Origin of the sequence: Sphingobacterium micropteri, from assembly GCF_014692515.1 — a bacterium.
GTDB classification, from domain to species: Bacteria; Bacteroidota; Bacteroidia; order Sphingobacteriales; family Sphingobacteriaceae; genus Sphingobacterium; species Sphingobacterium micropteri.
On sequence record NZ_JACOIK010000006.1, the window covers coordinates 1 to 115,343 of the forward strand.

79 protein-coding genes (1 of these 79 running past the window's edge) are annotated in these 115,343 nt (G+C 43.1%); 50 read left to right on the plus strand and 29 right to left on the minus strand.

Annotated elements, in window-relative coordinates; translation table 11 throughout:
* Positions 1-656: 656 nt before the first annotated feature.
* Positions 657-1,580 (minus strand): Rpn family recombination-promoting nuclease/putative transposase, encoded by a 924-nt coding sequence (locus H8B06_RS09270; RefSeq protein WP_190994008.1) that lies wholly within the window; start codon positions 1,578-1,580, stop codon positions 657-659.
* A 363-nt stretch (positions 1,581-1,943) separates the two neighbouring features.
* Between H8B06_RS09270 and H8B06_RS09275 the strand changes: the two genes are divergently transcribed.
* The 6 genes from H8B06_RS09275 to H8B06_RS09300 all read left to right on the plus strand — a co-directional run bounded on the left by H8B06_RS09275 (position 1,944) and on the right by H8B06_RS09300 (position 11,068).
* On the plus strand, positions 1,944-4,382 hold the full coding sequence (locus H8B06_RS09275) for a TonB-dependent receptor (protein WP_190994009.1): 2,439 nt from the start codon (positions 1,944-1,946) through the stop codon (positions 4,380-4,382).
* Positions 4,383-4,405: 23 nt separating this feature from the next.
* A complete protein-coding gene (locus tag H8B06_RS09280) occupies positions 4,406-5,800 on the plus strand; it encodes a hypothetical protein (protein ID WP_190994010.1) in 1,395 nt (464 codons plus the stop codon).
* A 126-nt stretch (positions 5,801-5,926) separates the two neighbouring features.
* Positions 5,927-7,444, plus strand: coding sequence for an ankyrin repeat domain-containing protein (locus H8B06_RS09285; protein ID WP_190994011.1), 1,518 nt, complete (start codon positions 5,927-5,929; stop codon positions 7,442-7,444).
* Positions 7,445-7,448: 4 nt separating this feature from the next.
* Positions 7,449-7,934: a DUF2271 domain-containing protein gene (locus H8B06_RS09290; RefSeq protein ID WP_190994012.1), complete on the plus strand. Its 486-nt coding sequence runs from the start codon at positions 7,449-7,451 to the stop codon at positions 7,932-7,934.
* Between the two features lie 9 nt (positions 7,935-7,943).
* Complete coding sequence (locus H8B06_RS09295) at positions 7,944-10,124, plus strand: PepSY domain-containing protein (RefSeq protein WP_190994013.1); 2,181 nt, start codon at positions 7,944-7,946, stop codon at positions 10,122-10,124.
* Positions 10,124-11,068: an FAD:protein FMN transferase gene (locus H8B06_RS09300; RefSeq protein WP_190994014.1), complete on the plus strand. Its 945-nt coding sequence runs from the start codon at positions 10,124-10,126 to the stop codon at positions 11,066-11,068. Before H8B06_RS09295 ends, H8B06_RS09300 begins: the two co-directional genes overlap by 1 nt.
* A gap of 23 nt (positions 11,069-11,091) precedes the next feature.
* Here the strand turns inward: H8B06_RS09300 and H8B06_RS09305 are convergent, their stop codons facing one another.
* Positions 11,092-11,451 carry a phage holin family protein gene (locus H8B06_RS09305; protein ID WP_190994015.1) on the minus strand — a complete coding sequence of 120 codons (360 nt, stop codon included), beginning with the start codon at positions 11,449-11,451 and terminating at the stop codon, positions 11,092-11,094.
* A gap of 127 nt (positions 11,452-11,578) precedes the next feature.
* Between H8B06_RS09305 and H8B06_RS09310 the strand changes: the two genes are divergently transcribed.
* On the plus strand, positions 11,579-12,262 hold the full coding sequence (locus tag H8B06_RS09310; RefSeq protein ID WP_190994016.1) for a Crp/Fnr family transcriptional regulator: 684 nt from the start codon (positions 11,579-11,581) through the stop codon (positions 12,260-12,262).
* On the opposite strand, the gene mobA is transcribed toward H8B06_RS09310, so the two are convergent.
* From mobA to nirB, 14 genes are read right to left on the minus strand one after another with little or no spacing between them, the layout of a single operon-like run.
* Positions 12,243-12,908 carry a molybdenum cofactor guanylyltransferase gene (gene mobA / locus H8B06_RS09315; protein ID WP_190994017.1) on the minus strand — a complete coding sequence of 222 codons (666 nt, stop codon included), beginning with the start codon at positions 12,906-12,908 and terminating at the stop codon, positions 12,243-12,245. The genes H8B06_RS09310 and mobA overlap by 20 nt on opposite strands.
* A 9-nt stretch (positions 12,909-12,917) precedes the next feature.
* The gene (locus H8B06_RS09320) at positions 12,918-13,346 is read right to left on the minus strand and encodes a molybdenum cofactor biosynthesis protein MoaE (protein ID WP_223857584.1); all 429 of its coding nucleotides are present in this window, start codon (positions 13,344-13,346) and stop codon (positions 12,918-12,920) included.
* Positions 13,346-13,582 (minus strand): MoaD/ThiS family protein, encoded by a 237-nt coding sequence (locus H8B06_RS09325; protein ID WP_190994018.1) that lies wholly within the window; start codon positions 13,580-13,582, stop codon positions 13,346-13,348. The genes H8B06_RS09320 and H8B06_RS09325 overlap by 1 nt, the downstream gene beginning before the upstream one ends.
* Positions 13,583-13,584: 2 nt before the next feature.
* Positions 13,585-14,535 (minus strand): GTP 3',8-cyclase MoaA, encoded by a 951-nt coding sequence (locus tag H8B06_RS09330; protein WP_190994019.1) that lies wholly within the window; start codon positions 14,533-14,535, stop codon positions 13,585-13,587.
* Positions 14,535-15,263: a sulfite exporter TauE/SafE family protein gene (locus H8B06_RS09335; protein WP_190994020.1), complete on the minus strand. Its 729-nt coding sequence runs from the start codon at positions 15,261-15,263 to the stop codon at positions 14,535-14,537. Before H8B06_RS09335 ends, H8B06_RS09330 begins: the two co-directional genes overlap by 1 nt.
* Position 15,264: 1 nt before the next feature.
* Positions 15,265-16,761, minus strand: a complete 1,497-nt coding sequence (locus tag H8B06_RS09340) for a rubredoxin (protein ID WP_190994021.1) — start codon at positions 16,759-16,761, stop codon at positions 15,265-15,267.
* Positions 16,754-20,266, minus strand: coding sequence for a nitrate reductase (locus tag H8B06_RS09345; RefSeq protein ID WP_190994022.1), 3,513 nt, complete (start codon positions 20,264-20,266; stop codon positions 16,754-16,756). The genes H8B06_RS09340 and H8B06_RS09345 overlap by 8 nt, the downstream gene beginning before the upstream one ends.
* A 29-nt stretch (positions 20,267-20,295) precedes the next feature.
* Positions 20,296-21,618: an MFS transporter gene (locus H8B06_RS09350; RefSeq protein WP_190994023.1), complete on the minus strand. Its 1,323-nt coding sequence runs from the start codon at positions 21,616-21,618 to the stop codon at positions 20,296-20,298.
* Between the two features lie 12 nt (positions 21,619-21,630).
* Complete coding sequence (locus H8B06_RS09355; protein WP_190994024.1) at positions 21,631-22,839, minus strand: molybdopterin molybdotransferase MoeA; 1,209 nt, start codon at positions 22,837-22,839, stop codon at positions 21,631-21,633.
* A gap of 1 nt (position 22,840) precedes the next feature.
* Positions 22,841-23,788: a bifunctional molybdenum cofactor biosynthesis protein MoaC/MoaB gene (gene moaCB, locus H8B06_RS09360; RefSeq protein ID WP_190994025.1), complete on the minus strand. Its 948-nt coding sequence runs from the start codon at positions 23,786-23,788 to the stop codon at positions 22,841-22,843.
* Complete coding sequence (locus H8B06_RS09365) at positions 23,785-24,534, minus strand: HesA/MoeB/ThiF family protein (protein ID WP_190994026.1); 750 nt, start codon at positions 24,532-24,534, stop codon at positions 23,785-23,787. The genes moaCB and H8B06_RS09365 overlap by 4 nt, the downstream gene beginning before the upstream one ends.
* Before the next feature lie 13 nt (positions 24,535-24,547).
* Positions 24,548-24,937 carry a hypothetical protein gene (locus H8B06_RS09370; protein WP_223857585.1) on the minus strand — a complete coding sequence of 130 codons (390 nt, stop codon included), beginning with the start codon at positions 24,935-24,937 and terminating at the stop codon, positions 24,548-24,550.
* Between the two features lie 36 nt (positions 24,938-24,973).
* Positions 24,974-25,321: a nitrite reductase small subunit NirD gene (gene nirD, locus H8B06_RS09375; protein WP_223857586.1), complete on the minus strand. Its 348-nt coding sequence runs from the start codon at positions 25,319-25,321 to the stop codon at positions 24,974-24,976.
* Positions 25,322-25,355: 34 nt separating this feature from the next.
* Positions 25,356-27,875, minus strand: coding sequence for a nitrite reductase large subunit NirB (gene nirB / locus H8B06_RS09380; RefSeq protein ID WP_190994027.1), 2,520 nt, complete (start codon positions 27,873-27,875; stop codon positions 25,356-25,358).
* A 149-nt stretch (positions 27,876-28,024) separates the two neighbouring features.
* Between nirB and cobA the strand changes: the two genes are divergently transcribed.
* From cobA to galK, 11 genes are all read left to right on the plus strand, one after another.
* The gene (gene cobA, locus H8B06_RS09385; RefSeq protein WP_190994028.1) at positions 28,025-28,786 is read left to right on the plus strand and encodes a uroporphyrinogen-III C-methyltransferase; all 762 of its coding nucleotides are present in this window, start codon (positions 28,025-28,027) and stop codon (positions 28,784-28,786) included.
* Between the two features lie 89 nt (positions 28,787-28,875).
* On the plus strand, positions 28,876-29,307 hold the full coding sequence (locus tag H8B06_RS09390) for a DUF2147 domain-containing protein (protein ID WP_190994029.1): 432 nt from the start codon (positions 28,876-28,878) through the stop codon (positions 29,305-29,307).
* Positions 29,308-29,388: 81 nt separating this feature from the next.
* Positions 29,389-30,636: an ABC transporter permease gene (locus H8B06_RS09395; RefSeq protein WP_190994030.1), complete on the plus strand. Its 1,248-nt coding sequence runs from the start codon at positions 29,389-29,391 to the stop codon at positions 30,634-30,636.
* 41 nt (positions 30,637-30,677) lie between these two features.
* Entirely contained in the window at positions 30,678-31,868 is a 1,191-nt protein-coding gene (kbl, locus tag H8B06_RS09400) for a glycine C-acetyltransferase (protein ID WP_190994031.1), read from the plus strand.
* A 77-nt stretch (positions 31,869-31,945) separates the two neighbouring features.
* Positions 31,946-33,751, plus strand: a complete 1,806-nt coding sequence (typA, locus tag H8B06_RS09405) for a translational GTPase TypA (RefSeq protein ID WP_190994032.1) — start codon at positions 31,946-31,948, stop codon at positions 33,749-33,751.
* Between the two features lie 71 nt (positions 33,752-33,822).
* Entirely contained in the window at positions 33,823-34,170 is a 348-nt protein-coding gene (locus tag H8B06_RS09410; RefSeq protein WP_190994033.1) for a Rieske (2Fe-2S) protein, read from the plus strand.
* A 25-nt stretch (positions 34,171-34,195) separates the two neighbouring features.
* Complete coding sequence (locus tag H8B06_RS09415; protein WP_190994034.1) at positions 34,196-35,044, plus strand: 4-hydroxy-3-methylbut-2-enyl diphosphate reductase; 849 nt, start codon at positions 34,196-34,198, stop codon at positions 35,042-35,044.
* Positions 35,045-35,117: 73 nt separating this feature from the next.
* Entirely contained in the window at positions 35,118-36,143 is a 1,026-nt protein-coding gene (hemH, locus tag H8B06_RS09420) for a ferrochelatase (RefSeq protein ID WP_190994035.1), read from the plus strand.
* 9 nt (positions 36,144-36,152) lie between these two features.
* The gene (locus tag H8B06_RS09425; protein ID WP_190994036.1) at positions 36,153-37,427 is read left to right on the plus strand and encodes a metallophosphoesterase; all 1,275 of its coding nucleotides are present in this window, start codon (positions 36,153-36,155) and stop codon (positions 37,425-37,427) included.
* Positions 37,428-37,557: 130 nt separating this feature from the next.
* Positions 37,558-38,595 carry a UDP-glucose--hexose-1-phosphate uridylyltransferase gene (locus tag H8B06_RS09430; RefSeq protein ID WP_190994037.1) on the plus strand — a complete coding sequence of 346 codons (1,038 nt, stop codon included), beginning with the start codon at positions 37,558-37,560 and terminating at the stop codon, positions 38,593-38,595.
* 4 nt (positions 38,596-38,599) lie between these two features.
* The gene (galK, locus tag H8B06_RS09435) at positions 38,600-39,754 is read left to right on the plus strand and encodes a galactokinase (RefSeq protein ID WP_190994038.1); all 1,155 of its coding nucleotides are present in this window, start codon (positions 38,600-38,602) and stop codon (positions 39,752-39,754) included.
* A 73-nt stretch (positions 39,755-39,827) separates the two neighbouring features.
* Here galK and H8B06_RS09440 read toward each other — a convergent pair whose 3' ends face one another.
* Positions 39,828-42,299, minus strand: coding sequence for a Kelch repeat-containing protein (locus tag H8B06_RS09440; protein WP_190994039.1), 2,472 nt, complete (start codon positions 42,297-42,299; stop codon positions 39,828-39,830).
* Positions 42,300-42,638: 339 nt separating this feature from the next.
* On the opposite strand from H8B06_RS09440, the gene H8B06_RS09445 reads away from it, so the two are divergent.
* The 10 genes from H8B06_RS09445 (at position 42,639) to H8B06_RS09490 (ending at position 62,711) form a co-directional block, all read left to right on the plus strand.
* Positions 42,639-44,114, plus strand: a complete 1,476-nt coding sequence (locus tag H8B06_RS09445; RefSeq protein WP_190994040.1) for a glycoside hydrolase family 76 protein — start codon at positions 42,639-42,641, stop codon at positions 44,112-44,114.
* A gap of 70 nt (positions 44,115-44,184) precedes the next feature.
* Positions 44,185-45,993: an MSCRAMM family protein gene (locus H8B06_RS09450; protein ID WP_190994041.1), complete on the plus strand. Its 1,809-nt coding sequence runs from the start codon at positions 44,185-44,187 to the stop codon at positions 45,991-45,993.
* Between the two features lie 18 nt (positions 45,994-46,011).
* On the plus strand, positions 46,012-47,457 hold the full coding sequence (locus tag H8B06_RS09455) for a glycoside hydrolase family 76 protein (RefSeq protein ID WP_190994042.1): 1,446 nt from the start codon (positions 46,012-46,014) through the stop codon (positions 47,455-47,457).
* Between the two features lie 29 nt (positions 47,458-47,486).
* A complete protein-coding gene (locus H8B06_RS09460) occupies positions 47,487-50,666 on the plus strand; it encodes a SusC/RagA family TonB-linked outer membrane protein (RefSeq protein ID WP_190994043.1) in 3,180 nt (1,059 codons plus the stop codon).
* Between the two features lie 43 nt (positions 50,667-50,709).
* On the plus strand, positions 50,710-52,770 hold the full coding sequence (locus H8B06_RS09465) for a RagB/SusD family nutrient uptake outer membrane protein (protein WP_190994044.1): 2,061 nt from the start codon (positions 50,710-50,712) through the stop codon (positions 52,768-52,770).
* A gap of 60 nt (positions 52,771-52,830) precedes the next feature.
* Positions 52,831-53,646, plus strand: coding sequence for a DUF3823 domain-containing protein (locus H8B06_RS09470; protein ID WP_190994045.1), 816 nt, complete (start codon positions 52,831-52,833; stop codon positions 53,644-53,646).
* A gap of 22 nt (positions 53,647-53,668) precedes the next feature.
* Positions 53,669-55,852 carry a hypothetical protein gene (locus H8B06_RS09475; RefSeq protein ID WP_223857587.1) on the plus strand — a complete coding sequence of 728 codons (2,184 nt, stop codon included), beginning with the start codon at positions 53,669-53,671 and terminating at the stop codon, positions 55,850-55,852.
* A 120-nt stretch (positions 55,853-55,972) separates the two neighbouring features.
* Positions 55,973-58,270 (plus strand): GH92 family glycosyl hydrolase, encoded by a 2,298-nt coding sequence (locus H8B06_RS09480; protein WP_190994046.1) that lies wholly within the window; start codon positions 55,973-55,975, stop codon positions 58,268-58,270.
* Positions 58,271-58,294: 24 nt separating this feature from the next.
* On the plus strand, positions 58,295-60,769 hold the full coding sequence (locus H8B06_RS09485; protein ID WP_190994047.1) for a glutaminase domain-containing protein: 2,475 nt from the start codon (positions 58,295-58,297) through the stop codon (positions 60,767-60,769).
* 97 nt (positions 60,770-60,866) lie between these two features.
* The gene (locus tag H8B06_RS09490; protein WP_190994048.1) at positions 60,867-62,711 is read left to right on the plus strand and encodes a glycoside hydrolase family 2 protein; all 1,845 of its coding nucleotides are present in this window, start codon (positions 60,867-60,869) and stop codon (positions 62,709-62,711) included.
* A 78-nt stretch (positions 62,712-62,789) separates the two neighbouring features.
* Here H8B06_RS09490 and H8B06_RS09495 read toward each other — a convergent pair whose 3' ends face one another.
* Entirely contained in the window at positions 62,790-63,569 is a 780-nt protein-coding gene (locus H8B06_RS09495) for a response regulator transcription factor (protein WP_190994049.1), read from the minus strand.
* A gap of 5 nt (positions 63,570-63,574) precedes the next feature.
* Positions 63,575-66,679 (minus strand): ligand-binding sensor domain-containing protein, encoded by a 3,105-nt coding sequence (locus H8B06_RS09500; RefSeq protein WP_190994050.1) that lies wholly within the window; start codon positions 66,677-66,679, stop codon positions 63,575-63,577.
* A gap of 195 nt (positions 66,680-66,874) precedes the next feature.
* Here H8B06_RS09500 and H8B06_RS09505 point away from each other — a divergent pair, with 195 nt between their 5' ends.
* The 7 genes from H8B06_RS09505 to H8B06_RS09535 all read left to right on the plus strand — a co-directional run bounded on the left by H8B06_RS09505 (position 66,875) and on the right by H8B06_RS09535 (position 79,204).
* Positions 66,875-68,023 (plus strand): aldose epimerase family protein, encoded by a 1,149-nt coding sequence (locus H8B06_RS09505; RefSeq protein ID WP_190994051.1) that lies wholly within the window; start codon positions 66,875-66,877, stop codon positions 68,021-68,023.
* A gap of 417 nt (positions 68,024-68,440) precedes the next feature.
* Positions 68,441-69,880 carry an IPT/TIG domain-containing protein gene (locus tag H8B06_RS09510; RefSeq protein WP_190994218.1) on the plus strand — a complete coding sequence of 480 codons (1,440 nt, stop codon included), beginning with the start codon at positions 68,441-68,443 and terminating at the stop codon, positions 69,878-69,880.
* 9 nt (positions 69,881-69,889) lie between these two features.
* Positions 69,890-73,039: a SusC/RagA family TonB-linked outer membrane protein gene (locus tag H8B06_RS09515; protein WP_190994052.1), complete on the plus strand. Its 3,150-nt coding sequence runs from the start codon at positions 69,890-69,892 to the stop codon at positions 73,037-73,039.
* 13 nt (positions 73,040-73,052) lie between these two features.
* Positions 73,053-75,131: a RagB/SusD family nutrient uptake outer membrane protein gene (locus H8B06_RS09520; protein ID WP_190994053.1), complete on the plus strand. Its 2,079-nt coding sequence runs from the start codon at positions 73,053-73,055 to the stop codon at positions 75,129-75,131.
* Between the two features lie 21 nt (positions 75,132-75,152).
* Positions 75,153-76,142, plus strand: coding sequence for a DUF4973 domain-containing protein (locus H8B06_RS09525; RefSeq protein WP_223857588.1), 990 nt, complete (start codon positions 75,153-75,155; stop codon positions 76,140-76,142).
* Positions 76,143-76,228: 86 nt separating this feature from the next.
* Positions 76,229-77,887: a family 43 glycosylhydrolase gene (locus H8B06_RS09530; protein ID WP_190994054.1), complete on the plus strand. Its 1,659-nt coding sequence runs from the start codon at positions 76,229-76,231 to the stop codon at positions 77,885-77,887.
* Positions 77,888-77,917: 30 nt separating this feature from the next.
* Entirely contained in the window at positions 77,918-79,204 is a 1,287-nt protein-coding gene (locus tag H8B06_RS09535) for a family 43 glycosylhydrolase (protein ID WP_190994055.1), read from the plus strand.
* A 7-nt stretch (positions 79,205-79,211) separates the two neighbouring features.
* Here H8B06_RS09535 and H8B06_RS09540 read toward each other — a convergent pair whose 3' ends face one another.
* Entirely contained in the window at positions 79,212-79,556 is a 345-nt protein-coding gene (locus tag H8B06_RS09540) for a hypothetical protein (protein WP_190994056.1), read from the minus strand.
* A gap of 31 nt (positions 79,557-79,587) precedes the next feature.
* The gene (locus tag H8B06_RS09545; protein ID WP_190994057.1) at positions 79,588-79,878 is read right to left on the minus strand and encodes a hypothetical protein; all 291 of its coding nucleotides are present in this window, start codon (positions 79,876-79,878) and stop codon (positions 79,588-79,590) included.
* A gap of 5 nt (positions 79,879-79,883) precedes the next feature.
* On the opposite strand from H8B06_RS09545, the gene H8B06_RS09550 reads away from it, so the two are divergent.
* On the plus strand, positions 79,884-80,129 hold the full coding sequence (locus H8B06_RS09550; protein ID WP_190994058.1) for a hypothetical protein: 246 nt from the start codon (positions 79,884-79,886) through the stop codon (positions 80,127-80,129).
* On the opposite strand, the gene H8B06_RS09555 is transcribed toward H8B06_RS09550, so the two are convergent.
* From H8B06_RS09555 to H8B06_RS09590, 8 genes are read right to left on the minus strand one after another with little or no spacing between them, the layout of a single operon-like run.
* Entirely contained in the window at positions 80,115-81,224 is a 1,110-nt protein-coding gene (locus H8B06_RS09555) for a glycoside hydrolase family 88/105 protein (RefSeq protein ID WP_223857589.1), read from the minus strand. The two genes, H8B06_RS09550 and H8B06_RS09555, sit on opposite strands and share 15 nt — an antisense overlap.
* 26 nt (positions 81,225-81,250) lie before the next feature.
* The gene (locus tag H8B06_RS09560; RefSeq protein ID WP_190994059.1) at positions 81,251-82,366 is read right to left on the minus strand and encodes a glycoside hydrolase family 130 protein; all 1,116 of its coding nucleotides are present in this window, start codon (positions 82,364-82,366) and stop codon (positions 81,251-81,253) included.
* An 8-nt stretch (positions 82,367-82,374) separates the two neighbouring features.
* Positions 82,375-85,194 (minus strand): MGH1-like glycoside hydrolase domain-containing protein, encoded by a 2,820-nt coding sequence (locus H8B06_RS09565; protein ID WP_190994060.1) that lies wholly within the window; start codon positions 85,192-85,194, stop codon positions 82,375-82,377.
* A 27-nt stretch (positions 85,195-85,221) separates the two neighbouring features.
* Positions 85,222-87,042: a hypothetical protein gene (locus H8B06_RS09570; RefSeq protein ID WP_190994061.1), complete on the minus strand. Its 1,821-nt coding sequence runs from the start codon at positions 87,040-87,042 to the stop codon at positions 85,222-85,224.
* Between the two features lie 21 nt (positions 87,043-87,063).
* Positions 87,064-88,170 (minus strand): glycoside hydrolase family 88/105 protein, encoded by a 1,107-nt coding sequence (locus H8B06_RS09575; RefSeq protein WP_190994062.1) that lies wholly within the window; start codon positions 88,168-88,170, stop codon positions 87,064-87,066.
* 24 nt (positions 88,171-88,194) lie between these two features.
* Positions 88,195-89,598, minus strand: coding sequence for a sulfatase family protein (locus H8B06_RS09580; protein WP_190994063.1), 1,404 nt, complete (start codon positions 89,596-89,598; stop codon positions 88,195-88,197).
* An 11-nt stretch (positions 89,599-89,609) separates the two neighbouring features.
* On the minus strand, positions 89,610-91,625 hold the full coding sequence (locus H8B06_RS09585) for a RagB/SusD family nutrient uptake outer membrane protein (protein ID WP_190994064.1): 2,016 nt from the start codon (positions 91,623-91,625) through the stop codon (positions 89,610-89,612).
* Positions 91,626-91,645: 20 nt separating this feature from the next.
* Positions 91,646-94,951: a SusC/RagA family TonB-linked outer membrane protein gene (locus tag H8B06_RS09590; RefSeq protein WP_190994065.1), complete on the minus strand. Its 3,306-nt coding sequence runs from the start codon at positions 94,949-94,951 to the stop codon at positions 91,646-91,648.
* 351 nt (positions 94,952-95,302) lie between these two features.
* Here H8B06_RS09590 and H8B06_RS09595 point away from each other — a divergent pair, with 351 nt between their 5' ends.
* The 14 genes from H8B06_RS09595 to H8B06_RS09660 form a co-directional block, all read left to right on the plus strand.
* On the plus strand, positions 95,303-96,400 hold the full coding sequence (locus tag H8B06_RS09595) for a family 43 glycosylhydrolase (protein ID WP_190994066.1): 1,098 nt from the start codon (positions 95,303-95,305) through the stop codon (positions 96,398-96,400).
* A 14-nt stretch (positions 96,401-96,414) separates the two neighbouring features.
* Positions 96,415-97,545 carry a glycoside hydrolase family 43 protein gene (locus tag H8B06_RS09600; RefSeq protein WP_190994067.1) on the plus strand — a complete coding sequence of 377 codons (1,131 nt, stop codon included), beginning with the start codon at positions 96,415-96,417 and terminating at the stop codon, positions 97,543-97,545.
* 141 nt (positions 97,546-97,686) lie between these two features.
* Positions 97,687-98,967 carry a Gfo/Idh/MocA family protein gene (locus H8B06_RS09605; protein WP_190994068.1) on the plus strand — a complete coding sequence of 427 codons (1,281 nt, stop codon included), beginning with the start codon at positions 97,687-97,689 and terminating at the stop codon, positions 98,965-98,967.
* 21 nt (positions 98,968-98,988) lie between these two features.
* A complete protein-coding gene (locus H8B06_RS09610) occupies positions 98,989-100,374 on the plus strand; it encodes a 3-keto-disaccharide hydrolase (protein WP_223857590.1) in 1,386 nt (461 codons plus the stop codon).
* A gap of 22 nt (positions 100,375-100,396) precedes the next feature.
* Positions 100,397-101,812 carry a Gfo/Idh/MocA family oxidoreductase gene (locus tag H8B06_RS09615; RefSeq protein ID WP_190994070.1) on the plus strand — a complete coding sequence of 472 codons (1,416 nt, stop codon included), beginning with the start codon at positions 100,397-100,399 and terminating at the stop codon, positions 101,810-101,812.
* Between the two features lie 81 nt (positions 101,813-101,893).
* A complete protein-coding gene (locus H8B06_RS09620) occupies positions 101,894-103,369 on the plus strand; it encodes a sulfatase family protein (protein WP_190994071.1) in 1,476 nt (491 codons plus the stop codon).
* A 120-nt stretch (positions 103,370-103,489) separates the two neighbouring features.
* On the plus strand, positions 103,490-104,092 hold the full coding sequence (locus tag H8B06_RS09625; protein ID WP_190994072.1) for an RNA polymerase sigma factor: 603 nt from the start codon (positions 103,490-103,492) through the stop codon (positions 104,090-104,092).
* A 101-nt stretch (positions 104,093-104,193) separates the two neighbouring features.
* On the plus strand, positions 104,194-105,387 hold the full coding sequence (locus H8B06_RS09630; RefSeq protein WP_190994073.1) for a FecR family protein: 1,194 nt from the start codon (positions 104,194-104,196) through the stop codon (positions 105,385-105,387).
* Positions 105,388-105,539: 152 nt separating this feature from the next.
* A complete protein-coding gene (locus H8B06_RS09635; protein ID WP_190994074.1) occupies positions 105,540-108,977 on the plus strand; it encodes a TonB-dependent receptor in 3,438 nt (1,145 codons plus the stop codon).
* A 13-nt stretch (positions 108,978-108,990) separates the two neighbouring features.
* On the plus strand, positions 108,991-110,736 hold the full coding sequence (locus H8B06_RS09640) for a RagB/SusD family nutrient uptake outer membrane protein (RefSeq protein ID WP_190994075.1): 1,746 nt from the start codon (positions 108,991-108,993) through the stop codon (positions 110,734-110,736).
* Positions 110,737-110,908: 172 nt separating this feature from the next.
* Entirely contained in the window at positions 110,909-111,595 is a 687-nt protein-coding gene (locus H8B06_RS09645) for an SGNH/GDSL hydrolase family protein (protein WP_190994076.1), read from the plus strand.
* 5 nt (positions 111,596-111,600) lie between these two features.
* Positions 111,601-113,247 (plus strand): FAD-dependent oxidoreductase, encoded by a 1,647-nt coding sequence (locus tag H8B06_RS09650; protein WP_190994077.1) that lies wholly within the window; start codon positions 111,601-111,603, stop codon positions 113,245-113,247.
* Between the two features lie 55 nt (positions 113,248-113,302).
* Complete coding sequence (locus tag H8B06_RS09655; protein WP_223857591.1) at positions 113,303-113,836, plus strand: gluconate 2-dehydrogenase subunit 3 family protein; 534 nt, start codon at positions 113,303-113,305, stop codon at positions 113,834-113,836.
* A 51-nt stretch (positions 113,837-113,887) separates the two neighbouring features.
* Positions 113,888-115,343, plus strand: the 5' portion of a protein-coding gene (locus H8B06_RS09660; RefSeq protein WP_190994078.1) for a GMC oxidoreductase. 263 nt of this gene lie beyond the right edge of the window; only the first 1,456 of its 1,719 coding nucleotides appear in the window; the start codon lies at positions 113,888-113,890; its stop codon lies off the right edge, out of view.

The window sequence follows — 115,343 nt, forward strand, 5'->3', positions numbered from 1 at the left end:
CAAAAATTACATCGAAATGCTGTATGAAAGAATCATTGTGTAACTTTGCTTTAGCAAAAAATAGAATAACAGTAAATATTATCAAGAACTAACCGATAAAGCTGTCAAGTTTTTTTAGGAAGGTACAGAATATGGATACAGAGCCTGTGGCTGGACGCCGATTCCCCTGAACAACCGCTTTTGCACGGCCTCCGTGATGCCGGTACAGTCTGCATACGCGCAAAGTTGTCCGACATAGCCCTATTGATGGTCATCATCCGCTTAAAGTTGTCTGTCACGCTGTTCATGTTGTCCATCAGACCGCTTATGTTGTGCGCCGTCCGGTCAAAGTACTTCGTCGCTGTGCTCATGTTGTTGTGCGGAATGCAAACAAAACAACTAAAAAGTTCTCGGAATTCGTTTTCCGGAGGGGTATTTCATGTTACGTTTTGTCTATACTTCTGCCACCCACATCTTATTTCCGTTGGTAAGAATATTAGGGAAGCTAGAAAGAAAAAAAAATGGTCGCAGGACGATCTAGCAAGTCGATGCGAGACTCTGGGTACCAATGTATCAACGATTGTTAAATAGAGGAATAATATACAATTATATAAAGCAAGAAAGCCGAACAAAATGAAAATGTTCGGCTTTCTTTATTATTAATCTTTTAGCAGAGGTTATTTCAGCTTTTCGACTTGCTCAACGGTAAGTCCTAAATCTTCGGCTATATCTTCTACAGGAAGCCCCCTCTTCTTTAAATTCAACGCATATTTGAGTTTTTCCGTCTCAGCTTTGGCGCGTTCTTCCAGGCGACCTTTCTCTATCCCTTCTGCAATCCCTTGCTCTATTCCTTCTTGACGTCCCTGCTTAATTGCGGTAAGACGGACACTTTCCGCATCCCGCTTGTTCTTTAGACTTGACTCGTATAATTTCATCTCCAATTCCGTTAAACTTGCTACCTTTCCGATATCAAATATAAGCCCAAATACCCGATTATCCAAAAATTTCGGCATTTCATCCAGTTCCTCTATGTGTCTGAATATATACAGCCACATATCCATATAGCTCTTGATATCAGCCTGTTTCTTGTTAAAATTCGGCAATACCAGCATTTTGTAACCGAGCTTCTCGTAAAATACTGATCCGTAAACCTTATCGCACAAGGCCACATCGTAATAATACTGTCCGGATACAGACCGGTCCAGAACAAAGTTCAGTATACCGATGAAGTAAACTTCCGGCAACTCATATGTATTGCCTTTGTGGCCACGCGGAACGAGCTTGTTGATCAGGCGGGAGGTATAATACACAGTCCGATCCTTGAAAAACTCCTGTGACAACTGCTGCATCTCGATAATGAGGTGACTGCCATCTTCACTGGTACAGTACAAATCGAAAACAACCTTGCGATCGGCCTCTTGCGTACCATTGTGCTCAGCAGGACGGTATTCGAGATCTTTGATGACCTTCTCCCCTTCAAAAAGGCCGTTAAGAAAATTGATGAGATTTGGCTTTCCACCATCCGGTCCGAAATATAGCTTCATACCGAAGTCGGTACACATATCTACATACTTACCCAGAAAATTTTTGTTCTTTTTCATAACACTTACAATTGGATTCTGCTGTAAAGATAAAAAAGAATCTAATAAAAACTAAAAATATTAGCTTTCAGCGCTTCGCGGTTAATAATTGGATGAAGTTGGAATACGCGAAGTCGACTCTAAACGCATTTCGATTTCTGGTAGTCTATAGAAGCCACGAACCTCCTTAATAGGCCACTTCGTTGCCCTTGCAACTCCCCCATCAGATCAAAGATAATCGTACGATCCGAGCGCACGATCCCTATCGTGTTAACCCATATTAAGCGTTCATTTTCCGAATTTGAATGTTTATTTTCCGAATGCGTCATTTTCTTATTTAGAATAAATCTATATTTGCAGCGAATTATTTAGACCGGTTCTAAAATGAAGTTAAGAGAATTCATACCATATACATTAATCTGCTTATTAACCTCGTTATCCATTGCTGTATTTGGACAACAAAGTGTTGTAAAGGGAAAAGTCCATATAGAATCCGGAGAGCCAGTTAGCCATGCTACGATACGGGTGAAGGGTACGGATATCAGCAGTATGTCCGATAAAGAAGGACGTTATTCCTTAAACAACGTGCCTTATGGTAGTCAGGAAATACAAGTGACGGCTATCGAGATTAAACCGACAACTGTTCGGCTAAAAGTAGATAAACCCACACATAATTTTTCTATTGCGGTATCGGCAACCGGCGACGTAGCGCTAGAAGGTGTGGAAGTGAGCCGTATGACGGAAAAGAAACAAATGGAAACGAGTGGTTTTGCTGTTGCAGTTATTGAAACCAAGGAAGCTTCTCTTAGAAATCTCACGACAAATGAGTTGTTAGATCGTGCCGTCGGTGTGCGGGTGCGGCAGAATGGAGGAATTGGATCTCAAATAGAGTACAATCTGAACGGTATGTCAGGTAGTGCTGTCGGAATATTCTTGGATGGAACGCCCATATCGACCTTTGGATCTTCGTTTAATTTAAATAATATTCCCCCGGCAATGATCGAGCGTATAGAAGTCTATAAAGGTGTATTGCCATCGCATTTGACGGGAGACTATGTGGGAGGAGCCATTAATGTCATCATGAAAAAAGATGCCTCAGCTAATAATATCACAGCGGCAATTTCTTATGGATCCTTTAATACATTTCAGTCCGATTTAAGCGCTCTTTATAGGGATCAAAAAACGGGATTTACGTCCAGGGTTTCTGGTTTTTATACTTATACAGATAATAATTATGAGATGTGGGGGAAGTTCGCTATGAAAACGGAGAATGATTTAACCTTGACGAGATATAACAGATTTAAGCGGTTCAATAATATGTATAAATCTGTTGGGGGGCGCTTTGAGCTTGGTTTCACGGACGTGAAATGGGCTGATCAGTTTTTTCTGGGATACAACATATCAGATACCTACCGAGATATCCCTCATGGAACAACTATGGCGCAACCATACGTAGGAAGATTTAATGAATATCAAGCTCATGTGTTTAGTTTGAACTATAATAAGGCAAATTTGCTTATAGATGGATTGGCACTGAATGTGAATGCAGTTTACAGCAACAGAAACACCTATTTACAAGATACGGCGAGAACGATGTATAACTGGGATGGAACCCCTATGACGCGGATATTTAATGGCGTACCTACACCTTGGGTTAAAAGGTCTGGTCAGGGACAGCAAGGAGATGCAACTATTACTAACATAGATCGAAAGATCGTAAATGCTCGTACGAATCTATCATATACTATCGCACGAAAACATCGTTTATCGGTGAATCACAATCTAAATACGGCGCGTCTTGATGGCGAAGATTTGATAAACCCTAATGCGGCTATAAATTTGACAAATGATCGTAGGACAACAACCAATATTTTTGGATTTAATTATGAAGCACAAACGTTTGGGGATAAATTGAGAACGAACTTGTTAGCCAAATATACAATTAATAGCAATCAGTATAATAATCGAGGTCAGGTGACCACATTAACGAACAGTAATCCTGGCTATGGTGCTACGGTTTCTTATAATGTAGTCCCTAAATTATACGTAATTGCTTCTACCGAGAATTCATTTATTTCTCCTAGAGATGAACAGATATTTGGAAGCCCCGAGAACAACATATTAGAAAATCTAGACTTGAAACCCGAACGAAATGTAAATTACAATGTGGGATTTAGGTACGTGGCTTTAGAGGGAGAGAATAATAGGTTGGCTCTATATACCAGTGCCTTTTGGAGGAATGGGTATGATAAGATAGTGGTACAACCGGTCGATTCGGTAATTGTAGGGCGCGAAAGTGATGCTAATATAGAGACATCAAAGTTCATCAACTTGGGAAGAACACAATCTAGAGGTTTTGAAGCGGAAATCACGTATGTGTATAAAAATAAGTTGAACGTACTATTTAACCTTTCCAGATTTAACTCGCTGATGAAGGTGGAATTTGATAAAAATGGAGCGCCATATCGGTTTTATAACATGCAACTACCCAATGAACCCTATTTCATGTTCAACTCAAGTTTGCAATATCGGATAGACAATCTCATTCAGAGAAAATCAACTTTTAATGTGTTTTATAGTTCTGGTTATGTAGCTCCTTTCCAAACAGTTTGGATTGATTCCGATGGGTGGTTTACCACGCCGACGCAATTTTATCATGACATAGGTGGGAGTTACCGCACACCGAATGGTCGAATAATAGTTAGTTTGGACTTAAAAAATATTACCAACGCGGAGGTGTACGATAATTTTGGCGTCCAAAAACCGGGGCGTGGTGTATATCTAAAATTGAATTATATGATTAATAATTTCAACCGAAAGTAGTCACAATAAATTTATATATAACAATGAATAAAAAATTACTAAAATCCGTATTATTCGGTTCGGCTATTGTACTAGGTACCCTAGCATCCTGTGAAAAAAACGGTGGACCAAATGATTCTACTGATGCTGCTTCTGGGCCGGATAACAGTCCGAGAAAATATGTGACATTGACCGCAGCCTTTCCGGATTCAGAAACTAATACTGCAGGTAATGGAGGAACACTGGGGTATGCTCTAACGCTGGAAGAAGCAGGTGATGCTTCAAAAGAATTGGATATCTACGCAAATGGATACGGACTTCGGTCTCAAAGAACGGCACGTGTACAAGGATCCGTTAATGGGAATTTTTTGTACAATATACAATATACGGGTGTCAACGGAGGGATCTTTAATAAATACAGAGTCTTAGGTGGTAAGGAGTTTGAGGATACCAAAGAAGAGTTGAATGTTTCGGGAGTTTTAAGTACATCTCCACGCTGGGTAAAAGCTGCAGAAGGTATTGGTGTTGGTGTGAAGCTTGAAGGTGCGTCGGCACCTATTGATCCTGCGAAAGTAGAAGCAGGTACGCAAACGTATGAGTATGTAAGAGGAACGGTCAACATTGCGATCATTGATTTAGATAACCCACGTGTACCTAACACGACCGAATTTGAATTCCCATTTACACAAGCAGAAAAAGAAGCGGGATATTCCGTAGGCCGTGTAGATGTTCCTGTTATAAACGGGGATAAAATTTATATCGGATGTGCACTTAGTAAGGTTGACCCTACAAAAGCTCCTGTAAAAACGACGAACAGACAGGGGGAAACTGTATGGTCCTGGTCTAATGACGCGGCAAATATCAAAGGTACCGTGACACTGGTTGTTGATTATCCTTCTTTAGCCAATCCAAAATTAATTTGGTCTACACAAAGTAAATCATCTAATAATAGCTACCGAACAATGACCCAGTATGTTGGTGCTGATGGAAATGTATACCAAGCAACTGCTACATCCGGATCACAAATTTTGCGTATAAACAAATCGACAAGTGACTATGACAATTCATACAATTTTGATCTTAAAACAGCACTGGCTACTTCAAATCCGGTCGCTATAAAAGCGTGGACATATATCAATGATGGTATCGGTATAGTTTTGTATACGGAGTCAGGTATTGAAGGTGGATATGTTGCGCTTGTGGACTTAAACGCGAAAACAGCGACAAAATTAACTACGGACATTCAGTCTGACGTTGACTTCTCCACAACTTTTGGTCAGTTCCAAAATATTGGTATTGCAGGCGATAATGTGTACTTGCCATTGACCCCTTCAGGTAAAGATGGAAATGTTTATGTTATTAATTGGAAAAATAAAACAGTTACTAAAGGAATTAAATTAAAAGGACAGGCAGGAAGTCACTATATCGGGTCTTATTAATCATCAAAGATTATAGATATTTATAAAATAAAATCAGGTGAGGTAGCAAATACCTTACCTGATTTTGACGTAAAATAGATTACCATAACTTTACTGTTCATTCAGAAAAAAACAAAATTCCGTACAATGAAAAAAATATTTCTCGCATCACTTTTACTTGCATCCGTATATGCTACGGCACAGCAACGTGAAACCAATACCTTGATGGATGCTGATTTTTGGAAAAGCAAACCAACGATAGAGCAGGTAAAAGCAGAAATTGCTAAGGGTCATAGCCCGTCGCAGCCGAATGCTGCTTCTTGGGATCCAACAGCAAGAGCCATCCTCAATGATGCACCTTTGGAAACCATCAAGTTTATGGTGGAACAAGAAGGTAATGGTGTCGCAAAAAAGACACACCATAGTGCTTCCTACTTACATTGGGCGGCAGGAACAGGAAATGCAGACTTAGTTGCTTACTTAATCGAAAAAGGTTCGGATATACATTTAAGCGACAGTCACGGGCGTGCTGTTATTGTAAATGCTGCAGTAAGCGCATCGGAAAACTTCGATGTGTTGGATGCCCTGTTCAAAGCTGGTGTAGACCCAAAGCAGCGGTTTGAAGATGGTGCTACATTGTTACTACTAGGTGTTTCCACAGATAATGATCTTTCTAAATCAGATTATTTCGTATCTAAAGGTCTGTCATACAATGATACCGATGAATATGGAAGTACAGCTACTGATTATGCCGCAAAGCTGGGTAACAAGGCGTTGATGCTAAAATTAATCGCTAAAGGAATACAGCCAACAAATCGAGCCCTTTTCTTTGCAACACAGGGTTCCAGGATGTCTCAAAATGGCATCGAGACCTACCAATACCTCGTTGAAGAACTGAAATTAGACCCCCAAGCCATTAATCCGAAGGATGGTGCCACAATCTTGCATACATTGGTGCGACGGCCAAATGCTGAAGTTATCAACTATTTCTTAGCAAAAGGTGTCGATGTCAATAAGAAAGATCACGAAGGTAATACCGTGCTAATCAATGCTGCCGGTGGCAGAGACGCGGCGTTATTAACCACATTGATCGCAAAAACGACAGACATCAATGCTGCTAACGTAAAAGGTGAATCGGCATTGACCAAGGCAGTTGAGACGGGTTCGGCAGAAACCGTAGATTTATTGTTGAAAAACGGAGCAGATATCAATGTAACCGATAAGGATGGTCATAACTTGGCTTACTATTGGTTCAATTCATTTAGAGAAGGCAGACCGGGCGGACCTATGGGGGGAGCTCCAGCTCAACCGCAGACAGATGATTTTGCTGAAAAACTAGCGGTATTAAAAAGCAATGGTCTTGACGTAACAGTTCCACAAGGAGACGGAAGTTCGCTGTTCCATTTGGCCGTTGCCAAAGAAAATGCTAACCTTGTCAAAAAGGCAGCTGAATTGGGTGCAGATATAAATGCACAGGATAGTGAAGGTACGACAGCCTTACATAAAGCGGCATTAATTGCGAAGGATGATCAAATCCTAAAAGAGTTGGTTGCTTTGGGTGCAAAAAAAGACCTGACAACCGAATTCGACGAGACTGCTTTTGATCTGGCGCAAGAAAATGACTTTTTGAAAAGTAATAACATTGCCATTGATTTCTTAAAATAAGAAGATGAAAGTATACATAAAGTTTATCGTAGTAATCTGTAGTTTGTTTTTATTTACCAATTCGTCTTTTGCCCAAACGAGCAAATACAAATGCATGATCCAAATGGTTGGTTACCAAGGAGAGAAAGCCTATGTCATTATTTCGTTGATTAATCCCAAAGGTGAATACGAAAAGACCCTTTCTGTACTTGGACCAGACAAGCAATGGTTCAATACGTTAAAGGAATGGTATAAATTTCAAACGAAGACCAAAGAGAAAATTAGTGCGGTGACCGGTGCTTCGGTGGGCGGTGGCGACCGTGCCGTGCGTACTATCGAAATAGATGATTCCAAATTGAATAAAGGGTATAAATTACGCTTTGAGTCGGCGGTAGAAGAGCAAAAATACCACTTAAAAGATGTAGAGCTTGCCGTAACACCCCAAGGATTGGTAGAACGTACGGAAGGTATGGGATATATCCGTTTTGTGAAACTAAGCAAAGTTCAGTAGACTAAGAAAATGACCTTATCCATTTGGAGATATGCCCATTTGGCTTTAGCCATCGTTTCTTCGCTGTTTCTGTTGATACTTTCGGTGACGGGCGTGATTTTAGCAATCGGGGCAGTCGACGAAAAGACACAAGGGTATAAAGTCCATGATTTTGATAAAGTAAACCTTGCACAGAGCATTCCGGCACTGTGGGAGGTTTATTCCGAAATAACCGAACTGACGGTAGATCATAATCAATTTACGACTATTGACGCTTTTGATGAAGAAGGTAATTCAATGAAAGCCTATGTCGATCCAAGAACCGGAGCCATTCTAGGAGAAATAAAACCGCAAAGCGACTTTATACAATGGAATATCGCGTTACACCGTTCCCTTTTTTTAAAAGAACCAGGGCGTATTATCGTTGGTGTTGTTTCTTTTCTACTCCTTTTAATTACTATTTCGGGGATCGTATTAATTGCGAAACGCCAACAGGGGCTGCGAAATTTCTTTGCTAAAATTAATAAAGATTTCTTTTCTCAATACTTTCACGTCGTTAGTGGACGGTTCTTTCTTATTCCCGTGCTGATGCTTGCCCTTACGGGTACGCATCTTTTTATGGTACGGATTGGTTTGGCAGGAGGTGAAAGCCGAACGATCGACCATGTGTCGGCGGAAGATGTGGAGCAGAAAGCTTTGGCCGATTTTCCCGTCTTTCAACAGACATTGCTAGCTGATGTGGAGAAGATAGAATTTCCGTTTATGCCCGACGATCCGGACGAATTTTATGTATTGAAACTAAAGGATCGGGAACTGTATGTCCATCAGATTACAGGAGAAATCGTAGAAGAAACCCGCTACCCCTATAGTTTGCTGTTGGAAAAGCTGAGTTTCGATTTGCATACTGGGCGGACAAATGCTATTTGGGCCGTTATTTTGGGTTTTGCATCGTTAAATATCCTGTTTTTCATTTATACTGGTTTCGCGATTACTTTTCGGAGGAAAGGAACAAAAGTGAAAAATAAGTTCCATGCATCCACGGCAGAACAGGTGATTTTGGTCGGAACGGAAAATGGTAGTACATTGGCCTTTGCCAACAAAATCCATCAGCAATTGCTGGCGCTTGGGCATAAATCTTTCCTGACGGAAATGAATCGCTTCACATCTTTTCCCAAGGCAACGCATCTGCTGGTTTTCAGCTCCACCTATGGTTTGGGTACAGCGCCGGCGAATGCTACACTCTTTGATAGGTTGCTCGCCAAGTATCCGCAAGATCAGCCGGTGCAATATTCCGTTGTCGGGTTCGGATCAAAGGCTTATTCCGACTTCTGTGCTTACGCCAAACAGGTTGATGAGCTATTGGCGAAACAAAGCTGGGCGACGAGGCAACTGGATCTACATACCGTAAACGACCGTTCAGCAGAAGAATTTGTTGCCTGGGTGAAGGCTTGGAACGGAAAGTCATCCGGCGAATTGGGGGTCACTTCCGCCTTGTACGAAACAAAAATAACCGGATTGAAGAAATTTTCGGTATCGGATAAAAGTGAGGTTACGGAAGATAATGCAACGTTTGTCATTACCCTGCAGCCGCAGGGAAGGCAAGTGTTCCAATCTGGCGATCTGTTGGCTATATATCCGGCAAACGACGGACGGGAGAGGCTCTATTCGATTGGGAAAGAAGATGGAAAGATACAGCTCGTTGTCAAATTGCACCCGAACGGATTGGGTTCTGAATTCCTATATCGCTTAAAGAAGGGAGACAATATTGCTGCACGTATTGTTATCAATAGAGGTTTTCATTTTCCGTCGAAGGCACCCTCGGTAGTGATGATTGCGAACGGAACCGGAATTGCTCCTTTCCTGGGTATGATTGCGGAAAACAAAAAGCAGGTGCCTGCTCGGCTATATGCTGGTTTTCGGAACAACAATAGCCTGGCGCAACAATATCGCCATTTTGCCGATGAGGCTATAACTTCGGGAAAACTAACAGATTTTCAAATTGCTTTTTCGCGGGAGGAAAGCCGGCAATATGTGATGGATTTGATTCAAAACGATGCCCATTTTTTTTCCGACTTATTAGAAAATAAGGGTGTGATTATGATTTGTGGCTCGTTGGCGATGCAAAAGGACGTAGAGAAAATACTTTCTGAAATATGCCTAACCAAGGATTTGAGTCATTACAAACGACAGATTTTAACGGATTGCTATTGATGAAAAAAGTAATAGTAGTTTTCTTTTTGATCTTGGTGAATATACCGATTAGCTTTTCCCAACAGCTATTCAAGAAGCAAACTACGCAGATGGGATCCGTTTTTGAATTTGTTTTGGTGGAAAATGATTCCCTTCAGGCGCAACAATATTTTCAGCTCGTCATGAATGAGATAGAACGTATTGAAGACCTCATCTCCGAGTGGAGACCACATACGCAAATTTCACAGGTAAACCAAAACGCCGGTATCCGACCCGTGAAGGTTAACCGGGAAGTTTTTGAATTGACGAAACGTGCCATTCATTATGCTGGACTTACGGAGGGTGCTTTTGATGTAAGTATCGCTGCTTTGGATAAAATTTGGCTTTTTGACGGAAGTATGGAGCAATTGCCACCCGAGGATGTTATCCGCAACTCTGTGCAACACGTGGGCTACCAGCATATTATTCTAGATAGTATAAATTCGACCATTTTTTTAGAAAAAGAAGGAATGAAAATTGGTTTTGGATCTATTGGAAAGGGCTATGCGGCAGACAAAGGCAGAGAATTGCTAGAATCTTTGGGTGTTGTAGGTGGTATAGTCAATGCTTCGGGCGATCTTTCGGCTTGGGGAACGCAACCCGACAAGCAGCCTTGGAGAATAGGTGTAAGCAACCCTTTTAAACCACATAAAATGATAAAGGTCTTGAAATTACAAGATGGTGCTGTGGCCACATCCGGAAGTAACGAAAAGTTTGCAGAAATAGGTGGCAAACGCTATTCACATATTATAAACCCCAAGACAGGTTGGCCCTCGGTCGGGCTGACGAGTGTTACCGTATCCGGTCCGTCAGCCGAGTTTGCCAATTTTCTAAGCACATCCATTATGGTTTTAGGTAACAAACAGGGAAAAAAATTAGTTGAAAAATTTCCCGGTTACAAAGCTATTCTTGTAAAAGATAGGTGAGGTTTTGACTATAGAACACTTTATCAGCGCCTTCTATTTTCTCCTGACGTGCTAAGGCTACCAAAGATCATTTCAATGATTGCTACAACGATAGCAAATAGCGTAGCTGTCCAAAAACCGTCGACTTCAAATTTACTTCCCATAAGCTTATCACTCAGCAGGATCATTAATACGGTGATAATAAACGAGACGAGCCCAAATGTCAACCAATTTAAAGGGAAAGTAAATAACCGTAAAATGCCTCCTACAATGGCATTTACTAATCCGATAACCAAACCTGTTACAATAGCCCAACCAAAGCCGGCTACATGTGCTCCCGGCACTATATACGCTGCGATAGCAACGACGGCCCCTGTAAGTAATAAACTGATAATAAACTTCATCTGATTCTTTTTCAAAAGAACTCAAAAAAAGTGCCAAAGGGTGGAACTTTATTAATAGCGCTTATTCGTTTAGCGCTCATAAAAGATTAATATTGTAAATGGAGAATTAATTTCTTAAATTAAATAGATGAGCAAAAAGTTGAATAATTGTGATCATTCTTGCTTTATGTGCCGTTATGCAGGGCGAGATTGGTGGGAAAATATCGATATCCGGCGACAGGTTATCAAAGCAAAAAAGGGACAGCAAATCATTGATGAAGGAGAGGAAGCTAAAGGTGTGTATTTTGTGCAAGAAGGATTGGTCAAAGTACATAAAAGACATGGAGATAAAGAAAGTATTGTACGTTTTGCTAACAAAGGAGAGATTATAGGACATCGTGGTATGCCGGGAGATAAACCTACTTTTCCGATATCGGCTACTTGTTTAGAAAATTGTGTACTGTGTTTTGTTCCCTTCGATTTTTTTAAAAAATTATTGAGAACGAATCCCGCATTAACATACGCCATGCTGATGTTTTATGCGGATGAACTACAGGTTTCTGAACGAAAAGCGACTAATCAGGTTCATTTGTCGGTTAAAGGAAGGCTTGCATGGAGTTTTTTTCAGTTGGAGGAGAAAATGGGTACGGATAACGAGGGATACATAAAATTGATGTTGTCGAAAACAGATTTGGCGGCTTATGTGGGGGCAACTTACGAGACTGTGTACCGCATGATGACCGAGTTGGTGACGGAGGGCGTTATAGAGTCGGTTGATAAGTGTGTCAAAATAAAGGATAGGGCAAAACTTCTTAGTTATAGTAAATCGTAATAGATGCGGTTGACTTTATTTCAGTCTTTTGCCATTTACGGATACTATCGGGCGTATTGTAGTTCCGGAAATCTTTCGCATTCCCCGAAGCAGGGAGTTTTACCGCGCAAAGATTTTTTATAGCACGTTTTACGGAAAAGCCAGTCAGGTACCCATGTTGGTAATCGAGGAATAATTTCTGTAGTCCGGAAGCGGTATAAATGGCACACAAGGGTTCGATCTGTTCATTTTTTGCATACAGATATACGTCAGCTCCCACAATCTGCCGACGAATGTCCAACAATCGCTGTAATAATGACGTTTCCATATCGATCATATCACAGGGTAGCACGAAGAAGTCTGCTTTGGGGAACCGTTGGTGAGCGCTCAACAAACCGGCTAAAGGGCCTTTTACATCGACTTGATCGATGACCAATGTTTCGGAAGAAAATAGCTGACGATAAGTGCTCTGCTGGAGCGGATTAATAGAGAAATAGGTTTCCAGGCCCAGACTTTCTAGCCTGTCGCTCATATGTTTGGCCCAGGTACAGCCATCCTTGAATAACTGTCCTTTGTCGGTTCCCATACGGCTGCTTTTACCTCCGCATAGCACTAATCCTAACAATGTGTGTGCTGTGTTTTCCATTGATAAATAGTAGATTTCCATGTCGTCCATTTACTTCTGTTGACAGGAGCAATGTCCTCCCCAGACCCGCTCACCGTCCACGAAATGCTCACATTTCCATAGCGGTACATGATGTTTGATACGGTCGATGATATACTGATTGGCTGCGTAGGCTTCCTCACGATGGGCAGCAGCAGTAATGACCACCACTGCTGTTTCCATGACTGAAACTTTGCCCAAACGATGGACGGCGATAGCAACTTGTAGCCCCCAACGTTGTTTTGCCTCATCCAGTAATGCCGCAATCATCTTGTTGGCCATCTGCTCGGCAGCCTCGTATGAAAGGTGCGAGACTTCCTTTCCTTGGTGGTTATTCCGTACTTCGCCACTAAACAGCACGACTCCCCCCGCTTCTGGATGATGAGCCTGTTTCCAAAGTGCCATTACATCAATTTTTTCGGTGCTAAGATGTGTCATCATTAGCCTCCGCTACTAGGTGGAATGACTAAGATAAGATCGCCCTGACGAAGCTTGTAGTCCTCCTGCACAAACGTATCATCTACCGCAAACCGACATTGCTCCAGTAATGTTGTGGCAAATGATTGCTGATCAATCAGGTAACGTCGTAAACGATTGATGTCTTTTGGGGTCTCTTGGACCTCCATAACGGAAGGGAAATAATCCTTCAATCCCGCAAAAAATTCCAAAGTAATCATATTTATCCTCCAATTGTTAACATACTTATTTCGCTTCCGGAAAACTGCATTTGTTTTTGTCCGAGTGCTGCGTATAAACTCGTTTCCAATCCTTTCTGACTGCTGACCTCCCGAAGAGGTATGGGCGTATTACTACTTAAACAGCCATAAATATTTCCCTGAGCGTCTAATCGCAGACGATTGCAGTCGGCACAAAAAGGATGGCTTTCATTGGCAATGATCCCGAAGCTATGGCCGCAAGCAGTGTTCCAGTACGTTGCGGTGTCTCCGTATTTCTTTGCCTGTTCGTCGATTGCATAGACACTACTTATTCTTTCCAGCATGGCTTGCCTCGAGAAAAACTTGCTGTCTGTATCGCCAAATAGATGGCCCATGCCCATCAATTCCAAAAAGCGTATTTTAATACCATGTCTAAAGGCAAAATCTAGTAAAGGCAGGATCTCCTTATCGTTTTCACTGGCCATAATCACCGTGTTAATTTTTACCTCCAACCCTGTTTTTTGGGCGGCTATTATTCCCTCGATCACCTGCTTTACACCCGCCCGTTTTGTAACCCTAAAGAAGGAAGTTTCGGATAATGCATCTAGCGAGACATTGATGGATCGAAGGCCGGCTTCTTGGAGAGAAGTAACTTTTTTCGCCAGTAAAAAGCCGTTTGTCGTCATCTTAATATCATGGATACCCAATTGTCGAATACCCGTTATTAATTTGGGGAGATCGGGGTATAGCAGTGGCTCACCTCCTGTTAAACGGATTGTTTGTAGATGCAATACATCGTGCAAGCGACCTATGAGGTCAATGAGCTCATCGCTGGACAACACAACCGGCCTTGGTATGGCTGAGGTGATTCCATCTTCACATACACAATAGGTGCACGCAAAGTTGCATCTATCGAGCAGGCTTACGCGCAGGACTTTGAATGATCTTCCGATAGGGTCTGTTAAGGTGCGCATTACATGAAAAATAATAGTTTACAACAAGCGATCAGAAGCACTACGCTCAGCAAGGTGCGTACAGTTGCTATAGGAAAACGCGCACTACCAAAATATGCACCCGTAAATCCTCCGGCAGCTGCCGCCCAAAACCAGATGGCGAAGGATGTATCGATGTATATCGGGGTGGTATTACCCAACAGACCGCTGAAAGAATTTAACGTTATAAAAATGGCGGAGGTAGCTGCAGCTTCCTTGGCATTGGCCCAGCCCAATAAGATAAGCAACGGGCTTAAAAAGATACCGCCACCGATATTGAGCATACCCGATAGGAGGCCGATAATGGCGCCTATGAGTAATGCCAGCGGTATATTTACCGTTTTGCGTTCTGGGCGCTCTTTGGGTGTTATCCCCAGCAGCCGGATGATAGGCAATATTAAGGCAAGTCCAAGTAGTACAAAATAGACTTTCCCCTCAAGCGCATACCGTGCACCTAGGAATGCCGTTGGAATAGAGGTGATCAAAAATGGCCAACAGGTAGACCATCTGAAGTATCCGGCACGCCGAAACTGAAAGAATCCTGTGCCGGCAACGAGCATATTGAGCATTAATATAAGTGGTTTGTATTGTGCTACGGGAATGGAAAAGATGGAAAAGACAGCAATGTAGCCGCTGGCACCTCCGTGTCCAACCGAGGCATACAAAAAACCAACAACAAATAGGACGAATGTGATATAATAGAGTTCCATGTCAATGTTTTAAAGATGTGGTGTTGATTTGATCAAATGCTATAAATTCTCTTTTGGGAGAACCGCATAGACCACAGGTATAATCTGCAGGTAGATCGTCGAAGGCGATACCTGGTTCTATTGACGCTAATACATCCCCATAAGCGGGATCATAAATACTGAGGCAATGTGGGCAGCGGAATAATGATTGCTGCGGGGCACTATGCGAAAACTCCGGTAAATCGGAGAGATGATGTTCAGGCTCCGGATTGCTGTTTTGTAATGTGGCATCGTAAAAGCAATCACAAAGTGTTTTTAGCGTCGCGGGTAACGATTTCTCTGTTACGCGTTGTTTATAGAGAACGAGGTTATAAGAGTTGGCCTTGAAATCTTGCGTGTGGAAAACATCGAAGTAAGGTTCACTGTTCCCATCGTTGATCTGTTTGATGATAATCGAACCCCAGATGCCACTGTTTGATCCAATCTTAATGCCAAAACAAAGTCGGTAAGTTCGAATATTCCAGCGATCAAAATACCTGACGATGGAACGCTTCAACTTTAGCGCTGGTTCGCACCAGTCTTCGATTTGCCAATTTAGCTCGTTGGAGGCGTGGCGCAAGTTAATACGGTGTTTGTCGAGAATGATATCCCATTCTTTACGATCTTGCTGTCGGATGTCTTTAATAATGAGTGACCGCCAGGGCGTCGTATATATCTGACCTACCCGAGATGTTTGGCAAACGTTGCAAACGTCCAGCAAAAAAGAAACGGTGTAACACTCGTCTGGCCGATAAATGCCTAGCCAATATTTATCGTCATATTGGTTAAAACCTTCATAATAGGGAAGACGGAAATCCGATTCCGTTAGCGGTTCTTGGACTTGTTGAAAATGAAACGCACCCGACGCTTTTATTTTTAATTCCAGATCCGCACATACAGGAGTAATGTCGTCTTCTGCTATATCTTTGTTATCCATTATGGCGCTTTCCAGTTCCTTGCTGACGGCGGCAATATCCATGGAATAAATGAGTGATGACCAGCTTCTTACTTGATTTGTTTTGGGCCATCGGATATAGACATGCCAATAATTGCCTACTCCGGAGGATACAAAATTCAAATTACCGGTATAATAAGATACAAAAGACTGATTCGCATCTACAATGTTGATCTTTAGTTTGGGCGTAAATTCAAAGGACGCTAAAATATCTTTATAAATTCCCTCTCTCAACCAATGCGGCTGATTGTAAAGACCATCGGCCACATAAGAACTGACGATATTTGGATAGTGATTTTCATTTACTTCATACAGCAGTTCTTGATTAAAGAGCTGATATTCGATATCTTCCATTTGTGTTGGAGTGGCTGAAAAAAGCAGTTGTTGGCGTGTGCCGATCTTCACGGTTTTAACTCCTGTTGCATGTGCTGCTTCCAGTATGGCCTTGAAATCACCCACCGATACATAACCTCCAGGTAGATTGATTTTCACGCGTTTCCATTCCTGTTGTATCTGCTTAGCCATTCGTAACCTCCATTTCTTCTTTTTCTGCCAAAAAATTATCCAAAATTGCCATCACTTGCGGACGACATGAACCGCATCCTGTTCCGGCACCACTGGTTTCGCATAATGTTTTTAGCTCCGTGCATCCGGATTGGATGAGCTTTTGCAGGTTCCCTTCTCCGACCTGGCTACAGCTGCAAATCAACTTACCGATAACCGGCTCTTTTGCACTGCCGCTACGCAACAATTGTAACCGTTTTTCACTGAGTTCTGTCTTGTTGGTGATCAGGTCTTTGAATTCTAGAAATTCATTCTTATCACCAATGAGTACAGCGCCTACTAAGCGATCTTGATGAATAATACATTTTTTATAATAGCGCTTTGCCTTGTCAATAAATACAATCTCTTCATATTCCTCGTTCGGACAATCAACGATGCCAATACTACAAAGATCGAAGCCCTGTATTTTGATGATGTTCATAAAGACAGAACCTGGATATATACTGCCGATGTCGCCGTTATGATAACGGGCCACCACAGCGCTTTGCTGTTCGGCGGCAGCCGAAAAGCCGTACATTATCCCCTCAAATTCGGCAATTTCACCGATGGCGTAGATAGCTGGATCACTTGTTTGTAATCTATTGTTTACCACTACACCACGCTGGCAGTACAATCCGGCGGCTTTTGCCAGCTCAATATTAGGCGTCGTACCGATAGCAACGATAACGGCATCGCATTTGATCTGTCGGCCACTCTTCAATTCCACCTTATTGACCTTGTTTCTGCCGTAATAGAGCTGTACCTCATCGTTATAAAAGACATCACAGCCTTGGTCAATCATCTCTTCATGGAGCAATTGACTACCGAGGACATCCAATTGCCGGTTCAAAAAACGCGAAACACGCTGGACAACCGTAACCTGTACGTCCATCTCCCGCAAACTCGCCGCCATCTCCAAGCCCAACAATCCGCCCCCGATAATGACTACAGAAGCGTCCTTACGGAGGAATTTACGGAGATTATCGGCATCCGACCGATGTCTGATGCTGAATATCCCCGGTAGCGATGGAATATCTTTGGGCATTGCCGACCGACTGCCGGTGCCTAGAATCAAGGTGTCATAAGGTGTTTTTATTCCTCTTGAATCTTCGACATATTTATGCTCGCGATCGATACGGGTCACGGTAACGCCTCTGATATGGTTAATGTTGTAGACATTCTTTTCTTCCTCATCCCGCATTTTGACGAGTTCCTCCCATTGTTGGTCGCCGCTTACATAATGTGGTAGCATGACCCGGTTGTAAAAGGGCAGGTTTTCATTGCTGATCACGGTTATCTCATCCCTTGTATTGATTTCCCGAAAAGCTTTGACGAAACCGAAAGCTCCGGCACCGGCGCCGACAATCACAATGCGCTCAAACGGCTTCTCGTAAGGAACTACCTGAACGGCGCAGAATTTGAAATCCGGTTCTTTTGAAATGGGATCGAGCAGCGGGTTGGTGAGGTTATTTGCCCGATGTAAGTCCGTGTCACCGAGCTTTCCCCAGTGCATGGGTAAAAAGACACATCCCGGTTTTATGCTGGTGCTGAGGCTGGCCTTGACGCGTACATTACCGCGACGTGAGGTGATTTCGACCAGTTGTCCCTCCGTTACGCCGAGCCGGTCGGCATCCTCGCGATGGATTTCGAGCTGAGATTCGCTGATATGCTGTTTCAGCTTACTGACTTTGCCAGTCTTAGACATCGTATGCCATTGGTCTCGGATGCGTCCGGTGGTCAGAATAAAAGGAAAGGCCGCATCTGGTAATTCGCTACGCAGATCTGTATCCGGACTGTGGATAATGGCTTTCCGGGACGGCGTATAGAAGTCATGATCGGCAAATAAACGCGTTGTTCCTATTTTTCGCCGCTTATTGTAAGGCCATTGAATGGTTTTATGTTTGTCGATCTGTGCATAATCCAGACCTTCGATATGCAGATTTGTTCTGGCTGTGAGTCGCGTATGTTCTTTGTATATGGCTTCGGTGTTTGGATAATCAAAACCTGCAAAGCCCATTTTTTTGGCAAAACGACAGATAATTTCGGCGTCAGGAAGTGCTTCGCCCGGCGGGTCGATGATTTTGTGCAAATGAGTGATCCGGCGTTCGGAATTGGTCATCGTTCCTTCTTTTTCTGCCCAGGCAGCTGCGGGCAAAATGACATCGGCATAAGCTAAGGTTTGGGGCTTGTTACTGATCTCCTGCACCACGACAAATTTAGCCTTTTCCAAGGCCTGTTCTACTGTTCGCGTATCGGGTAGGCTTGTCAATGGATTGGTACATAATATCCAGACGGCTTTCAGCTTGCCGTCAGCCAATGCCTCAAACATTTCGGTAGCTGTAAGCCCCGGTTTGTCGGATAGGGTAGTTCCTCCCCAAAAATCAGCCACTTCCTGCCGGTGCGCCTCGTTTTTCAGATCACGATGTGCGGGCAGCAAATTGGCCAGACCGCCGACCTCCCTGCCTCCCATAGCATTTGGTTGGCCCGTCAACGAGAAAGGTCCGGAGCCTGGTTTACCGATTTTTCCGGTAATCAAGTTTAGATTAATGAGAGACAGATTTTTATCCACACCTTTCACACTTTGGTTAAGCCCCATTGTCCACATGGTCAATAGGGTTTTCGATTCGCCGATATAGGTTGCGGCTTGACGGATTTCATATTCAGGTATACGGCAGATATGTGCCGCTTCCGTTACGGTGCGCTCAAATACACGTGCTTCGTAATCTTCAAACCCCTCTGTATGGTGCGCTATAAAATGGTGATCAATAGCATCCTGCTCAATCAGAAGTCTGCCAATAGCATAATTCAAAACCATATCTGTACCCGGTTGGATTTGTAGGTGTAGATCGGCAATAGCTGCCGAATCCGTTTTCCGGGGATCGACCACAATGATTTTTGTGTGTGGATGATTTGCTTTGTGTGCTTCTACCCGACGCCAGAGAATGGGATGGCACCAAGCGGGGTTGGCTCCTTCTACTAAAAAGCAATCGGAGAGCTCGATATCATCGTAGCAAATAGGCACGGAGTCCTCCCCAAGAGCCATTTTATAGGCAGCAACGGCACTACTCATGCATAGGCGTGAATTGGTGTCTATATTGTTGCTGCCTATAAAGCCTTTTATCAGTTTATTGATGACGTAATATTCTTCCGTGAGGCATTGACCGGATGCGTAAAAGGCGACCGCATCCGGACCGTATTTATCCATCATCGTACGGAATACAGCTGCTGTACGGGTGAGTGCATCTTCCCAGCTGACCCGTTGCATCGGCATATTGCGGTGATATCGCATTTGCGGATAAAGTAGACGGTCGGACTTATCGTTGACCGTGTACTGCAGATTCATGCCCTTGCTGCATAATTTCCCCCGATTAACCGGATGTTCTCCGTCGCCTATTACCGTTACCGCATTGTGCTTATCTAGCTGAATTTTCACACCGCATCCGACACCGCAATAACAACAGGTACTTGTTACTTCTGTTTCTTTCATGTCTGACAAAAGGCAAATCAATTCCTATTTTATTGTTGAAAGTCGAGCTTTCCTGTCTCTATACTATTCTTGATTGCTGGCTTTGGCTGGAATCTAGTCAGTGCAACTAACAAACCGATGAGTACGACCCCTGCGCCGATATATTGAAAGGCATCCGCATAGGTCAGGTTTTCGGACTTGAACAGAAAACCAACCAACATGGCGCCAATGTTTCCGCCGGCACCTACGATACCGCTGACGACACCAATATTATCTTTGTTGATAAAAGGTACGATCCCATATGTACAGCCATTGGCCATCTTCAGAAACAAGGCGAATATTAGCATGGAAACAACGGCAAAAACCAATGTTCCTGAAGCAGCAAACAACGCGATACCCAGACCTTCCAAAACCAAAAGCAGCCCTAACAATGTCCCTTTTCCTTTTAGCCCGAATCGCTTGCCGACTTTGTCACTTACGATACCTCCCAGTGCACGGGCAAAAATATTCATGCCGCCGAATATACCGGCCATTGCACCTGCTACAATGATACTCGTGCCAAAACGGTCTATAAAAAATATGGCCGCCACATTATCTACGGTAATCTCAATGCCGAAGCAGGCGGCGTAAGCGAGTGTCAATACCCATACACGATAGTCTTGCAATGCTTCCACAAGTGATCCCTTGCTTTTTTTCTGATAAGCAGACACATCCTTTTTCTGTAAATCGCTAAAATTCCCTGCAGGTGCATCTGTCGTGTATCGGTAGTAAATAAAAGCCATGATCAGAAGGATGACGCCAGGAACAATCATGGCGAGTCTCCAGGAATCCGCTTCGCTAACAAAACCCATCGCGGCAAAACCCGCAGCAATTAATGGCATAACCAAATTGGTAACGCCACCACCGAGATTTCCCCATCCACCAGTTACGGCATTGGCGGTACCGACAATATTGGGCGCAAACATCATAGATGTATGAAATTGGGTGATGACAAAAGAAGCTCCAACAATTCCTATACAGAATCTGAATAGCAAAAAAGAGGCATAACTGTTGCTTAGGCCAATAAGCATGATCGGGATAGCACCCACAACTAATAAAATGGTATAAGTGAGGCGTGGACCCAGTGTGTCGCACAACTTCCCGATCAATAAGCGGGCAATAATGGTGGCGGAGACGGACGCTATAATGATATTACCGACCTCACTCTTGGTCAAATTCAGCTGATCGCGAATCATGGGCATCAGAGGCGCGACACCAAACCATCCGAAGAAACAGAAAAAGAACGTTATCCAGGTGATATGGAATGTACGCATTTGAACGCCTTTGAATGAAAAGATGTTGAGCTTTGAAAGGGGGGATTGATTCTGTTGCATCGTTAGTATGGTTTAAATGATATTAAAAAAAGGATGTAAAGAGAGTACCGGTATGCTGTCGTTTTCTGCAATTACGTGTTTGTTATGGACATGCCAGCCGATACCATCGCATCCGACAGTAGCTGTTATATCTCCGGAGCCATGGTGAGGCTTCCAGGTGTATCCATATTCCCCAGCATGCCGAAAAACAGGAAAAAACTCATCGAGCGAAGATTTCTTAAATCTGGGAATCGTTAATGTCGACGTTTGGAAGCGTTCGTTCGTAAACCCCAGACATCCGTGGAGATACTCCTCTACAAATAGTTTGAAGTTCATGAAACATGATAAGGGGTTTCCGGGCAACGCAAATATGATCTTGCCTTCTGGTAAGAATCCGACCAAAAGGGGTTTGCCGGGTTTAATGGAGACTTTATGAAATAGTATCTCTACGCCCAGTTCTCGTAAAATCTGGGGCACATGATCGGCATCGCCAGCAGAAACACCTCCGTTGATCAGGATGAGTTGCTGCTGTGTGGCTTGTTTCAGGGCCGCTGATAACGCTTTGGGTTCATCAGACACATGCTGACAAGACCGAATGGGCAATTGCCATTGTTCGCAAAGCGCACGCAATAGATATTGATTACTGTTGCGGATTTGAAAGTGTTCTGGTTGCTGATCGATATCTACCACTTCATTGCCTGTGGTGACAATCCCTACTGTGGGCATTTTATAAACGGGTGCTTGGTGGACGCCCAAAGCTGCTAATGTTCCGATTAGCGAGATATCACAAACGCGGGGCGCGGTAACGGCCAGTTCGTTTTTCTTTAGATCTTCGCCTCGTTGTGCGAGGTGTTGCCCACGCGAGATAGATTCACAGCGAATAAGAGCCGTACCATTTGGTGTAAAGGTAAGATCCTCTTTCCTGATAATGGTGTCCGCAGGAATAGGGCAGGCTGCACCGGTCATAATCTTATAGCATTCGCCGGTTGCAATAGTTGCAGGAGTTTCCATGCCGGCAAAAATTGTTGTCCGAATACGGAATTCCCGGATGCCGTTATTCCAGTCGTCGATGCATATGGCTATGCCATCCATCGCTGCACGATGGAATGGAGGATAATCTCTATCCGCGAAAATGGGATAGGCCAGTATGCGATTTAATGCTTGGGCGAGAGGAATGCGCTCTGTGGGAAGCTGCTTTACCATGCTTCGAATCTTATCCCGGGCTTCCAGATAGGTCAACATATTAATGTCCTCCTCCCATTATCATTTTTCGGGCATGAAACAAGGCAGGCAAAATAGCTTCTAAACATTCCTTCACACCGTTGGTGCTTCCGGGTAACGTAACGATAAGTGAATTGCCGATTGTACCTGCAACAGACCGACTCATCATAGCCAATGGTGTGCGTTGCTGTCCGTGTCCGCGCATAGCTTCGACAATGCCATCTGCCCTTTTGTCTACCAATTCGGAAACAGCTTCCACGGTTACATCTCGTGGGCCCAATCCGGTTCCACCGGTCGTAAAAACAAACTGTATGTCTCGGTCAACCCAAGTTTTGATGGCTTGTTGGATACGTGGTTTCTCATCCGCAACGATTTGGTAATCCAATACTTGTGCGCCGGTGGTCAGCAACATTTCTTCGATTTTCCGACCACTGTTATCCTGCCGCTGTCCGTTGGCGGTGGCATCTGAACAGACCAAAATAGCGCAGGTGGCAAGGGGTGCTAAAAAGCGATTATGGTCAGATTTACCGCCTGTTTTATTTGCTAGGCGAATATGGCCAATCTCCAATTGATTGTCGACAGGCTTCAACATATCGTAAAGCTCGAGGGCTGCTATGGATGCAGCAGTAAGCGTCTCCATCTCTATACCGGTACGACCTATCGACTTGGCAGATACCGTAATCAATATCCCGGCACTCAGCTGCGGTTCGGTAAAAAAATCTGGATGGGAGCTGGGATAGATATATTCGAAATCGACCTGCATCGCGTCAATATTAACTGGGTGACAGTGAGGCAATAGTTGTGGGGTGGCCTTTGCCCCCAAGAATGCTGCTGCGCGAGCAACATCAAACAGGTTTCCTTTGGGAAGTTCATCCCGTTGGATTTTGACAGCTGTTAACTCGGTAATATAGATCACTGCATGAGCTAGAGCTGTGCGTAATGTGCTGATTTTATGGGTTATATCTCTCATTCTTTCATTTCTAGGGTGGTCTCTGTTGGATCGGATTGCAAACTGGAAAAATTAATGACGCGTTTCTGAAGAGAAAGCACATCGAATAAAAGCAATTTACCCGTCAGTTTGTCTGGCAAATCCAATACTACTTTGATGGCCTCGTTTGCCATCAACATACCCGCTATCATACTGCCGATGACGTACGTGCCGGATACTTCACAACGCATGCCTTCCGCAGCTGGCGGCAGGGTGAATAAATCGTCTATGGCCAGGCGTTGCGCTTCATAGTTAAAAATGGTGATCTGCACTTCAGAACGAAAAATAGATCCGTAGATGACTGGTGTACCGAGCTGAATACCCGTATGGCCGATTAATAAGCGGGAAGGAAAGTTGTCCGTTGCATCGATGACGATGTCATATTCAGAAAATATCGAATGGATATTGGTTTCGTTTGCAAAAAACGGATATGCGATGAAGAGGGTATCTTGATAACGTATCTTTAATTGGGTGATAGCAGCCGCAGTTTTCAATGTTCCGACTTGTGCTGGCGTATAGAGATATTGGCGCGCCAGATTTTTGAGCTCAACTTTATCGCCGTCTAGTATTCCGATATATCCGATACCGCTAGCGGCTAGTGCGGAAATCACAGGGCAGCCCAGGCCTCCGGCACCAACCACCAGAACGCGGGTAGATTTTAATTTGTCAATACCTTTTTTGCCGATAAATGACAGCTGAAGATGATCACTGAAAAATCTGTTATCCATTTCTCTTTTCTTGTTATAGTTTATAGCCCAAGCCAGCTCCTAAAGTCCATTTGCCATTGTCGGCATTTGTCTTGGGTATATAGAATGCTGGTAGCTGTAGCGCCAGATGCTTAAAAATCGTTAATGTAGCACCAAAGCCTAAAGTGGGGGTAAACGTAGCATTCTTTACGACGGAGGCATCTTCTTTAATTTTGATAGACGGTAAGAATCCTAACGTGAGATTCCATTTCTGTGTAGTATATTTCACGGCAGGTCCGGTACAATTAATGTATGCGCCGTTGTCCGCATAACCCGCTACAATAATACCGTCAAAAGCTTGTGTGCTAATTTTTTTGTCTTGCGCATGTACAGCTGCTGTCAGCATGATAGATGCTATCGTACAAAAGGTGCGGTTTGTCTTCATGTTTGCAAAGGATTATTTGTTGATCGCCATCTTATATTAGTTCTGTAATGCAATATATACGAACCCGTCTTCCACTTTTACCGGATAGGTCTTGATAGCGCATTCATCTCCAGAGAGGCATTCGCCGGTGTCCAGTGCGAATGTTTTCTTGTGAAAAGGGCAAGCGATCTTGGGTTTATCTCCTAATGATCCGATCATACCGCGACTAAGGATCATTTGTTTTTTATGAGGGCATTCGTTCTGTGTGGCGTACCATTCATTACGGCGTTTGAAATAGAACAGCGCAACCTGCTGATCCTCTAGTTTTAAACAGATACCTCCATTCTCAATGGTGTCTTCTACGCGACAAGCTAATTTCCATGAAGTGGTTGTTAACATTTCCATAATGATATTGTGTTAAAGTTTCGTATTTATTTGATTAATATGTTATTGGGGCATTCCAGTCGGCCGCTTTCTTTTGCCCGCGCATTTCTTCGAATTTCACTGTTTCATCTTTCTCGGAAGGAGCATTCACAAAATGAACAAAGCGCTTGCGTATATCAGGGTTGTTAACCGCAACCTTCCATTCACATTGATAGGCGTCTACTAATGCCTGCATCTCTTTTTCCCAAGTTTCCGCCATTCCAAGACTGTCTTCCACGACAACATTCCGGAGGTAATCGACGCCGCCTTCCATTTTATTCAGCCAAGTGGCCGTACGTGTTAATGGATCGGCAGTGTGTATATAAAACATAAGGAACCGGTCTAGATAGCGTATACAAGTTTCACTATCGATGTCACTTACCAAGAGATGCGCATGTTGAGGTTTGCTGCCGCCGTTTCCGCATACATACAAATTCCAGCCTTTTTCCGTGGCAATGATTCCAAAATCCTTACTCTGCGCTTCGGCACATTCCCGGATACAACCGCTGACGGCGGATTTCAATTTGTGGGGAGATCGGATCCCACGATACCGTTCTTCGATCTGAATAGCAAAGGATACACTATCGTGAAGACCAAAACGACACCACGTACTTCCTACACAGCTTTTTACCGTGCGTAAAGCTTTTCCGTAGGCATGTCCACTTTCAAAACCAGCTGCAATTAACTCTTCCCATATAAAAGGAAGGTCATTGAGGTGCGCGCCAAACATGTCGATGCGTTGTCCGCCCGTGATTTTGGTATAAAGCCCATATTTCTTAGCGACTTCTCCGATAACGATAAGTTTTTCGGGTTGGATTTCTCCTCCCGGTACGCGTGGTACAACAGAATAGGTTCCACCTCGTTGTATATTGGCCAAAAAGCGGTCATTGCTATCTTGGGCCACATCATTTCCCTTTCCCAGTATCATTTCGTTCCAAAGGCTGGCCAATAACGAAGAAACTAGGGGTTTACAAACTTCACAACCGTGTCCTGTTCCGAGATTGTCCAGAACACTGTCGTAGGTTCTTAGATCATGAATCTTGATGAGATCAAATAGCTCTTGTCGGCTAAAATTGAAATGTTCACATATGGTATTGCGAATATATTTACCCTGTTTCTTCATGGTATATGCTACCAGGTCTTTGACCATAGGGACGCAGCCACCACAACCAGAACCGGCTTTCGTGCATTTCTTGATATCATCGGCATTCTCACATCCCTGCTGCGTAACCGCATCACATATTTGAGCCTTTGTAATGCCTTCGCAGCTACAGATCAAGGCTGTGTCGGGCAAAGCTTCCAGTCCTGCGCCGGCGGGTTTACTTTCGCTTTGTTCTCCTAAAAGGAGTGTTTCAGGGTGTTCGGGTAGCGGCATATTGTTATTTACAGTCTGTAATAACATATTGTAACTCGCTGCTTCACCCACCAAAATACCACCTAATAGCCTTTTGCCGTCCGGACTGATATTGAGCCGTTTGTAAATGCCTTTATTCTTGTCTTCCAGAAGAATGGTCCGGGCATGAGGCTCCGTGATAAATGGATCTCCAAAACTAGCCACATCGACGCCCATTAATTTTAGCTTTGTGCTCATGTCGAAACCAACGAAAAGCTTCTGTTCGCCAGAAATAGTTGTTGCAGCGACCTCTGCCATTTCGTATCCAGGGGCTACCAAGCCATATATCATATCGTTATAAAGGGCGCATTCACCGATAGCGAAGGTGTGAGGGTCGGACGTACGCATGTTCTCATCGACTACGATTCCTCCGCGAGGTCCAATAGCTAGTCCCGCAGCTTTTGCTAACTCATCACGAGGTTTGATGCCTGCCGATATGATCAAGATATCGCTGTCCAATTGAGTGCCATCAGCGAATGCAAGCCCTGTTATTTTATTTTTGCCTAGTATTTGGGTTGTGGATTTTTGCAGAAAGCAGGTCAATCCAAGTGCCTGTAGTTTGTTTTGTAATATGCTGCTAGCCATGTCGTCAATTTGTCTGGGCATTAGTCGTGGAGCAAATTCCACAACAGCTGTTTCTTTTATGCCGAGATCTACGAGTGCTTTTGCAGCTTCCAGACCTAACAATCCACCGCCAATGACCGAGCCTTTATTTGCGGCCGAGGCATATGCTTTAATTTGGTCAAGGTCTTCGATAGTGCGATATAAAAATACCCCTTCTTTGTCGACGCCGGGAATTGGGGGGACGAAAGCAGCCGATCCGGTAGCTAGGATTAGGTAATCATAATCAATTTGGATGTTCTTTTTGGAATGGATACGTTTTTTTTCAATATCAATGTCTACAATAGGGTCATGAAGATATAAATCGATGTTATTTTCTTCGTGCCACTCATTTTTTGACAAAAATAAATCATCTAATGTCTTATTTCCGAAATAATCAGTGAGATGTACACGGTCATAAGCCCTAATTGGTTCCTCACCGAACACTATTAGCTTAAAATTGTTGCTTTTTGTTATTAATTTTTCGCAAAACTTATGGCTAACCATTCCATTTCCGATTACGACAACTGTTTTTGTATTCATTTTTCAGATATTTAGAGGTAAAAAATGATTTTTCGTTATTTATTTTGCTAATTTATGTTTTTGATATCAATAAATGAAATATTTTCATGATATATATCATATTATTTTCTATTTTTGAATGATTTGTAGTGAATTTTAATGATTTTTATATGGTAAGTAGATTAAAAGCTCTAAAAATAGTCGGTTCTGGTCCGGGTGATCCAGAATTATTGACGATAAAAGCGTATAAAAGCATAAAAAATGCCGAGGTAATACTGTATGATAACCTAATTAATGAAGAAATACTTCATATTGCGTCGGAAAAATGTTTAAAAATATACGTAGGAAAGCATCCGTACGGAAAATACATGCCACAGGAAGATATAAATACATTAATAGCTTATTATTGTGGGCGTTTTTCCAATGTGGTAAGGTTGAAAGGAGGCGATCCGTATATATTTGGTAGAGGATTCGAAGAGTGGTTTGTTGCAAAGGAGTTGGAGATCGAGGTAGAATATATTCCAGGGATCAGCAGCATGCAAGGTGTAGGATTGAGTGATATACCGCTGACACATCGTGGTGTTAGTGAAGGAGTGTGGGTCTTGACAGGTATGAAAAGAAATGGTGATATCGCGACTGATCTTTCGTTAGCGGTTCGCTGTAATTCTACAGTTGTTATATATATGGGTATGCGTAAATTGGCAGAAATCGCACGGATCTATCTGATGAATGGTGAGGGAGATCGCCCGGCAGCGATCATACAGCGGGCTTCCAGGGCAGATGAAAAGAAAGTGATATGTAAGGTTAAAGACCTGGTGAAGGCGAGTCAGCAAGCAGGGATGTCTCATCCTGCTATTATTGTTATCGGAGAAGTTGTCAATTTGCAGTATAATCTTTCTGCTTTATTGCAGCGAGAAAGAAATATTGTGTAATTGTTTTGATAGTCGAGCGTACTATATTGGATTTTCTGCATGCTTTTTGATAGCATTAATATAGTTAATAGTTATAAACTAGAAAAGATATGATGAAGATGCTGTTTGTGTGGCTAAGTATGCTGATTGGACTTCAGGCGATAGCGCAAAATAACCAAAATATAGTCGGGAAATGGAAAACTGTGGATGATGAAACGGGAGAGGCAAAATCCATTGTGGAAGTTTTCCAAAAAGCAGATGGTAAGTATTATGGGAAAATTAGTAAACTCCTCATCAAACCAGAGAATGACAAATGTGTCCAGTGTAAAGATGATCGTAAAAATCAACCCTTGTTAGGGCTGGAGATTATTCGTGGCATAACAAAAAAAGGAAACGAATTTTCTGGTGGTACAATCACGGACCCAAAAAACGGGAAGACGTATAAGTGTACCATTACCAGAGAAGGAAATAAACTTCTTGTGCGGGGATATGTGGGTTTTTCTTTAATTGGCCGAACCCAGACTTGGCAGCTAGCAAACTGATCGATTACTCCTTATGATTTTTCTCTCCGGAGTTCGTGAATGCTGCGCATTTTATGTAAGTTTGGATGAAACAAACGCGCCATGTCCGTTAATATGTCTTACCGCGAGAATGTTAAACTTGCCTTACAATCCATTGTAAGCAATAAATTGCGTACTTTTCTTACGGCGCTGATCATTGCAATAGGTATCATGGCTCTTATCGGTGTATTGACTTCCATCGACGCCATGCAAAGTTCACTAACCAATTCCTTTTCATCTATGGGGTCAAATTCGTTCAATATCCGTAATCGCGGCGTAAATGTTCGTATCGGAGACTCGGGGAGTCAGGCAAAGGTTTTTCCGTCCATCACGTACCGGGATGCGATTCTTTTTAAAGAACGATTTGACTATAATGCTATTATTTCACTCAGTGCAAATGTGACATGGGGAGCGACAGCCAAATATATGGCGGAAAAGACGAATCCCAATATTGGTGTTATTGGGGTGGACGATAATTATTTACAGACATCGGGGTATAAGCTTTCAGATGGGCGTGATTTTACGATGCAAGATGTGGAAAATGCCAATAGCGTTGTGATTATCGGTGAGGAGGTTAAGGGTAAATTATTTAAAAACAGGAAGAATCCGATAGGTGAATATATTACCATAGGAGGGGAGCGGTTTACAGTTATTGGTGTATTGGAAAGCAAAGGTTCCAGCGCCGGATTCGGGTCGGATAAAACTTGTTTTATCCCCTTGTCGCGAGGAAGGGCTATGATGACACAAGGAAACCCTTCCTATGTCATTACTGTCATGACTACGGATCCGTATAAAATGGAAGGAGCCGAGGGAGAGGCTATTGCAACGTTTCGTAAAATTAGGGGCTTGACGGCTAAACAAACGAACGATTTTGAAATTGTTAAATCCGATGCGGTAGCACAAATGCTTATGCAGAACCTTGCTTACGTGACTTTGGGTGCTGTTGTTATTGCTTTTATCACACTGGTTGGGGCCTCCATCGGGTTAATGAATATCATGTTGGTTTCTGTAACCGAACGAACGCGTGAAATCGGTGTTCGGAAAGCCATTGGTGCTACGCCGGCGGTCATTAGAAAGCAGTTCTTGATGGAAGCTATTGTAATTTGTGTATTGGGGGGGATTGTCGGGGTTATCGTTGGGATTGCTATAGGGAATTTATTGGCGTTGGCGTTGGGTGCAGACTTTATTATACCGTGGAAATGGATGGTTTTAGGGATGTCGGTTTGTGTTGGTGTGGGGATGCTATCAGGCTACTATCCGGCTTCAAAAGCTTCGAAATTAGATCCGGTCGACGCCTTGCGGTATGAGTAAAAATGAAATAGACGAAGGAAATATAGCACATAACTTTTAACATGTACAAAATATTAAAACCCGCATTGGAAAAAGAGCTTGCAGCGATTAAAGAAGCAGGTTTATATAAGGAAGAGCGTGTTATCGTCACGCCGCAAGGAGCAGATATTAAAGTCAGTACAGGGCAGGAGGTTATCAATTTCTGCGCGAACAATTATTTGGGGCTGTCATCCCATCCGGAGGTAATAGAAGCGGCAAAGAAAGCGATAGACCGATATGGTTATGGGATGTCATCGGTCCGTTTCATCTGTGGAACACAAGATATTCATAAAGAATTAGAGCGTAAGATATCCGGATTTTTAGGTACAGAAGATACTATTTTGTATGCAGCTGCGTTCGATGCAAACGGTGGTGTTTTCGAGCCGCTGTTAGGAGCGGAAGATGCCATCATATCCGATGAACTGAATCATGCCTCTATTATAGATGGTGTGCGTTTGTGTAAGGCACAGCGCTTCCGGTACAAAAACTGTGACATGGGAGATCTGGAAGTCCAATTGAAAGCGGCTTCGGGAGCGCGCCATAAAATTATTGTAACGGATGGCGCATTCTCCATGGACGGTTCGGTTGCGCCTTTGGATAAAATCTGTGACTTGGCAGACCAATATGAAGCCTTGGTGATGATTGATGAATCACATTGTTCCGGTTTTATAGGAAAAACCGGTCGGGGAACACATGAGCTCTTTGATGTGATAGACCGTGTGGACATTATCACGGGAACTCTAGGCAAGGCACTGGGTGGTGCTTCCGGTGGTTTCACTTCAGGACGTAAAGAAATCATTGATATGTTACGCCAACGCTCACGCCCATATTTGTTTTCGAATACCCTAGCTCCCGCAATTGCAGGTGCGTCTGTCGCAGTATTAGATATGTTAAGCGAAACAACAGAACTCCGCGACAAACTTGAAAATAACACGAAATATTTCCGTGAAAAGATGACGGAAGCTGGTTTTGACATCAAGCCCGGTTTTCATCCGATTGTTCCAGTGATGTTATATGACGCTAAATTGGCACAGGAGTTTGCTGCTAAGATGTTAAGCGAAGGAATTTATGTGATTGGGTTTTATTATCCGGTTGTGCCTCAGGGGAAAGCTAGGATCCGCGTGCAGTTATCCGCCGCGCACGAAAGAGAACATCTGGACAAAGCGATTGCTGCTTTTACCAAAGTTGGTAAAGAACTCGACGTAATAAAATAATAATATAAAAAAATAAAATTTGAGGTGCAAAATGATTAACTTTGCACCTCGAAATTTTTATAATACATTATCGCTCAATGCAAAACATCAGAAATATTGCGATCATCGCACACGTTGACCACGGTAAAACAACCCTCGTTGACAAAATCCTACATTATACAAATCAATTCAGAGATAACGAAAATACGGGAGAATTGATTTTGGATAACAATGACTTGGAACGTGAACGCGGTATCACAATTGTGTCCAAAAACGTATCCGTAAAATATAAAGATACTAAAATCAACATTATCGATACGCCAGGTCACGCCGATTTCGGTGGAGAAGTAGAGCGTGTATTGAAAATGGCCGATGGGGTAGTACTGTTAGTCGATGCGTTTGAAGGCCCCATGCCACAAACTCGTTTTGTTACAGGGAAAGCACTAGGACTAGGTATCAAACCGATCGTAGTCGTGAACAAGGTAGATAAAGAAAACTGTCGCCCAGATGAGGTCTACGAACAAGTATTCGATTTATTCTTCAATTTAGGTGCGACGGAAGAGCAACTGGATTTTCCAGTATTATACGGCTCGTCTAAACAAGGTTGGATGTCTACGGACTGGCAGCAACCCACGACAGATTTTACAGATTTGCTCGAAGCTATTATTACACATATACCGGCACCAAAAGTTTCTGAAGGCACGTTGCAAATGCAGGTCACGTCGTTAGACTACTCTACGTTTGTCGGCCGTATCGCTATCGGTCGTGTAGCACGGGGTACAATCAAAGAAAATCAACCCGTTTCCTTGGTGAAGCGTGACGGAAAAGTTGTGAAATCCCGCGTAAAAGAATTGCAGATTTTTGAAGGTTTAGGACGCGCTAAAGTATCGGAAGTAAAAGCTGGCGATATCTGTGCAGTAGTAGGTATAGAAGGTTTTGATATTGGAGATACCATCGCCGATTTTGAAAACCCAGAGCAATTGGAGGTTATCCACATCGATGAGCCAACGATGAACATGTTGTTCACGATCAATAACTCTCCATTCTTCGGTAAAGAAGGTAAGTTTGTGACCTCTCGTCATATCTACGACCGTTTGCAGAAAGAATTGGAGAAAAACCTTGCACTGCGTGTTGTTCCTACGGAATCTCCGGATGCTTGGTTAGTGTATGGTCGTGGAATTCTGCATTTGTCGGTATTGATCGAAACAATGCGTCGCGAAGGATACGAATTACAAGTGGGCCAACCGCAAGTAATCGTAAAAGAAATTGACGGCGTGAAATGTGAGCCGATCGAAGAGATGGTTGTCGATGTTCCTGCAGATGTGTCAGGGAAAGTAATCGAATTGGTTACGCAGCGTAAGGGAGAGCTATTGGTGATGGAAACAAAAGGAGAAATGCAACACTTGGAATTCTCTATTCCATCCAGAGGTATCATCGGATTGCGGAATAATGTTTTGACGGCTACTGCCGGTGAAGCAGTCATGGCACATCGTCTAAAAGGATATGAGCCTTGGAAAGGAACTATTCCAGGTCGTTTGGCGGGTGTATTAATTTCTTTGGATACCGGCACAACCACGGCTTATTCCATTGACAAGCTGCAAGACCGTGGACGTTTCTTCGTTGATCCGGGAGTAGATATCTATGAAGGTCAAATCCTAGGAGAGCATATTCGGGATAATGACTTAACAATCAATGTCACCAAAGGCAAGCAATTGACAAATATGCGTGCTTCCGGTTCGGATGATAACGTACGTATTGCACCCGCTATCAAGTTTTCGTTGGAAGAATGTATGGAATATATCCAGGCAGATGAATATATCGAGGTGACACCACAGTCCATCCGTTTGCGTAAAATTTACTTGACGGAAAACGAAAGAAAGATAAACGCGAAGAAATTCCAGTAGATAAGAATCGAACGATTTGTTATATTTTATAGAGACGCCATCGGCGTCTCTTTTTTTTGTTATCTTTAGATATGGATAAGGATAACATAGAATGGTTTGTTGTCAAGAAGCCTCGCGAAGAAGGAAAAATAGAAAAAGTTGAAGTCGGTGGTAAAAAGCTTTGCGTTGTTTTATGGAATGGAAAGCTTTACGCTACCTCCAGTCGCTGTCCACACGCGGGAGCTGATCTCAGTCTAGGTTGGTGTGAAGGAGAAAAATTAGTTTGTTCCTATCATCGACATCGATTTGATTTGCAAACCGGAAAAGGTGATGAAGGGCAAGGGAATTATATCGACGTATTTCCGTTAAAAGAAGAAAATAATCGGTGGTACGTGGGGATCAAGAAATCTTGGTGGAAGAGGTTAGGTAAATTTTTTTAGAAAATAATCTTTACTTTTGTAACCTATGGCTAAAGATCTGCAAGTAACGATTGATAAAGACTCCGGCTTCTGTTTTGGTGTTGTTTATGCTATTGATATGGCAGAAGAAATCTTGGAAGAGGATGGATATTTATATTGTCTGGGCGATATTGTTCATAATGATGAAGAAGTGGCTCGTTTAAAAGCAAAAGGACTACGTATTATAGGGCATGCAGATTTAGCGAATTTAGAGAACGAAAAAGTATTGATTCGGGCACATGGAGAAGCCCCTGAAACTTATCGTACAGCTTTAGAGAACAATATCACGCTTATTGATGCCTCTTGTCCGGTGGTACTTAAGCTACAAAACAGAATCAAGACCTCCTATGACGGACAGGAAAAGATCTTAATTTTTGGCAAACACGGTCACGCAGAAGTAATCGGTTTACAAGGGCAAACAAACAATGAAGCCATTGTGTTTCAGGACTTAGAAGAATTGGATCACGTCGAACTTCCTTCGTCTTTTACCTTGTATAGCCAGACCACAAAAAGCGTCGATAAATTTTATGCTATTAAAGCGGAATTACAAAACCGAGGCTACGAAGTAAAAGCCAACGATACCATATGTCGGCAGGTCTCTAATCGCTATGAAGATTTAGGTGATTTTGCTCGTCAATATGACAAGATTGTATTTGTATCCGGTAAAAAGTCTTCCAATGGAAAAGTGCTTTACGATGTGTGTAAGCAAGCAAATCCACAGAGTTATTTTATCTCTGATCCGGCGGAATTAGATGAAGCGCTTTTCGACCCTCATAATACAGTAGGCATATGTGGTGCAACGTCAACTCCGATGTGGCTTATGAAAAATGTAAAGCAAATGTTAGAGCGATTTTAGGCTCAGTCATGTGATTCTCATATTATCCGTGCTCTCGATACTTCCCTGTAATTTATGGTTATTTTTGTAGCAAATGAGTAAAAACGCTACAAAAGGAATTCTTTTGGTGCAACTAGGCACACCGGACAACCCTACAACAGCTGATGTACGCAGGTATTTAACAGAGTTTTTGATGGATCCTCGGGTAATGGATATTCCATATCTGGGGCGTACCCTATTGGTAAAAGGAGTAATTGTTCCGAAGCGTTCGCCGCTGTCTGCAGCGACCTATCGCACGATATGGGACAACGAAACAGGATCTCCTCTGTTGTATTACAGTAAGTTACAACGGGATTTGCTGCAGCAGGAACTGGGAGAAGAATACCATGTGGAATTAGCAATGCGTTACCAAAACCCTTCTATTGCTTCAGCCCTTCAGAAAATGGAGGCTATGATGTTGGAATCTATTCGTGTGGTTCCTCTTTTCCCGCAATATGCTTCCGCGACAACCGGATCGGTTATCGATAAAGTAATGGAAATTATGCGAAGCTGGCAATACTTTCCACAGGTTACTTTCGTTAATAATTATTGTGACGATGAGGAAATGTGCGAGACATTTGCCGATCATGGACGTCAATATCCTATAGAAGAATATGACCATGTGCTGTTCAGTTATCATGGACTACCGGTTAGGCAGCTTGGCAAGGTTGATCCGACCGGTAAACTCAAATGTCCCGATGCGGGGTGTGAATCTTGTAAAGAAACCAAGAAAACATATTGCTATCTGTCGCAATGTTATGCTACATCACGCGCAATAGCCGGGAAAATGGGTCTTACAAAAGAGCAATATTCGGTTTGCTTTCAATCGCGACTAGGAAAAACGCCATGGATTCAGCCATATACTTCCGACACACTGCACCAGATGGCAGACCGCGGTTTTAAGAAACTGCTCGTCTTTAGTCCGGCTTTCGTGGCTGATTGTATAGAAACGTTAGATGAGATTCAGGTCGAATATGCTAATGAGTTTAAAGCTTTAGGGGGAGAAGAAATTACCATGGTGGAGAGTTTGAATGATGATCCTAAATGGATTAATGTGCTGAAACGATTGGCACAAGGATAAAAAATTATTATGTTAATATTTAACGCAATATTACTGCTTGTTTTTGATGTTTACATTTTCTTTGCCCTACGAGCAACGAAAATTAAGGTCGCGAAAACAAAATGGTTTTCACTGGTGTGGTGGGGCTATTCTATTGCCCTTTTGCTAGGGCTTTATATTTCGGCGAAGTTTAATCTTCCGCTAGCGTATAGGTCTGTCATTTTAGTCGCTTTTTTCATGACGGCGGCCAGTAAGTTTATTTTTATTGTCATTTTGCTTCTTGACGATATCCGTCGTGGCGGAATCTGGATTGCTAAACTTTTTTCACCACCTCGTAGAAACGAAAGTTTACCAGAGCGGGTAGAGGAACTTTCGGAACCTTTACCAGAAAAGCCAGTCAATGGAATCTCCCGTTCAGAGTTTTTAACCAAATCTGGAATAATCGTCGCATCTTTGCCCATATTTCCTTTGTCATGGGGGATGATTTCCGGTGGGTATGATTATAAAATCATTCGGCAAAAGCTGTATTTGCCCCATCTTCCTGCTTCCTTTCATGGTATGCGCATTGCACAAATATCAGATGTACATTCCGGATCTTTTTATAATAAGAAAGCGGTACTGGGGGGAATAGAAATGCTGATGGGCGAAAAGCCGGATGCTGTGTTTTTTACGGGCGATTTGGTTAATAATGTTGCTTCTGAAATGCGGGATTATCAAGATATTTTTGCTAAACTACACGCCGATTTAGGGGTATATTCCGTCTTGGGTAATCATGACTATGGAGATTACTATTTTGGTCGGGAAGATTCTGCGGCAAAGCGTAAAAACTTGAAAAACCTTAAAGAAACACATCAAGTAATGGGGTGGGACCTATTGTTGGATGAGAACAGGGACATCGAGGTGAATAACGAGAAAATATCCATTGTGGGGGTGGAAAACTGGGGCACAGGTCGTTTTCCGAAGAAAGGAGATTTGAAAAAAGCACTGACCGGAACGGAAGAATCTCCCGTGAAGTTGCTGCTATCACATGATCCATCACATTGGAGAGCACAAGTGTTGGATACGGATGTTGACGTCATGTTTGCGGGACATACCCATGGTATGCAGTTTGGTGTCCGTGGAGAACACTTCCAGTGGAGCCCAGCTAAATATGTATATAAAGAATGGGCCGGGCTTTATGAGGAACAAAACAAAAAACTCTATGTGAATGTAGGATATGGATTCTTGGGCTACCCTGGACGTGTAGGGATTTTGCCGGAGATTACTGTTTTCGAATTGATAAAAGGAGAAAAGCCAAAAGCATAATCTGTCGCTATAATAGCTTGAAAGTCATGGTGTTTAATGTTAATAAAGTGTATTATTGACACTTTTTATTGCTCTCCTATTTTGTTTTTCCAAAAAAAAGGTGATATTTATAAAAATATAACCTTAAACCATGTTGGATTTTGCAGAACAACCACACAAACGTAAGAATCTTTTAACGGGAGAATATATTCTCGTTTCTCCCCATCGTAGTAAACGCCCTTGGCAAGGTCAAGTCGAGGATTTAGCACCAGACAGCCGTCCGCAGTACGATCCGAAGTGCTATTTGTGTCCAGGAAATTCGCGTGCGGATGGTACGCAAAACCCGGATTACAAGGACAGTTTTGTTTTTGTCAACGATTTTTCGGCTTTATTGGAAGACACATCGATAGAACAATTTGATGAGGAAAGTTTGCTTGTCGCCGAATCGGAGAGAGGGATATGTAAAGTTATTTCTTTTTCACCGCGTCATGATTTGACACTTCCTCAAATGGATTTGCCAGCAATTAAGGCGGTAGTAGATCTTTGGCAACGGGAATTCAAAGAGCTTGCAGAAAAGGAATGGATAAAATATATTCAGATATTTGAAAATAAGGGCAGCATTATGGGGTGTAGTAACCCCCATCCACATGGTCAGATATGGGCGGAAAGTTCATTACCCGTAGAGATCGAAAAAGAGACTGTGCAACAAAAGACTTATTTTGAGCAGCATGGGCGTACACTTCTTCAAGATTATGTCGCACTCGAATTAAAAAAAGACGAACGTATTATCATCGATAATGAACATTTTGTGGCGCTTGTTCCTTTTTGGGCAGCTTGGCCTTATGAAACGATGATTATCAGCAAACGCCCGGTACCGTCTATTCTAGCATTTACGGAAGAAGAAAAAGAAGACTTTGCGCGTACATTGCAAGAACTAACGATTCGTTACGATAATATTTTTAAAACATCTTTTCCCTATTCGGCAGGGATGCACCAATCGCCGGTAAATACTGGGGAACATCCGGAATGGCATTGGCATATGCATTTCTACCCACCGCTATTACGGTCAGCGACAGTAAAGAAATTTATGGTGGGCTATGAGATGTTGGCTACGCCGCAGCGTGACATTACCCCTGAACAAGCAGCGAATACCCTAAAACAACAATCTACGATTCATTACAAAGGATAAATACATGATTTCTAAACAACAGATAGAAGAAAAATATACAACCGTTTTTGGATATGCCCCTACACATGTGGTACGCTCGCCCGGAAGAATTAATATCATCGGCGAACATACGGACTATAATGAAGGTTTTGTGCTTCCCACTGCAATCGATAAAGCGATTTATGTAGGGGTCGGAAAGCGTGACGACAATATTATCCGTTTATATGCGGAAGATTTTGCAGCATATTTTGAAATTCCGTTAACCGAAATACAACCTGTAGAGCAGGGTTGGCCGAATTATGTACTGGGTGTGGTGGATCAGCTGCAGTCGAGGGGAGCAAATCTGAAAGGATTTGATATGTATATTGATGGCGATGTGCCGTTGGGGGCCGGATTATCATCTTCTGCTGCACTGGAATGTGCAGTGGGATTTGCACTAAACGTACTCTTCGATTTAGAAATAGAACGCGTGGATATCGCTAAAATTGGACAGCTGGCAGAGCATACATATGCGGGCGTAAAATGTGGTATCATGGATCAGTTTGCATCGGTGATGAGTAAAGCCGACCATGTCGTGAAGCTGGATTGTCGTGACCTTTCTTTTTCCTACAAGCCGTTGGAATTAGACGATTATGCTATTCTTTTGTTGAATACCAATGTAAAACATTCTTTGGCATCGTCTGCTTATAATGATCGTCGGGCTTCCTGCGAAGAAGGTGTACGATTGGTGCAGCAACAATTTCCGGAGGTGAAAAGCCTGCGCGATGTGACCCTAGATATGCTAGAAACGCATGTAAAACCAGTAGATTTGGATGTGTATACGAAGTGCCGATTTGTCGTGGAAGAGAATGAGCGATTGAATAAGGCGTGTGATGCATTAGAACAGGGCGATTTAGAAACAGTAGGACAACAGATGTTTTGCGCACACGAAGGATTAAGTGCAGCATATGAAGTAAGCTGCCCTGAACTAGACTTTTTAGTAGACTATGTGAAATCTTTTCCAGAAGTAATAGGTGCTCGAATGATGGGAGGTGGTTTTGGTGGATGTACCATCAATTTAGTGAAAAAATCTTTTCAGGATTTATTGGTAGAACGCTTGGCACCGATTTATGAGAAACAATTCAACCTGGAATTGACGGCTATTAAGGTTATTCCTTCTAATGGGACGGAATTGCTGTAGATAATAAGGACAATATGAAGACCATCTTTATTCGGCTAGAAGAGACAGTGTAGAATAAAGATGGTCATTGTTTTTATTGAATTGTTCGCTGCCATATATCTTCAAAGGTATAAGCGTAATCTTCTCCCATCAAACGCCGATAGTTCTCCGCGAAACGCTTATAGAAAAGTGTTGCACGCGATTCGAGTTTTCCTTTATACAATGCGTAAAGCCCTTGTTCCAAGGCTAGCTCATTAACGGTGTCGAGCGTAAGTAAGGCGTCTGCTGCACGAAATAACGAAGACCAGTTTTTTTCCTCACGACTTTTGACTATATACTTTTGAAACCTTTCGATCAACATACTTTCGATATCGTATTTCGACTTATCGAAAATAGGATCGTCCATGCCCAATAGGAATTCCCCACGTTCCAGAATATGTAGAATCTCTGGAGAAAGGATATCGACACCTTGCGTAAGAAGCTCCTTCAGGCGCCAATAATCACAATAGCAAATAGATTCGAATAGTACACGATAATGTCCCTCTTCATAAATAATTTCTATACCATCCAATTCACTCAAGACCTTTCGTAGATTATTTATGGCTACCCCTCTAGAGGTCTTGGCCTTATCTTTCGGTTTGTCCGGCCATAGTAAGTGGGTAAGGAGATTGGAACTGATGCCCGTATTGTAGCTATGGAACAGCACCAAACAGAAAACCTGTTGCAAGCGTGCGCTGAATAAATGGGAAATATCCATTCCTCGTCTATCGACGACCGTGAAGTCTCCAAAAAGATAAATACAATTTGTCTGTGGTTGTTCGGGTAACGTTGGCTCATCGGGCAGCGGTACAGCAGATTCAGATTGCTTGGTACGACGAGAAATCTTGTATATTAAGGTTCCGATGCAGAGTACACTGAGTGCCAAAATGTAGAATCCTATGTTTTTTTGTGTACTAGGACCAGGAAAAGCATACAGTTGAGATTCACTGATAGCTGGAAAATCTAAACTGTATACGGTCAGCGTAGACCGGATATCATCGTCCGATTCCTGCACCAATGCGATCAGTTTCTTCAGATGAGGATCAAAATATAGATTCGCATGGGTACTAATCTTGTCGGAATAAATCGGAATGGAGTCACCCAATTCTTCATATTGGCCATCATGGATGGCAAACCGGCGCAGTTTAATAAACGAGTGTGTTAAATGTTCGGGGTATCCGAGCATGTAAATCCAGTTGGAATCAGGGATGACTAAGCCGCGAGCTGGCACGAAAAGGTTTTCCTTCCGGTCTACGTCCCAGAGTTTTGTCGTTTTTCCGGTCGTCGGATCTAACATATAAAGGTCGTAGAAATATTTTCGTCCTACTATATGCTGTCCAGACTCATTACCCATACCCCCAAAAATATAGATTTTTTGGTTCACCTCCGATCTACCTGCAGAGGTAAAATATCGAGGTAAAATAGAGTCTCCACGCATGTTCTCCGGTTTAGACCAATTTCCATCCGTTAAATTATAAAATAGCAAATCGTTACTATAAACCATGTTCCCGTATCCACCAAATAACAGTAGTTTGCGGCTATCGGTTAGAAAGTATGAAGCATGGTGGTTCAATTCTCGTTGTAGGTAGTCGTTGCTTTCGATTCTCCAGCTAAAATCATCTAAATCTAAGCTTACGACTGTGGGGCCAGTATAGGTTTCTTCATAGTAAGTTTCATAGACATACAGCCTATTTTCTTCGTGATCTATAAAACTGTTTCCGAGCTTAAGTTTCATCGGACAGGGGGTAAGGAAACGGATACTCCGTTTTACACCAGTTTGGATTTCGTAAATCTCTAAAGAATCTCGATTGAAGTAGCAGATAGATTTTCTTTTTGGATCATAGGTAGCTCCTGAAGGACTGGAGGAATGCATCACCGTGTGTTTATGCCAATGATAAGCATCGTTCAATAACCAAGTACCGTTTGTAACCTTTCCCATCACTTCACCGGAAGCATTATGCAGTTTATTTCCCTCGCTTTCCCGTAGGGGGAAGACAATTTCCTTCTCTTTGTTCCCGATACGGAAATTTCGAAGAGAGAATGAAGGGACATCAATCATGTAATCGCTACGTCCAAATGTGATGTTGGGAGAATATGGCGAATCGATTGGTACTGCGGCGGACTGTGGTGCCTCATTCGCAATCTGCAGCTTGATTTGCCCCTTCTGTAAATCATATTCCATACGTACCGGAAACCAATGCCTTTCAATTAGGTCTTCAAGCGGAATCCGCATCGTAATCAAGCTAGTTTTACCTTCTTCGTTTAGACGAAATACCGCTTGTCCTTCTTCTTTATCATAATGTAAATTGAAAATAGAACCCTGATTTTTCTCCTTAATCCGGACGATATAACCGATGGTATTATTATTAGGTAGCTGGAGATCAAAATTGATAGCAAACGCTTGGTGAAAAGTGGGTACTGCGTCCGAAAAGAAAGCTACAGAAGTACGTCCCTCAATAGGCTCATCACTCCCTGTAAACCGGATACCCTGTGCGAAAGCATAATTTGGAAAGATGAACGGCGTCATTAAAATGAAAAGACAAAGGAGGAGAGATTGTACTCGGTAAATGCACATGTTTCGGTTTATCACTGTCATAAATCTGATGTACAATTTATAACTTTTAGTACAAAGGTAGCTAATATAATACAAAAAAATTAGTGAAACATAGAAGAAAAAGGGTCGTTAGAAAGCTTCTTGGAACATAAATGTGAAAAATAAAAGGGGGGTTAATGTTTTTGTCTGCGGTTAAATCTTGTTTTTAACCCCAGTTTTAATCCTTGCCTCCCTATTTTGGGGTATGAAATATGTCGAAAGACTATTCCGCCAATTTTAAATTTTTTATTATAAACTTAACTAATCTCAAACATGAAGTTTTCCATTATTGCCATGTGTTGTACGATGCTATTGAGCTTTACTTCGATAACTGTCGTACTATCAGGAGTTGCCAGGAGCCCGTCACCCCCTGATATGATGGGGGAGCCAGGTACGGATGATTCTCAGGTTATAGCTATGCAGAACCTACAACGTTCTATAGATTTAATCGATGTAACCATCGAGCATTATTTTGACCCCGAAACTTTCGAAATGCGACGCTTTTATAATCCGTTTACCAACGTTAAATCTGATGAACGTGCTTCTGTTTGGATGTATACCGCCGGAATTGAAGCTGTCAATGCGGTGCTATTGGCGCTTAAGCATGCCCAGCATGTCGAGGGGAGCACGTTGTATAATGATCATTACGATCGCTACGTGATATTGCTGGACAATCTGTATACGAATGCAGACTATTATCTAGGCACTTTTGAACTCGTTTCTTATACACAGACAAAAGAATGGTCTGTATATGCTGTTGATCGTGTCAATCAAAAAGGGCAAGCAAACGTTTCTGGTATACTGAATGTATATGATGATCAGATGTGGTTAATCCGTGAGTTATTGGATTCCTATAAACTAACGGGTAAAAATGAATATTTGAAAAAAGCAGAGTATTTAACGGCTTATGTGTTAGATGGGTGGGACGTAACTCGTGATAGCAATGGGAAAGAAAATGGTGGAATCCCTTGGGGACCTGGCTACACCACGAAGCATGCCTGTAGTAATGGACCATTAATCAGTCCGCTGGTTTGGCTACATGAAATTTACAAAGACAAATCTGATAAGGTTGCGCATCGCTATATAGATACAGACGGAAAAACCCGCCGAAGTGAACAATTGGAAAAACGACAATACTATCTTGACTATGCACGATCTATTTACGAATGGCAGAAAAGAAACCTACTTAATGCAGATGGTGTATACACGGATATGATGGGTGGTTGCGTGCCAAATTGTGATATACGTTACGAAGAGGTGGACGGTATACGATACCGTGCAAACACACCATTGACGCAAGCTGTAGGAAAAGCGTATACCTATAACAGCGGAACGATGCTGTCGGGTGCTGTGGACCTTTATCGCGTAACGGGAGATGAAGAATATGCAACGGATGGCCGGGAGCTGGCTAAGAACAGTTTCCAGCAGTTTGCTTCTTTGGGAAAGGATGTCCCGCAATATTACAGCTTCGAAACGAATGGCTTTAACAATTGGTTTAATGGTATCCTCATGCGCAGTTACGAAGAAGCGAGTCGGCTTGATACGCAAATAGGAAGTTATCTAAAGGCCTTCCAACGAAACCTAGATTATGGTTTTGAGCGATTTCATCAAGATGGTTTCCTCCCGACAAATTTATTGAAAGGATGGGGGAAAGAAAAGGAGAAGCAGGGCGTAGAGGGGATGTTCATGTTTACATTTGCTGCACAATACGCTATATTAGGAAAGCATCAGTTGGAGGATGGATTGTAAAATCCAACGCTAAAAAATAAACCAACCTATTTAAAATGAATGAAGTATTACTTAAATGAAAATTAATCAAATGAAAAACCTAAAAAAAGTATGCTATTTGGCATTGGCCACGCTGATGTTCATCTTACATTTCGGATGTAAAAAAGACCATGATCCTACGGATAACCGACGTGGACAAGTTGTTGGTACAGTAACCGATGCTAATGGAGAACCCATTTCAGGGATGAAAATTACCCTTTCGGGCATCAATGAAGAAGATCAGGTTACCACAAGTGGGAATGACGGGAAGTATTCTTTTGATAATGTGACCTACAGAACACATGCGGTCAAGTTTGAGAAAGATGGATGGCTGGCAGTTGGGTTAACGTTAACGGCGAATGATTTTGATGACAATGGTGTCGCTACCGTGAATGTAGAAATGGTCAGTGCTTCCGCAAGAATTGTAGGAACGGTATTGGATGCACTCCAAGCAGGTGAGCCACTTTCAGGCGTTACTGTTTCTATTGGTGCGGTTGGCGGAACAGCAACTACCGATAACAATGGAGCTTTTGTGATTCCCAACCTGATTGAAAATAATTATAGTGTCACTTTTACGAAAAGTGGATATGTCACGATTGTGAGAACGATATCGCCTGCTGATTTTGTGGATGGTATCGCTACCCTTAATATCCAAATGGGAAGTCAAGAATTGCTCCCCGGATTAACCACTATTGATTTGCAAAGTGCCGAAAAGTGGTATTATAACGAATACCGCGGAGGAAGGAATGCGGATGCCTATCCACATTGGGACTGGGCATGTAACTATATGAGTACCTTAGACTTCAGGGGTGCATGGCAAGAACAGAATGAAGGAACGACATTGCAGATCCGTAACAGCGGGGATGATCGAAATAACCCGGCAGATATGGATGTTTTTGATTCGTTTGTGTATGGTAGTAAATTGATTACGGAAGACAACAAAATTCTTTCGCTGAGAGTTCAAACCCACAATGCGGATGCCGCTGCACCGGTTTATTTCGGCGTACAGGTCATTGATTTAAATGCCGCCGAACCGAAAGCGGAGAAAGTAGGTCAAAACCGCACCTATTCGGGAGGTTACACGGATTTTGATTTTGACCTGAGTGCTTATGTCGATAAGGAGGTAATCATTGCCATAGGAATATATAGGCAAGCGACCGGGGATTATTGGAAACAACTCGTTTTGCGGGCGATCCGGTTTGCTGACAGAAAAGTCGAGAATTGGGACTGGCTTCCTGGAACCGAGGTTGTTGACGGATGGAAGCTCTCTCATGAAACCGTTCGGTCTACTATGCCACATACCAAAAAATCGTTTACCGGGATCAGTCCTGTAAGTGGTAACCGTGATAACTATGTGGATGCATATCGTGCTTGGCGGAATGTCGCTCACGTTGCCGCGGAATGGATGTTCATGCCGCTGAAAAAAGACCCCGAAGTATTTCCTTCGGAAGGGTATATCATTAAGACACGAAATACACCAGAAGTAGACACGAAGGTACCCGAAGCGTATATGTATACCAAATTCTCTATCGCGGGAGGAAGTAACCGATTGACGCTCAGTACCCGTAATTTCGGAAGTAACTTTACCTACTTTAAACTGACGGCGATTGACAACAACGGTGCGGTAACACATCTTTCACCCGCCTCTAATACAGCGCAAGAAGCGTCGGCTGCAAGTGATGGCTGTTGGAAATTCAAGCATGGCGACGGAGGAGCGGGTAATCCAGATGGATACGCTTTGTTTACCTATGACCTATCTTCATTCAATGGTTCTGATGTCACGTTAGTGCTTGGTGTATATAATGGCGAGGCGAATACCGGAGAGAATAAATTGGTGCTGCACAATATTAAAATGGATTAACCAAATAAGTTTAATAAGATGAAACTGAAAAAAAGTATAATTATCGCGGTTGGGAGTCTTCTATGCTTCTTTATCTATGCCTGTGATAAGGCCAATAGCGATGACAAGACAACACCGCCAGAAGAGAAGGATCTGGCGACGAGATCGCTGACCCGTGCTATGGAAATTACAGATAATGCGCTGGAAGCCTATTTTACGGGAAGCGGAATGACCATGGCAAGATATTACAATCCCTATACCGATCAACGGTCGAATGAAATCGGAAGTATATGGATGTATACGAGTGCTATTGAGGCTGTTACGGCAATTCTTCACGCCCTGGAGGCTGAAAAGGAGCAGGGAGACGCTGCACGCTATAATGCCCATTTCAATCGGTACGAACAAGAACTTATGAAGCTCTATGATGCAGCTGATTATTACTTGGGAACATTCACGCTTACCTCCTATACAGGTACCAACGAATGGACAGTATACGGTGTAAATCGTGGGAATTCTAAAGGTGGCGCTCGAGTAGAGGGGATTGAAAATGTTTATGATGATCAAATGTGGCTAATTCGAGAGTTTCTGGAAGCGTATAAAGTAACCGGCAACCAATTGTTTCTGGAGAAAGCGGAATACCTTACGGAGTATGTGCTCGATGGCTGGGACTGTACGTTTGATACGAACGGAAACGAGGTAGGGGGAATCGCCTGGGGACCTGGTTATGTGACCAAACATGCTTGTAGCAATGGCCCGATGATAAGTCCGCTAGTTTGGCTGCACGAACTCTATAAAGGGAAAAACGATGAGATAACACATCGCTATATCGATGCTGCCGATCGAAGAACTAGAAAGGCAATTCAAATGAAGAAAAGCGAATATTACCTCCTGTTTGCAGAGAAGATCTACGATTGGCAGAAACGCTCCCTTCTTCGAGGCGATGGTGTGTATGATGATATGATGGGGGGCTGCACGCCGGGATCTCCGCAGTTGGAGCAAATTGATGGTGTTAATTACCGCCGAGGTGTGAATTGTCGTGATAGAGTGGGGCCAGCTATAACCTACAATAGCGGCACGATGTTGTCGGGAGCAGCCGATCTCCACCGTGTTACCGGAGACGACAAATATCGTGCGGATGGTGCGGCATTAGCAAACGCCAGCTTTTCTTACTTTGCAAAAAAAGGCGTGAATGTCGCAGATCATTACACCTTTGATATCAGTGGCTTTAGAAACTGGTTCAACGGCGTGCTGATGAGAGGGTATGTCGACTTGTATCCTTCGTACAAAGAGACGAATGAATATATCGATGCGTTTCAAAAAAATCTGGATTACGCGTATGAGCGTTTTTTCTACAATGGGCTTCTACCTACAAACTTGTTAGTCGGATGGAACCGTGACCGTGGTAAAAACGATACAGAGGGGATGTTTACCTTCGCCTTTGCAGCCGAATATGCGGTTTTGTCAAGATATGAATTAACAAAATAGCTAATCAATAGTGTTAAAAAAGAACCCGTATGATCAAGAATTTAATGATGGAAATGAGAATATTTATGCATACCATATGGTTTGCGTTTCTCCTGATTCCGGCGATGTCGTTTGCACAGCATATAAATGTGTCAGGGAGCGTAGCCAGCTCCGACGGCCAGCCGCTTATTGGCGTATCCGTATTAGTGAAGGGCTCATCACCCCAAATTGCTACTAGTACGGATGCCCAAGGACAATATACCATTCAAGTGCCGCAAGGGGCGGTATTACACTATTCTTTTGTGGGCTTTTTAAGTGCAGAAGAAACAGTCGGCACGCGAAGCCGTATAGATGTTGTCTTACAAACAGATGAGGCCGCGTTGGAAGAGGTCGTTGTTGTCGGATACGGTACGCAGCGAAAAGTCACCTTAACAGGAGCTGTGTCGAATATCAAAGGGTCGGAAATGATTAAAACTAAAAACGAAAACCCACAGAATATGCTCACCGGTCGTGTTCCGGGGGTAAGAGTTTGGCAGCGAAGCGCAGAACCAGGATCTTTCAATAACAGTTTTGATATCCGAGGTTTAGGTAGTCCGTTGGTAGTTATCGATGGTATACCGCGAACGACAGCAGATTTTCAACGGCTTAATCCCAACGATATCGAAGATATATCGGTGCTGAAAGATGCCTCTGCTGCGATCTACGGGGTGCGAGCGGCTAATGGCGTAGTCCTTGTTACGACAAAAAAAGGAACGCGGACAGGGAAGGCGAGTGTCTCCCTGAGTAGTGCGTATACCTTTCAGCGACCGTCGGGATTGCCGGTATTGGCTGACCCCTATGAAACCATGACCATTTACAATGAAATGGCACGGAACAATATCGGATCGCCTTATGATATTATTTATACGGAGGAGCGTTTTGAAGCTTTTCGAACAGGGGAGAGTCGTACGACAGACTGGACATCCCTGCTTTTTTCTGACTATGCGCCACAGACCCAGTCAGACTTGAGTATTACGGGGGGAAGTGATAAAACCCAATATTACATCGGAGTAGGCCACCTTTATCAGGAAGGATTTTTCAAATCCGGAGATTTGAATTACAACAAAGTGAATCTTCGGTCGAATATCAGTGCGGAGATAGCTAACGGGCTCACCTTTGATCTAAACTTAAGTGGAGTTATGGATCAGCGTAATAGCCCTTATTCCAGTTCCGTAGATATTATCCGGAATTATTGGCGGCAGGGGGTGCTCGTACCGGCGTATGCTGATCCAGGCAACACGATGCTTAATTACGAAGGACTGGATCTTGAGGAGAATACTGTAGCAAAGATGACATCCGATATTTCGGGTTATCGGAAGCATGCGCAGAGACATTTCCAATCTTCTGCCAGTTTGAATTATGATTTCGGTACGCTTACAGATGTACTCAAAGGTTTGTCGGCAAAGGCGTTGGTGAGTTACGATTATCGTACGGATGATAACAATATCAATCGGAGAGAGTACTACCAATATGCTTATAACCAAGTGACCAACACGTATGATCCAAAACTGTATAACATCAGCTCGCCGAACCAGATACGAAGGGAAATGTTTAATAGACAACAAGTGTTGGGCCAGTTTATCGCGAATTACAACAGAACATTTAACAATACGCATCAGGTGACCGGTATGCTGGGATGGGAAGCGCAAAAACAAACCGGCGATAATTTTTATGCACAACGTAATCTCGCTTTTGCTATGGATTATCTCTTTGGTGGTGTCGCGCAGGATCAAGTGGGTGGAATGAGTAGCTCATTTGACGATATCTATGAGTTAACAAATTCCGCCGTTTTCGGAAGGGCCAATTATACCTTTGGTGATCGCTATATTGCGGAAGCGCAATTCCGCTACGACGGGGGGTCAAAGTTTGTCCCTGGCCGCCGATGGGGTTTCTTTCCCTCAGGATCTGTGGGATGGCGTATATCGGAAGAGCCTTTCTTTAAGAATTGGGAACTGGCATCATTCGTAGATCAGTTGAAGCTGCGTGCAAGTTACGGTGTGCTGGGAGATGATGGATCCTTGGTATATGACTGGGCCATGGGTTATGAGTACCCAGCCACATCAGGAAATGCGGAAAACGGGTATTACAACCAATATGCTCCCGGATATATGTTTGGCAATGAGTTTATATATGGCGCCTCGCCGCTGGCGTTGCCTAATCAACTAAGCACCTGGTTTACGTCTCATACCTTAAACCTAGGTGTTGATTTTGAAGGATGGAACGGTCTTTTTGGCTTCGCCGTGGATTATTTCGAAAGATCCAGAAAAGGGCTTTTTGCCCGTCGCACGGGCGAACTTCCTACCGTGATCGGTGCTACCGCTCCCCGGGAAAATCTGGACAGCGATAAGCATTTCGGAATGGATGTCGAAATTTCGCATCGGAATAAAATTGGTGACCTATCTTACCGGGTGAAAGCCATTGGAACAATTACGCGTCAAAAACGCCTTGTAGGCTCGGAGAAGGGACCATGGGGGAATTCCTATGACAGATGGCGTAACGACAACTTGAATAATCGTTTTCAAGGCATGCAGTTTGGATATGAAGCTGCTGGGCGCTACACGGACTGGGACGATATCAGAAGTTTCCCGATATACAAAGGTCGCGACATCTTGCCGGGTGATTATAAATATGTCGATTGGAATGGTGATGGAGAGATCAACGGTTCAGATATGCATCCGCTCGCTTTTGATAGTACACCATGGCTAAATTTTAGTTTCAGTTTTGATGCCAGCTACAAAAGATTTGATATGAGTTTCCTATTACAAGGCTCGGCGCTCGGCTCTATGCAGTATAGAGAACCGCTATATGCGATTTGGGGAAGCAACGGTGGAGGAGTACTCGAACAATATACGGATCGATGGCGTCCTGTTGATCCATTGGCTGACCCTTGGGATCCTTCCCAGGAATGGATCAGCGGCTACTATGGATTCTCGGGTAACTATCCTTTGGAAGCCTCCACGTTTAACCGTGTGAGTACGACTTACCTGCGACTTAAAAGTGTTGAACTAGGGTATACCCTTCCGAAACTCCGTGCACTGTCATCCATGAATTTGCGAGTCTTTGCAAATGCTTACAACATGTTGACATTCACGAAAGTTAAATTCGTTGACCCAGAGCATCCGGAAGATGATTTGGGACGACTCTATCCGTTGAACAAAACTATTACAGCGGGTCTTTCACTCGCCTTTTAATCCCGTTTGTGTTATGGACTATATCAAGACAAAAAACAATCGTATGAAAAAAATATATCAGTTGACACTGGCTATTTGTGTGTTATTCGCCTCGTGTTCAGATTTTTTCGATATCCCACCAAAGAACATTATTGGCGATGAAGATTTGCTTACCAGTGAATCGGGGATGGACGTTTACCTAGCAAGAATGTATAGTAATATGCCATTCGAAGATTTCAAGTACATGGCCCAATGGGGGGTGGAATTCAATGCATGGCTGGGAGCATTGGGAATTGAGGGGACGGGTGAGGCCCTGAATCGGGACGGGATCAGTTCGGCATTTACCAGTGAGCGAACGCCGTATTGGGGGAAAGCTATGACCTTGCTGAGAGATGCGAATTATTTGATTGAAAATCTCCCGAAATACGAAGCTTCATTTCCGGAGAATATATATAATCACTATCTCGGAGAGGCTTACTTTGTCCGAGCCATTGTATTTAATGCCATGGCCAGACGATTCGGCGGCGCACCATTGGTGACACAGGTTTTACACTATCCTGCAGAGCTGTCAACGCTGGAGGTACCACGTGCCAGCGAGGAAGAGACATGGAATCAGGTGCTTGCCGATTTTGATCAGGCAGCGGAATTGCTATTGCCAGCCAGTCCGAAGAGAGGTTACGCCAATAAATATGTTGCCTTAGCATTTAAATCAGACGCCATGCTCTACGCAGGTAGTGTTGCAAAATATAATGAAACGGTCCCCGGTCGTCTCACCGGATTGGGGGAGAAAACGGGCGTCCGGGTTATTGGCTTCGCCGAAAATGCATGGCAAGCGGCATCAAAGAAATATTTCAGAGAAGCCTATACAGCTGCTCGGGAGATCATGAATGATGGAAATTATGCGCTTTATAAAAAAAGATGGGCAGCAAATAATCCTGAAGCCCAATATCAGAATATGGTCGACATGTTCAGTGATGTGGAAAGTCCAGAAAACATTTACGTAAAGGAATACACTTTTCCTATTGCCACACATGGATATGATGCCTACAGTGCACCTTTTATTTTTAAAGCACCACTAGCGTCAGGAACTTGTCCTACACTAGATTTTATGGAACTTTTCGAAGGATTTGACCGCTACCCAAATGGTACGATTAAGGTAACAACCGGAAATTCCAATACGCAGGGGGAATACCTGATGTATGACACACCTATGGATTTTTTCAAAGATGCTGAACCACGGTTGCGGGCGTACGTTATTTTTCCCGGGGATCGATTTAAAGGCACGGATATTGAAATTCGGGCAGGTGTTTATACAGGCCCTACACCAATACAGCCGTTTTTTAATGATTATTCCTATCAAGCGGCTGAAACAAGGTATCAGAACCTGAATGCTTACCGGGCAACTCCTAAAACACTCTACCTAAGCCCAAGAGAAGGCACCAGCCAAGAGTTGGTGAATTACAACGGAACACAAATGACGGCCGCTGGTGCGAACGGTCCGTTCTACGATAATGGAGAAGGGAACTTGACTGGTCTTTATGGTAGAAAATGGTTAAACACCGATCCATCCTTCGTCGCAGGTGAAGGGCGATCAGATCAGCACTTCGTGCTGATGCGTTACGCCGAAGTACTTTTGAATGCGGCGGAAGCTGCCGTTGAGTTATCGCTCGCAGGGGAGGGATCTCCTGACGGATCGGATCTGATGGAGGTGGCCACACAAGCGGTTAATGAGATCAGAGAGCGGGCTGGGGCGTCACTGCTTACCAGTCCGATCACATCGACAGAAAGTGGCCGTAATATCGTACGAAAAGAGCGCCGGAAAGAGCTGGCATTAGAACATAAGTCTAAATGGGATATCCGAAGATGGAGGGTGCAGCATTATGAAGGAAGAAATGGCTTTTGGGGTGAAAACAGAAATAGGGATGCCTTTAGTAACAATACACGTTATCGCTTCCGCGGACTTTATCCTTTCTTTTCGACCAGTAGCGGGAAATATTTTTTCGATGCTAGGTTCCAGTGGGTGAGTTTGAAAACGTTTGAATACAATGTAATCGACTATTATTTTGCTATTCCTGGAGGAGAAGTAGCAAAGAGTTCCGTCATAGATCAGCAGCCGAACAGGTAATGATGAGGGAATAGGTGGTAAAGTAAATTAATTGAATAAAGAAATTATAAAAATAATCAGATGAAAAAGACAACCATTTTTATAGCGTTCGCGTCTCTTTTCTTTTTGGCTTCCTGTAGTATGTTTGAGCTGGATAATTATCCAGCTCCGGCCGAAACGCTACAAGGTGAAGTCGTTGATGTAGCTACCGGAGATCCGGTGCTGACCGACCAAGGAAGTGAAGGGATTCGGGTGCGTCTCATAGAAACCAGTTGGGGAGATAATGTTACGCCTAATCCTGACTTTTTCTGTATGCCCGACGGCACTTTCCAAAATACAAAAGTTTTTAAAGGAAGATATAACGTCCAGGTAGACGGTCCGTTCATTCCGTTGTTGCGGGAGGATGAGCGTGGTGTACCGATCGCTGATGAAACAAAGGACGTCGATATCGAGGGGGTAACGCAAGTTCGGTTTGAGGTACAGCCATTCCTGAAAGTCGAATGGATGGATGAGCCTAGGGTGATCAATGGCAAAATTCAAGCGAAAGTGCGCGTGACCAGAGGCGTTTCGGAAAGTGAATTCCGGGAAAAAATAGAACCCATGGGCGGATATAGTAGCAGCTTTCAAAATATAACCGATATACAGCTTTTTGTCAGCTATTCCTCTACGGTGGGCTATCGAGCACGGGATGAACGTTGGTCGAGTGTCCTTGAATACACAGGGTCATCATTTAATAGCCTGCTTGGAGAGACAGTTACGATCGAGTCCAACGGAACGATACCGTCCGGACGTATCGTATTTATCCGTGCAGCTGCCCGTATCAATTACGATACACCTAAAGGTAGCGGAACAAGACGCTGGAATTATACGGACGCGAAAGAGGTGTTGGTAAGATAATGGGCAGTAAAACAAAATGGTTATGACAAACTGGAGAATATATATCGGAGTTGCTGGTCTGATCGGGAGTAGCGGGGCAGTCATGGCGCAGCAAACGACCGATAACGTGAAGACAACTTTCCAGACCTCCCGAGAGTGGCGTCCGACAATTGATAACCGTGCGGACGCGGTTATGATCTACGGCGTAGGCGGAAATCCTTCGGATAAACATAAAAGGTTACCGTTTAACGAGCGAGTCAAATCTTGGAAAGATAGGGGCTATACGATTCATTTCATGACGGGGATTGCCTGGGGCGAATACCAAGATTATTTCACCGGTCAGTGGGATGGAGAATGGCATCTGGACGAGGGGCAGGTCACCCGGCAGCAGGATACCATATGGCATGGCTATATGGTTCCTTATATTGTGCCGACGGACAACTTCCTTGCGTATTTGAAAGAAAAGCATGTGAAGCCTGTCATCGATGCGGGAATTGACGCCATATTTATGGAAGAACCGGAATTCTGGGCAAGGGCAGGCTATAGCGAATCGTTTAAGCGGGAATGGAAGAAGTATTATGGCTTTGATTGGCGTCCACAACACGAATCTCCAGAGAATACCTATCTTTCTAATAAGCTCAAGTATCACCTCTATTATAACGCATTGAACGAGATATTTACTTTTGCCAAGGAATACGGCAAATCCAAAGGGATGGATGTGAAATGCTACGTTCCCACGCATTCACTCGTCAATTATGCCCAATGGATGATCGTTTCTCCGGAGGCTAGTTTGGCATCCTTACCGGTAGTGGATGGTTATATTGCACAAGTTTGGACGGGGACCTCACGAGAGCCCAACTATTTTAACGGAAAAGAAAGGGAACGGGTGTTCGAAACAGCGTATCTGGAATATGGATCTATGGAATCGATGACCGCACCTTCTGGCAGGAAAATGTTCTTTCTGACCGATCCTATTGAAGACCGTGCCAAAGACTGGGTGGATTATAAAACCAACTACCAGGCAACTTTTGTTGCGCAATTGCTGTATCCGAACATTGCTGACTACGAGGTTATGCCTTGGCCAGAGCGAATTTATGAAGGGTTGTACCGGACAAATCCGAATAGTGATCAAAAAGAACGTATCCCGCGTCATTATTCCACGCAGATGCAGGTCATGATCAATACATTGAACCAAATGCCACTAAGTGAAAATAAATTGTCGGGAAGCGAAGGGATCTCCGTGTTGATGGCAAATTCGTTGATGTTCCAACGTTTCCCAACGCACGAAGGATACGACGATCCACAGCTGGCGAACTTTTATGGTCTTGCTCTTCCTTTCCTAAAACGCGGTGTACCGGTAAAAACAGTACATATCGAGAATTTAGGGTACAAAGAAGCACTGAAGGACACCAAAGTTTTGCTCATGACCTATGCGAATATGAAACCGCTTGATCCGATTGCACACGAGCATTTGGCTGCATGGGTAAAAGCAGGGGGACAGTTGATCTATAGTGGGACCGACAATGATCCGTTCCAGACGGTACAGGAATGGTGGAATACGAAAAGTAATACTTATGCGGTTCCAGCGGATCATCTTTTTGAAAAAATGGGTATTCTGCCGGGAGCAGACGGCGGCGTATATACATATGGTAGGGGATCTGTACAGATTATCCGGGTGGATCCAAAAGATTATACCCTTAAAACAAACAACAGCCAGCAACTAATTAAGGTAACACAAGAGCGATACCAAGCCGCTGGTGGCGACACGTTGGTCTTCAAAAATAACTTTTATTTGCAGCGCGGACCGTTTGAGTTGATTGCGGTGATGGATGAAAGTGTCAGTGAAGACGGCTATGCGATTAGTGGTACATTGATCGATCTATTTGATCCTGAATTACCAGTGTCTAAAAAGCGCTATATTGCCCCGGGTGCACAAGGTTATTTTTTAAATGTGGATTTGATCCCCGACAAGCAAAAACCACAAGTCTTAGCTGCAGCCAGTCGTGTTTACGATGAAAAAATCACGAAATCCACTTATGCTTATATAGCGAAGAGTCCGATAGAAACAACCAATGCTTCTCGGGTACTTCTTCCAAAACGGCCGAAAAGTGTAAAAGTCAATGGAAAAGAGGTATTCAACACACGAAATTGGCACGAGGAGTCAAAGACTTATCTGTTGGGATTTGAAAACGACCCGGACGGTGTCGACGTAAAATTTGTATGGTAGAAATTAAATAAATAATCTTTAAATAACATTCAGGAAATGTCCACGACTATCAACCATAAACAGTGATGAATTTATGCTGGATATTCCATATGGCCATAAAAAAATAAAATACAAACACATATGAAACAACATTCTTTTTTTCTGTTAATTCTATTATGGATGACGAGCCTTCCGCAAATCTTTGCACAATCGCAAGAGCCGGTAGATTACGTAAATCCACTAGTAGGTACCTTATCTAAATATGAACTTTCAACAGGGAATACCTATCCAGCTATCGCCCGTCCTTGGGGTATGAACTTTTGGACACCACAGACCGGAAATATGGGCGATGGATGGATATATACCTATACTGCAGATAAAATTAAAGGTTTTAAACAGACACACCAGCCTAGTCCATGGAATAACGATTACGGACAATTTTCGTTGATGCCTATAACGGGGCAGCCGGTGTTTGATCAGGATGCACGGGCGAGTTGGTTTTCACATAAGGCCGAAATTGCAAAGCCATACTATTATAGTGTATTTCTGGCGGACCACGATATCACGACGGAGTTCAGTCCGTCGCAACGGGCTGTCGTGTTCAAATTTACTTTTCCGAAGACCGATAGTGCGTATGTTGTCATTGACGCTTTCGACAAAGGTTCTTTCATCAAGGTTATACCGGAAGAAAATAAGGTTATCGGTTATAATACGCGCATTAGTGGAGGAGCACCGGATAATTTTAAGAATTATTTTATCATTGAGTTTGATCAGCCGATGGACAGCCATTTTGCCGTGAATAATGGAAACATAAATTCGGATGGCTTGGAAGTAACGGCAGATCATGCGGGTGCGATTATTGGCTTCAAAGGATTAAAAAAAGGGCAACAGATAACAGCCCGGGTAGCCTCTTCGTTCATTAGTTTTGAGCAGGCGTCGTTGAACTTAAATGAGGTGCGCGAGAAATCTTTGGAAGAGGTTGCTAACGAAGGTCGTCAGCAATGGAATGAGGTACTTGGACGTATCCGCGTTAAAGATCAAGATATCGACCGCCTCCGCACTTTTTATTCCTGTCTGTATCGCTCCACACTCTTTCCACGCGATCTTTCGGAAATAGACGCCGCAGGAAACCGCGTGCATTATAGTCCATATAACGGACAGGTACTGCCAGGAGAGATGTTTACCGATACAGGGTTTTGGGATACATTTCGAAGTCTTTTTCCGTTGTTAAATCTGCTTTATCCTTCTATGAATGACCGTATGCAAGAGGGATTGGTGAATGCTTATAAAGAAAGTGGTTTTCTGCCAGAATGGGCATCTCCCGGACATCGTGCTTCCATGATCGGAAATAATTCCGCTTCTGTGGTGGCAGATGCTTATCTCACCGGTAGAAAAGGTTATGATCCCATGGTGCTATGGGAAGCGGTGCAATGGGGCGCAAATAATGTGCATCCAAAGAACACGTCGACCGGACGGTATGGACATGAACTTTATAACAAATTAGGCTATATACCCGCTGATGCTGATATTTCGCAGAATGCTGCTCGGACATTAGAATATGCATACAATGATTGGTGTATATATCAATTTGGGAAGGCTTTGGGGCGGCCGGATGCAGAAACCAGCATTTACGCCCAAAGAGCTCTTAACTATAAAAATCTCTATGACCCTTCAACAAAGCTTATGCGCGGAAAGAATAAGAATGGGGAATTTATCGCAAATTTTGACCCCAGCGCTTGGTCGGACGAGTTTACAGAAGGTAATTCATGGCATTGGAGCTTCTGTGTATTTCATGATCCACAAGGGTTGATTGACTTAATGGGGGGCAATGAGGCTTTTACCGGCATGTTAGATACCGTCTTTTTGGTGCCTAGTCTGGAGGGGATGAAAAGCCGCGGGATGATCCATGAAATGCGGGAGATGCAGATTATGAATATGGGACAATACGCGCATGGTAATCAGCCTATACAACATATGCCTTATCTTTACAACTATTCCGCATCGCCATGGAAGGCGCAGTATTGGGTACGGGAGATTATGGATAAGCTTTACTCTGCTGCTCCTGACGGCTATTGTGGAGATGAGGACAATGGACAGACTTCCGCCTGGTACGTATTTTCTGCTATGGGTTTCTACCCGGTAGCACCAGGGTCTGGCGAATATGTGCTGGGATCTCCGTTGTTCGACGAGGTGACCTTGCAGCTGGAAAATGGGAAAAAAATCGTTATTTCGGCGAGCAACCAATCGAAAGAAAACGTATACGTCGACCAGTTACGTGTAAATGGAAAAAACTATACGCACAATTTCTTGCGTATCGCCGATTTATATAAAGGGGCTAAACTAAATTTCCGTATGTCTGCGCAGCCTAATCTATCCCGAGGCACAGCAAGTGAAAATAAGCCGTATTCGTTTTCTGATGAATTACGGGAGAAGAAGTAATATTGTAAATTATAAGAGAACAATATGGTAGAAGTTCAAAATTTTATAAGAAACGGGAAGTATGTCGGTGCAGGGTTATTCGTCTTTATTTTATGCATATTAACGACCTATGGACAGGTTAATCAAGTTCGAAAAGCACCGGCCTATCCCTTGATTACACATAATCCGAATTTCAGTATCTGGTCGACTAGCGATCTCTTGACAGATAAAGCCACTGAGCATTGGACCGGTGTTGCGCATGGATTAACAGGTTATCTTGAAGTGGATGGTGTCCTATACCGTTTTATGGGTAAGAACGCTCCCCGTTACCAAACGATAATACCCCACGCTACAGCGGACGGTAAAACTCGGATAAAATATATAGAGAAAGCTCAAAATGGCGGATGGAGTGGATTGGCCTTTGAAGATGCGAATTGGAAGGAAGGCGTGTTGCCAATCTCAGACAATAAAGCTATATCGGGTACTTTTTGGGAATCAGATGATATCTGGGTAAGACGGGAATTCTCTCTTGGAAAAATAGATGAAAACGAACCGCTATTCTTGAAATTACATCATGATGATAATGTTGAAGTATATTTAAATGGTACTCTTGTGTTTAAGAAAGACGGTTGGAATAATCGTTTCGAATATTTCGATATTTCGTCTAAAGCGAAAGGACTTTTACGCGAGGGTAAAAATGTCCTAGCTATTCACTTGAAAAATACAGCAGGCGGTCGCTTCTTAGATGTTGATTTGGTACACAGCGTGGCATCCGATAAGGCAGATGTAGCCGTTGCGAAGCAGATTTCAGTAGATGTGCATGCTACACAGACGATGTATAGATTTGATTGTGGGGGCGTTGAACTGGGCGTTACCTTCACGTCACCATTGTTAATGGATGATCTTGACCTTCTTGCGCGACCTGTCTCCTATGTCTCCTACGAAGTGCTGGCGAAGGATGGAAAAAAACATGACGTTAAGATACATCAGGAAGTATCGTCAGATATAGCGGTTTATATGGCTGATCAACAGGAAGTAAAAGGACAGGTCTATAAAGACGGAACGCTCTCTATACTGAAAGTGGGTACGGTTGAGCAACCCATATTACAAAAGGGAGCTGACGATATGCGTATAGATTGGGGACACTTATATGTGGCTGTACCCACAGACAGAAATGTCAAACAGTTTATATCTGGCTATGACAACGCCTATCAAGGAAAATCGTTGACGCTGCATACCGAAATTTCGTTAGATCAGGTAGGTGCTACTCCTGCCAATCGCTTTCTGACCATCGGATACGATGAAGTATATGCCATTCAGTATTTCCATGCGGATTTACGTCCTTGGTGGAACAAAAATGGCAATCGTTCTTTCGAGACACAATTACATGCTGCGGTAAAGGACTATGAAAAATTGATACAGCGGTGCACGGTTTTTGACAGTACATTGCGACGCCAGGTGGCACAAGCGGGTGGCGAAGAATATGCCCATCTTTGTGTTTTGGCCTATCGGCAAAGTATTGCAGCACATACGCTGGTTGAAAGTCCGACAGGAGAAGTACTATGGCTTTCGAAAGAAAATAATAGTGGAGGCTTTATTAATACGGTGGATGTAACCTATCCCTCATCACCATTATATTTAATATATAATCCTGTTTTGTTACAGGGAATGCTAAATGGTATTTTCTATTTCAGTGAAAGTGGGAAATATCCACACCCATGGGCGGCACACGATTTGGGAACCTATCCCTGGGCAAACGGACAGACATATGGCGAGCCGATGCCGGTAGAAGAATCTGGGAATATGTTGATTATGACAGCTGCAATAGCCCGTGCACAAGGAAATGCACAATATGCCGAAAAACATTGGCAGGTTTTAACCCAATGGACCGATTATCTGGTGAAAGAAGGATTGGATCCGAAAACACAGCTCTGTACGGACGATTTCGCTGGTCATCTTGCACGCAATGCTAATCTTTCGTTGAAAGCTATTATGGGAATAGCAAGTTATGCCCGATTGGCTGATATGTTAGGAAAGAAGGATGTTGCCGACCGTTACCGGAAGATCGCCGAGGAGATGGTGCCCAAATGGATGGACTTAGCAGATGGTGGCGATCACTATGCGCTAACGTTCGATGATCCAAATACCTGGAGTCAGAAATATAATCTAATTTGGGATAAAGTTTTGGGTTTTAATTTGTTTCCTAAAGAAGTTGCGGCTAAAGAGCTTGCCTATTATCTACCGCGTATGAATCGCTTTGGCCTGCCCCTTGATAGTCGCAAAAATTATACTAAAAATGACTGGATTGTATGGACAGCAACCTTGGCAGATGATCGGAAAACTTTTGAAAAGTTTATCGATCCGCTACACCGTTTTATACTGGAAGCTCCTACACGTGTTCCGCTGAATGACTTCTATGATAGTACTACCGGTATCCGCGAAAACTTTAAAGCAAGAAGTGTTGTGGGTGGCTTTTATATGAAATTGCTCGCTGAGCAATGGGGAAGTAAGGGACATTGAGACGATTTGATGCTATTTTGAATTAAAAGGTCAAGGTTTTGTTTTCTTTATATTGCATTTTTGGAATATAAACCGGGAAATCAAAATAGAAACAATAATGAAGCGATTTTTTGCATTAGCATGTTTAGTCACGACGAGCTGGTTCGCCGCACAAGCGCAGGATTGGAAACCAGCAGGGGACAAAATTTTAACCACCTGGGGTGAACACCTGGATCCAGCGAATCCGCATCCGGAATACCCCAGACCACAGTTGGAACGTAAGGACAATTGGAAAAATTTAAATGGATTATGGAAGTATACCATTGTAGACAAATCCGTTTCCGAAAAACCAACATCTTGGGAGGGGGATATATTGGTACCCTTTGCAATTGAATCCGCCTTATCTGGTGTAGGAAAGGAAGTTGGAAAAGACAAAGCCTTATGGTACAGCCGAACGATATCCGTACCCAAGGCTTTTCGGAAAGGGCGTGCCTTGTTACATTTTGGTGCGGTAGACTGGCAATGTGATGTATATGTAAATGGACAGCATATCGGTCAACACGAAGGGGGGTTCGATCCCTTCTCTTTTGATATCACAGACGCGTTAAAAAAAGGTGTGGATCAAGAAATTGTGGTACGCGTATGGGATCCGACAAGCGAAGGACCACAGCCTCGTGGAAAACAGATCAATAATCCACATGGGATATGGTACACCCCTGTAACGGGGATATGGCAAACTGTCTGGTTGGAAAATGTGCCCGAAAGTTATATTGTAAATACAAAACATACCCCTGATGTAGACCAATCGTTACTACATTTTGCTGCTGAAGTAGAAGGAGCAAAAGTAGGAGATGAGTTGCTGGTGGAGATTTATGATGGCGCGCAGAAGATTGGCGAACAACAACTCGCTTTAAACCAAGAATCGGCTTTATCCGTGAACAATCTGACTTTATGGAGTCCTACAAATCCGAAGCTTTATGACCTGCAAATCAAATTACTACGTGGTAAAAAGGTTATCGATCAGGTGAAAAGCTATTTCGCTATGCGAAAAATAAGCATGAAGAAGGGGAGCGATGGTGTTCAGCGTATGTATTTGAATGATGAGTTTGTGTTCCATTATGGACCCTTAGATCAAGGTTGGTGGCCAGATGGCTTACATACACCTCCAAGTGATGAGGCCTTGAAGTTTGACGTTGTCAAAACGAAAGAGATGGGCTTTAACATGATCCGTAAACATATCAAAGTCGAACCTGCCCGCTGGTACCGTCATTGTGATAGCCTTGGTATTTTGGTTTGGCAAGATATGCCGAGTGGTGATCTTGGTGGAAATATCTGGGATATGCAGCCCGGTAAAATTTCCAATGGTATTCATGATAAGGATCGCACACCTGAATCCGAAGCGATCTATAAAAAAGAATGGAAGGCGATCATGGATGCATTACATAACTTTCCGAGTATTGTGATTTGGGTACCTTTCAATGAAGCATGGGGACAGTTCAAAACGAAAGAAATTACGGAATGGACGATGAACTATGATCCATCCCGTTTGGTGAATAGCGCCAGTGGGGGGAATTTCGCCTTTATCGGACATATTTTGGACATCCATAACTATCCAGGTGCTGCCATGCCCGATCCGAATCTTTTTGGCGACAAATTCATACTGGCGTTGGGCGAGTTTGGCGGGTTAGGGTTACCGGTAGAAGGTCATACTTGGCAGGAGAAAGACAACTGGGGTTATCAATCGTTTAAAAATAAAGAAGAGCTTACCAAGCGTTATCAGGAATTGGTGACAGATCTGAATGAGCTAATTAAGCGCGGATTATCTGCCGGCGTCTATACGCAGACAACGGATGTAGAAGTGGAAACAAATGGTTTGATGACGTACGATAGAAAAATTATTAAAATTCCAGAAGCAGAGCTTAAGAAAATGCATGAAGTGTTATATAATCATGTAGTTGAATAATGATATAATCCCCCTTTACAACTTTTAAGAAGAAAGCTCGGATAGTAAAACTATTCGAGCTTTTTCTTATTTTGATATCTATTTATGCTTTGCGGCGTAATCTTTGGGACTGATTCCAAATTGTTTTTGGAAGTTACGGGAAAAATGTGATGCAGTGCTGAACCCCAAAAGATTCGCGATCTCATAAACTTTGTGCTCTCCATCCAACAATAGCTGAGAGGCCTTGTTTAATCGTGTTTGATTTATTAATTCATTTGGAGATAAATCTGATAACACCTTTATCTTTCGATAGAGAGTCGGTCTACTCATATACAATCGATCCGCCAACATGTCGACGCAAAGTGTAGGATCCGCCATATTTTCTAAAATAAGCTTATTGAGCTTTTTTAAGAACGCTTGGTCAGACTTGTTGTGCCCGCTGACGTCCAGAGGACTGTTAGGTGTCCGTTGGAAATGATCTTTTACATGTTTTCTATTACGTAATAAGCTCGCTATCTGCGCCTCTAGAAAGTTAGGCGAAAAAGGCTTTTCAATATAGGCATCTGCTCCATATTCCAATCCTTCTATTTTAGATTGCAGACTGTTTTTTGCCGTTAGCATAATAAAAGGTATATGGCTGTATTTTTCGTCCTCTTTGAGTTTGGTGCAAAACTCGTAACCGTTTAATTGGGGCATCATGATATCGCTGACAATTAAGTCAACATCATGCGCATAAACGTATTCTAAAGCCTCTTTTCCATTGTGGGCTTTTACCACTTCATACTTATCCTCTAAATCGTCCGCTATAAAGTCTAATATGTCCACGTGGTCATCCGCTAATAAAATAATAGACTTTCCTGTTTCCAAATCAATATGCATAGCATTTATAATGGTATCTCCAAAACAAATATATTCAATTTTTCGGAATTCTTCTTATAAGCCAGCGTTCCACCGTGCAAAGAAGCAAACGAGAAAGCTAACGCCAGGCCTAATCCCGAACCCTTTACCCGATAATGTGAACTGGCGCGTTGAAATGGCTCGAATATTTGCGTCATCTCTTCGTCGGAAAGCAAGATACCATCGTTTTTTATTTCGATACAGAAGTTTGCTTTTTCTGTTATTTTATAAAGATTTATATAGACCTCCTTTTCGGCATATTTGATAGCATTTGACAATAAATTAGAAAGAATCTTATACATGGCTTCAATATCGACATCGGCATATAAGGTTTTGTCTAGTGATTTGGTCAATTTGATTTGCTTGCTTTCAATTAATGGGGCAAAATCTTGTAAACAGATTGAAATAAGGGAGCTCACGGATTGTTTTTTAAGTTTTAAAGAAAAATGATCGCTTTCTACTTTTCTGAAGTCCAGTAAATTATCGGTCATTAGAAGTAGTTTTTCCGTGTTTTGATGGATGGTTCTTAACCACTTTTCTGATTTTTTAGGCTCGGTACCCAACATTATTTTCTCCAGTGGCGCTTTGATAAGCGTTAATGGTGTTTTGATGTCGTGGGTTATCTGCATGAAGAAATCCATTTTAGCTTTATACAATTCCTTTTCTTTATGTGCTCTGATTTTTTCTAACCGTTGTCTATTCTTCTCTTTCATCTTCTGATCGTAACGATAAATTAATGCGCCTATTAAGCCCATAGTCAATAGTGCGTAAATAATATAAGCTGGAACACTAGCCCAAAAAGGGGGGAGTATAACTATTTCTAGCGATTTTACTTTTGAAATCGGCATTCTATTGGCGTCAGCAGCCATGACTTCAAAGGTATATTTGCCAGGGGGAATCTTTGTGAAATTTGCTTTAGTGTTATTTCTTAAAAAAGTCCATGTCGTGTCTAGTCCTACTAGCCGATACAAGTAAGAGGTCGCATTTGCAGAGGCAAAATTTAAAGCAACAAAATCAAGGCTAACGGTTGATTCGTCGTATTTTAACTTTATTTTGTTAGTATACAAAATAGATTTTGACAGCGCGCTGCTTTTGTCGTTTATAGTCAGTTCTTGCTGGTTTGTCTGGATACCGGTGATGTAGATGGGCGTGTCAAAATCCGTTTTATATAAATCGGTGACTGACGAGGGGTCAAATCTGATCAGTCCTTTCGATGCTCCAAAGTAGAGCAATCCCTTAGAGTCCTTGAAAGCGGAATTATAATTGAACTGGAGATCCAATAAACCGTGTTCTAAATTATAGGTTTCAATTCTATAAGACCCAATATCCATCTTCACTAATCCCTTGGTTGTCGATATCCACAGATTTTCTCCGTTATCTTCCTCCATCGCCAAGATGAGGTTGCTCGGCAGTCCATCTTTTGAGGTAAAACGTCTGAAAGATTGGTTATTCTTATCGTAAATACATAAGCCACTCTCTGTAGCGACCCAAATCTGTCCTTTTGAGTCTTGAAATACACGAGTCACCCGATTGCCACTAATCGTAGAATGATCTTTTGGGTCATGTACAAAACGTGTCGGTTTGTCTTCCTTCGGATCTAATTTGTATAGTCCGTCGCGCCAAGTGGAGAACCATAAGTTATGCTCCTTATCCTCAAAAATAGACGTAAAGAACACATGACCGGGCACACCTTTAAAGGGAACAAAACGATCTTCGCCCGGAATAAATTGAAAAATTCCCGGAGCAGTTGCTAGGAGAATTTTGCCTTTGGATGTTTTATAGATATGATAAATAAAGTTACTCTTGAGTGTTTGATGCGTATTGTTGGAATCAAAATGTTTGATCACTTTCTTTTGTCGTATATCAATGACGTCAAGTCCTTGGAAAAATGTGCCGATAAGTAAGCTGTCTCCTGCGATGAGCAAGCCATGTATATTGCTATGTGCCAAACCATTTTCTGGGCCGAAATTCATGAAGTTATTGTTTTTTTGATCCCAGTACGTTAGTCCTTGATCCTCCGTGCCTATCCAAAGATTTTGTTCGTTATCCTCTACAATCTCTCTGACAGCGTGCCCGCCAATCGAATTGGGCGAGTTACGGGGAAAGATCTTTTCAAATAGATTATGCTGGGGGTGATAATAGTTTATTCCGCCAAAAAAGGTACCAATCCATATCCCATCTTGGCTATCTTTCATAACCGCATAAATAGCATTATCGGAAAGGCTCCACGGATTGTCCTTTTCATGGATAATATGTGTTGTTTTATTGGTCTTCATTTCATGCACGAATAATCCGCTTTCCGTTCCAATCCAGAGTTGATTTTCGTTTACTTGCGCTATTTCCCGCACATAAAGTGGTTTATTGCCAATGTTTTTGATAATGTGTTGCGTTTTATTGTCTTTTCGGTTCCATTTGTAAACCCCATGATGGGATGTGCCAATCCATATATCGTTATTCTCGTCGACAAAAAGTTCCTCCACACCGCCTGTGAATTGCTTGTCGTTGGAAAATGTATATTCTTTTCCGCTGCTCAAGTTGCAAATACTCTCTTTTAACCCTATCCAGACTTCATTATTATGATCGATACAGAAGGCATGCGTTTTTTCCTTCCATCGCTCTGCGTAGGTTTTATCAACTATTTGTGTTTTTGGGTCGTATTTGTGCAGGCTACTATTGGAAATAAACCAAATATTTCCCTGAAGGTCTTCGGAGATCTGCAAGCTTTCGCTTTTATAAACCTTGTCAAAAAGTGAAAATTCCTCTCGTTGCGGATCATAGATATAGATGCCTTGGTCGGTTCCCACCCAGATCTCATTTGTGTTGCGCACCATAAGGCTATGGATGAGGTTGCTCCCCAGGCTTTTTTCATTTTCCGATTCGTGGAAAAAATTTTTGAAGCGATATCCATCAAATCGATTCAATCCATCCCGTGTACCAAACCAGATAAATCCGTCGTTATCCTGTACACTGCATAATATAGCGTTATTGGATAATCCACGGTTTACTTGGAAATGATTGAAATAATAGGGTGAGGCAGCTAGTCGTAAGGAGAAAGCACAAAAAAAGAAAAAAAGCCAAATTCTTGTTAACATGTAAACAGGTTTATCTCATAAAAATAGCAGAAGTTTTTATAATCGACAAGGCTAAAGAGTCTTTGAGACAAATTCCTATTGTAATGAGACGATTTTGATTGGAATTCTCCGGATATGTCTTTATAATGCGTTTCTTTTCAATTGATCCAAAATGTTAAAGAAAATCTTTAATATTGAGAAACTTAAAATAAACGAATGAAGAAAAATCAAATAAACCTATTTTCGGTATTGATGGTGGTGCTCGTCGGAGCATGCCAAAGTAATGTTGAAGAACAGAAAACTGCTTCAGGACTCGAACGGAAAAATTTTCAACGTGTTGTAAACGGTCAAGAAACGGATTTATTTACCTTGCGAAATAAATCGGGCGCAGAGGTTTGTATAACAAATTATGGTGGTCGAATAGTCTCCTTATTGGTGCCGGATCGTGATGGACAGCTTCAAGATGTCGTGCTAGGCTTTGACAACATACACGAATATGTAGACAAGCCATCGTCATTTGGTGCCACTGTTGGAAGATTCGCAAACAGAATTGCTTACGGGAAATTTGTATTGGATGGAGACACGATTTCATTAGATGTCAATGACGGTGAACATACGATTCACGGCGGGGCAGAGGGATGGCGTAGCCAAGTGTTCGACGCCGAACAGCCTGCGGATAATTCGCTTATATTAAGTTATGTCTCGAAAGATGGGGAAGCTGGATTTCCGGGCGAGGTTCAAGTAAAAGTGACCTTTAGCTTAAGCGACGACAATGCCTTGAAAATAGATTATTTGGCAGAAACTGATAGGAAAACGGTTATCAATATGACGAACCATAGTTTCTTTAATTTGTCCGGTAACCCCGAAAATCCGATTTTAGATCATGTGCTTTTGGTTAATGCCGATGGCTACACGCCCTTGAATGAAGAACTCATCACTACGGGTACGATAGAGACTGTGGCATCTACCCCATTTGATTTTACAAAGCCTATCTCGGTTAAGGAAGCATTGGCGCGCAACAGCTTGCATCAACAGTTACAGCTTGCACAAGGGTTTGATCATAACTATGTTCTCCGTACAGATGGAAACTTAGGACATGTGGCAGCAGCAGTATATTCGCCTGTTACAGGTATCTCGCTTGATGTGTATACGACAGAACCGGGTATGCAGGTGTACACGGGCAATATGTTGGATGGTTCACGAATGGGTAAAGGCCAGATTACTTATCATAAGCAGACGGGCATTTGCTTAGAACCTCAGCATTACCCCGACTCACCGAATAAGCCGGAATGGCCGACAACAATCTTGGAGCCAGACACTAAATATACAAGCACCACGATCTATCAGTTTGGTATTCAGCATTAAGCATTCAACCTATCTGGGTTAATAGAAAGCGATGTAGATTTTATCTCATCGCTTTTTTTATGTATTACTGATTGATACGATTATGCAAAAAAATGAGACAATTTAACAGATTAATGCAACCGCCTTTCTCTAACATTGTATCAGCAATTAGAACTCGAAAATAGTGATGATGAAATAACGCCGACTAACTAGGTAAATCGAATAATCACACTTGTTTAAAAAAAGATATAAACGTTGCGTAAGAACGGTAGCAGCTTTATTTACCGCGTTTATGCTTCGTCTGCAGAGGGAGTAATAATACAATTATATAACGTAAACTAAATATTTAATTAAAGAACATCAGGAAATAATACAAAGAACCAATAGTAGTACTATAGCTAGTATGTAGAATAAAATTTTAACCAATATAAAATGTATATGAAAGTAGAGAAAATGAGTAAGAGGTGGAGGTCATTCCATGCAATATGGCTCTCCATGGTAATGCTTTGCTTTGTGCAGTGTAAGGAGAGTAGTGATGAAGATTCTGTTGTAGATTTTGATCCTTCGAAACCGGTCACCGTGACGGATTTTCTCCCGAAAGAGGGAGGGGCAGGGAGCAATTTGATCCTTTATGGTGATAATTTCGGCAGCGATCGTTCCCGCGTTAACGTAGTTATCGGTGGCAAGCAAGCGCCCGTCATCAATGTAAAGAATGGCACGTTGTATTGTACGGTCCCACAAGGAGCCTTTGATGGCGATATAAAGGTTTCCGTATTGGATAGAGGAGGAGAAGAAGTGGCGCGTACGGAGGCCAAGGAGGCGTTTGTTTATATAAAGAAATTGTTGTCTTCTACCCTTGCAGGGCAGTTTTATGAGGTAACCAACCAGTTCGAAGAAAAGGAAGGGCCATTTGACGACTGTGGTGGGTTTGAAAAAATGAATTGGTTCGCATTTGATCCGCAAAATCCTGATCACATGTATGTAGTGGCAGAGGATAAAAATGCGAGACTAGTAGATCTGAAGAACGAATACGTCAGTTATTTTCGTACTGGATTACCACGAGTATCTGCCATCGCTTGGCGGATAGACGGCAACCAGGATTTGATTGTTCCGGAAAATCATGCTAGTGATACGAAAGTGGCACATCATATTTTCTCGAGAGCGAACGGCTTCAAGGCACCGGGAAATCCTATTCCCGTAAATGCACGTGGTGTGAATGGTCTTATGGTTCATCCTAAAAATGGTGAATTGTATTATTCTGGTTTCCGTGCGAATAGCATCTTCCGGTACGACTTTGAGGAACAGAAAGTCGTAGCGGCGTTTCCAAGTGCATATTCTGCAAATGCCATATTCATGGTCGTTCATCCTTCGGGAGACTATGCTTATTTAACCAATTTTGAACGGAATTATATTATGAAGTCTGAATACGATTACGAACGGAAAACGTTTAAAAATCCTTATCCTATTGCGGGAATGCCTGGGCAAGCTGGATACGCGGATGGAGTCGGGACTTTTGCACGTTTAAATCGTCCTGTTCAGGGTGTTTTTGTGAAGAATCCGGACTATGAAGAACAAGGCGGTGAACAGTACGATTATTATTTCTGTGATATGAATAATCATGCTGTCCGGAAGGTGACGCCAGAGGGTCGGGTGACTACTTTTGCGGGGCGGGGTAACAACGGTACTGCTGGGTATGCCAATGGCGATTTACGTGCGGAAACACGTTTCGATCAACCGGCAGCGATTGCATATGATGAAGCTCGAGAGTGTTTTTACATAGGAGAGCGTGGTAAAAATAAAGTCATCCGGAAAATCGCGAGAGAAACCGAAGACGACGCAATTCCTGAAAACGAAGAAGAACCAACCGATAACGATTAATGATAAATTATGATGAAGAAAAACTTAATATTATTATGTGTCATCTTTCTAGGTACCGTCCTTATCTCCTCAGCACAGGATCAGGCGGCTCAGGAAGAGGTAACGATAGCGGGGATCGTCACGGATGACGGGAAGAATCCGCTGATCGGTGTGAATGTTTCTGTTAGTAATGCACCAGGACTAGGAGCAATTACGGACGTTGATGGCCGCTACAGCTTAAAATTAAAACGCTATCAAACACTAGTTTTTACCTATATCGGTTACGATAAGGTCGAAGTACTGTTGAAAGAGCAGTCACAAGTTAATGTCGTGATGAAAGAATCCGATGCCAGTGTAATCAACGAGGTCGTCGTAACCGCTACCGGGAATGAACGTAGAATTGCGGTAACGGGGGCGATTACGACGGTAGACGTGGAGCGGCTAAAGAATAATCCATCAACATCGATGGCAGATGCTTTGGCTGGCGAAGTACCTGGAATCATGGCGATGCAATCCTCGGGTAGACCAGGCGAAGTTTCGGACTTTTGGATTCGTAGTATTTCCACGTTTGGGGCTAGTAGTGCCGCGTTGGTTTTAGTGGATGGTTTTGAGCGGGATATGAACGAGATCAATGTGGAAGATGTCGAGTCTTTCACCGTACTCAAAGATGCTTCTGCCACCGCCATTTATGGAAGTCGCGGTGCGAATGGAGTCGTATTGATCAATACGAAAAAAGGGAAGGACGGTAAGGTAAACATCAATGCACGCGCGGAAGGTTTTTACAGCCAGTTTACCAAACTACCCGATTTTGTTGATGGTTACACGTACGCATCCATGGCCAACGAGGCGAGAACGACAAGAAACCAAGAGCCATTTTATTCTCCAACAGAATTGGAGCTTCTACGGCATGGGTTAGATACGGATCGTTTCGCGAACGTCGATTGGATGGATGTCCTGATGCGGGATGCCGCTTGGAGCAAGCGTAGTGTTCTAAGCTTCAGTGGAGGTGGAAAGACCGCCCGGTATTATGTTTCCGGCAGTTATCAGGATCAGCAAGGGATGTACAAAATCGATGAAGCGTTAAAAGATTATAATACCAATGCGGGCTTTAAAAGATACACCTATCGTTTAACAGTCGATATGGATATTACGAAAACCACGTTGTTACGAGCAGGTGTTTCAGGGTCCCTACGTACGCAAAATGATCCCGGGGTGGGGAGTGACGCTATTTGGACGGCTTTAATGGGATACAATCCGATTATGGAGCCCTTAATGTATTCTAACGGTAAGATACCGGCATTTGGCGACGATGGAGGTGATCGATTTAATCCCTGGGTGCAGGCCACCATGACTGGATACAACGAGAATTGGCAAAATAACATCCAGACAACTCTAAATTTGGAGCAAAACTTGAACTTTATCACACCAGGTCTTCGATTTATAGGACGTTATGGTTACGATACCAAGAACTGGAATAATATCAGACGCTATAAATTTCCAGAACTATGGAAGGCAAATCGTTACCGGGATGTCAATGGCGATTTATTGTTTGAGCGCATAAAAGAAGAGCAATTGATGACCCAAACATCAGGTTCAGATGGTGAAAGACGGGATTTTTTCGAGTGGGATTTAATCTATAACAAGGGGATTGGTAAACATAATTTTGGTGCGATAGCTAAATATATGCAATCCTCACTGGTATTTACTCAGGGAATCGGATCGGATTTGAAAAATGGTATTGCACGGAGGATACAGGGATTGTCTGGACGTGTGAACTACAATTATGACCAACGTTATTTCGTAGACTTTAACTTTGGGTATACGGGATCAGAGAATTTCCACCGGGACTATCGCTTTGGCTTCTTTCCAGCTTTTTCCGGCGCATGGAATGTGGCCGAAGAACCCTTCCTAAAAGATGCGGATTGGGTGGATATGTTTAAGATTCGGTATTCGCATGGTAAAACAGGAAACGATCGGTTAGGATTTGGTAATGGGGTGCGTTTTCCTTATTTATATAATATTGAAACGATGTATGCCCGAAATGACGCTGGTGATATTATTTATGATAATGGTATCCCAAGGCCTGCAGGAGGTTATAATTATGGTGATTATAGTGCAAACAATATTTGGTCGGGCATGCGTTATACATCGATATCTTCTCCTGACGTCTCTTGGGAAATAGCAACAAAGAAAGATCTAGGTATTGATTACTCGTTTCTGAATGATCGCATTAATGGTGTGGTAGATTTCTTTTATGAAAAACGGGAGGGAATTTATATGCAACGTAATTTTCTGCCGGGCTATGTGGGGCTGGAAAGCGGGACAAATCCTTCTGCTAACGTTGGGGCGGTCGAAGCGCGCGGCTTCGATGGTCATATTGCTTTCAAGCAGAAGGTGAATGCGGTAGATTTTACATTGCGCGGTAACATCACCTATAGTAAGAACGAAATTTTAGAAAGAGACGAACAGAATACCATATATGATTATTTGCTGGATAAAGGTCACCGGGTGGATCAGGCAAGAGGACTGATAGCACTAGGCCTTTTTAAAGATTATGACGATATCCGCAATAGTCCCAGACAAACCTTTGGCGAAGTCATGCCGGGTGATATCAAATACAAAGATATCAATGGTGACGGTATAGTAGATAACGCGGACATCGCGTCGATTGGGGCAACTACACGACCAAATTTAATCTATGGTTTCGGGGTTTCAGCCAATTGGAAAGGCATTGATATCAACGTACACTTTCAGGGGGCCGGAAAGTCTAGCTATTTTATTGAAGGCACTTCGGTGTACATGTTTCAGCTAGCTAGCGGCTGGGGGAATATACTCAATGATCTCGCGCAAAGCAATCGTTGGATATTAGGCGAAAATGAGGACCCAAATGCCGAATACCCGCGGTTAAGTCAAGGGGGTAATTCCAATAATTATCGCAGATCTACGTTTTGGATTCGAGATGGTTCGTACATACGTTTAAAGCGGTTAGACATCGGGTATTCTCTACCAAAAGCGCTGGTGAGCAGAATACGTGTGAATAATGCACGGCTTTTCTTTGCAGGTACAAATTTATTAACATTTTCACCTTTTAGTCTGTGGGATCCCGAATTGGGGAACCCGACTGGAAAAGTGTATCCGTTAAGTAAAACCTTGGCTTTTGGTGTAACCGTTAATCTATAACGAAATAAAAAAAATGAAAAGAATAACTATACTATTATCCGTTGTTGGGCTAATTCTTATTGCCGGCGGATGTAAAAAATATTTAGATTCCGATTACCTTTTTGATGAACGCATGACGACGGAGGATGTTTTTAGTAACCGGGATTATACGGAGCGTTGGTTGGCACGGGCATATTATTTCTTGGGAACAAATGCCATGCAAGATGTCAGTAGCAAAAAGTCGGTCATGTTTAACTTTGCCGACGATATGTATTACGGTGATGAGAATGATGAATACGCGCGGTGGCGGAAAGGACAATATGACGAAAACGGGCTTAGTGGAGAGAATAAAGGGATTTGGGGCACCGGTTACCAAGGCATCCGACAGGCAACGGTTTTTATAAATAACATTCATTTAAATCAAGAATTTTCAGATTTTGAACGCGAAGACTTGAAGTCACAAGCACGTTTTCTGAGAGCCTACTTTTACTGGGTACTGCTTCGTACGTTCGGTCCTGTGCCGATACTTCCGGATGAAGGAATTGATTATACCAAAAGCTACGATGACATTGCGTTACCGCGGAATACGTACGAGGAATGTATTAATTACCTCGCAGATGAATTGGTGGAAGCGGCCAAGGCACTACCCATGTCGCGCGGTATCCAACAGATTACGAGACCCACACGTGGAGCGGCCTTAGCGCTCCGAGCCAGAGTATTGTTATTTGGTGCAAGCCCGCTTTACAATGGAAAAGCACCGGCCGATGTCGCAGCGGCATTGGTAGATAAGCAAGGAAAACCACTATTGTCGACGACTTATGATGAGTCCAAATGGGCCCGTGCCGCCGCCGCGGCAAAAGATGTGATGGATCTTGGTCGTTATCAGCTGTATGTTTCTTACAGAAGGACTACAGGTGATATCGCTTACCCTGCTACCGTTACACCACCGTATGACGCACAATTCTCCGACAATAATTGGCCTATGGGCTGGCGTGATATCGACCCTTTCGAATCGTATAGGTCGCTGTTCAATGGAACTGTTCCTGCTTTTCAAAATCCGGAATTGATTTTTACACGCGGGCAGAACCAAGGTGGCGAAAATATCAAAGTGATGGTGATACATCAATTGCCAAGATTAGAGGGCAAGGGATACAATTCTCATGGTATGACCCAAAAACAAGTGGATGCTTACTACATGAACGATGGAAAAGATATACCCGGCATGAATGATATGTATGCAGGCAGAGCTAATTATGAAGGGCGATACAATACCGAAGCTCGACCTTCTGGCCTGGTTAAGCAAGAGGAACTTTCCAGCTATCCCGAATTGGGTCCTTTGGGTGTCGATGTACACAAACAATATGTTCAACGGGAGCCCCGTTTCTATGCCTCTGTTGGTTATAATGGCGCTACATGGCACTTGTTAAATGGAGAAGCTAGTAAGGAAGAGGTTAACAATGTGCAGGTATTTTACTATCGAGGATACGCCAACGGCTATAAAAATACAACTTATTGGCCAAGAAGCGGCGTCGGTGTTAAGAAATATGTACATCCAAATGATATTAGTAACACGACCGTTACTTCGTATGACGTTTCGCGTATTGAAGATAAACCTGACCCAGCCATCCGGTATACTGAGGTTTTGTTGATCTATGCAGAAGCGTTAAATGAATTGAATGGAAGCCATACGGTTGAAGCGTGGGACGGCAGTAAAACACATACCATCTCGCGAAGTGTTGCGGAAATGAAACAAGGTATCCAGCCTGTTCGGATTCGTGCGGGTGTACCAGATTATTCGGAAGAAGTTTACAATGATGCAGATAAGTTCCGTATCAAATTGAAACGAGAGCGACAGATCGAGATGTTCGCCGAAGGGCACCGTTACTTTGATTTACGTCGATGGGCGGATGCACCGGATGAGGAATCGGCACCGATATATGGTTGTAACGCAATGGTAACAGATGATAGGAAAGAGCTTTTCCATACGCCAGTAGCTATTCCGTCCTTACCATCCATCTTCACGTTGAAAATGTGGTTTTGGCCGATCCATTGGGATGAGTTGAGAAGAAATAAAGAACTGACGCAAAATCCAGGCTGGACAATGCCGGAATAATAAATTTATAATCTCGAAGATATGATGAAGAAGATATATATATTATTTTTAGTGGTCACGGGCTTCATTGGTTTCGTGTCCTGCAACAATGAATGGGAAGACGAACAGTATGAACAGCTAGTTTCCTTTAAGGCAGAACCGAATACACAAGGGGTAGCCTGGACCTATGTCCGTTATAAGCCCGACGGAAAAGTTACATTTCAACTACCGATTGTGGTAAGTGGGTCTACACCCAACACGCAGGATCGTGTTGTCCGTATCGGATTGGATCGCGACACCTTAGCGACGCTTAACCGTGAGCAATTCGGGCACCGGGAAGAGTTGTTTTTCCGGGAGCTACCGAGTAGTTTTTATAGTATGCCGGAAACGGTTACCATACCAGCAGGGGAGAGTTTGGTGACGATACCTATCGAGTTTTCCTTGGCGGATATCGATGAAGTGGAAAAATGGGTACTACCACTGCAGATCCTCGAGGATCCATCAGGAAATTATCAGGTGAATCCACATAAACATTATAAACGGGCCATGTTGCGGATTACACCATTTAATACGTATTCGGGTGTGTATAGCGGCAGTTTTTATAAAATATACCTGGAGGACAACAAGAATGAAGCCTTGACCATAAATGAGCACCGAGCTTATGTCGTTGACGAAGAAACCATTTTCTTTTATGCAGGTACGCGTGATGTTGATTTTCTCGATCGTAAATACTATAAAGTATTTGTTAAGTTTTTAGAGGAAGGTCAACTCGAAGTATGGAGCGACAATGCGGAGAACAATGCGTTTAAACTCATCACTGAACAACCTATTTATTATACCATGGAAGAAGAGTGGGATGCCGTCAAACCATATTTAAAGCATGTTTATATTACGCTTTCATTTGCCTATTCGTTTGAAGATTATACATCCATACCGGGTTTACGCGTGAAGTATTCTACGGATGGCACATTGTCTATGCAACGTGATTTGAATACGCTTATTCCAGACGAAGATCAACAGATCCAGTGGTAAAAGATAGTGCTGCTTGTCTATAGGGCTATACATCAAAATAGTATAGCCCTATATCACTATTTCTAAAATAATTTTCAAAAACCTATATGAAAAAATCAAAACGACTATTAGCCGGATACCTTATTGTAACGGCTTTTTCGCTCATGAATATCGCCTGTAAGGAATCAGAAAATAAGATTAAAGATGGTGAAATCACACAATTCACCGTGTGGGATCAGAATTCAACAAAACATGAGCTCCATGTAAATAATGTGAAGAATATCATCAGTAACAAAGAGACTTTTCCAATTAACGTAAATCTTACTCGATTAGTTGCAGAATTCAAAACAAACCATGCAAATGTTGTCCTTAAGGTTAACGGTGAGCTGCAGCAAAGTGGCAAGACACGAAATGATTTTACGAAAGAAATAATCTATGACCTTTTTGTCGGAGAAACAAAGCAACGTTCCTATGCAGTTAATATTACCAAAGGTGTCATGGTAAATTCCTTTCGGGCGTTTAGTTTTCCTGAAAAAGAAATGGAAAATTATCAGCCTGTTATAAATGAAGAGACAGGCGATATTTCTAATGAAAATGAAATTCCTAAGAACATAAATATCAGTGATTTGGCACCTTCGTTCACCGTAACGGAGAGAGGTGCAACCGTCAAAGTAAACGGCGTAAAACAAGTGAGTGGTGTGCAGCGGCATGATTTTACGAAACCTGTAGTATACACCATCGAGGGCGAAGACGGATCGTCACGTAGTTATACCGTGAACCTAAAACAGGGTGATTTTGTAGCCATTAAGAATCCTGTTATGTCAGGAAGCTATGCAGACCCTACGGTTATCCATGTCGGAAACGAGTTCTATACTTATGTGACTTCCGGCCGTGTCAGAGGCTATCGATCATCCGACCTCTTTAACTGGAGAAGCATTGGGCCACCAAGTGAAGTTTTCACCACAAGACCTAATTTTGTCGAGGTAGTCAGTGGAAAAGATGCCCCCGGTATGTGGGCTCCTGATATTAACTATTTTGACGGTAAGTATGTCATGTATTATTCCATCTCCCAGTGGGGCGAAGGCGCAAAATGTGGTATAGGTGTAGGCGTTTCGAACCTTCCACAGGGACCTTTTGTCCCACCTGCTGGTAACCCCAATGGAAAACTATTTATCAGTACGGAAATCGGTGTACATAATTCCATTGATCCGTGCTTTTATGAAGAGAACGGTAAGCGCTATCTGTTTTGGGGAAGTTTTAATGGGATATATATGACCGAACTAACGGCAGATGGGATGGCCATAAAAGATATGGGGCAAAAAACCAAAATTGGCGGTAAGGCCTTTGAAGCGACCTACATCCACAAACGAGGTAATTACTATTACCTATTTACCTCCGTAGGCGGTTGTTGTGATGGGGTTAATAGTTCTTACAAAGTTGTCGTCGGTCGCTCCCAGAACCTCGCAGGGCCTTACGTGAGCCGTGGAGGAGTGGATATGAATACCGTTGATGCTTGGGGGGCTACTGGTTTTGACCCGATCGTCTTGCAAGGCAATGATACGTATATAGGGCCCGGTCATAATGCACGTATTATCACCGATAAAAATGGCGTAGATTGGATGTTGTACCATAGTTATATTAAAGAAAACAACACGGTTGGATCTAGGAATTTAATGCTAGGTAAAGTGAATTGGGACAGTGACGGATGGCCTATAGTTGACAATGGAACGCCTTCTCCGGTATTGACAGAAATACCCGTGTTTTAGTAATAGGAAGAACGTAAAAATGCAATTATCATGATAAGTAAATATTTTGTTTTAGCGCTTGCACTGTTTTGGTCTTGCAAAAGCAGCAGCAATGTAGCACCTACCCAAAAAGAAGATGATAATCAGGAGATCGTTGTTGTCGCAAAAGTGTCCAACTTGATTGCAGAGGAGACGACGAAAAAAAACGAGCTAAAACTTAGTTGGAATAACCCTCCCGCCGCAGTCTCTATGATGATTTCCTATACAGAAGAAGGTACAGATAATGAGCATACAGTTACGCCTTATGTACAGGCAAGCGGTGCCAGTAAAAGTTCATATGTACTAAGATTGCCACGTTATGCTACCTATAAAGTTACAGTCGTCGCTATGGATAATTATGGGAGGAAGTCGGAAGCGCTTTCGGTTACAGCCACCCCAGCCGAGAACGATGCGCCAATATCCTATGAAGTTGTTGAAAATAAATTACCTATTGCGGATCCCTACGTCTTGTATCATAATGGTAAATACTATGCGTATGGAACACGTGTCAATGGTTTTGAAGTCTATATATCGGAAGATCTAAAACATTGGAGACGTAGCGAGCATTTGGCTCTATCTCCAGATAACTCTTGGGGAGATAGATGGTTCTGGGCTCCAGAGGTATATTACGTGGAATCTAAAAATAGGTTTTATATGTTCTATTCGGTAGATGAACATATCTGCGTAGCTTCATCTAGCCAGCCCGAAGGCCCTTTTATACAGCAAGTGAAACAACCTATTGTGAGTGAAAAAGCTATCGATACGAACTTGTTTATTGATGAGGATGGTACGCCTTACCTCTATTATGTACGCTTTACGGGTGGTAATGTGATTTGGGTAGCGGAAATGAACGATGATTTAACAAGTATTAAACCAGAAACCTTGACCGAATGTATCCGTGCACAAGACTCTTGGGAAAGAAAGCAAGGAACGATTGCGGAGGGACCATCTGTGTTGAAACGCGGTGATACATACTACTTGATGTACTCGGCTAACCATTTCGAGAGTAAGGATTACGCTGTCGGGTATGCCACGGCTACATCGCCCAAAGGGCCTTGGAAGAAGTACGAAGGTAATCCTATTTTAAGACGGGATATGCCCGCTGCTACCGGATTGGTGGGGACAGGGCATGGAGCTCCTTTCGTTACACCTGATGGTGGATTTAAATATATCTACCATGCCCATGCCAACGAAAACAGTGTAGGGCCGCGCACGTCTTATATCAACGATATGGAATTTTCCGCAGATGGTGTGATTCGTATTTTTGGTGATGCTATACATCCGGTGGTGGTGAAATAGTTTGATTCTAAGTGTTTTCACGATAGCGTTTACCTTTAATAAGAAGCAGCGTACGACAATAACTTCCGTACGCTGTTTCTTTTTGTGATAATTTCAAAGGTGCTATTTTGTACATGTACATGGCCCCGCCCACCATGTACTTAATGACTATGTACAGTGACATAGTTAACAAGTCCCTGTAGTCGTTGGTTTTGAACAGTATCAAAACGAACTTATTACCTGACATAACAAAAATGTCTTTTGAATGGTCAATGACCGCACGGGACTGTTCGGCGATGTTCCGTGCGTGGACGACGTTATCCTTGTAGCTGACGGCAAAGTCACGGAACATAATCAATAATTCACTTGACATGTCGACCTTGTTCCGGTACAAAGCAGACCTGTTACGTGCAGGTATTCACATGTACTGTGCAGGCATTCACATGTACATGTACAAAGGCACGAAGAAATACGCCGTCGCTGTTTTCCCGTACACCGACGTGATCTCGTCGTACGACTTGAACAGTACGCCGAGCAACGACACGGTTCTTTTGTATGGGATTGCGATACATTTGTCCACCGAGACCATCAAGTAGGCCTTCATGTTTATCTCCCTGTCCGGGATATTCGTTTTTCCCTATGCCGAAGCGAAGCTGCTGTCCATCATTCTCATTCTTTCGTGTGCCGGGAAGCAACTTCTGTGCGCCGACATGATTTCGGCATACGGCAACATGTTTGCCTTGAACAACGGAATGATCATCCCGTATGTCGACACGAAAAAGATAGCCGGAAGTTTCATCAGGTAGGGCAACGAAACGATGTCGGCGGACGACGACATGACCCTCCTGCCCAACGATATGACGCTTCCGTCCGCCGAAGCGATACTTCCGTCCGGGTTGCTGATGACGTTGTCGTCGTCATTAGTGACTATTTACTCTTCCAATAAAGCATTAACACACCATAGATAAGGAAACTGTCCGTGAAAATCACCTGTCCTGCGCGGGCGGTCATAATAATATTGCTTATCGTTCTTTTTGTTTGTACCAACACAAACCTCCGATACACTACCCCTTTCATCAACGTAATCTACCAAAGCTAACCACGCTTTACGGGCTGCCGGTGCATATTCTTTCGAATCCAGCCAACCTTGTTTCACGCCGGTGATGAACGCGTATGCAAACATGGCTGATCCCGATGTTTCTGCCCAACAATCCGCTTCATCAATCAATTGGTTCCACATACCATTCGGTTGTTGATATTGTTTTAAACTGGCCATCATTTTACGATATCCTTCCAAAATACGTGGACGATATTCGCTGTCCTCTGGTAAATAGCGTAGCAGTTCGGTCACACCTGCGGCCATCCAACCGTTACCGCGTCCCCAATAAAAGGGAACATCTGGTGCATGGTAAAACAATCCATTCGGGCGTTGTAGCTCATCCAGATAAAGCACCATTTCCTTAGCTGCACGGTCGATATATTTCCGATCGCCAGTTACTTTGTAAGCTTCGCTCTGCACGATGGTGATCATATACATGTCGTCTATCCACAGGCGTGTCTGCCAAGAATAGCCTTTATTAGCCCAAGCCTTTTCTTCGGCTTTAGCGTCCGCAGGCACTTCCCATTGCGTGTCGGCATAGGGTAACCCAAGGTCGATGTAACGCTTATCCTCCGTGATACGATATAACGTCAAAGGTAGACTACCGAACATGTTCAGATCCACATGGTTCTTAATCGGAAGTAATGCCTTGTCCTTGTCGAACAGCAGTTCAAAGCGATTTTTTAAATACGAGGTAAGATATTTGTCCTGCGTTAGTTCGGCAAAGTTGAGTCCACTTTTCCAATAAAACGTCTGCGGATAGCCTATCCACTTTCCAGCATGTAAGGCATTGCCCATATACACAAAACGATACGCGATAAGTTTGCCAACCTCTTCTGGAGCATAACCTTCGGGAAAGTCGGTCAGTTCTTTATGTTGGGCGAATGAGAACTGAAAAGTACAAATTGTCAATAAAAATAAAATTGTTTTTTTAAGCATCATATTGATTTTGGTAAAAGGATTATTTATTAATTTCTGTTTTTGGGATTATAGATAGCAACGCCTACCTGGCTATCGGCACAACCGTAGTATAGAAACCATTTGTTCTTAAAATAGGCAAGACCTTGGATAAACACCGTGCCGTCCGGGTATTGTCCACTTTTTTCGAACGGCTCGGTGGGCACAAAGAAAGGTGTGTCTAGCCGACCGATAACCTTCGAAGGATTATTGATGTCAAAGAGTACCTGTCCTGCAGCATAGGTGTTAGCCGTATAATTTGTATCTCTACCGGCACCACCTTTATTTTTACCGTTGTACAACACTAAAATACCATGTTCAGTTAAGAGAGCCGGAGGGCCACATTCGGTCAAATCACTGTCAAAATAACCTCGGCGTGGTGTGACCACCAAATCCAGATCGCCCTTTTCATTTAAGGTGGGGACCCAATTGATGAGATCGTCCGATGTAGCAATATTCATATAGCGCTCGCCCCAATACATCATGTATTTTCCATTGACTTTGGTGATGACCTGTTTACCATTTTCTAATTTGGTAACGACAGATCCCGACTTGCAGAATAAATCCTTAAACTTTCCGTTATGCGCTGTCTGGAAAGCAGGGCCGTGTTTGGTCCAATTCTTTAAATCGCGCGAAGTAGCCACGGCCAGGCGTGCCACCTTCCGATTCCATTGGGTATAAAGCATCACATATAGACCATCCGCTGTGACAGCAATACGCGGATCTTCACAACCGCCGGGCCATTCATTTTCTTTCTGTGCATCCTCGTCGGGATAAAATACAGGTTTCTTCTCCCGCTTCATGTGAATACCATCTTTACTTTCGGCAATCCCGATACGGGAGGTACGTTTGCCGATACCCATGCCGGATTTGTCTTCTCCGCGGTAGAGGACGTATATGCGATTATCCTTTACGACAGCCGCAGGATTGAAAATGTCACCCGCCTCCCAAGCGATTTCCTGTTTGCTCATTGGATCAAAGAAGGTGGTGTTTGGATCAGGGGAGATAATGGGGTTCACGCCCTCCGGCCGCACGAATGGGCCCAGAGACCAGTTATGGTGTATTTGTTGTGCTGGCGAATACAGTACAACAGATAGAAAGAGTAGGAGCAAGTGGAATCGTATCATAATATCGTTTATTGCGGTTTTATTTCTAAATTAAAAATTTTGTTGTGTTTTTTCTCCAGGGCAATTTTTATCGTGTATAATCCATCGAGTACTTTATTCAGCGGGACACTTTTGCCATTGAGCGTGGCTTGGTAATCGTAGGCATCATTCAAGCAGAAAAGCAGCGAGGAGGAATGCTCACCTTGGTCTGCAAACAATCGAAACTGGCCCTCAAATCCATTGTTTTCCGCATAGAATTTTTGTGCAAGTGGCCATACATTGAATCCGTGCGTCACGTTTCCAGGTCGATATAAGGAATTGAACCAATTCAGCACGGGCGAAGATAGTGCCCCAAACTGATGCCAACCACCGCCGTTTCCCGTTTCTACACTAAAATTTTCCCAACAGTTATATGTCGCTTCTGTTTCTCTTTTCCAAACGTCCAATGCCGTTTGCGCAATCTGTATCGCCTTTTCTGGTTCATCCAGATCCAACATGGTCTTCCAGATAAACCATTGATGTGGCATCCACACTCTGCCGTTCCAATACCCGTCTTTGTTGTAGTATGGTGCGGATTGATCGATTGCGGTAATGCCTTGGTCTGTCCATAAGTTATTTTTGCTGAAGATATGATCGACTAACCGTTTCTGCTGCTCAGGGGTACATATACCAGCAATTAATGGGCTAATGCCATCGATACCCATGTTGAAATTAACACCGGAATCATGTTGCAATATAGTCGTAGGTTCTCCCTGTTCATCATGTTGCACATAACCAAAATAACCGGATGTTTCATCCCACGACCAGGTTTGCAAAGCTTTGCTATATAGCTGGATATCTTCATCGTAATTTTTTATATCTTGTCGGTAGCCTAAATGCGTTGCCGCCATTTTCAGTAATTTGGCGAATCGGATCTGATGCGAGGTGTTGACGGTCGCCGCTGTAGATTTTGCCCGTTTATGTCTGTGCATATATACTTGCGGGCTGTAGTCGTCCCATCCGCCAGAGTTATAGAATATATCCCAGGTTTGTATCAAATTTGATTTAAGTTTTCGTGTAGACGAGCTTTCCAAGCCATTTAGATAGTCATAATAACGTTTCAGTCGTGGATAAAAGTACGCGAGGTACTCTTTATTTTGCGTGTCGTTCCACAGCTCATTAAAAAGATATGCTTGCACGGGTAGTGGAGTGCCGTGCTCTAAGAAGGCAGATTGCTCATTAACGCCCATGGTATAGGCATTGAGGCTCTCCAGTGCACGCCCTAAATTCAATTTGCTATAACCCAAACCGATGAAGCCCGCGTCCCAAGTGTAAAACGCGCTCCACCTCTTGCCGGGTGTCGTGTGTTTAAGATATTTATTGCCGGCAAATGTCGGATAGTTAACGTTGGTAAGCGTGGTTGCCGCCATAAGCTGCTGGCTGAAAATATAAGGTTCGCCAGCTTTGTTTACTTGCCAACGATCGGAGATAGCTGGTTGCTGCCGGTAAATTCTTTCGATAGTTGGCTCATCAAAATGAAAGTCTTTCATTTTGCGCAGCACCTCCTCCATGCTATTCCCATAAACAACATACGCGTACCGGTTTACCTCCTGACCAGGAGCAACAACTATCGGAGCCGCGTAAATATTTTCAAAGTAATCCCTATTGTTGCCGCCTATTTTTGATTTGTTGGTCGATCGGTGATCTTTTTTGATTAAATGATCAAGATGAGCTAATGCTTTGTCAGGGTTGTCGTCAAATAATATCCTCCGATCAGCAAGGCTATCGGTCCATAGTATACCATAGTACTCCTCTATATCGTCGTATTTATATATCGCAGCATGCCTTAAATCACTTTTGATTTCTTGCGGTATCCGATTGATGGATTCTTCCTGAAATTTGATGTGTTTTATTTCATCTTGCTGCAGGAGCATGAATCCGTCTAACGCAATTTTGCCTTTGTTTAAGGTTTTTAGCGTCAAGTTCAGCGCACCATTTGGTATATCTTCGACAGCGATTGGTACTAGGGAGTACCCCTTTGTATAAGGCAGGGTCGCAGTTGTGCCGGTGTTATTGTTGAGGGAGATGCTTAGCTGCGCGTCATCCTGATCAACCGAACGGTAACGGATCAGCAGGACACCGTGCTGCAGATTTCGATCGTTTTTCAGGCTATAGGTGAGCTGCTCGCCCGAATTTTTTCCCGTTACAATGGCCGTTTTACTGGCGGCATTTTCATCTCTAATCTGACCTCTTAACTGTCCGTCGTAAATCAAATTGTAGTTAAAGGCTTTAATCGAATCTGTAAAGTCCAGATAATCGGAAGCTTGATTAAACACGACATCATGAGGTTTGATAATGGCCATCCTTTTTTGGTAAGGGTACTGGATCGAAGCGAAGATGTTGAGTGCCATGCTGCGGGTACGGTCTGTATTATTTACATAAGCCGCCCGAATAAGACGACTGTTTTCGTCTACTTTGCTAAACGAAACATCGCAGTATACCTGGTCTTTCCATTCCAGCTGAAACCTATAGGCAAAATAGGAAAGGTCTGCTGAGGCATCCCACGGATGATAACCGGACTCCCGTTGCGTGCTGGCCAATGGTGTGACGTTTCGAAAATAGAGCGAGGGCTGTACCACCACATCAAATCGAATACCGTCATTTTTTGCAGGCACATGCGATATGCCGTTAAATTTAGTGGAATAGGGACCCCATGCCGGTAAAGCCATGTCGTGTGTGTTTTCCAGCGACTGGGTAAAGCCCGGTACCCACGCTTCATAGATAGTGGGTGCGGGCTGGGCAGAAAGATTTGTCACCGATGTCAGCATCAGTATGGTAAAGGATAAGTAGTCTAATAGTGACTTTATCATACTTGTCGTGTATCGTTTCGTCTCATTTTATAGTCCTGTAATGGGTATCCATTTCGTTGTGCTTGTTCCACTCGTGCTTGTCAGGGCATCTTCGCCATTTTCGCTATCGTGAAGAGCGAAATTCACCAATAATCGTCCCGATTTGATTGTTAACTTGGACCGAGGAATAGATAATTCCACTATATAGCCGTGATCACGGTCGAAGTTGGCGTCAAGCGTACCTTTGAAGTTGGATTTAACATTTGCATCTAGACCGCCATTCGTCCATCCACTGGTGTACATGGAGGTCTGTTTCAACCCATCATATGCTACTTTGAGTCGGTAGGCTCCTTCACCCAAGACGTCCTTGTCTGCAGCGCTTATATAAATCATGGCGTAGTCATCCTTGGAAAGCATGTGGTCGAGCACCTCGACTAAGAAATATACACTGTCATTATTTGCTGCTATGCGGAGCGTGGCTTGTGCCTGTGATTTTTCACCTACAAAAAGCGCTTCGTCGGTATTTTTCCAGTCGGCATTGTCACCATCTACTTCAACGTTTCGCTGTACAGCATGAATACGATGATTAAGTATAAATTTAGCTAGTGTAACTTCGCCTTTCCCGGTGTTTGGCATCACACCGATAATTTGGTGACTATCCTCTAGTTCCAATGAACCCCAATACCCACTGGTGAATACAGAAGGAGAATAGTTTTCACCGAAGTTACGTGCTTTTGCATCGCCCATCTTGAGATGAAATCTGGAATTGTGGTTGTATGAAAGAACGGTCTCTCCCGATGGGAACTGTCTAAGATAGGGAGCGCTACCTGCGAAAGCAAGGTCATTGCGATCTTCAGGACCTTCTTCATCCACGGAAAGATGCTCCCATTGACCGTCTTCGCCAGAGTAGGCAAACGATATGTGATAACCACCAATATTGGCTTCAAGTGCAGCCGCCAGTTCGTTGCTCTCGTTTAATTTGATCACGGAAGGCATTTGGTTATTAAAATATGTATTTCCGTCCTTCACGTGTTTTGTCCGTAGCACGTAATAAGGATCTGAACCGAAAGAAGGTGTCCAGGTGTGGCCATTGTCGTTGGACACAACCATGGCCGTACCGGTGTCTGTTCCTTCAATAAGGGTACGATCACTATCCGTAAAATAACAGTGGATTTCACCCGAAGGTAACTGCAACAAATAGGGTTCCCAGTTGACGCCTTGATAAATCTCTATGGGTTCGCTCCAAGTTTTTCCGTGGTCTGTGCTCCGTCGCAACGCAAGGCCGGCATCGAGCGGCCTCTCCCGGTAACCAACATTGGCACGGTATGAAGCTACCGCTACGATATCCCCGTTAGCTAATACGAGCGCGTCGCAGGTCGCGAATCGACGTTCATTTTCTCCGCCTTTGCTGTCGACAATCCTATAATTCTGATAGATTTTGCCTTTTGGTGTCCATGTCACCAAATCATTACTAAGGGCGTAATCGCAACTCGCACCGATGGTTTGCGGAGCATTGTGGTAAAATAGGATATAAGTCCCATTGGCCAACTTTTTAATACGTGGATAACGCGGATTATCAACACCAAGACCAGTCTTACCGATGCCGATGTAACTTCTGTAATTCATTTTCAGGGATGAACGAGAGGTGAAATCAGCATGGGAATTGAGAACTGGCGCTCCTTGATTGAGCTGTTCGATAGGTGTGATCTGCAAATCTATTACCGGACTTTCAGGATCACCTTTCTTTGGTTCTTCTGGTTTGGGTTCATCGGGTTTCTGTGGATCAGCTCCTTTCTCACATGCCGCCAATAAACAACATACCGTAGTGAATAAAAGGCCCGTTTTGATTATACTTTTCTTCCAATTCATAACTTCTGCTGTTAGTCCATGCTATTTTCCCAGTAGAGCGGCCGCACACCAAAGATAAGGCGCCTGTCCATGAAGATCTCCCGGATTACGTGGGCGGTCATAGTAGTATTGCTTATCGTTCTTTTTTCCCGTTCCGATGCAAATCTCTGTCACGTTGTTGCGATCGTCAATAAAAGGGATCATCGCTAGCCAAGCCTTACGAGCTGCTGGGGCATATTCTGCCGCATCTAACCAGCCTTCCTGCACACCGACAATAAAAGCATAGGTGAACATGGCTGTTCCAGAAGTTTCTGCCCAAAATGTCGGTTCATCAATCAATTGGTTCCACATGCCGCTTGGTTGCTGGTGTTCTTTCAAGCTTTTCATCATCTTTAAATAGCCTTCCATGATACGGGGACGATCTGGATGGTCTTCGGGCATCATGCGCATAAGATCGGGCATACCGACAGCCATCCACCCGTCTCCACGTGCCCAATAATAGGGTACATCCGGAGCATGATAGAACAATCCGTTCGGGCGTTGCAACTCATCTAGATACATCACCATTTCTTTGGCCGCGCGGTCTAGGTATTTCTTGTCACCGGTCACTTTATAGGCTTCTCCTTGAACAACAGTAATCATGTACATATCATCGATCCAGAGACGTGTCTGCCAGGAGTACCCCTTATCTGCCCAAGCTTTCTCCTCTGCTTTGGCATTTGCGGGAACTTCCCATTGGGTATCTGCATACTTTAACCCTAATTCTTTGTAACGCTCATCCTTATTGATTTGATAGAGTTTCAGTGCGAGACTTCCGAACATATTGTAATCCACGTGATTCATAGGAGGAAGCAACGCTTTTTCATACGTGAAAAATGGCTCGAACTTATTCTCTAGTTGTTTAATGAGTTTTTTGTCATCTGTTTTCAAGGCGTAGTCCAACGCCCCATTCCAGGCGCAGACGCTAGCGTAATGCATCCATCTCCCGGCATAAAGGTCATGTCGACTACCGACAAAATGATCGGCTAGCCGTTTTCCGACTTCCTTCGGTGTTGATCCTTTTGGAAAACTTTTTAATGAATTGTCTTGGGAAAATAGCAGTTGCAGCGAACATACTCCAACTAACAATAAAAATATCTTTTTTAACATAAGGTTTGTTTTTAGTGATTAGATTTAAAATTTTGTATCCATATTTATTCCAGAATCGCCTTGTTCTTTCATCCATTTTTGTAAGCGACTCGTATATTGTGTGATTAACGTTTTGTAAGCGGGTATTTCCGCCAAATTATTCAATTCATTCGGGTCTTGTTGCAAATCGTAGAATTCAATGGCTGGTTTGTATGAAATTCGGTTTGTTAATTTTGCTACTTCTTGATCTTGTTTTGCTTTCGCTATCCAAGTCGGCCATACCAATGTAGGATCTTTATCATTCATCATCCATTTGATAGAATAGGTGGCTTCCGGAAGGAGATTTAGAATAAGTTTATACTGGTTGTCGCGTATACTGCGCATCGGATAGGCTGGGCCTTCCGGAATGTTGTTGTGAATACCGAATGCTACGTCGCGGTGTGGTTTCTCTGGATGCGTCAATACCTTTTTGAAAGTTTTTCCATCGAGATCACTAATGGCTTTTCCCCCCGCAATATCGACAAGGGTAGGTGTAATATCTTCGTATTGTACGATCGCATCCGTTTCTATTTTAGCCTTCACTTTTTCTGGCCACCGAACGATCATGCCACTTTTCTGTCCATAGTCGTACAGCCCCCATTTACCGCCAGGAAATTGCGGCCCTTGTTCTCCTAGAAAAATAACGATGGTATTTTTATCCTGACCAGTCTTTTCCAACATCGCAAGAATATCGCCGACCTGATTATCTAAGCGCCTGACCTCCGCCAGATATTTACGAAACTCGGTACGGCTTTGTTCTGTATCTACCCAGTGTGCGGGTAGTATCAATTCCGCAGGGTTAAATTCACTTGGGTCTCCTACAGTCCACGGTGCATGCGGATTGTTACTCATAATGAATAGGCAATACGGCGAACCTTTTGTGATATAGTTTTGAACACTATCCAAAAAATAGACATCTGTCTTAGAGACACAATTGGGTTCAAAACCATCTACGCGGTCGAAAGGAAAGATCGCTTTTGGTTTCGTCATATGATCTTTTCCTGTGAGCCCTACGCGATATCCCAAATCCCCAAGATAATGAACAATACTTTTTAGTCCATCGTTCACAGGTTTGTGATTTTGATAAGCTCCATGGCGTGCAGGATATAAACCTGTCAATAACGAAGCTCTCGTGGGAATACACATCGCTTCCGAAGCAATCATGGAATTGAACTTTAGTCCTTCCGATGCAAGGCGGTCGATGTGCTTTGTCTCTAAGTTTTTTCCACCATAACAACTAAGTTGTTGAACATCAAGGTCATCCGCCATGATGATGATAATGTTTGGTCCGTTAGGATCATGGGACGTATTATTGACGTTTTGCGCAGAAGCTATTTGTAGATGTGTTACATATAGAAAGGCGAATAATAGGCTTTGAAGCCTATTATTCGTTCCGATAAAATTTTTCATATGATTATAAATTAATCTCCTGTGCTGTCTTCGTCGGCCACCGCTTCTTCCCACGTTTCCCATTTTGGTGTTGCTGGATCGTAGCCATCATAGCCATAGTTTTGTGCTAAGCGTCCTTTACTATTGGCGGTGATTGCGGAGTTGGGGATTGGCCAATGCATATTTTTTTTGTCCATTCGATAATGTGGATTACTATTACCAGGGGCATTGATCTGTATCGGACCCTTATTGTACATACTATAATGGACAATGCGTTGATACCAATAGCTACCGCCGTTCGCATCAGTTCCTTGCTGTTTGTCATAGTTTTCCAATGTATAGGTATTTCCCCATTCATCGGGTCTGCCGCTTCGAGCCAAGCATAGTGATACACGTTTCAATTCGACATTACGCCATTCTTCCCAATACAATTCGCGGGCGCGCTCATTCATGATATCGCCGATCGTTACCGCACCTGTGTAAAGTTCGCTGCATTGTGCACGTTGTCTTATTATGTTTAGGTCATCCTTGATCGTCGGGTCATTGGGGTTAATATAAAATTTAGCCTCAGCCCTTAGGAGATATGCTTCTGCTAAGCGGTAAAGGTACCAATCTGCATTACCACCATTCGTAGCACCGCGATACCCGTCGGAACCGACGATATTTGCTTCGGCGACGGGATCGTCTAAATATAACTTATAATGGGGTACATCGAACCAGCGACGAATAGTATCACTGCAAAGTAACTTTCCATTATCGTCGAATAGTGTCAACGGAGTTCCGAACGCAGAAGAAGCTTTATTATTGACGCGATAATCTTCCATCCGAACCCAATTACCGGTTTCGGAGCTGTGACGTAAATCGGTTTCGTCCATTACACCGTTTACCATCCAAAGGTTGGTCATATGAAAACGTGTAGGACGAAAAGTTCCTATACCACGACCCATGGCGCGCATGTAATCGTACTGTCGGTTATAATCGGGTGTTTCGCGACGTATATTCAGAAGCGCCTGACGTCCGTCTTTTGCCTGCACCCTATTGTCGAAAACGAAAGGGTATAAGATACGCATGGTCAACATTTTTACAAATGATTCTGCGTCGGATCCGCGGTTCGGCATCCCCATAATAAGCTCTCGGTTTGCGGAAATTAATTTATTTTCAGCACGGTGTAAATCCCAAATCACATTGCGGGTGATCGGCCATGTTTCCGGTTCGCCGCCATCGTTAAAAGTACCGAAAGTGTTAGTCATAAGACTATATCCAGATTGTTCAATCAGGATATCCGTTTGTTCTTTCGCTTTTTCATACTCGCCGATAGCGAGATAACACTTTGCTAAAAGCATGCGACAGGCTCCTTTATTAACCATACCAATAAGCCCGATTTCGCTTTGCTCGGGTACCCATTCGACAGCGAATTCCATTTGACTTGTGATCATTTCTAGGATCGCTTCGCGTGTTGTGCTCCGGTAATTTTGTTTAGGAACTTCGAGTAACTTAGTTACAAGAGGTACATCACCATATTGAAATACCAAACTTAAATACCGGAAAGAACGATGGAAATAGGCTTGGCCTTTAAACATATTTTTGGTTGCATCATCCAATTCCTGAACGTCGTCCACGTAATGAAGTATAGTATTTGCATTCCTGATACCTTTGTATGTTTCGTCCCAAAAATACCAAAGACTATTGGTTCTATCTAAATTGTTTTGGGTAGTACCATCATCACTAGTCGGTGTCAGCATATTGGCAACATCAGCCATCATATTACGCTTATCTGTTGCCGCAGCGACCATCAGTTCCGAAAAAATATATTCCGTGCCTAGTGAAAGCATTTCATTGTGATCTGTCATCCAGTACAGTTTTAGGTGACGATCGCAAATCGCCATTGTCGCCTCTATACCCGATCGTGTCGTAAAGGTAGTAGAAGGTTCATAAAAAGATAGTGGATCTGGATTTAGAAAGTCCCGGGAACAGCTACTGCCCAATAATGTTCCACCTATCAATAAGCCAAATGCAAAACGATTTATATGTGTTCTTATCTGCTTCATATCTCTTATTTCTTAATCTTCTAAAAAGTAAAGTTAAATCCAAGGGTAAACGTACGGGACGCCCATCTTGCATAGTAATCGTCGGGATTTACCTCCGGATCGCCATATTTCCAGTCCTGTGTCCAAAGCGCTGTATTGCGGATGGCACCAAATATCTTTATCCGATTGATATTATATGCGGATGTCCAGCGTTGCGGTAATGTATACCCTGCAGAGATATTGTCTAGACGAATAAACGATCGACTATATAATTTCTGTGCTCCGGCGGCTCCTGTTGGTCCAGTCGCTTCAATCCGTCCAAATTCATTAGTTGGGTTCTCAGGTGTCCAATATTCTTTAGCATGCAGATTAGCCAAGGCATATTGCATACGTCCACCATTATCATCGTTGTTTAGATAATTACCCGCTAATATTTTATGTCCCATGTACGAATAGAGCTGGAAAGAGAATGTGAAATCCTTCCATAATACAAATTCGTTGCGTAGAGACCAGTGATAGGGTGCGACACCTTCACCAAGAAATACTTTGTCGTTATTGTTGTAAACCGGAGTAACCGAACCGTCATCGTTCACAACGTCATCATCCGTATAGATATTTTCCACTTTTGGATCGCCGGGTTTCTGTCCGTATCGAGTCGCTTCATCAATCTCATGCGATTGCCAGATACCTGTTACCCGATAATCCCAAATGGTACTAATTGGCTGATTAATAAACCATTTGTTTTCTTCATCATCCATTTCTTTTCCGTCTTTATAATCATAATAAAGATTTTTTATCCTATTTTGATTGTAAGAAAAACCGAGCGTGGTTGACCACCGGAAGTTTTCATGCTCAATATTCCGCGTATTTAAGGCTATCTCTATACCTTTGTTTGTTACTAAACCTAAATTGGTATTAATTCTATTAAATCCAGAGAATCCAGCAAGACGCTGCTCCATAATCATGTCGTGTGTTCGCATATTGTAATATTCGAAAGTTCCCGATATGCGATCGTTAAGAAATCCAAAATCTAACCCAACGTTATATGCGGATGTCTTTTCCCATTCCAGATTCGGGTTAGCCAGTCGATCCATCATTAGGTAGCGGTATAATTCGAGTTGCCCAGAAGTGTTGAGGTAACCTTGCATCTTTCCTCCCCCTCGAGATAGGTTGGCTAGCGCCAGATACGGTGAGCCCAACGACCGATTGCCGTTCTTGCCATAGGAAACACGCAGTTTACCCGAATTCATGATGTGCTTCCATTTGTCAAAAAAAGGTTCATTGGAAAAATTCCAAGCTACCGCCAGCGACGGAAATATACCATAAGGGTCGGTGGAACCGAAGGCAGAATAGCCATCTCGGCGGACGGTGGCAGTCAGCATGTAACGCTCATCATAATTATAAAATAACCGAGCCATCAGCGCATCCGCAGTTTCGTGGGTGTCATTGCTCGAGTAGTTGCTGTCTTCTTTGCTTCCGAAGCCAACGCCGTGAAAGCCCAAAGCGTCAGAGGGTAAGATATTCCGCGCTTCTATTCGCTCAGACCAGTAGCGCAGTTGTTCTGCTTCTTGAACTAGTGTGACGTTAAAGCGATGCTTATCAGCAAAGGTTTGTTCCCAAGTAATAGTGTTGTTCAAGGACCAATCAAAACGTTTAGCTTGTTCCCTGTTAGCTCCGCGAGTTTTAGGATCCGATCCTGGTAATTCGGCTGACATAAAATACCGATCATAAAAGAACTGATAGCGGGGAGCCGCATTGAACGCATAAGAAATATTAAAGGGTAATTTGATGCGGGCCTGCAATATCGTATTGAATACGGTGTATCCTTTATCTAGTTCGAGAAACTGACGTTGAAAATCATAATTATATCCACGCTGGCTAAATTCCGAACTTAGCGGAAATTGTATTGGATTGCCCATTTCATCGGCATAGTCCGCATAAGGACTATTGCGCATCATTTGATCTATATCAATATCTACATTGCCGTCCGATCGGTCCTGAAAGTTGACGTTAGCGCCGAGCTCAAACCAATCCGTTACGTTGAAATTAACTTTCATATTGGAGCGTATTGCCCGATAATTGTCACTAACTAACGCCCCTTCATTCTTTAAATACCCCATCGAGAAATAATAATTTGCTCGTTCGGTGGCTCCGCTAACACTAGCGTTGTAATCTTGATCAAAACCCGTTCGAAACGTTTTGTCTGTCCAGTCTGTTACTTTGCCATTAATAAAATTGTCAAGCGCATTTCCTGTAAAGCCCAAGCGGCGTGCCCATATACTTAAATCGGATTCACCTTCGTCGTTGGTGCTATATGCACGCCAACCATCCAATGATATTGAGGATGGCAATTGGTCAGGACGCATAAAAAAACCCGGTTGACTAGCAAATACACCTGTTTGGTACGCTTCATACTCACCAGTTTCGGCGTTAACACCATACGTGTTTTTTGTCAACCAGTCTTGGCGATGCTGCATATAAGCTTCTGTATCCCATCTCTTCATGACAGAGGCAGGACCGGTAGCGCCGAAATTTGCTGTCACATTCACAACGGGTTTGCCCACCTTGCCCTTCTTAGTCGTGATAATAATCACGCCATTAGCGGCCTTTGAACCATAAACTGCGGCAGCGGAAGCATCTTTTAAAATATCGATTTGTTCAATATCGTCTGGATTTATTTCCGAGAGCTCACCATAAAAAAACATACCATCCATTACAATTAATGGGCTGTTATGGTTTCCATCCGTATAGACCGATCGTTGCCCACGTATTTGCAAAGAGCCTCCACCTTTTGCAGATGGATTAAACCCTGTGTTCACGCCGGGTGTGCCACGCAAGATATCTTGTACTGTCCTTGGGTTTTCGTTTGCAATCCGATCGGGTTTAATCTGTATAACAGACCCCGTTAAATCTTTTTTCCGCATCGTGCCATATCCCACAACGACTACTTCTTCCAGCGCATCGGTGCCGCTCGATAAAGAAACATTAATCACATTTTGTGATCCGATTTGCAGTTCCTGCATTTCGTAACCTATAAGTGTCACAACCAGCGTTTGTGCCGTACTAGGAATGGATAAGCTATATTGGCCTTGCTCATCAGAAGCTACGCTAAGAGAAGTTCCTTTAACCATGATGGTTGCACCTGCTAAAGGTGTGCCTTCCAAGTCGGTTACTCGGCCGCGGATTTCTTTGTTTTGTACATTCAGGTTTTCGACCCGTACGGCTGAACTTGCCGCCGATGTAGCATTCGGACTACTGACGGCAATCAAACAAAATAGGCAACTGGCCGATATCCATTTCGTTTTCGCCAACCAAAAATGGCGCTTAGTTTTGTAAGGAATTAACATAAGACTTATATTAGTTACATCTTTAAAACATGTTTATATTGGTTTCTTAACAGAAACTTAACAGACAAAGTTTGGTAATATTCAACGATAGAAATTGCTTGATTGTATCAATAAATTGTTGTTTTGTCTCAATCATAAAACATTTGCTTTTTACAGAATAGGGCTGTTTGATGATACAAAATGATTTCTTTTTGACTTGAAATGGTTACTTTTAATGAGAAGCGTTCCGCATTTTTGTCTCTGGCTTTTATAAATTTTTATATAGACCGCAGTGCTTTGTAGAAAGCACAATTATAAACGTATTATTTAAGCTTAACCTTGATCGTTATTAAATCAGTAGTATACATACGAATGAAGAAAAAAAGTAAAAAACTTATCTTGCCTTTTTTGTCAGTTATTTCCTCTTGTCTATATCTTGCTTGCGCAACCAGCACAGGCGGCCAGGGACAAGGTTATCGCCAAAAGGAGCCGGAGGTTAAAAATCAATTTACCAATCCTGTTTTTGAACCCATTCTGGCTGATCCCACTGTGCTGAGGGATCCTATTTCGGGAAGCTTTTATGCTTACGGTACCCAAGACGATTGGGGAGATGGAGCGGGAAGTAGACTGGTTCCTGTATTAAAGTCGCACGATCTGACCACTTGGGAAGTGGTGGGCGAAGCTTTTGAATCCATTCCTAGCTGGAAGAAAAGCGGAGGGATTTGGGCGCCAGAAGCGGTCTATCTGGACGGCAAGTATTTCCTATACTATGCATACTCAACCTGGGGCGATGCGAATCCAGGTGTTGGTGTGGCGACCGCAGACAAGCCGGAGGGGCCATTTAAAGATCACGGGAAAATTTTTGATAGTAAATCAATTGATGTGCCGAATTCCATCGACCCCTTTTTATGGGAGGAGAATGGTGAGAAATTCTTGTTCTGGGGGAGTTTTGACAATGGTCCTAAACAAGGTACCTTTGGCGTTCCTTTGCAGGGAGATGGCTTAGCCATTACGGATGCTAATTCAAAGTTTAAAATTGCAGCCGGAGATTTGGAAGCAGTTATAATTCATAAACGTGATGGGTATTACTATTTTATCGGTTCGCGTGGCTCGTGTTGCGAAGGAGTGCGTAGCACATACCATATGGTCGTCGGAAGATCCAAAAACCTGCAAGGACCTTATTTAGATAAAGAGGGACGTGATCTACAAGAGCGCGGAAATGGTACATTAATCTTAAAAGCAAATGATAAATTTGTAGGAGTCGGACATGGTTCGCGCATTGTAACGGATGATGCCAATCAAGATTGGATATTATACCATGGAATTGACGTAGAAAAAGGAAAAGTTTCCGGCGGCGCAAGCAGACGGATGTTATTTCTAGACAAAGTTGATTGGGTAGCTGGTTGGCCAATTATTAACGATGATATGCCGAGTACGAATGCACAGAATAAACCATATTTTAAGCAATAGAAAAATTGAGAAACATGAATAAATATTTTTTTACCGGAGTAGCGCTGCTATTCACCGTGATATCGTGCAATAACGGTAGCACGCAAAATCAAGATAAGAAAGAAGCCGAGGAAAAAACGGAGGTTTATGGATCTAATAACCCATTGGATGTCGCATTTGGCGATCCATTTATTGTCTATGATAATGAATCGGATATGTATTACATGTATGGAACCGGTGGTGTGAAAAACGGTTTCATGGCCTATTCGTCCAAAGATTTAAAGACTTGGGAAAAACGCGGTCAGGTCTATTCGTCAGATCAAGAGAAGTCATGGGGAACAAAAGATTTTTGGGCGCCAGAGGTATATAAACGCAATGGGAAGTACTATATGTTCTATAGTGCGCATTGGAAGAACAATCCGAACAACGAATTGGAAAATTATAAAATCGGTGTGGCTGTTTCGGAGAGTCCCACAGGTCCATTTGAAGATATGACGGGAGAGCCTCTTTTTGATCCGGGTTATCCCATTATCGATGCCAATGTTTATTTCGCCGAGGACGGTAAGTTGTATTTATATTATTCGAGATGCTGCTACAAACACGCAGTGGAATCCGAAATTGCAGATTGGGCGCGCGAGAAAAAAATGTTTAATGAAATCGAAGAAAGCTGGATTTATGGCGTGGAGTTAGCAGGTGATTTCTCTTCTGTCATTGGAGAACCGGTGCTCTTGCTTAGACCGCCTGTTTCCATGAGTGATCAACAAGCGGAATGGGAAAGCCGATCGGTAACTTCTGGTGAAGTAAACCGTAGATGGACCGAAGGATCCTATCTGATGAAGCATAACGATACCTATTACATGATGTACTCTGCAAATTTCTTTGGTGGAAAACACTACGCAGTGGGTTACGCAACAGCAAATAGTCCGCTAGGGCCGTTTCAGAAATCGGAAACAAATCCTATTTTACAAAAAAATACAGAAAGTGGCGGTATCGTATCGGGTACTGGGCATAATAGTGTGTTGAAAGACCGGGACGGAAAGATGTGGTGTGTATACCATGGCAGAACAAGTAAAACCGGCGACGATCGCTTGGTATTTTTAGATGAGTTGCAGCTAACAGAAAATGGAGAATTAAAGGTTAACGGACCCACGGTTAAAGCAGATTAAACCCCTTTAAAATTACAACGTTTTCGTAAATTAAATATTACGCGTGCAGAAACTACGTTCGATATTCTTTACATTTGACTTAATTGTAAGCCCGAAAGAATAAGATTGAATTTCTTGAAATCGGAAAAAATAAAGTACGCAATGAACAGAAAAGATTTTATAAAGATTTCATCGATTTTTGCTGCATCTGCTTTTATGCCTTTTTCTGAAGCTCTTGCTGGCCAAGCACTCCTTAGGGTGGGCTTGATCGGCGCGCACGGAATGGGATGGGCAAATTTAAATGCGATATTGAAGAATGCGAATGTGCGATGTACTGCGCTGTGTGATGTAGATGAGAATGTGTTGGAAAAACGTTCCGCTGAACTAGCTGAGCGAGGTATAAAAGTCAAAACATTTGTTTCCCACCAAGATATGTTGGCGGAAGATATAGTCGATGTGGTCATTATCGCCACGCCTGATCACTGGCATTGTCTACAGCTCATAGACGCCGTCAAATCGGGAAAGCATGTTTACCTGGAAAAGCCAATTGGTAATTCCGTACAGGAATGTGATTTGATGGTCAAGGCCGTTGATAACAGTTCAAGTATCGTGCAGGTGGGTCAGTGGCAACGAAGTCAGCAACATTTTCGGGATGCTATTGATTTCGTGCATTCGGGGAAATTAGGAAAAGTAAGAACGGTAAAGGCATGGTCCTATGTGGATTGGAAAAAAACTATTGACAAAAAGCCGGATGCGCCGGTTCCTGCAGGTGTACATTATGATCGATGGTTAGGTCCAGCACCTCGGAGACCTTTCAATCCAAATCGTTTCCATTTTGAGTTCCGTTGGTTTTGGGATTATGCAGGTGGACTCATGACCGACTGGGGCGTGCATATGCTGGATTATGCGCTACTGGGCATGAAAGTTTCCGATCCGATATCTGTTATGGCTTCTGGTGGTAAATATGCAGATCCAAATGGTGCTGCGGAAACACCGGATACCATGAATGTGGTTTATGAATTTGAAGACTTCAGTATACAGTGGGAGCACGCTTTGGGATTAGGGCTGGGACCATACGGAAGAAATCATGGTGTTGCTTTCATTGGTAACAATGGTACCCTGGTTTTGAATCGAGATGGCTGGGAGGTCATTCCGGAAAAAGGAAAAATGGAAGCGGTTTCCCTTCAAAAACCGAAAGACAATGGGTTGGACGTTCATATGCAGAACTTTGTGCAGGCGATAGCAAAGAGAGATCGTAACCTGTTGCATGCGCCTATCCACGTTGGGGCGCATATCGCCAATTTCTGTCAGATGGGGAATATTGCCTATCGGACAGGTGAGAAACTATATTGGGATAAGACGAAACATAAGTTTACGGACAAAAAGGCCAACAGTTATTTATTAGCAGAATACCAGAATGGATATAAATTGCCGAAAGTTTAGGGCGTTTAAAATAAAATGAAAATGAACACAGTATCAAAATTTTTAATTGCTGCGGTTGCAGGAATGATAGCTTACCAGCCTATACAGGTGGAAGCACAACAAAGTAAAGGAAAATGGAAAGACCTGTTTGATGGCAAAACACTACAAGGGTGGAAGCCAGTGGGCGGAAAAGCTCCGTATACCGTGGAAGATGGTGCGATAGTAGGAACGATGACCAAAGGTACGCCTAACTCTTTTTTGATTACAGAGCAGGAATATGGTGATTTTATCTTGGAGGTTGATGTAAAATTAGAGGGAGATAGAACGAATTCCGGTATCCAGACACGTAGTCATTACGATGCTAATGCAAATAATGGTGAAGGTAAGGTATATGGCAGACAAGTAGAGATTGATCCCTCCGAACGCGCATGGACTGGCGGTATCTACGACGAAGCGCGTCGTGGATGGCTCTATCCCTTGGACCTGAATGAGGCGGCAAAATCGGCTTACAAAGCGAATGAGTTTAACCGTATACGCATCGAGGCTATTGGTGATGAAACACGCACATGGGTGAACGATATTCCCGTATCCCATGTTATTGATACAATTGACAGAACGGGTTTTATAGGTCTGCAGGTACACAGCATCTCCGCTGATCTACACGGTAAGAAAGTATACTTTAAAAATATCCGCATCCAAACACAAAAACTGAAACCGAAACCCTTTTCCAAAGATGTATTTGTTGTTAACCTGAAACCTAATGACTTAAGCAGTGCGGAAAAGAAATCAGGTGTTAAATTGTTGTTTGATGGCCACAAAGCGGATCAATGGCGTAGCGTACGTGGCGATGAATTTCCGGCGAAAGGATGGAAAGTAGGCAACGGAGAGATTACCGTAATGAAATCGGACGGTGGTGAGTCTACCAATGGTGGCGATATCATTACAAAAGATCAATATGCTGTTTTTGACTTATCTTTTGAGTTTAAACTGACGCCAGGGGCAAACAGTGGGGTGAAATATTTTGTGACACTGAAAGAAAAAACTAAAGGTTCTGCGATCGGGCTTGAGTTTCAGGTGCTTGATGACGAAAAGCACCCAGATGCAAAAATGGGACGTGACGGAAACCGGACGCTAGCCTCCTTGTATGATCTGATCACATCTAATAAAGACCGACGTGCGCGCCGGCCAATAGGCGAATGGAACCGTGGTCGAGTAGTTGTCTCGGAAGACAATACGGTCACACACTATTTGAACGGTGTGAAGATGGTTGAATACAAACGTGGATCGCAAGATTATCTTGATCTGGTTGCGAAAAGTAAATATAAGGACTGGGATAATTTTGGACAGGCACCACAGGGACATATCCTGTTGCAAGATCATGGAGACAACGTATCTTTCAGAAATATTAAGATCAAGAAAATTAAGTAATTACCGCTAAACAAAGAAAAATATGAACCATTATCTATCACGTCGTAGTTTTATCGGCCGTGCCGTCATGGCAGGCGGAGGTGTACTATTGGCGAATAGCGTTTTAGGGAAAATACCTTTCGCCTCTGCGAATGAGCGAGTGAATCTGGCTTGCGTAGGCGTAGGAAATCGCGCAGGTGAAATCATCCGTGATCTGTACAAAACAGGGCTTTGTAATATTGTTGCGCTGTGCGATGTCGATATGAATGCCAAACATACACAGGCTATTTTAAAGATGTTTCCAGACGTTCCTCGTTTTCAAGATTTTAGGGAAATGTTCGACAAAATGGGCAATCAAATTGACGCGGTTTCGATCGGTACGCCGGATTTTGCCCATTTCGCGATAACCATGACGGCTTTGGAGCTGGGCAAGCACGTATATGTCGAGAAGCCGATGGCGCAGACATTCTGGGAAGTAGAACTGATGATGCAAAAAGCACGGAAGCATAGTAAGGTGGTCACCCAAATGGGTAACCAAGGGCATTCCGAAGCAAACTATTTCCAGTTCAAAGCGTGGAAAGATGCTGGAATCATCAAGGATGTCACCCGGATTGATGCACATATGAATAATGCACGCCGTTGGCACACTTGGGATCCAAATATGAAAAATTTTCCACCGGCAGAAAAGATTCCATCTACCTTAGATTGGGAATTATGGCAAATGCAAACGTTGGGACATGACTACAACAAAGATTTTGTCAACGGTCAATGGCGCTGTTGGTATGATTTCGGAATGGGAGCATTGGGCGACTGGGGTGCACATATCTTGGATACCGCACACGAGTTTCTGGAACTGGGTCTGCCCACACAGGTGGAGGCTACGTATTTGGAAGGACATAACGCTTTCTTTTTCCCTATGTCGTCCACCATTAAGTTCCATTTTCCAAAACGGAAAAAAATGCCGGCTGTAGACATCACCTGGTATGATGGATTGGACAACCTACCTGAAATTCCAGAAGGCTATGGTGTTTCGGGGTTAGATCCTAATATTCCGCCACCGAGTACAGGTGAATTGGAGCCGGCAAAGCTTAACCCAGGAAAGATTATCTACGGAAAAGACCTGACTTTTAAGGGAGGTTCCCACGGGAGTACACTGCAAATTATTCCGGAGTCGAAAGCTAAGGATTTAGCGAATAAGCTTCCAGAGGTTCCGCAGTCTCCTTCTAACCATTTTGCGAATTTCTTAAAAGCTTGTAAAGGCGAAGAAAAGACAAGATCATCTTTTGATATTGCGGGACCGTTGAGTCAAGTGTTCTGCTTAGGAGTCATCAGCCAGCGATTAAACGGCAAAATAGAATTTGACCCTATAAAAAAAGAGATTACTAACGATAAATTTGCAAATGCATTGTTGGTAGGACCGCCACCAGCTAAAGGTTGGGAACAATATTATAAAGTCTAAGGAAACAAAAAAGGAACTGAAAGCCAGTTCCTTTTTTGTTTCACTCAAATACATCGTATCGCTAATCAAAGCGTAGAACACATGAAGAATTTAGTGTTATTTTTGATGGTGATAAATTTCATCATCTGCGGTGGCGACTTGACGGCCATTATGCCGACTGTACAGGCCCAGCAACCAAACAAACCAAATTTTGTTTTCTTTATTACCGATGACATTGGATGGGATGATTTAGCGTGCTACGGGAATCCAAACGTTAGGACACCAAATATCGATAGTTTGGCTGCACGAGGACTTAAGTTTGAAAATGCATACCTGACAACCAGTAGTTGTAGTCCAAGTCGTTCTAGTATTATTACAGGTCGATATCCACACAATACGGGAGCACCGGAACTACATGATCCGCTTCCTAAGGGTCAAGTCATGTTTCCACAGCTATTGAAAGAAGCAGGATATTATACGGTGTTGTCCGGTAAGAACCATATGGGGCCACAAACGAAGCACGCGTTTGATATGATTTCGCCAGGAAAGGGCCCGGGGGGAGAAGAGGATTGGAACGAGATTATAGAAAGCAGGCCTAAAGACAAACCGTTTTTCTTTTGGTTTGCGTCACACGATGCGCATCGCGACTGGCAGATTAACGATAAAGGAACCGTATACAATCCCGAGGATATCATCGTGCCGCCGATGTTATACGATGGCCCACAGACACGTGAGGATCTGGCAGCGTATTATCATGAAGTATCACGCGCGGATTACTATTTGGGGGAAATTGTCAAAGCACTGAAGAAACAAGGAGTTTTGGAGAATACGTATATCATCTTTATGAGTGACAATGGTCGGCCTTTTCCAAGAAATAAAGGAAGGTTATATGATAGCGGGATCAAAACGCCTTTCATTGTCTATGGCCCCGATGTAGATAAGGGGAGTACAACTGCTTTAATAAGCTCGGTGGATATTGCACCGACCATTTTGCATTTGACGGGTAATAAGATCGATGATCACATGCAAGGAGCAAGTTTTCATCCCATTTTACAGGACAAGGAATGGTCTCACCTCCGTGATTTTGTTTTTGCGGAGCATAACTGGCATGTTTTTCAGGCACATGAACGCATGGTACGATACAAAGATTGGGTATATATCCGAAATGCTTTTCCCGAACGTCAAAATTTGCTGGGTGAATCCACACGTCAGTTTCCTGCAGGACGGGAATTATGGGACGCTCATGAGAAGAAGTTGACTTCACCAGAGCAAGAGGATGTTTTTCTTGTTCCGCGTGAGCGCGAAGAATTGTACAATCTGGGTACCGATCCTTACCAGTTTAAAAATCTTGTTTCCGATAAAAAACACCAGGAATCACTCGATTACTTGCGGAAAGCGATGGATCACTGGATCGAAGAAACGGGCGATTCTGTTCCAAAACACCCTACACCGGATAGGGATGATGTGAACGGAAAGCGTTTGCCGGTAGAATGGAAAAAGGGGGAAAGAGCAGGGGCAAGTAAGCAGGCTGAAAGCATTAAATTAAAAGGACCTCTGAGGATACAGGATTTGCGGTGAAAATTATATCTGCCGCTAAAAAGATATCATAATTTTCGTATCTTCATGGCGCATAAATAGAAAGCGCTATATTATAAATCAAAAGTCGTAAATAACATCTTGCTATTGTAGAGATGGACTATGAAACACCTAAAAAGTCATACGGATGAAGCATTGGTTGTCTTATTGAATAATAACGACGAAAGAGCTTTTTTGGAGATTTATGATCGGTATAAAGATGAACTGGCGACTCATCTTATCCGGCTGCTACATTCCTCCGAATTGGCCGAAGAGGTGTTGCAAGAGGTGTTTATAATGTTATGGGAAAAGCGACATGACATGGATGCTTCAAAGTCCGTTCCGGCTTACCTATACCGGAGCGCAATAAATAAAACCAAGAATGTATTTCGTAAAATAGCGAACGACAATCGTCTGCGGGAAGAATTTCTGACGTACTGTAGAACGGCGAATAGTAATATCGTGGAGGAGTGGATGGAAAATAAGGAAATTCAACAATTACTGCAGACATTGTTAGATCGCTTACCACCTCAGCAAAAGAAAGTATATATGCTTTGCAAGCTTGATGGATTAAGCTATAAAGAGGTGAGTGAAAAGTTAAAAATATCGATAACGACTGTTAATAGTCATATTAGAAATGCCAATATTTTCTTAAAAGGAGAACTTAAAAATCAATCGGAGCTTTCTGGATTTTTATATACCGCGCTTATTCTTCTCTTTTTTTAATTTTTCTTGCTGATTATCAGTGTGTTGGAAAATATATCTTATTCTCTTTGCTTGCTTTTGGCATTTGAGGTGTAATGTATAAAGTTAGCCGAAATATTATAATGGGTAAGAGCCAATACGATATCGAAGTATTATGTAGAAAATATATAGACCGCTCTATTTCTGAGGAAGAAGTAGTAGAAATGCTAGACTATTTTAAAGATCATGGTATACCAGAAGAGTTTGATCATCTTTTGCGTAAAGAATTCTCGAACACGATCGCGCACAGTCCATCCAGGGATGTAGAAGACCTGACCGATAAGGTAAAATTAAAGTTGAAAAAACATATTGCATCGAAAAAGAAATCGGATTTATATCGTTGGCTTCCTTATGTGGCGGCTGTGTTTATATCAGGGATGATCGCGATTTCATGGTTTATATTCTCACCGAAAGCTGATGATACCGTTGTGTCTGAAATAGATATTATGCCGGGAGGAAATAAAGCAAAGATAACACTTGCCGACGGCAGGATACTCACGTTGGACGAAAGTCGTGATGGTATTGTCGTCGATGGACAAGAGATCACGTATAATGATGGAACATCCACTGTCTTAGCATTGGAATCATCTTCTCCACAATGGTTGGCCCTAAGTACACCACGTGGCGGAACATATAAAGTTACGCTGGCCGACGGAACAACGGTGTGGTTAAACGCTGAATCAACGCTAAAATATCCCACCCATTTCGCTAAAGGAGAGCGCGTCGTGGAATTGGAAGGAGAAGCTTATTTCGATGTAAAACGTGTACAAACTGATAACCAGGCCGCGCAATTTAAACCATTTAAAGTCGTCAGCGCCAACCAAACGATTACAGTTTTAGGTACGGAGTTTAATATTTCGGCTTACCGCGATGAAGAGGAAACGAAGACCACCTTGGTGGATGGTAAAGTTCGTGTCGCAACACGTCGATCTGGTGAAGACATGACACTTCTTCCTGGTGAACAGGGAAAGAATGGGAAGAATGGACTAGAAAAATATAAAGTGGATGTATACGATTATATAGACTGGAAGAACGGCGAATTCGTATTCCGCAACGAGACGGCAAAAGAAGTATTGCAACGCATAGCACGCTGGTATGATATTGCGATTGATTATAGGGGCTATGTGCCTTCTGATGAGGTTTTCTCGGGCAGTATCTCACGGAATAGTAATCTACAGACAGTCTTGAACATTTTACGAGAGGCAGGCGATGTGATATTTGAAGTCAAAGATCGGACGGTTGCCGTCCGTAACAAGGTTAAAAATGCAATCCAATAAACCCTAAAAAAAGCTTATGTTATGATTTAGCGACGAGAAGAACAAAAAAACCGAAAGTGCGACCAACACTTTCGGCAATATCTGCCAGGCAGAAAATGTTCAGGACAACTTATGAAGCTATAGATATTCAATTGAACCAAACAGTATTGTAAATGTACGAAAAAATTATGTCCACCCTTAGCTGGGTGTTAAAAAAACAGGTGCTTATGCGCATTCAATTTACGCTCACCATTATCATCTTTTTTGTGATGCAAGTAGGGGCAAACAGTGTAGCACAACACATTGTTACACTGGAGCGGGAAGGTGTTTCCCTCAAAGATGTCTTCAAGGAAATCAAGAAGCAAACCGACCTCACCGTTTTTTATTCGGCGAAGCGACTGAATGATTCCCGTAAAGTCAACGCAAATTTTAAGAATGCCTCCTTGGAGGCCGTATTACGCGAATGTCTTCAGGGACTACCCCTGACGTATGTTATTATGGATAAAACCATCGTCTTGAAAGAGAAGGAAGCGAAAATACCAACACGTAATAACACGCAGTTAAATAACCGATCGGTAACTTCTGTTTCTCCGTCTCAACAGCATATTGTAACAGGTGTGGTTCGTGATGTCAGCGGAACGCCGCTAGCTGGAGTTTCTGTCTCGGTAACAGGAATGGCCTCTACCGTAGCCACATCCGAAAATGGTTCTTATCAAATCCTAGCGAAACCGGACGCAACCCTTGTGTTTTATTCGGTAGGTTTTGCACGTAAGGAAGAAAGTATTCGTGGTAGATCGGTGATCGATATAACCTTGGAGGAAGAAATCAGTGATTTGGATGAAGTGGTCGTGGTGGGATACGGTACGGTGAAGAAATCTGATTTAACAGGGGCCGTCAACGTCATCGATGAACAAACGATCCGTAATACGCCTGCCGCAAATATCGGAATGGCGCTGCAAGGCGCAGGGTCAGGTGTGAATATACAACGCAGCGGCGGGTCGACACATCCGGGACATACGCCTGAAATCCGTATCCGGGGAGCACGTTCCATAGCTGCCGGCAATGATCCACTGTTGGTTGTGGACGGGATTCCTTACGACTTAGGTATGATGAACAATATTGCACCAGACGATATCACTTCGGTTACTGTGCTTAAGGATGCTTCGTCAACAGCGATCTATGGTTCACGGGGAGCTAATGGCGTTATATTGATGACTACCAAGCGCGGAGTAGAATCGGCAAAGGCTACCGTTACCTATAGTGGATATCTTGGGATCAACAAGCCGTTAGGGTTTTATGATCTTATGAATGCGGATGAGTATATGGAACTACGGAAATGGTCCATGTACAATCGGTACAAAAATTCGGACAACTACACCGGTATCGACGATCCTAGGGTATTAGAAAGGGTATTTGAAGGGGGACTTGACGGAGAAACGGAAGGCTATGAAAAGGGCGTATATACCGACTGGCAAAAGGAATTGTATGACAAGGATCCGGCAATCACCAATCATCAGATAGGCATAGCGGGTGGATCTAAAAATACCCAATATGCCGCATCATTGGGATATTATAAAGCGACGGGTATATACGACTTACAATCGATGGAACGCATAACCCAGAAATTATCTGTGGACCATACGATAAACAAATACTTGAAATTAGGGCTCAACACATTGAATACCTACTATATCAGCAAAGGGGAGAGCCTCAATCCCATGGGCGACGCCCTAAGACTGAGTCCATTGCTCACTCCATTGATGGACGATGGATCAATACGGGAGAAAGTACATCCGAATGACCTGATGAGCAACCCGCTAATGGATCTGCGCGAGGGAGCTATCCAAGACGATCGCAAACGATTATCGACCTTTACAACGGGTTATCTGGAAGCAGACCTCACGCACGGCTTTAAGTACAGGCTCAATGCGGGTGTGCAGTTATCGCAGACCACTTTGCAACGCTATTATCAGCAGGGAACAAGCAAGCGTCGCCAGTCATCGAATTATGGCTATAACGAATCAGCTTCACTTATAGACTATACCATTGAAAACCTTTTGACGTATGATAAAAAAGTAGAGAAGCATAATTTTAATGTTACGGCGTTGTTTAGTGCCGGAGAAAGGGAAGCACAGGATTTCGACCTGAACTATGAAAATGTACCGACCAATCAAGTAGGTTACTACAATCCGGGTACGGCTGAAAACCATAAAGGAGGTGGAAACTACAGCAAATGGAGCATGCTTTCTTACATGGGACGTCTTAATTATGATTATGACCAACGTTATTACCTGACGACGACACTTCGTGCCGATGGCTCTTCACGTCTAGCTAAAGGGAATAAGTGGCATTATTTCCCTTCTGCTGCTGTAGCTTGGAACATCGGTAATGAAGAATTTATGAATAGCACCTCTTCTATATTGTCTCAGTTGAAACTGCGTCTCAGTTATGGGGAAGTAGGTAACACCAACGTGGCTCCCTATGACACGCAGGGTAATATGAGCAGCAATAGGTATATCTTTGGGTCTCAGGGGGTACTCGGATATTATCCGACTGCCGCCTCCAATAGCGAACTAAAGTGGGAACGTACAGCCAGTTACAATGCGGGTATAGATTTTGGTTTTTTGGATAATCGGATTACCGGTTCGATGGAAGTGTACAAACAATACTCCAACAACTTGATGATGAGTTTCACTCCTCCTGCAACGAGTGGTGTCAGTACGGCAATCCCTTACAATGTAGGTAAAACAGAAAATGTAGGATTTGAGACGAACGTCCGTATGCATGTATTCAACGGCGACGGCAGGAATAAATTCCAGTGGACGACCGATTTAAATATCTACTTTAACCGGAATAAAGTCGTTCAACTGACTGAAGGAGCAGATCAACTGATTTCTGACAACCTCTTTGTCGGTTATCCGCTGGGATCTTTCTACGAATATGTAGGATTGGGTATCTGGCAAGATACGCCTGAAGATAAGACGCTTGCCGAAAGCTTAGGACTTCAAACCTCGGGTGATGAATCTGTAATAGGAACCATTAAAGTGGCCGACATCAGTGGACCGGATGGTGAACCCGATGGCGTAATCAACGACTATGACCGGAAAGTATTGGGGAGTCATCAGGCTAATTTTGAAGGTGGATGGACCAATACACTAGCCTATAAGAACTTCGACTTGACGGTGGTTATGAATTTCCGCCAGGGAGGTTTGCTGCGATCTGAACTCTATGGTGGTGGACAAAATTCGCTGATAGGAGGTTATTTTAACAACCTGGATGTCGACTATTGGACGCCGGAAAATACAGGTGCACGTTGGCCGGCCCCGAATAACAGGGTACAGAGCATCCCTTATAAAGGAACGCTTACGTTATTCGACGCATCTTACCTCAAGATACGGACACTTACGTTGGGTTATACGTTGCCCGATAAACTTCTTACTTCAATTGGGTTAAGTAGGGCTCGTATATACGCAACAGCGACAAATCCGTTTACGTTCTTTTCCGAATACGTAAACAAATACAATGGGCTTGACCCCGAGACTAACCGTGTGATGAATACGGTAATTCCGCCGTCATGGCAAATGTTATTCGGTATCAATGTAACTTTCTAATTAAGAGATGACAATGAAAAATATAATATGTTTATTAGCATGCCTTCCGTTACTTTTCGTTACGGGATGCGCTGATTTTCTGGAAGAGGAAAATCACTCGAAAATGACACCTGAGTCGTTTAATACACCACAGGGATTTGAACTTGGATTAAACGGTGTATATGGCGGAATGAGAGCTTTTTACGGACCAATTAGCGCTATTCATATGCTGACTGTAACCGGAACGGATGAATTTTATAGCCGTGCTTCGGGTGACATTTATAACTTTGGAAATTATACAGCAAACTACAAACCTAGTTCGGACTATATTTATTCCTACTGGAGATCTTCGTATACGTTGATTAATACGTGCAATGGTCTTGTACACTTCGGTGAAGACATGACGGGCATTACCGAAACTAAAAAAATAACCATGCTGGCAGAAGCCAGGTTCTTTCGGGCGTTACTTTATTTCCGTTTGGTGCAGTTCTTTGGCGATGTAACATTGAACCGTACCTATAATGATGGAATTGTAAAAGAGGCCAAGCGTGACCCAATAACCGATGTATACGACTTTGTTATCGAAGACCTGTTGTATTGTACAACGCCTGGGAATCTACCTGCCGGACCGAAAGATACCAATCCTGGCCGTGTTACACAAGCTTTAGCCCGCCATTTGTTGGCAAAAGTATATCTCACCCGTGGATGGAGCAGCGCTGCGCAGTCTTCTGATTTTCAGAATGCATATGATATAGCGAGCGCACTAATTGAAGATAGTGGTCAAACCGGGGTTACACTTATGCCAAAATATGAAGATATTCATAAACCTGGCAATGAAAATAATCAGGAAATACTTTATAATGTGCAGATGACAGACGATCCGATTTACGGTGTCCCGGAAATGGACGCGAACATCAATCATCTGAGCCATGTTTTTGTCGCGGGTTATTTTAATTTTAACGGTAGCGGTAATGTTCAACAAATAGAAGACGGACGTGTGTACGCGCGATATCATGGAACGACTTGGCTATATAATGAAGCTTTCGGCGATATAGATAAAGACTCGCGCTATTATGCTACTTTCCAAAGCGAGTGGACCGCCCCGGTTGATTTTCAGAATAAAACACAGGAATTTTATGTGGGCAATAATAAGTATGCTGCCGTTAGAAGTGGAACAAAAGGAGACCTTGCAGGTTATCTTCCCGGCAAAAATATGACCAAAGAGGAGATAGAGGCTACGAATTACTATATACTTACTCCCGAAAACTACACTGATCCATCCTTCCCAACAATGAAGAAGTTTTTAGATCCCAACAGGGCAAGTCTTTCGTTCGACTCCCAACGTTCAATCATCGTATATCGGTTGGCCGAAACATACCTTATAGCTGCGGAGGCGGCTTTTAAACTCGGCAATAATTCTACCAACAATGGTGCAGCTTATTACATTAACGAACTTCGTAAAAGAGCTGCCTCACAGGAAGAATATATGGATGACCTGATGATTACTGCCGCTGATGTAACCATAGATTATATCCTTGATGAAAGAACACGCGAGCTTTGTGGAGAACAGTTACGCTGGCTCGACCTTGTTCGCACACAAAAATTGGTTGAGCGCGTACGGAAGTACGGGTTCTTCACGACAAAATGGACAAATCATACCCTACCTAAGGATAATATACAGGATTTTCATGTGTTGCGCCCAATTCCGCAGAAGCAAATCGAGTCTGTTATCGCAGGTGATCCCTATCCACAACAACCGGACGGGTGGGATAAAATGTAATCTGCTTTAATGTTGAAGACGCATCATGGAAATAGTATTTGTAAAATAATATAGAAAATGGGGCTTGTTGTTAATTGATACAGTAATGCAAAAAAATAAGATGAATTGACGGATTATTCCCGGCATCTTTCTTTAATATTGCTAATTATCATTGTAATACCTATTGCTAAAAATGAAAAGAACATTATTACTTTTGGCTACCTTGATGCTTTGCTCGTCGTCGTTTTGCCAGCCAAATTTCCTAAAACGCTTGCAGAAAGGCCAACCCCAACATCTTGTCGTGTACGGAACGAGTTTATCTAGTGGAGGCAATGGTAGCGCATGGATGGATGTGGTCAAAGCATGTATTGGGGAGAAGTATGGCGATAATCTTGTTAGCTATACACTTGCGGGCAAGGGTGGAATGTGGTCGGTTTGGGGTGTGAAAAACTTCGAAGATAGTGTCATTGCCAAAAAACCGGATGCTGTATTTATAGAGTTCGGCATGAACGATGCTTTTCAAGAATACGGCACATCAGTTGCGCTTGCTAGATTGAATCTGGAATATATGATTGATCGCCTACGGCTTTATAACGATTCCTGCGATATCTTTTTACAGGTTATGAATATGGCCATAGGAAAATCTGCTACTTTTCGACCCCATCTCGATGATTATTATGCCATGTACCGAAAAGTGGCACAGGAAAAAAAGGTCATGCTTATCGATCATTATCCCAATTGGAAACATATTCTAGATCAAGGAGAAGATACTTTTAGGCAGTATGTGCCGGACGGATTACACCCCAATAGAAAAGGCGGAGAAGAGGTTATTGCACCAAAAATCATGGAAATTTTAAATCTGAATAAAAAAGAAAGTTAGAACACATGCGTAAAACACTATTGGCTATGGTTATCATGGGACTGCTTGTCGCCTGTAACCAATCGCATTCAAATGAATATCAAGCAGACCTGATTGTCTATGGCGGTACATCGGCAGGCATTATTTCCGCCGTACAGGCGAAGAAATCCGGAAAAACCGTTATTGTCGTATCACCGGACAAACACTTGGGAGGACTGTCTTCGGGTGGTCTGGGGTTTACCGATACCGGTGATAAATCGGTGATCGGTGGGTTAGCACGGGATTTCTACCATAGAGTATATCTACACTATCAAGATAGTACGGCGTGGCGCTGGCAGCAGCAATCCGAATATGGCAATACTGGTCAGGGTACACCTGCTATAGATGGCGATGCACGCACCATGTGGATATTCGAACCGCACGTAGCCGAGCAGGTATTCGAGGATTACGTAAAAGAATATGATCTGGAAGTTTGGCGAGATGAGTGGTTGGATAGGGAAAGCGGCGTATCAAAAGAGGGTGATCGTATTACTTCTATAACGACACTAAGCGGGAAAACGTTTAAGGGCAAGATGTTTATCGACGCGACGTATGAGGGTGATCTCTTAGCATCAGCAGAGGTAAGTTATCATGTTGGTCGCGAAGCGAATAGTGTATACGGAGAGAAATGGAATGGAATACAGACGGGCGTGTTGCATCACGACCACTGGTTTAAGAACGATATCAGTCCATATGTGATTCCGGGAGACAGCACGAGCGGATTATTATATGGTGTTTCCGCTGAAGATCCGGGAATCTATGGTGAGGGAGATCATCGTTTGCAGGCCTATTGTTTCCGGATGTGTTTAAGTAACCACCCCGATAACCGCGTGCCTTTTCCGAAACCAGCTAATTATAAACCGGAAAATTATGAGCTACTTGCGCGCGTTTTCGCATCGGGCTGGCGGGAGACTTTTCGGAAGTTTGACCCGATACCAAACCGAAAGACGGATACCAATAATCATGGACCTTTTAGTACAGACTTTATCGGCATGAATTACGATTATCCTGAAGCGAGTTACGAACGCCGTAAAGAGATTATCAAAGAGCATGAAGAATATCAAAAAGGACTGCTGTATTTCATGGCTAACGATGAGAAGGTACCGGCTGAAGTGCGGAAAGAAATGGCACAATGGGGACTGGCAAAAGATGAATTTACCAACAACGGCAACTGGCCGCATCAGCTCTACATCAGGGAGGCCCGCCGGATGGTGGGGCAGCATGTCATGACAGAACATGACACGTTTAGCGAAGGCGAGATTTTAGATCCCGTTGGTATGGGGTCTTATGCCCTTGATTCGCATAATGTACAACGGTATGTAAAGGCCGACGGTTATGTCCAGAATGAGGGCGATATCGGTGTGAAACCAAAAAAAGGTCCTTATAAAATATCGTATGGTTCCCTGGTGCCGAAAAAAGAAGAGTGCACAAACTTACTGGTTCCAGTATGTGTTTCGAGTTCACATATTGCTTTCGGAAGTATCCGTATGGAACCGGTCTTTATGATATTGGGGCAAAGTGCGGCTTTAGCGGCATCTTTGGCGATAGATAAGGAGTTTGCTGTTCAAGATGTGCCTTATGATGCCCTTCAAAAACAACTATTGGATAGTAAACAGATTTTAGCAAAACCATAATGACTATATTTACCTATAGAAGAAATCCGAAATTAGAATTTTGTAAAAAGATACTATGAAAGTAGAGGTTATCAATAGAAGAACAGCCCTTCGACGCTTATTGTATATAGCGGGTGGAACACTTTTGCTTCCTGCTTGTTATCGACAATCGGGTAAAGAGACAATAGCATTGACCCATTTGGTAATCGATGAAGAACAGGAAAACCTGCTGGCTGAGCTTGTGGAGACAATTATTCCCGCATCCGACACACCAGGAGGAAAAGAATTGCTACTGCACCTTTTTGTGTTGAAGATGGTCGATGATTGCCATAATCCAGAAGATCAAGAGGCCTTCATAACCGGATTATCATCGTTTGCGAGCTTGGCTCGTGAACAGGAAGGACAAGATTTTATAAAGATGGATGCCAATAAGCGTATCGCATTTTTAGAGTCGCTCAAGGAAATAGAAAATGAAGAAGTAAAGCGCTTTTACGGAATTACCAAACGTCGAACTATACAAGGTTTTACAAACTCCAAATATGTGATGACAGACTTGAAAAAATATGAGCTTGTCCCGGGTAGATATAACGGCTATTTTAAAATGACCTGATCGCCTGTAGCGGGGACTAAAAAGAAAATTAGAGAGAGAATACGTAAAAGAATGGCAAACTTAAATATAGACAGTATAAAAACGCGTACGTTCGATGCAATCGTTATAGGTTCAGGCGCCAGTGGCGGTTGGGCAGCAAAAGAATTTACGGAGAAAGGACTCAAAACGCTTGTACTTGAAAGAGGACGAGACGTCGTCCATGTTAAAGACTATCCGACAACGAACTTATACCCATATGAACTGGAGCACCGCAACGAAATAACCTATGCGGATAAGCAAGCGAATCCTATTGCTAATAGGTGTTATGCGTATAGAGAGGATACAAGGCATTTCTTTGTCAAAGACGAGGAGCACCCCTATATTCAGGAGAAAGATTTCGATTGGATAAGAGGATATCAGGTAGGTGGAAAATCACTGCTGTGGGCGAGACAAACACAGCGCTGGAGTGCCTATGATTTCGAAGGGCCGGCTCGTGACGGTTTTGCTGTTGATTGGCCTATCCGATACCAAGATATCGATCCCTGGTATAGTTATGTGGAGCGTTTTGTGGGTATTGCGGGCAACAAAGATGGGTTATATACGCTGCCAGATGGCGACTTTTTACCTGGTTATCCTTTGAATGCTGTAGAAGATTATTTTCGCCAATCGGTTCATAAAAATTTTAAAGGCAGACATGTAATCAGCGCCCGATGCGCCCATCTTTCGGAACCACAGCCTATTCATATACAGCAGGGGCGTGTAAAGTGCCAGCATCGCGTGTTGTGCCAGCGCGGCTGTCCTTTTGGAGGCTATTTTAGCAGCAATGCGTCTACGATTCCGTGGGCGCAAAAGACGGGAAACCTAACCTTGCGCCCACATTCTGTTGTGCATTCTATATTGTATGATCAGGAAAGTGGTAAAGCAAAAGGGGTGAAGGTAGTTGATGACGAGTCATTGGAAGAGATGGAGTTCTTTGCGGATGTCATCTTTGTGAATGCATCTGCTTTGAATACCAACCTGATCCTGCTCAATTCAAAGTCTGATCGTTTTCCGGAAGGTTTAGGAAACGATAACGGACTAATGGGCAAGTACATTGCTTTTCACAATTACACAGCGCGAATCAGCGCGGAATACGATGGCTTGCTGGAATACCGGACAGATGGTCGAAATCCTGCTGGGGGTGGATATATTCCGAACTTCCGTAATGTGGATCGTCAGGAAACGGATTTTTTACGGGGATGGGCTGCCACGTTTGGCGCTGGCCGTTCACCGATAAGGGATACCAATGGTGTAGGAGAAGAACTCAAAAAGGAACTGCTCCATGATTCCGAATGGAGTAATTGGCGAGTCCATTCCCACATGATGGGCGAGACCATCCCGAAAGAAGAGAACCGGGTTTGGCTCGACACCGGTAAAACGGATAAATGGGGTGTGCCTCTTCTGCATATTGATGTCGATTATGCTGAGGATGATTGGAAGCGTCGAAAAGATTACTATGAGCAGATGACAAACATGTTTGAGGCAGCAG

Coding starts and splice junctions, on each gene's coding strand:
- H8B06_RS09270 (WP_190994008.1), bottom strand. CDS start 1,580: ATGAAAAAGAACAAAAATTTTCTGGGTAAGTATGTAGATATGTGTACC.
- H8B06_RS09275 (WP_190994009.1), top strand. CDS start 1,944: ATGAAGTTAAGAGAATTCATACCATATACATTAATCTGCTTATTAACC.
- H8B06_RS09280 (WP_190994010.1), top strand. CDS start 4,406: ATGAATAAAAAATTACTAAAATCCGTATTATTCGGTTCGGCTATTGTA.
- H8B06_RS09285 (WP_190994011.1), top strand. CDS start 5,927: ATGAAAAAAATATTTCTCGCATCACTTTTACTTGCATCCGTATATGCT.
- H8B06_RS09290 (WP_190994012.1), top strand. CDS start 7,449: ATGAAAGTATACATAAAGTTTATCGTAGTAATCTGTAGTTTGTTTTTA.
- H8B06_RS09295 (WP_190994013.1), top strand. CDS start 7,944: ATGACCTTATCCATTTGGAGATATGCCCATTTGGCTTTAGCCATCGTT.
- H8B06_RS09300 (WP_190994014.1), top strand. CDS start 10,124: ATGAAAAAAGTAATAGTAGTTTTCTTTTTGATCTTGGTGAATATACCG.
- H8B06_RS09305 (WP_190994015.1), bottom strand. CDS start 11,451: ATGAAGTTTATTATCAGTTTATTACTTACAGGGGCCGTCGTTGCTATC.
- H8B06_RS09310 (WP_190994016.1), top strand. CDS start 11,579: ATGAGCAAAAAGTTGAATAATTGTGATCATTCTTGCTTTATGTGCCGT.
- mobA (WP_190994017.1), bottom strand. CDS start 12,908: ATGGAAATCTACTATTTATCAATGGAAAACACAGCACACACATTGTTA.
- H8B06_RS09320 (WP_223857584.1), bottom strand. CDS start 13,346: ATGATGACACATCTTAGCACCGAAAAAATTGATGTAATGGCACTTTGG.
- H8B06_RS09325 (WP_190994018.1), bottom strand. CDS start 13,582: ATGATTACTTTGGAATTTTTTGCGGGATTGAAGGATTATTTCCCTTCC.
- H8B06_RS09330 (WP_190994019.1), bottom strand. CDS start 14,535: ATGCGCACCTTAACAGACCCTATCGGAAGATCATTCAAAGTCCTGCGC.
- H8B06_RS09335 (WP_190994020.1), bottom strand. CDS start 15,263: ATGGAACTCTATTATATCACATTCGTCCTATTTGTTGTTGGTTTTTTG.
- H8B06_RS09340 (WP_190994021.1), bottom strand. CDS start 16,761: ATGGCTAAGCAGATACAACAGGAATGGAAACGCGTGAAAATCAATCTA.
- H8B06_RS09345 (WP_190994022.1), bottom strand. CDS start 20,266: ATGAAAGAAACAGAAGTAACAAGTACCTGTTGTTATTGCGGTGTCGGA.
- H8B06_RS09350 (WP_190994023.1), bottom strand. CDS start 21,618: ATGCAACAGAATCAATCCCCCCTTTCAAAGCTCAACATCTTTTCATTC.
- H8B06_RS09355 (WP_190994024.1), bottom strand. CDS start 22,839: ATGTTGACCTATCTGGAAGCCCGGGATAAGATTCGAAGCATGGTAAAG.
- moaCB (WP_190994025.1), bottom strand. CDS start 23,788: ATGAGAGATATAACCCATAAAATCAGCACATTACGCACAGCTCTAGCT.
- H8B06_RS09365 (WP_190994026.1), bottom strand. CDS start 24,534: ATGGATAACAGATTTTTCAGTGATCATCTTCAGCTGTCATTTATCGGC.
- H8B06_RS09370 (WP_223857585.1), bottom strand. CDS start 24,937: ATGAAGACAAACCGCACCTTTTGTACGATAGCATCTATCATGCTGACA.
- nirD (WP_223857586.1), bottom strand. CDS start 25,321: ATGGAAATGTTAACAACCACTTCATGGAAATTAGCTTGTCGCGTAGAA.
- nirB (WP_190994027.1), bottom strand. CDS start 27,875: ATGAATACAAAAACAGTTGTCGTAATCGGAAATGGAATGGTTAGCCAT.
- cobA (WP_190994028.1), top strand. CDS start 28,025: ATGGTAAGTAGATTAAAAGCTCTAAAAATAGTCGGTTCTGGTCCGGGT.
- H8B06_RS09390 (WP_190994029.1), top strand. CDS start 28,876: ATGATGAAGATGCTGTTTGTGTGGCTAAGTATGCTGATTGGACTTCAG.
- H8B06_RS09395 (WP_190994030.1), top strand. CDS start 29,389: ATGTCCGTTAATATGTCTTACCGCGAGAATGTTAAACTTGCCTTACAA.
- kbl (WP_190994031.1), top strand. CDS start 30,678: ATGTACAAAATATTAAAACCCGCATTGGAAAAAGAGCTTGCAGCGATT.
- typA (WP_190994032.1), top strand. CDS start 31,946: ATGCAAAACATCAGAAATATTGCGATCATCGCACACGTTGACCACGGT.
- H8B06_RS09410 (WP_190994033.1), top strand. CDS start 33,823: ATGGATAAGGATAACATAGAATGGTTTGTTGTCAAGAAGCCTCGCGAA.
- H8B06_RS09415 (WP_190994034.1), top strand. CDS start 34,196: ATGGCTAAAGATCTGCAAGTAACGATTGATAAAGACTCCGGCTTCTGT.
- hemH (WP_190994035.1), top strand. CDS start 35,118: ATGAGTAAAAACGCTACAAAAGGAATTCTTTTGGTGCAACTAGGCACA.
- H8B06_RS09425 (WP_190994036.1), top strand. CDS start 36,153: ATGTTAATATTTAACGCAATATTACTGCTTGTTTTTGATGTTTACATT.
- H8B06_RS09430 (WP_190994037.1), top strand. CDS start 37,558: ATGTTGGATTTTGCAGAACAACCACACAAACGTAAGAATCTTTTAACG.
- galK (WP_190994038.1), top strand. CDS start 38,600: ATGATTTCTAAACAACAGATAGAAGAAAAATATACAACCGTTTTTGGA.
- H8B06_RS09440 (WP_190994039.1), bottom strand. CDS start 42,299: ATGACGCCGTTCATCTTTCCAAATTATGCTTTCGCACAGGGTATCCGG.
- H8B06_RS09445 (WP_190994040.1), top strand. CDS start 42,639: ATGAAGTTTTCCATTATTGCCATGTGTTGTACGATGCTATTGAGCTTT.
- H8B06_RS09450 (WP_190994041.1), top strand. CDS start 44,185: ATGAAAAACCTAAAAAAAGTATGCTATTTGGCATTGGCCACGCTGATG.
- H8B06_RS09455 (WP_190994042.1), top strand. CDS start 46,012: ATGAAACTGAAAAAAAGTATAATTATCGCGGTTGGGAGTCTTCTATGC.
- H8B06_RS09460 (WP_190994043.1), top strand. CDS start 47,487: ATGATCAAGAATTTAATGATGGAAATGAGAATATTTATGCATACCATA.
- H8B06_RS09465 (WP_190994044.1), top strand. CDS start 50,710: ATGAAAAAAATATATCAGTTGACACTGGCTATTTGTGTGTTATTCGCC.
- H8B06_RS09470 (WP_190994045.1), top strand. CDS start 52,831: ATGAAAAAGACAACCATTTTTATAGCGTTCGCGTCTCTTTTCTTTTTG.
- H8B06_RS09475 (WP_223857587.1), top strand. CDS start 53,669: ATGACAAACTGGAGAATATATATCGGAGTTGCTGGTCTGATCGGGAGT.
- H8B06_RS09480 (WP_190994046.1), top strand. CDS start 55,973: ATGAAACAACATTCTTTTTTTCTGTTAATTCTATTATGGATGACGAGC.
- H8B06_RS09485 (WP_190994047.1), top strand. CDS start 58,295: ATGGTAGAAGTTCAAAATTTTATAAGAAACGGGAAGTATGTCGGTGCA.
- H8B06_RS09490 (WP_190994048.1), top strand. CDS start 60,867: ATGAAGCGATTTTTTGCATTAGCATGTTTAGTCACGACGAGCTGGTTC.
- H8B06_RS09495 (WP_190994049.1), bottom strand. CDS start 63,569: ATGCATATTGATTTGGAAACAGGAAAGTCTATTATTTTATTAGCGGAT.
- H8B06_RS09500 (WP_190994050.1), bottom strand. CDS start 66,679: ATGTTAACAAGAATTTGGCTTTTTTTCTTTTTTTGTGCTTTCTCCTTA.
- H8B06_RS09505 (WP_190994051.1), top strand. CDS start 66,875: ATGAAGAAAAATCAAATAAACCTATTTTCGGTATTGATGGTGGTGCTC.
- H8B06_RS09510 (WP_190994218.1), top strand. CDS start 68,441: ATGAAAGTAGAGAAAATGAGTAAGAGGTGGAGGTCATTCCATGCAATA.
- H8B06_RS09515 (WP_190994052.1), top strand. CDS start 69,890: ATGATGAAGAAAAACTTAATATTATTATGTGTCATCTTTCTAGGTACC.
- H8B06_RS09520 (WP_190994053.1), top strand. CDS start 73,053: ATGAAAAGAATAACTATACTATTATCCGTTGTTGGGCTAATTCTTATT.
- H8B06_RS09525 (WP_223857588.1), top strand. CDS start 75,153: ATGATGAAGAAGATATATATATTATTTTTAGTGGTCACGGGCTTCATT.
- H8B06_RS09530 (WP_190994054.1), top strand. CDS start 76,229: ATGAAAAAATCAAAACGACTATTAGCCGGATACCTTATTGTAACGGCT.
- H8B06_RS09535 (WP_190994055.1), top strand. CDS start 77,918: ATGATAAGTAAATATTTTGTTTTAGCGCTTGCACTGTTTTGGTCTTGC.
- H8B06_RS09540 (WP_190994056.1), bottom strand. CDS start 79,556: ATGTCAAGTGAATTATTGATTATGTTCCGTGACTTTGCCGTCAGCTAC.
- H8B06_RS09555 (WP_223857589.1), bottom strand. CDS start 81,224: ATGATGCTTAAAAAAACAATTTTATTTTTATTGACAATTTGTACTTTT.
- H8B06_RS09560 (WP_190994059.1), bottom strand. CDS start 82,366: ATGATACGATTCCACTTGCTCCTACTCTTTCTATCTGTTGTACTGTAT.
- H8B06_RS09565 (WP_190994060.1), bottom strand. CDS start 85,194: ATGATAAAGTCACTATTAGACTACTTATCCTTTACCATACTGATGCTG.
- H8B06_RS09570 (WP_190994061.1), bottom strand. CDS start 87,042: ATGAATTGGAAGAAAAGTATAATCAAAACGGGCCTTTTATTCACTACG.
- H8B06_RS09575 (WP_190994062.1), bottom strand. CDS start 88,170: ATGTTAAAAAAGATATTTTTATTGTTAGTTGGAGTATGTTCGCTGCAA.
- H8B06_RS09580 (WP_190994063.1), bottom strand. CDS start 89,598: ATGAAAAATTTTATCGGAACGAATAATAGGCTTCAAAGCCTATTATTC.
- H8B06_RS09585 (WP_190994064.1), bottom strand. CDS start 91,625: ATGAAGCAGATAAGAACACATATAAATCGTTTTGCATTTGGCTTATTG.
- H8B06_RS09590 (WP_190994065.1), bottom strand. CDS start 94,951: ATGTTAATTCCTTACAAAACTAAGCGCCATTTTTGGTTGGCGAAAACG.
- H8B06_RS09595 (WP_190994066.1), top strand. CDS start 95,303: ATGAAGAAAAAAAGTAAAAAACTTATCTTGCCTTTTTTGTCAGTTATT.
- H8B06_RS09600 (WP_190994067.1), top strand. CDS start 96,415: ATGAATAAATATTTTTTTACCGGAGTAGCGCTGCTATTCACCGTGATA.
- H8B06_RS09605 (WP_190994068.1), top strand. CDS start 97,687: ATGAACAGAAAAGATTTTATAAAGATTTCATCGATTTTTGCTGCATCT.
- H8B06_RS09610 (WP_223857590.1), top strand. CDS start 98,989: ATGAACACAGTATCAAAATTTTTAATTGCTGCGGTTGCAGGAATGATA.
- H8B06_RS09615 (WP_190994070.1), top strand. CDS start 100,397: ATGAACCATTATCTATCACGTCGTAGTTTTATCGGCCGTGCCGTCATG.
- H8B06_RS09620 (WP_190994071.1), top strand. CDS start 101,894: ATGAAGAATTTAGTGTTATTTTTGATGGTGATAAATTTCATCATCTGC.
- H8B06_RS09625 (WP_190994072.1), top strand. CDS start 103,490: ATGAAACACCTAAAAAGTCATACGGATGAAGCATTGGTTGTCTTATTG.
- H8B06_RS09630 (WP_190994073.1), top strand. CDS start 104,194: ATGGGTAAGAGCCAATACGATATCGAAGTATTATGTAGAAAATATATA.
- H8B06_RS09635 (WP_190994074.1), top strand. CDS start 105,540: ATGTACGAAAAAATTATGTCCACCCTTAGCTGGGTGTTAAAAAAACAG.
- H8B06_RS09640 (WP_190994075.1), top strand. CDS start 108,991: ATGAAAAATATAATATGTTTATTAGCATGCCTTCCGTTACTTTTCGTT.
- H8B06_RS09645 (WP_190994076.1), top strand. CDS start 110,909: ATGAAAAGAACATTATTACTTTTGGCTACCTTGATGCTTTGCTCGTCG.
- H8B06_RS09650 (WP_190994077.1), top strand. CDS start 111,601: ATGCGTAAAACACTATTGGCTATGGTTATCATGGGACTGCTTGTCGCC.
- H8B06_RS09655 (WP_223857591.1), top strand. CDS start 113,303: ATGAAAGTAGAGGTTATCAATAGAAGAACAGCCCTTCGACGCTTATTG.